Origin of the sequence: Pedobacter sp. SYSU D00535 (assembly GCF_017355855.1) — a bacterium.
In the GTDB taxonomy this organism is placed as follows: Bacteria; Bacteroidota; Bacteroidia; order Sphingobacteriales; family Sphingobacteriaceae; genus Desertivirga.
This window is the reverse complement of record NZ_JAFEWD010000003.1, coordinates 346,030-461,372: the sequence shown is the minus strand read 5'-3', so window position 1 is coordinate 461,372 and position 115,343 is coordinate 346,030. Positions and strand designations below refer to the sequence as shown.

Annotated in this window: 102 protein-coding genes, 7 tRNA genes and 1 pseudogene (2 of these 110 only partly in view); 40 read left to right on the top strand and 70 right to left on the bottom strand. The window is 43.6% G+C overall.

Annotation, left to right across the window (positions count from 1 at the left end; translation table 11 throughout):
* A protein-coding gene (locus tag J4N23_RS10085; protein ID WP_207426932.1) for an isopenicillin N synthase family oxygenase crosses the window boundary here: on the bottom strand, positions 1 to 201 show its 5' end (the start). The gene continues 762 nt to the left of window position 1, outside the view; 201 of the gene's 963 nt are visible here — the first part of the coding sequence; it begins with the start codon at positions 199 to 201; the stop codon falls past the left edge of the window.
* A 252-nt stretch (positions 202 to 453) separates the two neighbouring features.
* Here J4N23_RS10085 and J4N23_RS10080 point away from each other — a divergent pair, with 252 nt between their 5' ends.
* The 3 genes from J4N23_RS10080 to J4N23_RS10070 are packed head-to-tail and all read left to right on the top strand — an operon-like array spanning position 454 to position 4,655.
* Entirely contained in the window at positions 454 to 2,559 is a 2,106-nt protein-coding gene (locus J4N23_RS10080) for a HEPN domain-containing protein (protein WP_207426931.1), read from the top strand.
* Positions 2,560 to 2,565: 6 nt separating this feature from the next.
* Positions 2,566 to 4,089, top strand: coding sequence for a TSUP family transporter (locus tag J4N23_RS10075; RefSeq protein WP_207426929.1), 1,524 nt, complete (start codon positions 2,566 to 2,568; stop codon positions 4,087 to 4,089).
* 56 nt (positions 4,090 to 4,145) lie between these two features.
* Positions 4,146 to 4,655: an Rrf2 family transcriptional regulator gene (locus J4N23_RS10070; protein WP_207426924.1), complete on the top strand. Its 510-nt coding sequence runs from the start codon at positions 4,146 to 4,148 to the stop codon at positions 4,653 to 4,655.
* A gap of 154 nt (positions 4,656 to 4,809) precedes the next feature.
* Here the strand turns inward: J4N23_RS10070 and lnt are convergent, their stop codons facing one another.
* From lnt to rsmI, 3 genes are all read right to left on the bottom strand, one after another.
* A complete protein-coding gene (gene lnt / locus J4N23_RS10065) occupies positions 4,810 to 6,423 on the bottom strand; it encodes an apolipoprotein N-acyltransferase (protein ID WP_207426922.1) in 1,614 nt (537 codons plus the stop codon).
* 2 nt (positions 6,424 to 6,425) lie between these two features.
* A complete protein-coding gene (locus tag J4N23_RS10060) occupies positions 6,426 to 7,028 on the bottom strand; it encodes a PH domain-containing protein (protein ID WP_207426920.1) in 603 nt (200 codons plus the stop codon).
* A gap of 67 nt (positions 7,029 to 7,095) precedes the next feature.
* On the bottom strand, positions 7,096 to 7,770 hold the full coding sequence (gene rsmI, locus J4N23_RS10055; RefSeq protein ID WP_207426918.1) for a 16S rRNA (cytidine(1402)-2'-O)-methyltransferase: 675 nt from the start codon (positions 7,768 to 7,770) through the stop codon (positions 7,096 to 7,098).
* A 97-nt stretch (positions 7,771 to 7,867) separates the two neighbouring features.
* Here rsmI and serS point away from each other — a divergent pair, with 97 nt between their 5' ends.
* From serS to murA, 3 genes are all read left to right on the top strand, one after another.
* Complete coding sequence (gene serS, locus J4N23_RS10050; protein ID WP_207426916.1) at positions 7,868 to 9,139, top strand: serine--tRNA ligase; 1,272 nt, start codon at positions 7,868 to 7,870, stop codon at positions 9,137 to 9,139.
* A 282-nt stretch (positions 9,140 to 9,421) separates the two neighbouring features.
* Positions 9,422 to 10,114 carry a DUF4290 domain-containing protein gene (locus J4N23_RS10045; RefSeq protein WP_207426913.1) on the top strand — a complete coding sequence of 231 codons (693 nt, stop codon included), beginning with the start codon at positions 9,422 to 9,424 and terminating at the stop codon, positions 10,112 to 10,114.
* 29 nt (positions 10,115 to 10,143) lie between these two features.
* Complete coding sequence (gene murA, locus J4N23_RS10040; RefSeq protein ID WP_207426911.1) at positions 10,144 to 11,469, top strand: UDP-N-acetylglucosamine 1-carboxyvinyltransferase; 1,326 nt, start codon at positions 10,144 to 10,146, stop codon at positions 11,467 to 11,469.
* A gap of 37 nt (positions 11,470 to 11,506) precedes the next feature.
* On the opposite strand, the gene J4N23_RS10035 is transcribed toward murA, so the two are convergent.
* The 12 genes from J4N23_RS10035 to J4N23_RS09980 all read right to left on the bottom strand — a co-directional run bounded on the left by J4N23_RS10035 (position 11,507) and on the right by J4N23_RS09980 (position 25,960).
* Entirely contained in the window at positions 11,507 to 11,872 is a 366-nt protein-coding gene (locus tag J4N23_RS10035) for a hypothetical protein (protein WP_207426906.1), read from the bottom strand.
* 53 nt (positions 11,873 to 11,925) lie between these two features.
* Entirely contained in the window at positions 11,926 to 13,290 is a 1,365-nt protein-coding gene (locus J4N23_RS10030) for a pyridoxal-phosphate dependent enzyme (protein ID WP_207426904.1), read from the bottom strand.
* A gap of 82 nt (positions 13,291 to 13,372) precedes the next feature.
* Positions 13,373 to 14,236, bottom strand: coding sequence for an AMP nucleosidase (locus J4N23_RS10025; RefSeq protein WP_207426902.1), 864 nt, complete (start codon positions 14,234 to 14,236; stop codon positions 13,373 to 13,375).
* Positions 14,237 to 14,285: 49 nt separating this feature from the next.
* Positions 14,286 to 15,527, bottom strand: coding sequence for an ATP-dependent Clp protease ATP-binding subunit ClpX (gene clpX, locus J4N23_RS10020; RefSeq protein ID WP_207426900.1), 1,242 nt, complete (start codon positions 15,525 to 15,527; stop codon positions 14,286 to 14,288).
* Positions 15,520 to 16,227, bottom strand: a complete 708-nt coding sequence (gene clpP / locus J4N23_RS10015) for an ATP-dependent Clp endopeptidase proteolytic subunit ClpP (protein WP_207426898.1) — start codon at positions 16,225 to 16,227, stop codon at positions 15,520 to 15,522. The genes clpX and clpP overlap by 8 nt, the downstream gene beginning before the upstream one ends.
* Before the next feature lie 93 nt (positions 16,228 to 16,320).
* Positions 16,321 to 17,667 carry a trigger factor gene (gene tig / locus J4N23_RS10010; protein WP_207426896.1) on the bottom strand — a complete coding sequence of 449 codons (1,347 nt, stop codon included), beginning with the start codon at positions 17,665 to 17,667 and terminating at the stop codon, positions 16,321 to 16,323.
* Positions 17,668 to 17,734: 67 nt separating this feature from the next.
* A tRNA-Leu gene (locus J4N23_RS10005) sits at positions 17,735 to 17,816 on the bottom strand.
* A gap of 66 nt (positions 17,817 to 17,882) precedes the next feature.
* Positions 17,883 to 18,674: a helical backbone metal receptor gene (locus J4N23_RS10000; RefSeq protein WP_207426892.1), complete on the bottom strand. Its 792-nt coding sequence runs from the start codon at positions 18,672 to 18,674 to the stop codon at positions 17,883 to 17,885.
* Positions 18,667 to 20,271, bottom strand: coding sequence for a response regulator (locus J4N23_RS09995; protein ID WP_207426891.1), 1,605 nt, complete (start codon positions 20,269 to 20,271; stop codon positions 18,667 to 18,669). The genes J4N23_RS10000 and J4N23_RS09995 overlap by 8 nt, the downstream gene beginning before the upstream one ends.
* Positions 20,258 to 20,854 (bottom strand): chemotaxis protein CheB, encoded by a 597-nt coding sequence (locus tag J4N23_RS09990; protein ID WP_370527260.1) that lies wholly within the window; start codon positions 20,852 to 20,854, stop codon positions 20,258 to 20,260. The genes J4N23_RS09995 and J4N23_RS09990 overlap by 14 nt, the downstream gene beginning before the upstream one ends.
* 25 nt (positions 20,855 to 20,879) lie before the next feature.
* Positions 20,880 to 21,737, bottom strand: a complete 858-nt coding sequence (locus tag J4N23_RS09985) for a protein-glutamate O-methyltransferase CheR (RefSeq protein WP_207426889.1) — start codon at positions 21,735 to 21,737, stop codon at positions 20,880 to 20,882.
* The gene (locus tag J4N23_RS09980; protein ID WP_207426888.1) at positions 21,725 to 25,960 is read right to left on the bottom strand and encodes a response regulator; all 4,236 of its coding nucleotides are present in this window, start codon (positions 25,958 to 25,960) and stop codon (positions 21,725 to 21,727) included. The genes J4N23_RS09985 and J4N23_RS09980 overlap by 13 nt, the downstream gene beginning before the upstream one ends.
* Positions 25,961 to 26,151: 191 nt before the next feature.
* On the opposite strand from J4N23_RS09980, the gene J4N23_RS09975 reads away from it, so the two are divergent.
* Both J4N23_RS09975 and J4N23_RS09970 read left to right on the top strand, forming a co-directional pair.
* Complete coding sequence (locus J4N23_RS09975; RefSeq protein WP_207426887.1) at positions 26,152 to 26,688, top strand: ferritin-like domain-containing protein; 537 nt, start codon at positions 26,152 to 26,154, stop codon at positions 26,686 to 26,688.
* Between the two features lie 13 nt (positions 26,689 to 26,701).
* A complete protein-coding gene (locus J4N23_RS09970) occupies positions 26,702 to 27,163 on the top strand; it encodes a PA2169 family four-helix-bundle protein (RefSeq protein ID WP_207426886.1) in 462 nt (153 codons plus the stop codon).
* Between the two features lie 78 nt (positions 27,164 to 27,241).
* Here J4N23_RS09970 and J4N23_RS09965 read toward each other — a convergent pair whose 3' ends face one another.
* On the bottom strand, positions 27,242 to 27,595 hold the full coding sequence (locus J4N23_RS09965; RefSeq protein WP_207426885.1) for a 4Fe-4S dicluster domain-containing protein: 354 nt from the start codon (positions 27,593 to 27,595) through the stop codon (positions 27,242 to 27,244).
* A 90-nt stretch (positions 27,596 to 27,685) separates the two neighbouring features.
* Between J4N23_RS09965 and J4N23_RS09960 the strand changes: the two genes are divergently transcribed.
* The 6 genes from J4N23_RS09960 (at position 27,686) to J4N23_RS09935 (ending at position 32,437) form a co-directional block, all read left to right on the top strand.
* Positions 27,686 to 28,708, top strand: coding sequence for an acyl-CoA reductase (locus J4N23_RS09960; RefSeq protein WP_207426883.1), 1,023 nt, complete (start codon positions 27,686 to 27,688; stop codon positions 28,706 to 28,708).
* Positions 28,709 to 28,749: 41 nt separating this feature from the next.
* Positions 28,750 to 28,953 (top strand): fructose-6-phosphate aldolase, encoded by a 204-nt coding sequence (locus J4N23_RS09955; protein ID WP_207426881.1) that lies wholly within the window; start codon positions 28,750 to 28,752, stop codon positions 28,951 to 28,953.
* 1 nt (position 28,954) lies between these two features.
* Entirely contained in the window at positions 28,955 to 29,638 is a 684-nt protein-coding gene (locus tag J4N23_RS09950) for a cell division ATP-binding protein FtsE (RefSeq protein ID WP_207426879.1), read from the top strand.
* Between the two features lie 93 nt (positions 29,639 to 29,731).
* Positions 29,732 to 30,328: a nucleotide exchange factor GrpE gene (locus J4N23_RS09945; protein WP_207426877.1), complete on the top strand. Its 597-nt coding sequence runs from the start codon at positions 29,732 to 29,734 to the stop codon at positions 30,326 to 30,328.
* Positions 30,329 to 30,408: 80 nt separating this feature from the next.
* On the top strand, positions 30,409 to 31,560 hold the full coding sequence (dnaJ, locus tag J4N23_RS09940) for a molecular chaperone DnaJ (RefSeq protein WP_207426876.1): 1,152 nt from the start codon (positions 30,409 to 30,411) through the stop codon (positions 31,558 to 31,560).
* A gap of 502 nt (positions 31,561 to 32,062) precedes the next feature.
* Positions 32,063 to 32,437 (top strand): response regulator, encoded by a 375-nt coding sequence (locus J4N23_RS09935; protein ID WP_207426874.1) that lies wholly within the window; start codon positions 32,063 to 32,065, stop codon positions 32,435 to 32,437.
* On the opposite strand, the gene recO is transcribed toward J4N23_RS09935, so the two are convergent.
* The 3 genes from recO to J4N23_RS09920 all read right to left on the bottom strand — a co-directional run bounded on the left by recO (position 32,434) and on the right by J4N23_RS09920 (position 33,953).
* The gene (gene recO, locus J4N23_RS09930; protein WP_207426872.1) at positions 32,434 to 33,159 is read right to left on the bottom strand and encodes a DNA repair protein RecO; all 726 of its coding nucleotides are present in this window, start codon (positions 33,157 to 33,159) and stop codon (positions 32,434 to 32,436) included. The genes J4N23_RS09935 and recO overlap by 4 nt on opposite strands.
* Complete coding sequence (locus J4N23_RS09925; RefSeq protein ID WP_207426870.1) at positions 33,160 to 33,507, bottom strand: diacylglycerol kinase family protein; 348 nt, start codon at positions 33,505 to 33,507, stop codon at positions 33,160 to 33,162.
* 170 nt (positions 33,508 to 33,677) lie between these two features.
* Positions 33,678 to 33,953, bottom strand: a complete 276-nt coding sequence (locus tag J4N23_RS09920; RefSeq protein ID WP_207426868.1) for a hypothetical protein — start codon at positions 33,951 to 33,953, stop codon at positions 33,678 to 33,680.
* Positions 33,954 to 34,137: 184 nt separating this feature from the next.
* Here J4N23_RS09920 and ileS point away from each other — a divergent pair, with 184 nt between their 5' ends.
* From ileS to J4N23_RS09900, 4 genes are all read left to right on the top strand, one after another.
* Positions 34,138 to 37,530, top strand: a complete 3,393-nt coding sequence (ileS, locus tag J4N23_RS09915; RefSeq protein WP_207426866.1) for an isoleucine--tRNA ligase — start codon at positions 34,138 to 34,140, stop codon at positions 37,528 to 37,530.
* A 2-nt stretch (positions 37,531 to 37,532) separates the two neighbouring features.
* Positions 37,533 to 37,916 (top strand): TraR/DksA C4-type zinc finger protein, encoded by a 384-nt coding sequence (locus J4N23_RS09910; protein ID WP_207426861.1) that lies wholly within the window; start codon positions 37,533 to 37,535, stop codon positions 37,914 to 37,916.
* Positions 37,916 to 38,566, top strand: a complete 651-nt coding sequence (locus tag J4N23_RS09905) for a lipoprotein signal peptidase (RefSeq protein ID WP_207426859.1) — start codon at positions 37,916 to 37,918, stop codon at positions 38,564 to 38,566. Before J4N23_RS09910 ends, J4N23_RS09905 begins: the two co-directional genes overlap by 1 nt.
* A gap of 240 nt (positions 38,567 to 38,806) precedes the next feature.
* Positions 38,807 to 39,982, top strand: coding sequence for a hypothetical protein (locus J4N23_RS09900; RefSeq protein WP_207426858.1), 1,176 nt, complete (start codon positions 38,807 to 38,809; stop codon positions 39,980 to 39,982).
* Between the two features lies 1 nt (position 39,983).
* On the opposite strand, the gene J4N23_RS09895 is transcribed toward J4N23_RS09900, so the two are convergent.
* Complete coding sequence (locus J4N23_RS09895; RefSeq protein WP_207426856.1) at positions 39,984 to 41,102, bottom strand: Gfo/Idh/MocA family protein; 1,119 nt, start codon at positions 41,100 to 41,102, stop codon at positions 39,984 to 39,986.
* A gap of 96 nt (positions 41,103 to 41,198) precedes the next feature.
* On the opposite strand from J4N23_RS09895, the gene J4N23_RS09890 reads away from it, so the two are divergent.
* Positions 41,199 to 41,900 carry an SIMPL domain-containing protein gene (locus J4N23_RS09890; protein ID WP_207426855.1) on the top strand — a complete coding sequence of 234 codons (702 nt, stop codon included), beginning with the start codon at positions 41,199 to 41,201 and terminating at the stop codon, positions 41,898 to 41,900.
* Positions 41,901 to 41,993: 93 nt separating this feature from the next.
* Here the strand turns inward: J4N23_RS09890 and J4N23_RS09885 are convergent, their stop codons facing one another.
* The 21 genes and pseudogenes from J4N23_RS09885 to J4N23_RS09785 form a co-directional block, all read right to left on the bottom strand.
* Positions 41,994 to 42,347 (bottom strand): response regulator, encoded by a 354-nt coding sequence (locus J4N23_RS09885; RefSeq protein WP_370527257.1) that lies wholly within the window; start codon positions 42,345 to 42,347, stop codon positions 41,994 to 41,996.
* 53 nt (positions 42,348 to 42,400) lie between these two features.
* Positions 42,401 to 48,025, bottom strand: a complete 5,625-nt coding sequence (locus J4N23_RS09880; RefSeq protein ID WP_207426844.1) for a PAS domain S-box protein — start codon at positions 48,023 to 48,025, stop codon at positions 42,401 to 42,403.
* 12 nt (positions 48,026 to 48,037) lie between these two features.
* Complete coding sequence (locus J4N23_RS09875) at positions 48,038 to 49,552, bottom strand: GAF domain-containing protein (RefSeq protein WP_207426842.1); 1,515 nt, start codon at positions 49,550 to 49,552, stop codon at positions 48,038 to 48,040.
* Positions 49,545 to 50,108: a biliverdin-producing heme oxygenase gene (locus J4N23_RS09870; RefSeq protein WP_207426838.1), complete on the bottom strand. Its 564-nt coding sequence runs from the start codon at positions 50,106 to 50,108 to the stop codon at positions 49,545 to 49,547. The genes J4N23_RS09875 and J4N23_RS09870 overlap by 8 nt, the downstream gene beginning before the upstream one ends.
* A gap of 91 nt (positions 50,109 to 50,199) precedes the next feature.
* Positions 50,200 to 50,430: a hypothetical protein gene (locus J4N23_RS09865; protein ID WP_207426836.1), complete on the bottom strand. Its 231-nt coding sequence runs from the start codon at positions 50,428 to 50,430 to the stop codon at positions 50,200 to 50,202.
* Between the two features lie 541 nt (positions 50,431 to 50,971).
* Positions 50,972 to 51,451 carry a DUF4112 domain-containing protein gene (locus tag J4N23_RS09860; protein ID WP_207426834.1) on the bottom strand — a complete coding sequence of 160 codons (480 nt, stop codon included), beginning with the start codon at positions 51,449 to 51,451 and terminating at the stop codon, positions 50,972 to 50,974.
* An 18-nt stretch (positions 51,452 to 51,469) separates the two neighbouring features.
* Complete coding sequence (locus tag J4N23_RS09855) at positions 51,470 to 52,423, bottom strand: CvpA family protein (RefSeq protein ID WP_207426832.1); 954 nt, start codon at positions 52,421 to 52,423, stop codon at positions 51,470 to 51,472.
* A 196-nt stretch (positions 52,424 to 52,619) separates the two neighbouring features.
* Entirely contained in the window at positions 52,620 to 53,015 is a 396-nt protein-coding gene (locus tag J4N23_RS09850) for a response regulator (RefSeq protein WP_207426830.1), read from the bottom strand.
* A 106-nt stretch (positions 53,016 to 53,121) separates the two neighbouring features.
* Entirely contained in the window at positions 53,122 to 53,265 is a 144-nt protein-coding gene (locus J4N23_RS21245; RefSeq protein ID WP_207426827.1) for a GIY-YIG nuclease family protein, read from the bottom strand.
* A 55-nt stretch (positions 53,266 to 53,320) separates the two neighbouring features.
* Positions 53,321 to 53,389, bottom strand: a tRNA-Ala gene (locus J4N23_RS09840).
* Between the two features lie 71 nt (positions 53,390 to 53,460).
* A complete protein-coding gene (locus J4N23_RS21240; RefSeq protein WP_207426825.1) occupies positions 53,461 to 53,625 on the bottom strand; it encodes a GIY-YIG nuclease family protein in 165 nt (54 codons plus the stop codon).
* Positions 53,626 to 53,680: 55 nt separating this feature from the next.
* Positions 53,681 to 53,749 (bottom strand) — tRNA-Ala (locus tag J4N23_RS09830).
* 98 nt (positions 53,750 to 53,847) lie between these two features.
* The gene (locus tag J4N23_RS21235) at positions 53,848 to 53,985 is read right to left on the bottom strand and encodes a GIY-YIG nuclease family protein (protein WP_207426822.1); all 138 of its coding nucleotides are present in this window, start codon (positions 53,983 to 53,985) and stop codon (positions 53,848 to 53,850) included.
* Between the two features lie 55 nt (positions 53,986 to 54,040).
* Positions 54,041 to 54,109, bottom strand: a tRNA-Ala gene (locus J4N23_RS09820).
* A 36-nt stretch (positions 54,110 to 54,145) separates the two neighbouring features.
* Positions 54,146 to 54,346: pseudogene (locus J4N23_RS09815) on the bottom strand (GIY-YIG nuclease family protein); the annotation flags it as partial.
* A 55-nt stretch (positions 54,347 to 54,401) separates the two neighbouring features.
* Positions 54,402 to 54,476 (bottom strand) — tRNA-Val (locus J4N23_RS09810).
* Positions 54,477 to 54,522: 46 nt separating this feature from the next.
* Positions 54,523 to 54,597: transfer RNA gene (locus J4N23_RS09805), tRNA-Val, on the bottom strand.
* A gap of 110 nt (positions 54,598 to 54,707) precedes the next feature.
* On the bottom strand, positions 54,708 to 55,220 hold the full coding sequence (locus tag J4N23_RS09800; RefSeq protein ID WP_207426820.1) for a glutathione peroxidase: 513 nt from the start codon (positions 55,218 to 55,220) through the stop codon (positions 54,708 to 54,710).
* 94 nt (positions 55,221 to 55,314) lie between these two features.
* Entirely contained in the window at positions 55,315 to 55,905 is a 591-nt protein-coding gene (locus tag J4N23_RS09795) for a DUF4136 domain-containing protein (RefSeq protein WP_207426818.1), read from the bottom strand.
* 143 nt (positions 55,906 to 56,048) lie between these two features.
* A complete protein-coding gene (locus J4N23_RS09790) occupies positions 56,049 to 57,689 on the bottom strand; it encodes an NAD+ synthase (protein WP_207426816.1) in 1,641 nt (546 codons plus the stop codon).
* 39 nt (positions 57,690 to 57,728) lie between these two features.
* The gene (locus J4N23_RS09785) at positions 57,729 to 58,379 is read right to left on the bottom strand and encodes a porin family protein (protein WP_207426811.1); all 651 of its coding nucleotides are present in this window, start codon (positions 58,377 to 58,379) and stop codon (positions 57,729 to 57,731) included.
* 20 nt (positions 58,380 to 58,399) lie between these two features.
* On the opposite strand from J4N23_RS09785, the gene gldB reads away from it, so the two are divergent.
* Complete coding sequence (gldB, locus tag J4N23_RS09780) at positions 58,400 to 59,425, top strand: gliding motility lipoprotein GldB (protein ID WP_207426810.1); 1,026 nt, start codon at positions 58,400 to 58,402, stop codon at positions 59,423 to 59,425.
* A gap of 29 nt (positions 59,426 to 59,454) precedes the next feature.
* Here gldB and J4N23_RS09775 read toward each other — a convergent pair whose 3' ends face one another.
* Positions 59,455 to 59,598, bottom strand: a complete 144-nt coding sequence (locus tag J4N23_RS09775; protein WP_242689170.1) for a hypothetical protein — start codon at positions 59,596 to 59,598, stop codon at positions 59,455 to 59,457.
* 198 nt (positions 59,599 to 59,796) lie between these two features.
* Here J4N23_RS09775 and J4N23_RS09770 point away from each other — a divergent pair, with 198 nt between their 5' ends.
* Complete coding sequence (locus J4N23_RS09770; RefSeq protein ID WP_207426807.1) at positions 59,797 to 59,973, top strand: DUF6496 domain-containing protein; 177 nt, start codon at positions 59,797 to 59,799, stop codon at positions 59,971 to 59,973.
* Between the two features lie 36 nt (positions 59,974 to 60,009).
* On the opposite strand, the gene J4N23_RS09765 is transcribed toward J4N23_RS09770, so the two are convergent.
* The 9 genes from J4N23_RS09765 to J4N23_RS09725 form a co-directional block, all read right to left on the bottom strand.
* Positions 60,010 to 61,002: an aldo/keto reductase gene (locus J4N23_RS09765; RefSeq protein ID WP_207426804.1), complete on the bottom strand. Its 993-nt coding sequence runs from the start codon at positions 61,000 to 61,002 to the stop codon at positions 60,010 to 60,012.
* Positions 61,003 to 61,155: 153 nt separating this feature from the next.
* Positions 61,156 to 62,040 (bottom strand): ATP synthase F1 subunit gamma, encoded by an 885-nt coding sequence (atpG, locus tag J4N23_RS09760; protein ID WP_207426801.1) that lies wholly within the window; start codon positions 62,038 to 62,040, stop codon positions 61,156 to 61,158.
* A 121-nt stretch (positions 62,041 to 62,161) separates the two neighbouring features.
* Positions 62,162 to 63,736 carry a F0F1 ATP synthase subunit alpha gene (gene atpA, locus J4N23_RS09755; protein WP_207426800.1) on the bottom strand — a complete coding sequence of 525 codons (1,575 nt, stop codon included), beginning with the start codon at positions 63,734 to 63,736 and terminating at the stop codon, positions 62,162 to 62,164.
* A 136-nt stretch (positions 63,737 to 63,872) separates the two neighbouring features.
* The gene (gene atpH / locus J4N23_RS09750) at positions 63,873 to 64,409 is read right to left on the bottom strand and encodes an ATP synthase F1 subunit delta (protein ID WP_207426799.1); all 537 of its coding nucleotides are present in this window, start codon (positions 64,407 to 64,409) and stop codon (positions 63,873 to 63,875) included.
* A gap of 61 nt (positions 64,410 to 64,470) precedes the next feature.
* A complete protein-coding gene (locus tag J4N23_RS09745; RefSeq protein WP_207426798.1) occupies positions 64,471 to 64,980 on the bottom strand; it encodes a F0F1 ATP synthase subunit B in 510 nt (169 codons plus the stop codon).
* A gap of 84 nt (positions 64,981 to 65,064) precedes the next feature.
* On the bottom strand, positions 65,065 to 65,286 hold the full coding sequence (atpE, locus tag J4N23_RS09740; protein WP_207426796.1) for an ATP synthase F0 subunit C: 222 nt from the start codon (positions 65,284 to 65,286) through the stop codon (positions 65,065 to 65,067).
* A 38-nt stretch (positions 65,287 to 65,324) separates the two neighbouring features.
* Complete coding sequence (gene atpB, locus J4N23_RS09735) at positions 65,325 to 66,473, bottom strand: F0F1 ATP synthase subunit A (RefSeq protein ID WP_207426794.1); 1,149 nt, start codon at positions 66,471 to 66,473, stop codon at positions 65,325 to 65,327.
* A 14-nt stretch (positions 66,474 to 66,487) separates the two neighbouring features.
* Positions 66,488 to 66,877 carry a hypothetical protein gene (locus tag J4N23_RS09730; protein ID WP_207426792.1) on the bottom strand — a complete coding sequence of 130 codons (390 nt, stop codon included), beginning with the start codon at positions 66,875 to 66,877 and terminating at the stop codon, positions 66,488 to 66,490.
* Positions 66,874 to 67,122 carry an AtpZ/AtpI family protein gene (locus tag J4N23_RS09725; RefSeq protein WP_207426791.1) on the bottom strand — a complete coding sequence of 83 codons (249 nt, stop codon included), beginning with the start codon at positions 67,120 to 67,122 and terminating at the stop codon, positions 66,874 to 66,876. Before J4N23_RS09725 ends, J4N23_RS09730 begins: the two co-directional genes overlap by 4 nt.
* A gap of 255 nt (positions 67,123 to 67,377) precedes the next feature.
* Here J4N23_RS09725 and J4N23_RS09720 point away from each other — a divergent pair, with 255 nt between their 5' ends.
* The 3 genes from J4N23_RS09720 to uvrC are packed head-to-tail and all read left to right on the top strand — an operon-like array spanning position 67,378 to position 74,269.
* Entirely contained in the window at positions 67,378 to 70,095 is a 2,718-nt protein-coding gene (locus J4N23_RS09720) for a tetratricopeptide repeat protein (RefSeq protein WP_207426790.1), read from the top strand.
* 2 nt (positions 70,096 to 70,097) lie between these two features.
* Positions 70,098 to 72,419 carry a transglycosylase domain-containing protein gene (locus J4N23_RS09715; protein WP_207426789.1) on the top strand — a complete coding sequence of 774 codons (2,322 nt, stop codon included), beginning with the start codon at positions 70,098 to 70,100 and terminating at the stop codon, positions 72,417 to 72,419.
* Positions 72,420 to 72,439: 20 nt separating this feature from the next.
* Positions 72,440 to 74,269 (top strand): excinuclease ABC subunit UvrC, encoded by a 1,830-nt coding sequence (gene uvrC, locus J4N23_RS09710; RefSeq protein WP_207426788.1) that lies wholly within the window; start codon positions 72,440 to 72,442, stop codon positions 74,267 to 74,269.
* Between the two features lie 82 nt (positions 74,270 to 74,351).
* Here the strand turns inward: uvrC and gldN are convergent, their stop codons facing one another.
* The 8 genes from gldN to J4N23_RS09670 form a co-directional block, all read right to left on the bottom strand.
* Positions 74,352 to 75,221 (bottom strand): gliding motility protein GldN, encoded by an 870-nt coding sequence (gene gldN / locus J4N23_RS09705; RefSeq protein ID WP_207426787.1) that lies wholly within the window; start codon positions 75,219 to 75,221, stop codon positions 74,352 to 74,354.
* 7 nt (positions 75,222 to 75,228) lie between these two features.
* Positions 75,229 to 76,761 carry a gliding motility protein GldM gene (gldM, locus tag J4N23_RS09700; protein WP_207426786.1) on the bottom strand — a complete coding sequence of 511 codons (1,533 nt, stop codon included), beginning with the start codon at positions 76,759 to 76,761 and terminating at the stop codon, positions 75,229 to 75,231.
* Between the two features lie 60 nt (positions 76,762 to 76,821).
* Positions 76,822 to 77,628, bottom strand: a complete 807-nt coding sequence (gene gldL / locus J4N23_RS09695; protein ID WP_207426784.1) for a gliding motility protein GldL — start codon at positions 77,626 to 77,628, stop codon at positions 76,822 to 76,824.
* Between the two features lie 73 nt (positions 77,629 to 77,701).
* Entirely contained in the window at positions 77,702 to 79,030 is a 1,329-nt protein-coding gene (locus tag J4N23_RS09690; RefSeq protein ID WP_207426783.1) for an SUMF1/EgtB/PvdO family nonheme iron enzyme, read from the bottom strand.
* A gap of 208 nt (positions 79,031 to 79,238) precedes the next feature.
* Positions 79,239 to 80,006: a uroporphyrinogen-III synthase gene (locus J4N23_RS09685; protein ID WP_207426775.1), complete on the bottom strand. Its 768-nt coding sequence runs from the start codon at positions 80,004 to 80,006 to the stop codon at positions 79,239 to 79,241.
* 6 nt (positions 80,007 to 80,012) lie between these two features.
* Complete coding sequence (locus J4N23_RS09680; RefSeq protein ID WP_207426773.1) at positions 80,013 to 81,023, bottom strand: DUF4271 domain-containing protein; 1,011 nt, start codon at positions 81,021 to 81,023, stop codon at positions 80,013 to 80,015.
* Between the two features lie 111 nt (positions 81,024 to 81,134).
* Positions 81,135 to 83,315 carry a PAS domain S-box protein gene (locus tag J4N23_RS09675; protein ID WP_207426771.1) on the bottom strand — a complete coding sequence of 727 codons (2,181 nt, stop codon included), beginning with the start codon at positions 83,313 to 83,315 and terminating at the stop codon, positions 81,135 to 81,137.
* Positions 83,316 to 83,474: 159 nt separating this feature from the next.
* Positions 83,475 to 85,490, bottom strand: coding sequence for a PAS domain-containing sensor histidine kinase (locus tag J4N23_RS09670; RefSeq protein ID WP_207426770.1), 2,016 nt, complete (start codon positions 85,488 to 85,490; stop codon positions 83,475 to 83,477).
* Between the two features lie 225 nt (positions 85,491 to 85,715).
* Between J4N23_RS09670 and J4N23_RS09665 the strand changes: the two genes are divergently transcribed.
* On the top strand, positions 85,716 to 85,943 hold the full coding sequence (locus J4N23_RS09665; RefSeq protein WP_207426768.1) for a hypothetical protein: 228 nt from the start codon (positions 85,716 to 85,718) through the stop codon (positions 85,941 to 85,943).
* A 5-nt stretch (positions 85,944 to 85,948) separates the two neighbouring features.
* Here J4N23_RS09665 and J4N23_RS09660 read toward each other — a convergent pair whose 3' ends face one another.
* Genes J4N23_RS09660 through J4N23_RS09650 form a run of 3 tightly spaced genes read right to left on the bottom strand, consistent with a single transcriptional unit; the run spans position 85,949 to position 89,662 of the window.
* On the bottom strand, positions 85,949 to 86,386 hold the full coding sequence (locus tag J4N23_RS09660; RefSeq protein ID WP_207426766.1) for a hypothetical protein: 438 nt from the start codon (positions 86,384 to 86,386) through the stop codon (positions 85,949 to 85,951).
* 36 nt (positions 86,387 to 86,422) lie between these two features.
* Positions 86,423 to 88,966 carry an ABC transporter permease gene (locus J4N23_RS09655; RefSeq protein WP_207426764.1) on the bottom strand — a complete coding sequence of 848 codons (2,544 nt, stop codon included), beginning with the start codon at positions 88,964 to 88,966 and terminating at the stop codon, positions 86,423 to 86,425.
* Positions 88,967 to 89,662, bottom strand: a complete 696-nt coding sequence (locus J4N23_RS09650; RefSeq protein ID WP_207426758.1) for an ABC transporter ATP-binding protein — start codon at positions 89,660 to 89,662, stop codon at positions 88,967 to 88,969.
* A gap of 120 nt (positions 89,663 to 89,782) precedes the next feature.
* Between J4N23_RS09650 and J4N23_RS09645 the strand changes: the two genes are divergently transcribed.
* The 3 genes from J4N23_RS09645 (at position 89,783) to J4N23_RS09635 (ending at position 92,036) form a co-directional block, all read left to right on the top strand.
* Positions 89,783 to 90,451 carry an arylesterase gene (locus tag J4N23_RS09645; protein WP_207426757.1) on the top strand — a complete coding sequence of 223 codons (669 nt, stop codon included), beginning with the start codon at positions 89,783 to 89,785 and terminating at the stop codon, positions 90,449 to 90,451.
* A 226-nt stretch (positions 90,452 to 90,677) separates the two neighbouring features.
* Positions 90,678 to 91,052: a hypothetical protein gene (locus J4N23_RS09640; RefSeq protein WP_207426756.1), complete on the top strand. Its 375-nt coding sequence runs from the start codon at positions 90,678 to 90,680 to the stop codon at positions 91,050 to 91,052.
* Between the two features lie 105 nt (positions 91,053 to 91,157).
* Positions 91,158 to 92,036 (top strand): DUF4349 domain-containing protein, encoded by an 879-nt coding sequence (locus tag J4N23_RS09635; RefSeq protein WP_207426755.1) that lies wholly within the window; start codon positions 91,158 to 91,160, stop codon positions 92,034 to 92,036.
* 49 nt (positions 92,037 to 92,085) lie between these two features.
* On the opposite strand, the gene J4N23_RS09630 is transcribed toward J4N23_RS09635, so the two are convergent.
* Together J4N23_RS09630 and J4N23_RS09625 are read right to left on the bottom strand one after the other, a co-directional pair.
* On the bottom strand, positions 92,086 to 92,280 hold the full coding sequence (locus J4N23_RS09630) for a hypothetical protein (RefSeq protein ID WP_207426754.1): 195 nt from the start codon (positions 92,278 to 92,280) through the stop codon (positions 92,086 to 92,088).
* A gap of 91 nt (positions 92,281 to 92,371) precedes the next feature.
* Positions 92,372 to 93,355, bottom strand: coding sequence for an alpha/beta hydrolase (locus tag J4N23_RS09625; RefSeq protein ID WP_207426753.1), 984 nt, complete (start codon positions 93,353 to 93,355; stop codon positions 92,372 to 92,374).
* A 156-nt stretch (positions 93,356 to 93,511) separates the two neighbouring features.
* On the opposite strand from J4N23_RS09625, the gene J4N23_RS09620 reads away from it, so the two are divergent.
* The 5 genes from J4N23_RS09620 (at position 93,512) to J4N23_RS09600 (ending at position 99,894) form a co-directional block, all read left to right on the top strand.
* Positions 93,512 to 93,817, top strand: coding sequence for a DUF2892 domain-containing protein (locus J4N23_RS09620; RefSeq protein WP_207426752.1), 306 nt, complete (start codon positions 93,512 to 93,514; stop codon positions 93,815 to 93,817).
* 320 nt (positions 93,818 to 94,137) lie between these two features.
* Complete coding sequence (locus J4N23_RS09615) at positions 94,138 to 95,109, top strand: hypothetical protein (RefSeq protein ID WP_207426751.1); 972 nt, start codon at positions 94,138 to 94,140, stop codon at positions 95,107 to 95,109.
* Between the two features lie 181 nt (positions 95,110 to 95,290).
* Positions 95,291 to 95,941, top strand: coding sequence for a DUF4476 domain-containing protein (locus tag J4N23_RS09610; protein WP_207426750.1), 651 nt, complete (start codon positions 95,291 to 95,293; stop codon positions 95,939 to 95,941).
* A gap of 187 nt (positions 95,942 to 96,128) precedes the next feature.
* Positions 96,129 to 99,194, top strand: a complete 3,066-nt coding sequence (locus tag J4N23_RS09605) for a two-component regulator propeller domain-containing protein (protein WP_207426749.1) — start codon at positions 96,129 to 96,131, stop codon at positions 99,192 to 99,194.
* A 55-nt stretch (positions 99,195 to 99,249) separates the two neighbouring features.
* Positions 99,250 to 99,894: a response regulator transcription factor gene (locus J4N23_RS09600; RefSeq protein WP_207426748.1), complete on the top strand. Its 645-nt coding sequence runs from the start codon at positions 99,250 to 99,252 to the stop codon at positions 99,892 to 99,894.
* A 58-nt stretch (positions 99,895 to 99,952) separates the two neighbouring features.
* Here J4N23_RS09600 and J4N23_RS09595 read toward each other — a convergent pair whose 3' ends face one another.
* Positions 99,953 to 100,516, bottom strand: a complete 564-nt coding sequence (locus J4N23_RS09595; protein ID WP_207426747.1) for an RNA polymerase sigma factor — start codon at positions 100,514 to 100,516, stop codon at positions 99,953 to 99,955.
* A 318-nt stretch (positions 100,517 to 100,834) separates the two neighbouring features.
* Here J4N23_RS09595 and J4N23_RS09590 point away from each other — a divergent pair, with 318 nt between their 5' ends.
* The 3 genes from J4N23_RS09590 to J4N23_RS09580 all read left to right on the top strand — a co-directional run bounded on the left by J4N23_RS09590 (position 100,835) and on the right by J4N23_RS09580 (position 103,962).
* Positions 100,835 to 102,511 (top strand): carbamoyltransferase C-terminal domain-containing protein, encoded by a 1,677-nt coding sequence (locus J4N23_RS09590; protein WP_207426746.1) that lies wholly within the window; start codon positions 100,835 to 100,837, stop codon positions 102,509 to 102,511.
* Positions 102,508 to 103,239, top strand: coding sequence for a PIG-L family deacetylase (locus tag J4N23_RS09585; RefSeq protein ID WP_207426745.1), 732 nt, complete (start codon positions 102,508 to 102,510; stop codon positions 103,237 to 103,239). Before J4N23_RS09590 ends, J4N23_RS09585 begins: the two co-directional genes overlap by 4 nt.
* A 105-nt stretch (positions 103,240 to 103,344) precedes the next feature.
* Positions 103,345 to 103,962 carry an FISUMP domain-containing protein gene (locus tag J4N23_RS09580; RefSeq protein WP_207426744.1) on the top strand — a complete coding sequence of 206 codons (618 nt, stop codon included), beginning with the start codon at positions 103,345 to 103,347 and terminating at the stop codon, positions 103,960 to 103,962.
* A gap of 31 nt (positions 103,963 to 103,993) precedes the next feature.
* Here J4N23_RS09580 and J4N23_RS09575 read toward each other — a convergent pair whose 3' ends face one another.
* On the bottom strand, positions 103,994 to 105,643 hold the full coding sequence (locus J4N23_RS09575; RefSeq protein ID WP_207426743.1) for a hypothetical protein: 1,650 nt from the start codon (positions 105,641 to 105,643) through the stop codon (positions 103,994 to 103,996).
* A gap of 276 nt (positions 105,644 to 105,919) precedes the next feature.
* Here J4N23_RS09575 and J4N23_RS09570 point away from each other — a divergent pair.
* A tRNA-Ser gene (locus tag J4N23_RS09570) sits at positions 105,920 to 106,007 on the top strand.
* 337 nt (positions 106,008 to 106,344) lie between these two features.
* On the top strand, positions 106,345 to 108,249 hold the full coding sequence (locus tag J4N23_RS09565) for a BNR-4 repeat-containing protein (protein WP_207426742.1): 1,905 nt from the start codon (positions 106,345 to 106,347) through the stop codon (positions 108,247 to 108,249).
* A gap of 102 nt (positions 108,250 to 108,351) precedes the next feature.
* On the opposite strand, the gene J4N23_RS09560 is transcribed toward J4N23_RS09565, so the two are convergent.
* From J4N23_RS09560 to J4N23_RS09550, 3 genes are all read right to left on the bottom strand, one after another.
* A complete protein-coding gene (locus J4N23_RS09560) occupies positions 108,352 to 109,806 on the bottom strand; it encodes a PepSY domain-containing protein (protein ID WP_207426741.1) in 1,455 nt (484 codons plus the stop codon).
* A 72-nt stretch (positions 109,807 to 109,878) separates the two neighbouring features.
* Positions 109,879 to 111,243 (bottom strand): hypothetical protein, encoded by a 1,365-nt coding sequence (locus tag J4N23_RS09555; RefSeq protein ID WP_207426740.1) that lies wholly within the window; start codon positions 111,241 to 111,243, stop codon positions 109,879 to 109,881.
* Positions 111,244 to 111,249: 6 nt separating this feature from the next.
* Positions 111,250 to 113,640: a TonB-dependent receptor plug domain-containing protein gene (locus tag J4N23_RS09550; protein WP_207426739.1), complete on the bottom strand. Its 2,391-nt coding sequence runs from the start codon at positions 113,638 to 113,640 to the stop codon at positions 111,250 to 111,252.
* A 71-nt stretch (positions 113,641 to 113,711) separates the two neighbouring features.
* Between J4N23_RS09550 and J4N23_RS09545 the strand changes: the two genes are divergently transcribed.
* Together J4N23_RS09545 and J4N23_RS09540 are read left to right on the top strand one after the other, a co-directional pair.
* Complete coding sequence (locus J4N23_RS09545; protein WP_207426738.1) at positions 113,712 to 114,635, top strand: AraC family transcriptional regulator; 924 nt, start codon at positions 113,712 to 113,714, stop codon at positions 114,633 to 114,635.
* A 246-nt stretch (positions 114,636 to 114,881) separates the two neighbouring features.
* On the top strand, positions 114,882 to 115,343 hold the start of the coding sequence (locus tag J4N23_RS09540; RefSeq protein ID WP_207426737.1) for a zinc-dependent alcohol dehydrogenase. The gene runs 693 nt beyond the window's last position; only the first 462 of its 1,155 coding nucleotides appear in the window; its start codon is at positions 114,882 to 114,884; the stop codon falls past the right edge of the window.

Genomic DNA, 115,343 nt, shown 5'->3' with positions numbered 1-115,343 from the left:
CTCATCAGGAAGCTCGAAAAACTTTTTCACCTCACCATATAACTCGTCAATAAGCGACTGCGTCAAACCGTGATTCGCGATAGTGACGAAACCCGTGTCGTTAAACGCCTTCCCTATTTCGTCCGAAAACTTCTTCTTTTGATCCGGAGATCCAATAAGATAATTATTAAGATCTAGTCGTGGGATATTTACCTCTGCCATAGTCTGTGTTAAAGCCTAAAGATACACCAATTGTGGATAAAGCAACAAAAGGAACAAGAAGAATAAAACTTAAAACTGATCTTGAACAGCTTAGGTTATCCACATTTGAAAAGGCTGGTTTCCTCCGCCGGGGATAGAAGTTAGAAATGCCACGTAAGTTCTCTGTCATAAGTGCCGGGCTTTTTAAATTTGATTTCAACAAAAAAGTTTTAATTCGTAATATTGCAAGATAAACTATTAATTCTATAGGAAATGCAAGGTTTTAGAACTGAACTGGAAAACCCGATCGTACAAAAGGATATTATAGAGCTTGAGAAAAAGATCAGGTTATTCAGAGAAGGCAAGATTCATGAGGAAAAGTTCCGGAGCTTGCGTCTGGCCCGTGGTGTGTATGGGCAGCGTCAGCAGGGGGTTCAGATGGTGCGTATAAAACTACCTTACGGTAAAGTAACCACTCGCCAGCTATTAAAAATATCTGATGTTTCGGACGAGTACGCAACAGGAAATCTACATATAACAACACGTCAGGATATACAGATTCACTTTGTCAGCTTAGACCGCACGCCTGAGCTTTGGACAGAGCTTGAAAAGGACTCAATCACCTTAAGGGAAGCTTGTGGTAACACGGTAAGGAACGTAACCGGCTCTGCAATGGCTGGCGTTGATCCGGAAGAACCTTTCGATGTAACTCCTTATGCCCATGCATTTTTCGAATATCTGCTTAGAAACCCGATCTCGCAGGACATGGGCCGTAAGTTTAAAATAGCCTTTTCTTCTTCTGAAAAAGACTCTGCTTTTGCGTTCATGCACGACCTTGGTTTTGTTCCTAAGATCAAAGTGGTAGATGGCGAAGAAGTTCGCGGATTTAAAGTAGTATTAGGCGGAGGGCTTGGTTCCCAACCTCATATTGCAGTCCCTGTTACAGAGTTTCTGCATGAAGATCTAATCATTCCTTTCGCTGAGTCCGTTATCAGAATCTTTGATCGTTACGGTGAGCGCACAAAACGACATAAAGCAAGACTTAAATATCTGATCCAGGACATGGGCGCTGAAGCTTTTCTGGAGCTTGCAGAAAAAGAACGCCTTGCGTTAAAATCCAAAGTATTTAAAATAAACAGAGAGGTTGCTCAGCCTGTATTACCTACTGTTTCTGTACCGGTGGTAGAAATTACTGCTCCTGCGCAGTACGAACAGTGGTTAAAAACTAACATTTATCCACAGAAACAACAGGGATACGTTTCAGTAGGCATCAGAGTACAAAACGGAGATATCAAAACACCAATTGCCCGCAAACTGGCTGCTCTTGTGTCAGAGGTGGCGGCGGATGATATCAGACTTACCAATACCCAGGGCATTATGCTTCGCTTTGTAAAAGAAGAAAGTTTGCCATACGTATTTGAGAAACTAAACGAACTGAACCTTGCTGCTCCAGGCTTCGAAAGTGTAATTGACGTAACTTCCTGCCCCGGAACTGACACTTGTAACCTGGGTATCTCCAACAGTACCGGTATCACCAGAGAGCTGGAAAGAGTTATCTTAAATGAATACCCGGATTTAATTTTCAACAAAGATATCACTATTAAGATCAGCGGTTGTATCAACTCCTGCGGCCAGCATGCCATGGCGGCAATTGGTTTCCACGGGTCAAGTATGAAAATTGGGAAGCTGGTAGCTCCTGCATTACAGGTTTTACTAGGTGGTGGTCCGACTGGAAATGGAGGAGGCGTTGCTTCCGAGAAAATCATTAAAGTACCCAGTAAGCGAGGCCCGCAGGTATTGCGGACCCTTCTGGACGACTATTTTGCCAATGCGCAAGAAGGCGAACTCTTCAACGAGTACTACAACAGACAAGGAAAAATCTATTTCTACGATTTGTTGAACCCTATTGGCAAACAAGAGAATATCACTGAAGATGACTTCATCGATTGGGAACAAAACGAGCCTTATAAACCAGAAATTGGGGTAGGTGAATGTGCCAGCGTACTAATTGACCTGGTGGCTACGCTTCTATATGAAGCTGAAGAGCGGCTTCAATGGAGCGAGGATTCGTTTCAGGCGGAAGATTATGCGGATTCAATTTACCATGCATATACAGGCTTTATCAATTCAGCCAAGGCTCTTTTGGTATCAGAAGGAGTCAAAACAAACACGCAGGCAGGTATTGTGAAAGACTTCGATGCTACGTTCGTTGCGTCCGGTAAGATTACGCTTCCGTCAACATTCAATGAGTTGGTGTACCAGATCAATCAGAATGAGCCAACCAGAGAGTTTGCAGCGTATTATCTTGAGCAGTCAAAAATCTTTAACCGGCAGCTTGCTGAATACCGGAATTCACAACTGGTCAACCCCGAGAACTAAGAAAAAATGTCAACAACTGCTGGCGAAGAAAGGGACGAGCTAGTTCAGCCGAAAGAGCACAATACGCTCTTCCCTATTTTTCTGAAACTGGAAAATCTGAACCTCTTGCTAGTTGGAGGAGGAAATGTTGCCCTTGAAAAACTAAGGGCAATATTTCAGAATACCCCGAAAGCAAAAGTTAAACTAGTAGGCAGAGAAGTTATTCCTGCGGTTGAGAAATTTTTGACAGAGCATCAAGTTCCTTTTGAACAAAGGGCGTTTCGGGTGGAAGATCTTTCAGGAGTTGACCTGGTTATCATTGCCATCAACGAGAAAGCAGTAAGTGCTGAAATACAAAGGGAGTGTAAAGAAAAGGGAATTCTGGCCAATGTAGCGGATACTCCTGACTTTTGCGACTTTTACCTGGGATCAGTGGTTCAAAAAGGAAACCTTAAAATTGCGATCTCCACCAATGGCAAATCTCCAACTATCGCCAAAAGAGTAAAAGACGTGTTGAACGACACCTTCCCTAATGAAATTGATGAGGTGTTGGAAAACATGGAAAAAATCCGGAATACGCTGGAAGGCGATTTCTCTGACAAAGTGCGGCAGCTGAACGACATTACGACGGTTTTAGCTGTTAAGACAGAGCCGGAAACACCTAGACATAAAAAAACAGTTCAGACGATCCTATATGTTGCGGCGTCGATCTGCCTGATGGTGCTTGGGCATTTGCTGTTTTCGTATATTACCTACGATCACGTGAATACAGCGACTACCTGGGTGACCAATCAGTTTGATGAGAACCTGCTTATTTACATGCTTGGAGGATTTATCGCTCAAATGATAGATGGTGCTCTGGGGATGGCTTACGGAGTAAGTGCCACCACCTTCCTGCTTTCGTTTGGAATAAGTCCGGCAGCAGCAAGCGCCAGTGTTCATACATCAGAAATTTTTACCTCTGGAGTATCAGGGCTGATGCATTTGCGGTTTGGGAACGTCAATAATAAGCTATTCAGAAACCTGTTGCTTCCCGGAGTTGTTGGGGCGATTACAGGCGCCTATATCCTTTCATCACTGGAGGACTACAGTCACTTCCTAAAGCCCATCGTGAGCGCCTATACGCTCGTACTCGGACTTATTATTATCAGAAAGGCGCTTCTTCCAAAGATAAAAAAGAAGAAGACTAAAAACATCGGGATTCTAGCTATTATAGGCGGTTTTCTTGACTCAATAGGAGGTGGAGGATGGGGACCGATTGTAACCTCAACCTTACTTGCCGGGGGAAGAAATGCGCGCTATACCATCGGCTCCGTTAACCTTGCAGAGTTTTTCGTAGCCTTTTCGAGTTCAGTAACGTTCATCCTTTTCCTTGGAATGAACCATTTTCAGATTATCCTTGGTTTAATTTTAGGAGGTAGTATTGCTGCTCCAATTGCAGCAAGATTGGCGAGCAAATTACCGGTGAAAACTATCATGATCATTGTGGGACTTGTGGTGATTCTTGTTTCCCTATATAATATATACAGGATTGCACCTAAATTGCTGTAAGCCGCATTTTTATCTGAAATAGTCTATATTTGCTATTAACCCTATAGATAATAGCTGTGTTAACTAAAAAGACGAAATATGCGGTGAAAGCCTTAATGGCTTTGGCAAGAAATAAGGAGAATAAACCCATGCTTATTTCTGAAATTGCACAGAAAGAGCAGCTACCCAAAAAATTTCTTGAGGCAATTTTGCTGGAGCTTAAAAGAAGTGGCTTTTTGGGCAGCAAGAAGGGTGCAGGCGGAGGTTACTATTTGATGAAAAAGGCAGAAGATATCAAGTTAGCTGCCATCATCCGGGTTATAGATGGGCCAATTGCGCTACTTCCCTGCGTAAGTCTCAACTTTTACGAACGATGTGAAGAGTGTACTAGCGAGCTCTACTGTGGGATACGGGATGTAATGAAAGATGTACGTGACGCGACCTTAAAAATTCTCACTGAAACCAGTGTCGCTGACATGATACAACGAGAAGATTCGATTCAGCAAAGAATTCAGGAAGAACAAACGGGCAGTTTAGATCAGGAAGACCTGAAAGGTAACCTGGTGCAACCCGACGGTAATCAATAAAATCCAGAACAATATTGACCTCAAGCCGTTATTATATCAACCCTAACAAAACCTAGGTATTTTCTTAAGAAAAACAAAGGTTGGGTGATTAAGGGTTAAGCAAGCGGTCAGGTGTCCTTTGTTACCTGACCGTTCTTTTTTTAATAAAGCAGGTCTATTTTCTTTTCCGGGCCGCCAGTCTCTTAAATACCAATATCATCAGAAAACCTAAGGAAGCTACTGAGGCAATTAATGCAATATAATCCCCAGTCCGCACATAAAAGGTTAATTCCTCATTTAGATTAATGTCTGCTTCAAGCGCAGTGGGTTCCCACCATTCGCTTTGCTTTACAACATCCCCCCGCTGATTTATAAAGGCCGATATTCCCGTGTTCGCCGATCGGGCTACCCATCTCCTCGTCTCGATCGCCCGAAGCTTTGCATAAGCCAGATGCTGATCTTTTCCGGCGGTATTTCCCCACCAGCCGTCGTTGGTGATCACCGCGATAAACTGAGCTCCCTTTGCAACATAATCACTTACATATTCTCCCCAAATTGATTCATAGCAGATTACCGGCGCTACCCCCATGCCGCTTTGAGCATAGAATACTGTAGGCTCATCCTGAAGCCCATATCCTCCTGTTGATCCTCCAAAAGCGGCAAAAACAGGTTTAAGGAATGCTAAAGACGACGAAAAAGGAGTTTGCTCCACCCCGGGTACTAATTTCGATTTATGGTAAAACTGCACGTTAGAGGAATTCTCAATTTGAATGGCGGCATTGAAGGCATCAAAATAAGCCGCCCGCTGTTCGTCATATCGTGCTGTCGGCGTTTTAGCAGTATCGTACATCAAGTAACTCTCGATACCAGAAAGAACCGCACCGTTCTTGTATTTATTCAGGAACTGCTGAATCCGGAGAAAATTAGAATTGGTTCTGATACTCGACTCGTCGGCATATTCAGAAATGGCAGTCTCGGGCCAGATAAAGTATTCTGTATTCGGCTGAGCAAGGGAATCAGAAAGCTGAATAAGTTTTTCAATCTGAGCAGCCCCGGGTAGACTTCCAAACTTCTCGTAAGGATCGATGTTAGGTTGAACCACCACCACATTAGCGGGATTCTGCCGCTCCGTGTATTTGGTATACATGGTAAATGATAGCAGAATTGGAACCATGACCCAAGCCGACAAAACAGCGGCAAGTTTCTTATTAGGCTTATCTTCCCGATTGGAAAGAAAAAGCTCGAACACGAGGACGTTAGCAATGAGGATCCAAAGCGAGCCGCCATATACTCCAGTAAACTCGTACCACTGTACCAATCGGTGTGATTCGGCAAAGCCGTTACCCAAAGTCATCCAGGGAAAGGCCAAATCCCAGGTCTGGTGCAAAAACTCATACCCGATCCAGAAAGAAATGAAACCGGCATAGCTCCAGCTTTTAGTAGTTACTTTACGCAACTGAAAGTAAAGCCAGAAGGCTAAGGTCATCAAAAAGGCCGCGAGACCGAACGGGATCAGCGAAATGACTCCTGCCAGCCATACAGGCATCACTGCATTTAGGGAATTGAATACCCAGTAGATACAGGACGTGTTCCAGATAAAAAAGGTAAGGAAAGCCAGGGTAAATACTTTTTTCCCTTTGTTCTTAACTTCTGAGGCGATGAGGTTCTCGGCAGCTAGCAATAAGGGCACAAATGCCATCAGCAGTAAAGGTGCCGTAAACGACATGGGCGGCCAGGCAAGCCAAAGTAAAAAAGCGCTCACAAGCGCCAGTGTATAGTTTCTTTGCACGTTTATAGTTGCGATAAAATATCTGCTTTTTTAGTTTCGTATTCTTCCTGGGATATGAGCTGCTTCTCGAATAAGCCTTTCAGTTTCTTAAGCTTCTGTGTCAATTCATCTTCCTCTTCTACCAACGGAGCGGGGGCCGGCGCTATTGTCTCGCCTTGAATATCTACTTGAACAGGAGCAGTAATAGCTGAGATGGCTTCGCTCTGCTGGCTCAGTTTTCCTTGTTCTTCGATCTGTTGACTGGAAAACTGGTAGAGCTTTCTCGCTTGCACTTTCGGAATATAATCAACCGTTACATTTTCTCCTTTCAGCGGAACCATCGTAAATCGGGCACCGAAAAACTCTTCCTTGAACGATACCTCTTTGACATCCTTCCAAAGAAAAATCTGAAAGTTGGTGGTAAGACCAAGATTACCAGGACTACAGAAGACAATCCGTTTGTCTGTGGCGATAATCGCATCGGGCATTAAGGTTACAGCCGGCTTTTTTTGTACTGCAAGGAACAAAATACGCTCCCCCGGGGCTAACATATCCTGCAGTTTGCCTAATACCTTTTCCGCAGGCTTAGGATCTTGTTCGTCTGTAAGGAATTGTTCAAATGACATGGTTTATAGTTTTTAAGATGGAAGTTAAGAGTTAAAACTAAAAAAACAAGGTAGCTGCTTCACCTGCTCACTCTCTGCCTGCAACACAAATCACAAACTCTCCCTTCAGGGTATTATTTTCGAAATGATTTTTTATTTCTGAAAGCGTACCTCGAACTGTTTCCTCAAATACTTTAGTAAGCTCGCGGGAGACAGAAGCCTGACGGTCTTCCCCGTAATACTGAATAAACTCTTCAAGCGTTTTGAGCAGGCGATGCGGCGATTCATAAAAAATCATGGTACGCTCCTCCTCCACCAGTGCCTTCAGTCTTGTTTGACGCCCCTTTTTTACCGGCAGAAAACCTTCAAACGTGAAACGATCAGAAGGAAGACCCGAATTGACCAAAGCGGGAACGAATGCGGTGGCTCCAGGCAGGCATTCTACAGGCAACTCGTTCTTGAGAACCTCTCTAACCAGAAAAAAACCAGGATCTGAAATAGCAGGGGTACCTGCATCAGAAATCAGCGCAACGTTTTGCCCCTCTTTAAGAAAGCGCACAATTTCGCTGCTAGCCTTGTGTTCATTATGCTGATGATGAGCAAACACTCTTTTTTCGATACCAAAGTGCTTCAACAAGGGAGCGCTGGTTCGGGTATCTTCCGCTAGAATTACATCCGCTTCCTTTAAGATCCTAATTGCTCTGAATGTAATGTCCTCTAAGTTTCCGATTGGAGTTGGAACGAGGTACAATTTTCCGCTCATATTCATGTTCTGGTCCGGGCTTATCGGATTTGAATTTCTCCGAATTCAAAAACTCTAAACTCCAAACTGTTTATATCTTTGTCGAAATTTATAAAAGATGTTGCAAGTTAGTTATATCCGGGAAAACAGGGACAAAGTTTTAGAACGTTTATCTGTTAAAAATTTCAAGCAACCAGAGTTGGTAGATGAAATAATTTCACTAGACGAACAAAGACGTCAAACCCAGTCGACACTTGATGCAACTTCAGCGGAAGCTAATGCCATAGCAAAGCAAATTGGCGATTTGATGCGCCAGGGACAAAAAGAGCAGGCGGAAGCACTAAAAGCACAAACTCCGGCATTAAAAGAAAAGGCAAAAACCCTTGGAGAACAGCTGGTAGCGTTCGAAGAGGATATGCAGAATAAAATCGTACTCCTACCCAATCTTCCTCACAGCTCTGTTCCAACAGGATCTACAGCCGAAGATAACGAGGTAGCTTACGAGCACGGAGAAAAACCGTCATTGCCCGAGACAGCACTTCCTCACTGGGAGCTAGCCGCAAAGTATGATATTATTGATTTCGAATTAGGAAATAAGATAACTGGAGCGGGATTTCCTGTCTACAAAGGCAAGGGGGCTAAACTCCAACGCGCTCTTATCAACTTCTTTCTTGATCAGGCCGAAGAGGCCGGATATAGAGAGATGCTGCCTCCGATCGTTGTAAACGAGGCTTCTGGTTTTGGTACCGGACAGCTTCCAGACAAAGAAGGCCAGATGTACCACGTGGGCGTCGACAATTTGTATTTGATCCCAACGGCAGAGGTACCCGTTACTAACCTTTACAGGGATGTGATTCTTAAAGAGGAAGAGCTTCCCGTTAAAAACTGCGCTTATACCCCTTGTTTCCGGCGCGAGGCTGGATCTTACGGAGCTCATGTTCGTGGCCTAAATCGCCTGCATCAGTTTGATAAAGTTGAAATTGTACAGGTAGCACATCCCGAGAAATCCTATGACATATTGGAAGAGATGAGCAGCCACGTACAGTCGCTACTGCAAAAACTGGAACTACCCTACCGCGTATTGCGCCTTTGCGGTGGTGATATGAGTTTCGCATCTGCTTTAACTTACGACATGGAAGTGTGGTGTGCTGCACAAGCCCGTTGGCTGGAAGTTTCTTCTGTGTCAAATTTCGAAACCTTTCAGAGTAACCGGCTTAAATTACGTTATAAGGGAAAGGAAGGAAAGGCTCAACTTGCGCACACGTTAAATGGTAGTGCGCTGGCGCTACCACGGATAGTGGCCTCTCTACTGGAAAACAATCAGACTGAACGGGGGATAAGAATACCAGCAGCGCTGGTACCTTACACCAAATTTGAATTTATAGACTAGGCAAAAGCAGCCGCAAAAGAAAAGCAGCGACATTTTCTTTTGCGCTTTGCAAAATTAATATATCTTTATCCCCGAAACAGGATACGATCTATAGCTTCTTACCTTTTTCCTCTGCAGGGAAGGGATCGTTGGCAAACCTAAAATTCTGTTTTCCCTCAGCAATTTTCATAAAGGGAAACAAAATTGCATAGCTTTTGTAAAGCTTGATATAGTATCGTAAAATTCTAGCAAAAACTGCAATACGGGGATTGGGAGCTAATTCTCCCCTGATAAAAAATTACAATGACATTTGATTATAATAGCACAAGGGATAAGTTAATCCTGGCTGAGTACGGAAGAAATGTTCAAAACATGGTTGCATACATCTGTACACTTCCTACTAAAGAGGAGCGCAACAGACATGCTCAGGTTGTTATTGACTTGATGGGATTTTTGAATCCACACCTACGCGATGTGACCGACTTCAAACATAAGCTATGGGACCACCTTCACATCATTTCTGACTTTAAAATAGACGTCGATTCTCCTTATCCGAAACCGTCTCAGGATGCAATTCATTTTAAACCTGAGCCACTTGGATATCCGCAGCAGCGCATAAAGTTCAAACATTATGGCAAGACGGTAGAGATAATGATTGAAAAGGCTAAAAAAGTGGAAGATGAACCTCGGAGACAGCAAATGATCCAGTCAATCGCCAATTTCATGAAAATGGCCTATGTGACCTGGAATAAGGATACCGTAGCGGACGAGACCATCATTAACGACCTCAGAGAGTTATCAAACGGCGAGTTAATATTGCAGGAAAACGTGAGCTTGAGTAAGGTGGAGGTACGATCGAACGCCCCTGGAGTACGCCAGAAAAGTGGCATGCCCACCAACAACAATAACAACAATAATAAGAACCGTCAGAACAGTAACGCCGGCCGCAACAACAACATGGGCAACCGTGGAAAAAGCAATGGCAAACGTTATTAATACTGCAGGTCAAATCTTTTACTGATTCCATGAATGCATTTGAGATTCACGGCGGAAAACCGCTGAAAGGAGAAATTATACCGCAGGGAGCAAAAAACGAGGCCCTGCAGGTAATTTCGGCCGTTTTATTGACAGAAGAAAAGGTAACTATCAGCAACATCCCGGACATTGTGGATGTGAATAAATTGATAGAGCTACTTGGCGACCTTGGTGTTGTTGTTGAACGACTAAGCAAAGACACCTATTCATTTGAAGCGAAAAATATTCATCTTGATTTCTTTAAGTCCGACGTATTTAAATCAAAAGGTGGAAGCTTAAGGGGCTCCATCATGATTGTCGGCCCCTTGCTCGCGCGTTTTGGTACAGCGGCAATTCCCAAGCCGGGGGGAGATAAGATTGGTCGTAGAAGGCTGGATACGCATTTCCTTGGCTTTGAGAAACTAGGTGCCAAATTCATCTACGACGCAGAAAACAACTTCTTCAATGTAGACGCCACTGATCTGAAAGGTACTTATATTCTCTTGGACGAAGCATCTGTAACAGGAACTGCTAACGTAGTGATGGCAGCGGTACTCGCAAAAGGGATAACTACTATCTACAATGCAGCCTGCGAACCCTACCTGCAACAGCTCTGTAAGATGCTGAACAGAATGGGTGCGAAGATCTCTGGCATTGGTTCGAACCTTCTTACCATTGAAGGTGTCGAAAGATTGGGAGGTACTGAGCACCGGCTACTTCCTGATATGATTGAAATCGGATCTTTTATCGGCCTGGCGGCTATGACGGGTTCAGAGATTACCATCAAAGACGTACAATATCAGGAGCTTGGCATTATACCTAATGTTTTTCGCCGGCTAGGAATTCAGATGGAATTGCGGGGAGATGATATTTACATTCCGGCTCAGTCCCACTATGAGATAGACACTTTTATTGACGGTTCTATTCTGACCATAGCTGATGCACCCTGGCCTGGCTTTACCCCTGATCTTCTAAGTATTGTTTTAGTGGTAGCTACTCAGGCGAAAGGCAACGTAATGATCCATCAGAAGATGTTTGAAAGCCGCTTGTTCTTTGTAGATAAGCTAATCGATATGGGAGCGCAAATTATTCTTTGCGACCCGCATAGGGCGACGGTCATGGGACTTGATAATAAGGTAAAATTAAGAGGCATCGAGATGACGTCTCCGGACATCAGAGCCGGGGTTTCTCTGTTAATCGCAGCACTGTCAGCCAATGGGCGTTCCATCATCCACGCTATCGAGCAAATAGAGCGGGGCTATCAGGACATCGATATCCGATTACGGGCTCTTGGCGCTGACATCAGAAGAATAGATGCTATGCCAAAAGCGCATTAAAATATAGAAGCAGAGCTACAAGCTCTGCTTTTTTTGTTTAGTTCCTTTTTTCGGCTTTCCTTAGCGTATTCCAGCAGACCTTCTCCGCGCTCTTATCTTTAACGCAAAGATATAATCGCTGCCCTTGGCTTTCCTGCTCTACCGCCAGCTTCTCTCCGCTTTCGTTGTATGCCTCGTATTTCCTCACTTTACCTCCTGCAACAACTGCTACCAGAGAAATTCCTTTTCTCGCGGCCAATATATGCCGGCCATCCGTTTCTGTCGCAAGCTCTACCTTTTCAGTTAAATCAGTATCAGGAGGCAGATCATCTATAAGGGCTTTGGTAGTCTTGAACCTCTCCTGCTCCTGCGCATGGATTGGAGCAGCGCAGAAGAGCATAAATAACAGTAGACACGCTTTCATATGAATAAGATTAGTCCTTTAAATTTACGAAACATCACCCATATGTAACCGGACTAAATTCGGGACAAGGCGTTAATAATATCTAATTGAGTGATGACTTCTAGCTTCCCTACCTCATCCTCCAACATTACTGCAAAATTCTCTTTGGAAATTAAACTCGAAATTCTGTCAACAGGAGTAGCCAGATCAACGAAAGGGAAAGGTTTGGTCATAATTTCTTCGACTCTACTTGACTTCAAAGCAGGGTTATCAAGCAGGTTCTCAAGAATATCGCTCTCCGTGACTTTTCCAACTACCATACCCTGCTGAATGACTGGCAATTGAGAAATATTATGGGCTTTTATGATATTGATAGCCTCTAAAACAGTTTGCCCGACATCGATAGTGACAATCTCTTGGCGTTCTCTTAGCTCGAGAATGTTTTTTGCGGTTAATCGCTCCTCTTTCAAAAAGCCTCGCTCCCTCAACCAATCGTCATTGTACATCTTAGCCATATATCGTGATCCATGATCGTGAATGACCACGACAATCAAGTCATCCTCTTTAAATCGCTCTTTCATTTGCAGTAGGCCAGCAATCACAGCTCCGGAGGAGTTTCCTGCAAATATCCCTTCCTTCCGGGCAATTTCCCTGGTCATCAGCGCTGCATCCTTATCCGTTACTTTCTCGAAATGATCGATAATATCAAAATCTACATTTTTAGGGAGAAAATCCTCTCCTATTCCTTCTGTGATGTAGGGATATATTTCGGCTTTGTCAAAAATTCTGGTTTCTTTATACTTCTTAAAGACTGACCCATAAGGGTCAATCCCTATCACCTTAATTGCAGGGTTTTTCTCCTTGAGGAAACGTCCTGCTCCCGAAAGGGTTCCTCCGGTTCCTACGCCTGCTACCAAATGGGTAACCCTGCCTGCGGTCTGCTTCCATATCTCGGGCCCCACTTGTTCGTAGTTAGCCTGTGTGTTGGAAAGATTGTCGTATTGATTGGCCTTCCAGGCGTTGGGAACTTCTCGCTCCAGCCTGGACGACACGGAGTAGTAAGACCTCGGGTCCTCAGGATCCACGTTAGTTGGACACACGATCACCTCCGCTCCAAATGCTCTGAGAGCATCTATCTTTTCCTTCGACTGTTTATCTGTGGTGGTGAAGATACACTTGTAGCCCTTTACTACCGCAGCGATCGCTAGTCCCATTCCGGTGTTGCCTGAAGTCCCTTCAATAATAGTTCCACCTGGCTTTAGAAAACCAGCCTTTTCTGCGTCTTCTATCATTTTGAGCGCCATCCGGTCCTTGATAGAATTCCCCGGATTCGTGGTCTCAATCTTGGCCAAGACCGTCCCCTTAATCTCCTTAGTTACCCTATTTAGCTTAACCAATGGCGTGTTGCCAATAGTCTCAAGGATGTTATTATACCACATAAAAAAGCATTATAGAATTAACAATCTCTAGGGCAATAGGAGATGTAACCTGGACGCTGGCTAAAGCTTTGAATTCTCCTGGCTAAAACTTAAGGTGCCGAACGGTAAGTCCGTTATTTATCAACTGTTTTAGTGAATCGATTCCTACCCGTAAATGCGTCTCTACAAACTGCTCGGTTACCTTAGAGTCACTTTCGGCCGTTTTAACTCCCTCCGGAATCATCGGCTGATCAGAAACAAGCAATAAAGCACCTGTAGGTATCTTATTCGCAAACCCTGCTGTGAAGATAGTAGCGGTTTCCATATCGATTGCCATTGCCCTGAGCGACTTTAAATACTTCTTAAAACTTTTGTCATGCTCCCAAACGCGCCTGTTGGTTGTGTAACAGGTTCCGGTCCAATAATCCCTCGAATGATCACGAATAGTTGTCGATATAGCTTTTTGCAGCGCAAATGAAGGCAGTGCGGGCACTTCAGGAGGATAATAATCGTTCGAGGTCCCTTCGCCTCTGATAGCTGCGATAGGCAGAATTAGATCCCCTATGTTATTCTTCTTTTTTAAGCCGCCACATTTACCCAGAAAAAGAGCTGCCTTTGGGTTAATGGCGCTCAGCAGATCCATGGTGGTAGCCGCAAGGGGGCTTCCCATCCCAAAGTTTATGATGGTGATGCCAGCGGCAGATACGCTTTGCATAGGTTTATCCAGTCCCATAATCGGCGCATTATCATGCCATTCCGAAAAGAGCTGGAGATACTTAGAAAAATTAGTAAGTAAAATAAAGTCATGAAACTGATCCAGTGGTCTGCCGGTATAACGCGGTAGCCAATTTTTAACTATCTGTTCCTTGGTCTTTAACCCTTTCTTAACGGGAGTTTCAACTTCCTGAACTTTTTGCGCTTGTTCGAGGATTTCCGGGTCTTTTTTTACTTCTTTCTCTTCGTTCATATAAAATTGCTTTTAAACTAAAAACCCCCGCTTGCGGCGGGGGTTTTTATTATGCTACTTTTAATTTCTTGAGATCGGACTTGGCAAATTTTTCCACCGCGTAATCGAGCGTAATAAAGAGCTCCTTACTATGCTGCTTCTCCGTCGGCATCTCAAACATCGCATCAATCATAATGGCCTCACAAATAGACCGAAGCCCCCGTGCTCCCAACTTAAATTCTAATGCCTTATCAACAATAAATTCAAGTACTTCCTGATCGAACTCCAGCTTGATCCCTTCATAATCAAACAACTTTTTATATTGTCTTACCAGAGAATTTTTAGGCTCGGTAAGAATATTTAATAAAGCTGGCCGATCTAAAGGATTTAAGTGAGTGATAACCGGTAACCGTCCAATTAACTCGGGAATCAGCCCAAACGACCGAAGATCTTGTGGCGTGATATACTTATAGAGATTCTTAAGATCTACGTTTAAATCGTCCTTTTTTACCTTATAACCTACTGTTTGTGTCCTTAACCGGTTAGCAATTTTCTTTTCAATGCCATCGAAAGCGCCTCCGCAGATAAATAGAATGTTATTTGTATTCACGGCAATCATCTTCTGATCGGGATGTTTACGACCTCCCTGAGGCGGTACATTGACCATAGTTCCTTCCAGAATCTTCAACAGGGCCTGCTGAACACCTTCTCCGGAAACATCACGGGTGATAGAAGGATTATCGCTCTTGCGAGCAATTTTATCCACTTCATCAATGTACACGATTCCCCGCTCGGCTGCTGCAACATCATAATCCGCCGCCTGAAGCAGACGGGTTAAGATACTCTCAACATCCTCGCCCACATAGCCTGCCTCGGTTAACACGGTTGCATCACAAATACAGAAAGGAACATGAAGAACTTTCGCAATGGTCTTTGCAAGTAAGGTCTTTCCTGTACCTGTTTCACCCACCATGATGATGTTCGATTTCTCGATCTCTACCTCATCCTTTTCTACCTTTTGGTTCAGACGTTTGTAGTGGTTATAAACCGCCACCGACAACACCTTCTTCGCCTCATCCTGCCCAATCACATATTGATCTAAATGTGTCTTGATCTCGGTAGGCTTCATCAAAGTCAAAGCCGACTGAGATGATTTGTTCTTCCGGGTAGACAACTCTTCAGATAAGATCTGATTCGCCTGCGCGACGCACTTATCGCAAATATGGGCATCTAATCCCGCGATAAGCATTAGTGTGTCCTGTTTTCCGGAACCGCAAAAAGAACATTTAATATCTTTTGTACTTTTACTCATTACTCATTTCCCTGTTAGCGCCAAGAACTTCGTCAATCATTCCGAATTCCTTAGCCTCACTTGCAATCATCCAATAATCCCTGTCTGAAGCATCGTGAACTTTCTGATAATCTGCCCCGCTATGGTGAGCTATAATTTCATACAATTCGCGTTTCAGCTTCAATATTTCCCGTGCCGTAATTTCTATATCAGAAGCTTGTCCCTGCACCCCTCCAAGTGGTTGGTGAATCATCACTCTCGAATGAGAAAGGGCCGCCCTTTTACCTGCCGCGCCAGCACACAGTAACACTGCACCCATTGATGCAGCCATCCCTGTACATATAGTAGCGACATCTGGTGTAATATATTGCATGGTGTCGTAAATTCCTAAACCCGCATAAACGGAGCCACCAGGTGAATTGATGTAAATCTGGATGTCTCGTTTCGCGTCTGTCGATTGAAGGAATAACAATTGAGCCTGAATGATGTTCGCTATATTATCATAAATAGCATCACCAAGAAAAATGATACGGTCCATCATCAATCTTGAAAAAACGTCCATTTGTGCAACGTTCAATTGACGCTCCTCAATGATATAAGGGGTCATTGACATCGGAATAGCGTTTTTTTCTACCCTGGCTATAAAGCTGTCGACATGCTGGCTACCTATCCGGTGATGTTTTACTGCGTATTTGCGAAATTCGTTTTTATCTATGCTCATTGAATTTAAGATGTTTGGTTACTAATATAAAACAAAAAGTGTGCTGACCAATATACTAATAGATATCGGCAGCACACTTATAACCAATATCTACTAATTCAGTTCAAGAAATTTATTATATTCTATTTCCTGAGTGTCTAATGTAATAACTGTTTTCAGGTATTCAAATACTTTCTGAGCCTTTACTTCTTCGAAAATGCGGTTTGCGTTTTCTTTATTTTGCAAGAACTGTACGGCGTACTGGCTCAACTGATCTTCCGGCAGCGCTTGAGGGCTGTACATTCTGAACTGCGCATCTAACCGTGCTTTAGCTGTTTCCAATACATCTTCGTATTTGATCTCCAGATTATTCTCCTTGATAATCTTGTTTTCGATCAGCGTCCACTTCAAGTTTGTTGCAAAGTCATCGTAGCCCTTTTCCAACTCCTCGTCGCTTAGCTTTTCGTTTGTAGCTTTTAACCACCTTTTCAAAAACTCGTCAGGAAGTTGTAATTCGATCTTACCTAAACCATATTTGATAAGATCGTTTTGAAGCTTCTGATCTGCGTTTTGCGCCATCATTGACTCCAACTCTGCTGTAACTTTTTCTCTGAATTGCTCTTCAGTTGTTACTTCTCCTCCCGGATATATTTTATCAAAGAACTCCTGATCTAGATCTGCTTCCTCTAAACGATTAACGTTTTTAACTGTCAGCCGGAATTTCGACTGAAGATCTTTCGCGTCGTCTTCTGAGATATTTAGAATTCTTGATACTTGAAAAGCGTCGTTTCCGAACGCTGCCTGAATATCAAAATCCACAACGTCATCTTTCTTCAGCCCAATCAGTGTTTTCTTGATCTCCTCATCTTTTACAAGATCCAGACGAATTGAAGCGGTGTTCGCGATACCATCTTCAAAAACAGAGCCATCAGGAGAAAGCTGAGTCAAGTCAGCATAAAGCACGTCATCTTCTGCCGAAACTTCCGGATTTGTCATTTTGCCATAACTCTTCCGAAGATTTTTGATGCGAGATTCAAGAGTCTCTGCATCTACTTTAATTTGATAGTATGACAATTTATCTTCCGCAGAAAAATTCAGATCAAACTCAGGAGCGAGTCCTAGCTCGTAATCAAACTCGAACTCATCGTTATAATCCCAATTGAACTCTTTCGATTCGTCTACTTTAGGCAAAGGTTGACCCAACACCTGCAAATTAGACTCATTGATATAGTTTGTAAGAGAATCGTTCAGCATGTTATTGATCTCATCTACCAGGATACTTTTTCCGTACATTCTTTTTATATGAGATGCTGGAACCATCCCCTTACGGAAACCCGGCAGATTAGCTTTTTTTGCCTGAGTCTTGATAGCCTTTTCAACGCGTTCACGGTAGTCTTCAGGTTTAATGCTAACTTTAACTATGGAGTTAAGGTTGTCGATTTTCTCTTGAGTAATATTCATGATTTGATAATTATCGTTCGTATCTATACAAAAATTCCCCCCGATATTGCTATCGGAGGGAATGCGGTGCGGAAGAAGGGACTCGAACCCCCACGCCTCGCGGCGCCAGATCCTAAGTCTGGTGCGGCTACCAATTACGCCACTTCCGCATTAGGATATTTCCCGTTGTTTGGGACTGCAAAAGTAAAGGTTTATTTGAGAAGTGCAAACAAAAATTAAAAATTATCGAGAATGATCTTTTGCAGGTATTGAGGTGTTGATTTCAATCTGCTACCATACCAGGAAAACATCTCTCCATCCACTAAAACCAGCTTCGAATGCGGGAACAGCTCACTAAATTCCTCAAGATGCTTATTACTAAAAGGATAGGGTTCAGAAGAAAGAAAGACAACGTCCGGATTTGCGCGTCTCAGCTCGTCCTCCTCTAGGACCGGATATCGATCTTGATTGAAAAAATTTTCAAAACCGGCAAGAGAAAGTATATGATCAATAAATGTATTCTTCGCTGCTACCATATGCGGGTTCTTCCAGATGAAGTAGGCTACACGGAGGGGTTGCCGCAGCGGTCGTAGAGTTTCAAAGCCTCTTTCTATCTCCATTGCTATCTGCCTCGCAGCAACTTCCCGACCAACAATCTCTCCTACCGAAGTAATCATGCTGGTCGCATCTTCAAGGGTGTAAATGTCACTTATCCAGACAGGATACTGCTGCATCAACTTTTCAATCTCTTCCCTGGTGTTCTCTTCCTTGTTAGCAATAATGAGGTCTGGCTTCAACTGCTTTATTTTATAAAGATCCAGTCTTTTTGTGCCACCAACCTTCTCCACTGCTAGTAGCTCTTTGGTAGGACGAATACAAAACTTCGTCACACCTACAATCCTATCACTAAGTCCTAAATCGTAAAGAGTTTCCGTATGTGAAGGCACAAGAGAAATGATCCGTTTAGGCAGGTAAGGTATTAGGATTTTTCTATGGAGCTGATCTGTACGTTCGATAAGGTTAGGCATCGACTTTTTTTCTCACCAGCATTTCTATTTTTTGGTGAAGAACAGAAAGATCGAACGGTTTAGTAACTATATCGTCAACCCCCGCATCGTACGCCTGTTGCTTTTCTTCTTCTAGCACTGCAGCAGACAATGATATAATCGGAATATTTTTGACGCCATCCAGCATTTCCGTTCGAATTCGGCGGGTCGCTTCAAAACCTCCCATCACTGGCATATGTGTATCCATCAGCACGATGTCGTAATGGCTCTGTTTTAAACACTCAAGTACCTTCTCTCCGTTATCAACCACATCTACCTCCAGGTTCCAATTCTGCAGCACCTTCCTAATCATAAACTGATTCACCAAATTGTCCTCTGCTACCAGCACCGCCACGTTCTCGAACTTAGCTAATTCAGATATCCCTGGTTTCGCTGATATCTCCTCTACATTGCTATCTACTACCTGATACCAGTTGGTATATGTGAAAGTACTTCCCTGCCCTTCCTCACTATCGACATGAAGGCGTCCACCCATTAATCCTGCTAGCTGCTGTACAATAGACAAGCCGAGGCCCGTCCCCCCATATTTGTGCATCGTATCTTCCTGCGCCTGCTCAAATGACTCAAAAATTTTATCAATGCGATCTTTAGGAATTCCGATACCGGAATCTTTGACCGCAAATTCTATCTGGATTTCGCCATCCTTCAACTCCAATACTGAAACCGACAAATCCACTGACCCTTTCGCCGTAAATTTGATGCCGTTGCTCAGCAAGTTCATCAATATTTGATTAAGCCTCAATGAGTCGGTCATCACGAGTTTTGGAATAGAGCCTTTGAATTCCAAATTCAAGTCAATTCCTTTTTCATCCGCACGGAATTTGAGCAGATCAACTACGGCTTTCGCTAAACTCTTAATATTGGTTTCAGTGGGGATTATCCGGAATTTACCCGCTTCAATTTTCGATATATCCAGCACGTCATTAATCACACCCAGCAAGGCCTCCGAGGAAACCTTCAGCAAGTCCACACATTTACGTTGATCTTCATTCAAGGGACTCTCTCCCAGAAGATGCGATATTCCCAATATCCCATTGATTGGGGTGCGAAGTTCATGACTCATGTTGGCGAGAAAACGCTCCTTCACCTGCTTCGCTTGCTCTGCCAGTTCTTTGGCCTTAATTAGTTCCGCCTGGTATAATTCCAGCTCAACATTTTTTCGTTTTACCTCACGCTGGCTACGAACCAGCTGAATAAAAGAATCAACTTTAGCAGTGGTGATAGTAGGTTCAAGGGGTTTGTATAAGTAGTCTACTGCGCCAACAGTTAGTCCACGGACTGCATACTTTGACTCTTTAGAGATAGCCGTCACAAAGATCACCAGAATCTCTCGGGTCCGTGGGTTACTTTTCAAAATTTCCACCAATTCAAACCCGTCCATTTCCGGCATTTGCACATCAATGAGTGCGAGCGGAATATCCTGCTCCCAGCACATCTTAAGAGCTGCATTGGGAGAAGTTGTGCTCAGTAGATTGATATCGTTACGTTGAATCAAAGCCTCCAGAGCTACTATGTTCTCCGGCTTATCATCAACTATAAGCAAATTAATCTTTTCCATCTTTCACACTGTTTAAGACAGTAGCAATACTGCCTATAAAAGAAAAAATTTCACTATTACTCAATATCATATCTACCTGGCATCTTCCAATTGCCGCATCCGGCATCGTCCGAACTTCAGCAGCCTCCGGATTTTGAACTCCAACCAGTCCCTTTTTTGCTTGAATATATGCTAACCCATCAGCACCGTCTGCATTCGCTCCCGAAAACAGTAGTGCAATTACGTTTTCCTGATACACATCAGCCACACTTTGAAAGGTTACATCAATAGAAGGCCGACAGTACATAACAGGTTCTGATGTATCTAAGGTGAAAAAACCTTCCGGCTCAAGAAGCAAGTGATAATCAGGTGGTGCAAAATACACAAATCCTTTTTTAATTTGCTCTTTGTCTTCTGCTAATTTTACTGAAATACGAGATTTGCTATCAAGCAGTTCTTCCATCGAAGATCTATATTTCTTACTTCTGTGAATTATCACAATAACAGGGAGCGGAAAATCTTCTGGAAGTCCCAAAACAAGATCATACACCAGGCCGAAGCCTCCGGCTGAGCAGCCCAGTAGCAAAACTTTTGCTTCGCGCACTCGCTTTTCGATATCCTTGTTCAGATTATTCAATTTTTTGATAAATATTTTCCGCTTTATCAATCACTTTAAACCGTCTTGATAATTCAGAATCCCGAAGTGACTCTTTTGAACCCAGACAAAGGAAACCGAAAGGACAAAGACTATTATAAAAAAGGGATATTACCTTTTGTTGCAGCTCGACATTGAAGTAAATCAACACGTTCCGGCAGGAAATTAGCTGAAACTCGTTAAACACGCCATCGGAAACCAAGTTATGCACGGAAAAAAGCGTGTTTTTCTTTAAACTATGATTGATGGAGGCTGCATCGTATTGAGCAGTGTAAAAATCAGAAAGAGAACCCGAAGCGCCACTTTCGAGATAGTTCTCAGAATAGTGCTTCATCAACTTCAAGTCGTAAATCCCTTTTTTAGCCAAATCTAACACTCTCGTATTAATATCTGTCCCATATAAAAAGGATCTTTTGTATAGGTTCTCTTTTGCTAAAAGGATAGCAAAAGAGTAGAGTTCCTGCCCCGTGGAGCAGCCTGCGTTCCATACTTTTATTCTTTGAAAAGAAGCAAGGTACGGAAGTACTTTCTCGCGCACCGCCCTGTAAAATCCGGGGTCTCTGAACATCTCGGTTACGTTTACAGTAATCTCGATGATAAACTCTTCGAAAAAAGCATAATCGTTCACCAGCAAGGACTTCAGATCAAACAGGGTGAGGTTATGAAGGTCCATAATGCGTGTAACGCGCCTTTTCAACGATGCCCTGGAGTAGCCGGAAAAATCAAATCCGTGAATTCTTTTTACCCATTCTACCAACTCATCAATCTGTTCGAAAGTTACTGTATCTGCCGTAGCAGAACTTAAAAAGTTTCGATTCCTTAACTCAGCCATACCCGCATCATTGAAACCAGTTTATCAACATCTACTGGCTTTGAAATATAATCGTTCGCACCTGCTTCTATAGTCCGTTCGCGATCATTCTTCATTGCCTTCGCTGTTAAAGCGATAATAGGCAGCTTGGTGAAGCGACTCTGCTTTCTAATTTCCCTCATGGTCTCGTATCCATCCATTTCCGGCATCATGATATCCATCAGAACAATATCCGTTCCAGGCATCTCCTCAAGCTTTTTCAAAGCCTCTATTCCATTATTCGCAATTTCAATCTTAAGATCGTACTCCTGCAGAGCGCTTGATAGGGCGAAAATGTTACGCATATCGTCATCCACCAGCAGAACGGTTTTATCTTTCAAGGTTTTTTCGAGCGTAGTGGTGGTCCCTGTAGGTGATTTCGCTCCACCCAGCGTTGCCGGACGAATTTCGGCAGTCTTAATCTTATTCATAAACAGGTTGATCTCGTCAAGCAACCTGTCGTTTGACTTATTGCTTTTCAACACCATTGCATGTGTATGTTTCATCACCTTCGACATACTATCCTGATCAAGTTCCATGGCAGTATTAATTACCACCGGAACTGGAACCAGCTCTTCGTTAGTCTTGATTTTCTCCAGCAAATCCAGTCCTGATATATCCGGCAGTTTAAGATCCAGGATAATGCAATCAAAGTCAGCGTCTTCCGCTAACACAGCCATTGTTTCTTCACCGTCAAATGCCTGCTTTACCTCTACTCCTTTTGATTTCAGCTGATTCGTTAAAACGTCGCTTTGGATGCGCTGATCTTCCACCAGTAGCACGCGCTTGATCTTCGTCTTTCCACTTCCCTCAATAAGAGTATCAAAGGCAGAGTCAAGCTCTTCTTTCTCTACCGGCTTTTTAAGGAAGCCAATCGCTCCTTCCAGACGGGCTTTAGAGTTTGTTTCCTCTTTTGCCGACATCAAATGCACCGGTATTCCATAAGTCTGAGGATCTTCCTTCAATTTCTTAAGAACTGTCCAGCCATCCATGCCTGGCAGCATAATATCCAGAACGATGGCGTCAGGCTTGCGCTCTTTCGCCATTTCAAGTCCCTGTACCCCGTCTGCTGCATGCAATGGCTTGAAGCCGCGTTCCTTAGCATAGTCTTTTAGAATCTCCGCAAAGTTTGGATCATCTTCAACAATCAACAGGCTGTATTCCTTGTTAGGATCAGGAAGCTTAGCTACCCCTACAGATCTATCTACCTGGACTACGATAGGCTTCTGAGCGGGTGAACTTACAGGTTCCGCTGGTTTGGTAACAGGTTCCTGATTCAAAGGCGTTATCTCTTCCGTTGCTAAAGTATCCTGATTAGCTAATTCCAGCGGAAGGTATAAGGTAAACGTACTCCCTGCATTTGGCTCGCTCTGAACCTTGATCTCGCCGCCCAATAAATTGGATAGCTCACGGCAGATAGAAAGACCCAGACCGGTCCCCCCATATTTCCTGCTTGTTGTACCATCTGCTTGCTGGAATGCTTCAAATATTGCTTTTTGCTTATCCAGCGGAATACCAATACCGCTGTCTTTTACTGCGAATGCAAGAATTCCGTTGTTGGCGTTTTTCAACCTCTCATTTGAAAAGTCCATTTGCTCTTTTACCAAGCTGACACTTACTGATACTTTTCCATTCTGCGGTGTGAACTTAAATGCATTCGACAGCAAGTTCTTAATGATCTGTTCTACCCGCTGACGATCTGAGATCATGTATGCCGGCACACCCGGAGCTACAGAGTAGTTAAATTCAATCTTTTTCGTATTCGCCACCTCGTGGAAAAGAAGTTCCATGTCAGATTTCATATCGGCATGACTTACTTCTTCAGCATTGATATCAATTTTTCCAGATTCTATCTTAGATAGGTCAAGGATATCATTAATCAAATTCAGAAGGTCACTTCCAGCGGTATGAATTACACCAGCGTATTTAATTTGTTCGGGGTTAAGATTGGCGTGTTTATTCTCCCGTAGAATTTTTGCCAGGATCAAAATACTATTCAGCGGAGTGCGCAACTCATGGCTCATATTAGCCAGGAACTCCGACTTATATTTACTGCTTTGCTCAAGCTCTTCGGCCTTCAGAACCATCGCCTCGCGAGCTTGCTCAATGGCCCTATTCCTTTCCTCCAACAATTCGGCCTTTTCCTCCAGTTCAGCATTTGTCTGACGAAGCTCTTCCTGTTGCACCATTAACTCCTCTTCAGAAGCTTGCAACAGCTGCGTTTTCCTGATAAGTTCTTCGTTGGTTGTCCTCAACTCTTCATGCTGACTTTCGAGCTCTTCAGCCTGAAGCTGAGTTTTCTCAAAGAGTTCCTGATTGTAAATTTTCGCCTGGGCGGTCGTGATTTCGACTGCCAAAATCTCCTTCATCCACTCCACGAATTCGATTACCTGAGTCGACACTTCGCTGGTAAATCCTAACTCGATTACACCCTTTAGTTTACCAAGAGCTAAAAGTGGCTGCACAATAACCGTCCGGGCGCTTACCTCTCCGAGGCCAGTGCTTACCTTTATATGATCATCCAGTACTTCGTTATATACAACCATTTTACCGTCACGAGCTGCTTGCCCAATAAGCCCTTCACCCAAGGCATACGATGGAGATTGGCCAGGCGCAGGCTGAAATGCGTATCCTCCGGCATAGTTGAGTTTCTGCCCCGAGTCGTCGGCAATGAATATTACACCTACCTGGGCATTTACGTAGGAGGCCAGGGACGATAAAACCCTTGACGCCAGCGAATTCACTGAAAACGCCGAAGAACCATGTTCTTCCCGGATGGCTTGGCCAATTGTATTGGAGCCAACAAGCACCCAGTTTTGCCGCTCGTTTTCCAATGAGATTTTTCTCATTTCCTCATTTGCCCGTCGAAGTTCCTCCTGCTGGCGCTTCATTTCCTCTTCAGAAGCCTGAAGTTGAGATGTTTTCCTTAGCAGTTCTTCGTTAGACGACTGTATTTTGGAGTGCTGTGCTTCCAGTTCCTCGGCCTGTTGCTTCGTTTTTTCAACAAGATCCAACATCTTAACCCTTGCTTCTGCAGCTCCGATTGCTACTCCTATACTGTAAACCACCTTGTTAAAGAACTCGGCAGTACTAGGATTAATTTGGTCGACAAATGCTAGTTCAATAACACCTTTCAACTGTTCTCCTAAAAATATAGGCTGAATGAAAATGCAGTTGGGTTTCGTCTGACCCAGTCCAGACCCGACTTTAATATAACCATCAGGCACTTTATCAAATGCCAAACCCTTCCTTTGAGCAATAGCTTGACCGATAAGTCCTTCCTGAGGTTTGATAAGCTGCGGGGCTTCATCAGGTGGAAAACCATAGCTAGCCTTAAAGTGCAGGTTCGTCGCCGATGGATCAGCGATATAAATAACTCCAATATTTGCCTTTACGTGTTTTGAGATTTCAACGATGATACATAGAGCGCGTTCATCCAATGTTTGAGCACCCCGCATAGCCGCATCTACTATCACGGCGCCTTCAAGCAACCAATTTTGTCTTTCGTTTTCGTGGGTAATCTTTTCCAACTCGGCGTTAGTCGATCTAACGCGATCCTCTATTAACTTCTGATGCCAGAAAGTCTTCTTGATATAAGCAAAGAGTACTACGATAAGACACAGGATCACGAAAGAACCCAGCAGGATAATAGTCCGTGTCCTCGCCACTGCTTTACTCCCTTCGCTTTTCCCCGCAACCAGTTGCTGACTTTCCAACCTTTCTATTTCACTGGAAAAACTCCTCACCTTGTTCATATAACTGCGGCCGCGATTGGTTTTTATGAGATCAAAAGAGGCTGCCTGACTAGTACCGTCGTACGCCGCCACAATACGCTTCATCTCCTCCAACTTCAGCGCTGCATAAAAGCTTAATGAATCCAACAACTTTACCTGCTGCGGGTCAGTACCGATTAAGTCTCTTAACTTCTGAATACCGGGATTTACAAGATTTATAGTAGAATGGTATCGATCTAGAAATTCAGGATTACCGGTAATAACAAAACCCCTTTCACTGGTTTCTGCATCTACCAGGCTTTGTTCTATCTCTTCTGTTAAGCGCACTATTTGTTCGGTGCGATTCAGAGCTTCTCCGTTTTCCTGAAGATTTTCAATACTTACATAGGAGACAACGGCTAACAGAAACACAAAGAAAAGTGTTGCAACGAAGCCTGTTAGCACCTGTTGCTGGAAAGAAAATTTTCGCATTTAATAATTTGTTTACTGGTTCAAGTATAGTCTTTTAATTGGACAATTCAGGGTTAATACGAGAGTTGGGGACCTAAGGTTTCCAATCAAAATGGTCATCGCATTTGAAATTTAAAAAAACTCTTTAACAGGCAGGCTGTTAAAATTACACAAATGGTTAGGATCAACCGAAAACTTAAAATCTAAATACTATGAAAAAACAAGAAGAAAAAAAAACATCTGGCAACGAAGAAACAGGCTTGAAGAATTTGTTCAAAGATGAGCTTAAAGATATTTATTGGGCAGAAAAACATTTAGCCAAAGCACTTCCAAAGATGGCTAAAAGTGCTACGTCTGACGAGCTGCGCAGTTGCCTTGAACAACACCTTACTGAAACAGAAGAGCAAATTGCCCGCCTGGAAAAAGTATTTGAACTTATCGGCGTAAAAGCAGCAGGTAAAAAATGCGAAGCTATGGAAGGTCTAGTAGAAGAAGGCAAAGGCATGATGGAAGAAACTGAAGATGGCAGCATGACTCGTGACGCCGCGATCATTTCTTCTGCACAGAAAATAGAGCACTACGAGATCGCATCTTACGGAACACTAAGGACGCTTGCAAACACCTTAGGCATGACCGAAGCTGCAAATTTACTTCAGCAGACGCTGGATGAAGAAAAGAGTACCGACGTGAAGTTGACGCAGGTAGCCGAGAGCTTTGTCAACGAGTCTGCAAATACCGAGGGCGAATAATAAGGAGGTAATTATGGAAAATAGTAATGAAAAAATACAGGACGGGTTAAAGCATCTTCTTCACATTGCTAATGATGGTAAAGAAGGTTATAAAAACGCCGCCGAAAATTGTGAGTCAGCAGAGCTTAAAGCTCTTTTTACCACTTACTCTATCCAGCGTTCTGAATTTGAAATGGAGCTAAAAAGCTGTCTTCACAAATTCGGCTCCAATTCAGACAATGAAAAAGGAGGACCTTTGGGAGCTATCCACCGCACTTGGATTGATATCAAGTCATCAATCATGCCGAATGAAAACAAGGCAGTACTAGATGCTTGTATTACAGGTGAGAAATCAGCAATTGAAACCTACGATAAAGTACTTGAGGATACAAGTCTTCCTTCTGATGTACGGGATATCGTGATGTCTCAGCGTCAAAGTATCGCTGAATGCTTGCACAACATTCAAAATCTAGAGAACCAGTACGCAACGTCCTAAAGGACGAACCCTAAAAAAGAAAAGCCCGGCAATTTACTTACCGGGCTTTTTTATATCTGGATAGTTAAATTACTGCTACTACTCTTCCAAATGTAACCAGGCTTTTTTAGCCAACAATTCTTCTTCGGTTTCACGAACGTCCTCGTCGTCTACGCAGCAATCAACCGGACAAACGGCAGCGCACTGAGGCTCGTCATGAAATCCTTTACACTCCGTACACTTGTCAGATACGATATAATAGTACTCATCAGAAATCGCTGGTTGCGCCTCTTCTGCATCTAACGTTGTACCATCTCCAAAATCAATTACTCCGCGTAAAGCAGTTCCATCAGAAAAACGCCATGCAACTCCTGCATCATAAATTGCATTATTCGGGCATTCTGGCTCACAAGCTCCGCAGTTTATGCATTCGTCTGTTATTTTAATAGCCATGTCTAAAAATTCTTTTTCTTAGCGTATTTTTGCTTCGCTTACCTATGCAAAAACAGTGCAAATATAACACAATCTATTGATTTTACTTTCATGACTTCCATTTTGACATTACAAAAACGAAAAGAAGCCTTCCTGAAATTGGGCGAATATCTGCTTTCTCCGGATGAGCTACTCTTGCAGCTGATTCAAACAGCTCAGCACCAAAATGGCTGGTTTACGAAAGAAGAAACTACACGAGCTGTAAAGGCATGGGGTAACAGCTTAAACGCGACAGATTTGAATACCTGGTTAGATTTTGAACCGAAAGAGGAAAAGAGCAAACGAGTGGGTCTCATTCTGGCTGGAAACATACCCTTGGTTGGCTTTCATGATATCCTCAGCGTTCTTGCATCAGGACATATTGCGTTGATCAAACTTTCGTCGCAAGATAACAAACTCACTCCCTACCTTCTAAAAAAGTTAATCGAGATTGAGCCTGGTTTCGAAGACAGGATTCTTTTCACCGAGCGGCTTGAGAAATTCGACGCAGTAATTGCAACCGGCAGTAACAACTCCTCCAGATACTTCGAATATTATTTCTCAAAAGTCCCTCACATCATTCGAAAAAACCGCAATAGTGTAGCGGTACTCACTGGAGATGAAACTCCGGAAGAATTATTCAGACTGGGACACGATATTTTTGACTACTATGGATTAGGATGCCGGAACGTCTCCAAACTTTTCGTGCCGGTAGCCTATAACTTTAATAAGTTTTTTGAAGCAATTGAGTCCTATAAGTTTGTGATCAATAATCACAAGTACGCCAACAATTACGATTACAATAAATCTGTCTACCTTGTAAATTCCGTCAAGCATCTTGACAATGGCTTTCTACTACTAAAAGGAGATCAGGGTTTATCGAGCCCTCTCTCAGTTCTTTTCTACGAGGAGTATGAAGATCTAAATGAGGTAGAAGTTGTACTTCAAACCTCAGCTGATCAGATTCAGTGCGTGGCTTGCAGCCCCCAAATAAATATCAACAGTCAAAAAGTCGGTTTTGGAGAAACACAGCAACCCAAGTTATGGGACTACGCTGATAATATTAACACAATAGCATTTCTACAGGGTTTATAAACCCAAAGCTTAGTTAGCTGGAAAATTTTAACTTTGGCAGAATGTATATAATCAAAGTAAAAGGCGTCGCTAAAATTCCGGATTACGTACAGTTGAGGGACGATAAATTTACTTTACTAGCTTATTTTAGGGTGGACCGACCCGAAAAACATTTGGAAAAGGCTGGATTGGCCGATAAGTCGGAATACATAATGAACCTTATTAAGGATCTTCCTTTTGGTCAAATAATGAAACTTGAGATTTAACATGATTGGCAATACCGTAATACAACTACAAAACGTTGATATCTTTCAGCAAAAGCACCTGGTTCTTTCAAATGTTCACTTACAGATTGAAAAAGGAGAGTTCGTTTACCTGATTGGCCAAACGGGGTCCGGGAAAAGCAGTTTGCTGAAAATTATCTATGGCGATCTTCATATTGCAGGCGGAGAAGGACACGCTGGTGGATACGACCTTAAGAAATTAACAGACAAAGACGTTCCGTTTTTGAGACGCAAGTTAGGAATAGTGTTTCAAGACTTTCAGCTTCTGACTGACCGTACTGTAGAAGATAACCTCCGATTCGTACTGAACGCTACTGGTTGGAAGGACAAAAAACAGATCGCCGAGCGGATAAGAGATGTATTAGAAAAAGTGGGACTGCGTTCAAAGATAAGAAAGATGCCACATGAGCTTTCGGGAGGTGAGCAACAGCGCGTAGTAATAGCCCGAGCCTTACTGAATGATCCGGAGATCATACTAGCGGATGAGCCAACCGGAAACCTGGATCCTGAAACCTCCGAAGAAGTGATGTTTCTGCTGAAAGAGATCAGCCGGTCAGGAACAGCGGTGCTGATGGCTACGCACGACTATCATATCATTAGAACATTCCCCTCCCGCATAATCAAATGTGAAAACGGAAAGGTGGTGGACCACGCAAGGATTGATTAAGGAGGCAACTTACACCCTTATTTGCTGACAGCTTGACTGTTTTTTACTACTGGCAAAAGAATTGCCCTGAGCTTTTATTATAAATTTTCAGACATGTTGAAAAACAAGAAGAAAAACAACGAACAAAAAGAAAAATCGCCTGAAAATCAGGCCCAAGAAATTATGGAGAAGGATACAGAACAGATACAAGCGCAGGAGAATCAGGAACAAGCAACTGCTACAGACACTCAAGAGTCTGCATCTGCAGAAGACAAATTGCGTGCAGAATTGGCAGAAGCTAATGACAAGTATGTGCGATTGTATGCAGAGTTTGACAATTTTAAGAGGAGGACTACTAAAGAACGCGTTGAACTATTACAAACTGCGGGAAAAGAAGTTATTTTAAGTCTGCTGCCTGTACTTGATGACTTTGAGAGAGCATTGAAGTCGATGGAAACTGCTACAGACGTTCCGGCGGTTAAAGAAGGCATTACTTTAGTACAAAATAAGTTCAAAAATATACTGACACAAAAAGGCCTTAAAGAGATGGAATCAAAAGGAACTACTTTTGACGCCGATCTTCATGAGGCTATTACGAATATCCCTGCCCCATCAGAAGACCTAAAAGGAAAGGTTATTGATGAAGTAGAAAAGGGATATTATTTAAATGACAAGGTAATTCGCTTTGCAAAAGTTATAGTTGGAAACTAAAAGAAAAGTGCAGGTGGCGAAGCGTGGCAGCAGTTGCTGGCGAACAGCTTTCTTCTCTTGCAATTTTTTGCATTTATAAAATGGCTAAAAGAGATTATTACGACGTTCTGGGTGTTACAAAAGGTTCGAGTGCTGAAGAAATCAAAAAAGCATATCGTAAACTGGCAATAAAATACCATCCGGACAAGAATCCAGGGGACAAGGAAGCTGAAGAGAAATTCAAGGAGGCCGCCGAGGCCTACGAGATACTCAGCAATCCGGAGAAAAAACAGCGTTATGACCAGTTCGGCCATGCTGGAACTTCTGGTGCGGGCGGTTATGGTGGTGGCCATATGAATATGGAAGACATCTTCAGCCAGTTTGGAGATATTTTCGGTGGCGGAAGTCCTTTCGAAAGCTTTTTCGGTGGTGGTGGACAAAGCCGGGGTGGCCGGCGGGTAGCTAAGGGATCAAACCTTCGAATCAAGGTAAAACTTACGCTTGAAGAAATCGCGAAGGGCGCGGAGAAAAAAATAAAAGTTAATAAACAGGTAGTTTGTAATGTTTGTGATGGCAGTGGCGCTAAAGACCGGTCGTCATTCCATACATGTAATACCTGTGGTGGTACCGGCGCTGTAAGAAGGGTGACCAACACCATTCTTGGACAGATGCAAACTACGAGCACTTGTCCTACCTGTAATGGAGAAGGAACTCAAATCACCTCCAAATGTAATAACTGCCACGGAGATGGTGTGGTAAGAGGAGAAGAAACCATCAATATCAATATTCCGGCGGGCGTGAGCGAGGGAATGCAACTTTCCATGAGTGGTAAAGGAAATGCGGCCCCTCGTGGGGGAGTTCCCGGTGATTTAATCATCTTGATTGAAGAAGTCCCTCACGAGACCTTACAAAGAGAAGGAAACAACGTAGTTTACGATTTACATATCAGTTTTGTCGATGCCGCTCTTGGTTCAACTGTCGAAGTTCCTACCATCGATGGGAAAGCTAAGATTAAGATTGAACCGGGTACTCAGGGAGGCAAGATACTACGACTGAAGGGTAAGGGTGTACCAGAAGTGAACTCTTATCATCGCGGTGACCAGTTGGTGTACGTGAACATCTGGACACCGAAGGCTTTGTCGCGAGAAGAGCGGGATCTGCTTGAAAAGCTCCAAAATTCGCCCAATTTCAAGCCACAGCCAGGGAAACAGGAGAAAAGCTTCTTCGAACGAATGAAAGAATACTTTGAGTAAAATCAGGAAATAAATAAGGAAGTCGCGAAAGCGGCTTTTTTTATGCCACTCTTTCTGGCAGTGACAACGGCACAGATCTTAATTTGCAACCATTAATCATGGGAACTTTGCTAGACAAAAAAAAGCCCCTGATGGGCAGGAGCTTAAACTAACCAATTATAAACCTAAACTATAGAAAGGATTCTATGATGCAAAGGTAGTGTACTGATGACACCGAAGCAAAAATCGGGGGTAAAAATTTCTTGTGTGAAGACTAAGCAAAAGCTAACTATTAGTATATTAGCAGGTTCAAGGGCATGAAAAAAACAAAAAAACAAAACAAACAGAAAAAATAAGGGTTACTGCGTTGTTGCTGACGTTTCTCCTATTTCTTCAAATAGATTTCTCCGAAAAAGAAATGAAACATTCGAAAGAGAAAAGGCGTTCTACTTAAAAGGCGCCAAGATCTTCTGCAACGAAATAATGCCTTAAAAGAATTTTCACAAACGAAAAGGAACGAATAATGTCGAAGAGGATTCTAATATTTGACGACGATACGGATATTTTATCAATTTGCACTTATATTCTGGAAGAGCAAGGTTGGGAGGTTCAAACGTCCCCACATTGTAATAATATTCTGGAAACAGTCCGTGGCTTCATGCCAGATGTAATTTTAATGGACAACTGGATTCCCGATACGGGAGGGGTGATTGCTACGCAAACGATTAAAAAAGAAAATGACTTGAAAAGTATTCCAGTCATCTACTTTTCTGCAAATAATGACATTCAATCACTTGCGCAGCAGGCTGGTGCTGACACTTACCTGGAAAAACCATTCGATCTGAACGAGTTGGAAAGTGTGATTGAAAAGGTAGCAAGCAAAAAACAGACGGCTTAGCTCAAAATTTCTTCCAAAATTAAATGAGATTTTATTTCGGGAAATCCCTCGATATGAAGTTGAAAATACATAAGAATTTTTTCAAGTAAATGCTTTCTCTCCCGAGGAGGCATTTTTAATTTATCCAGAACCTCAAATCGGGTGGCTAGTAAGTCTGCGAAGTGTTTAGCCTGAGATCCGCTAAGGATAAACGAATGTGGGGGGTGCAAATTGGAGAAAACACCGTCTTTAAGATCAAAAAATTCGGAAGTTTCCTCATAAGACCTATCAGGATAAAATCCCAAATATTTGGTTAGTTGTACAAGAAAGTAAAGATGGAAATTCGCTAGTCCACTCTCGGTCCTATCTAAAAACTCAATGGCGTTGAAAAGATACTCAAACAGCCGTTCATCATCATAATGATGCCGGATCGACCTATATAACACTTCATTCAAAAAGAGCACCAGCGAGCTCTTGATTATATTATATGGAATCTCTTGAAATACCGGTTCATTTCTCAATTCACTTACCCTTTGGATATTCCCATTGGGCTTGTGATACACCACCATATGCAGGAGATGTAGAGGCTGAAGCATATTTAATCGGATTTTGGCTTTAGCCTTTTTCACACCGTTAATAAGGTAGGATTGTAGTCCGAATTTCTCAGTAAACACCTGCACTACTACACTGCTTTCAGAGTAGTCGGTGACTTTCAACACAATCCCACGGGTTTTTTCGAGCATCTATAACAAGTGAGGTAGGAAAACAAATAGTCCAATCACAAAAGCAAGGACCGCGGTAAGCAACACTGCGGCAGAAGCAAGGTCTTTGATGATTCCCGCTTTAGGATGAAAACCAGGAGAAACTAAATCGACTAACACCTCAAGCGCGGTATTGAAAAGCTCAGCGACGAGCACTAAACCCATTGCTGCTGAAATCCACAACCATTCAAAACGACTTAACCCTACTCCCCATCCAAGCAAAATCACTGCTAATCCCGCAAATGAGTGGAATTTCAAATTGATTTGGGTAGCAAAGGCGTAACGTACCCCTTGAAAGGCATATTTAAACCCTAATAAAAACTTCCGCATCCTGCTTTCTATTTATAACATGGAAATCCAAATTACGCAAAATTGGAAGTTATTTCGAGGTCCAATGAAAACACTTGAGAAAAATCGGAGTAAATATCGTCTATATCTTGCTAGTGTTTTTTAAGTTAGTTTATCTCTGTTTCAACCCCATAGTTTAAGGTCTCAGAACTTTAATGCATCCATGCATGCTTGCGCTTTCTGGCTTCCTTATCAAATCTGGCCTTCCGCTCTTTCTCCTCTGCTCTTTCTTCTATAAGTCCCTGCGCCTCTACCTTCCTAAATAAGCTGTAGAACGCAAATAGGAAGCCGAGACCAAAAAGAACTGTGCCTGCAACCATTGGCCAACCGTAGTGATCCAGACCTCTATCCTTCATCACATATCCCACAATATTAAACGCTATCCCGGCGATCAATAAAATAATCCCACGTTTTAAAAATCTGTTCATAACTTATCTATTGCTAAAACCAAGCCAAGGTTTTTATTGCTTGTTTCAACGTATAAAGATAGTAACTGCAACCTAGACCGTCCCAAAAAAAAGACACTTTGGACCTGAAAGACGAATAGAAAAGCCCGTTTTTTTAAGCACAAATCCGTAACTTTGCAAGCTTAAATTTGGAGATAAAATACTGATGTATAAAGAATATAAACAGCTTAATTTATCCGAGATAGGCAAAGAGGTATTAGAATATTGGAAGAACAATAACGTTTTCGAAAAAAGTATTTCAAACCGCCCTGCCTCCAAACCCTACACCTTTTACGAGGGGCCTCCGTCCGCTAATGGTATGCCCGGAATTCATCACGTGATGGCCCGTGCTATTAAAGATATCTTCTGCCGCTATAAAACGCAAAAGGGATACCGTGTGGAGCGAAAGGGAGGCTGGGATACCCACGGCCTGCCCATTGAACTGGCTGTAGAGAAAACACTGGGCATCACGAAGGAAGATATTGGAAAGAAGATTTCCGTTGAAGACTATAACGCCGCTTGTCGTCGCGAGGTGATGAAGTACACGGACATTTGGAACGACTTGACGGAAAAAATGGGATACTGGGTAGACCTGGAAAATCCATACATCACCTACGAAAATAAATATATAGAAACTCTTTGGTGGATCCTGAAAGAGCTATACAACAAAGGACTTCTATATAAAGGCTATACTATCCAGCCATATTCCCCAGCTGCAGGGACAGGGCTAAGTTCGCACGAACTAAACCAGCCGGGAACTTACCGTAACGTTAAAGATACCACCATTGTGGCTCAGTTTCATGTTAAAAGAGGGCAAGTTCATCCCCTGATGTCCCAGCTATTTCAGAATGAGGTTGAGGATACGGTTATTTTAGCCTGGACTACTACCCCATGGACGCTTCCCTCTAACAGTGCTTTGGCGGTGGGGAATAACATTGCCTACGTTAAGATCCGCACCTTTAATCAATACACGTTCGCGCCGGTCAGTGTAGTATTAGCGAAGGAACTGGTAGGGAAGTACTTTAAAAAGGAAGCTGAGAATGCTTCGTTTCAAGACTATAAAGCTGGCGACAAGTTGATTCCCTGGGAAGTAGCTGCGGAGTTTACAGGAGCTGAGCTTGTTGGACTGCGCTACCATCAACTTCTTCCATACGTGACTAATGAGGAGCTTGAGCAAACTGCGTTTCGGGTTATTCCAGGGGACTTCGTTACAACGGAAGACGGTACCGGTATCGTTCACATAGCCCCTACCTTTGGTGCCGACGACTTTAGAGCCGCTAAAGATGCGGGCGTTCCAGCTATCGTTGTGACCGACGAGTATGGCAAGCAGCAGCCGCTAGTTAACCGCCAGGGTAAGTTTGTAAAAGAGATCACCGACTTCGCCGACAAGTTTGTAAAGGAAGAATATTACTCTCCGGAAGAACGAAGTGCAACGGATTTCAAACCTACTGATGTGCTTATCGCGATTAAGCTAAAAGAAGAGAACAAAGCTTTTGATGTAAAAAAATACGAGCACAGCTATCCGCACTGCTGGCGTACAGACAGACCAGTACTTTATTATCCTCTGGACAGCTGGTTCATCAAGACAACAGCAGTAAAAGATCGGCTGGTTGAACTAAATAAAACAATCAATTGGAAGCCTGAAGCAACAGGAACCGGCCGTTTTGGCAACTGGCTGGAAAACCTCGTAGACTGGAATCTTTCGCGCTCGCGTTATTGGGGCACCCCTCTTCCGATCTGGAGAACAGAAGATGGCTCTGAAGAGATTTGTATCGGATCTGTTGAAGAGCTTAAAGAACGGCTTTTAGCAGCAGCCGATAGTGGACTGCTTGATCAGGAAGAGTTTGACAAGACGCAAGCTTTGATTCATCAGCTAACGGAAGGCACTTTCGATCTTCACCGGCCTTATGTAGATGATGTGATTTTGATATCTTCAAACGGGCAGAAGATGTTACGAGAACCGGACCTGATTGACGTTTGGTTTGATTCAGGTGCTATGCCGTACGCGCAGTGGCATTTTCCTTTTGAAAATAAAGATAAATTTGAAGTCGCCTATCCTGCTGATTTCATTGCAGAAGGTGTTGACCAAACCCGTGGATGGTTCTTCACGCTGCACGCTATCGCCGTAATGCTAAACGACTCGGTAGCTTTTAAAAACGTTGTTTCGAACGGGCTTGTGCTCGACAAGAACGGCAACAAAATGTCAAAACGGCTTGGAAATGCTGTAGATCCTTTCGAAACTATTGAAAAATACAGCGCTGATGCTACCCGCTGGTATATGATCAGCAATGCATCTCCATGGGATAATCTCAAGTTTAATATCGAAGGCCTGGATGAGGTTCGCCGTAAGTTCTTCGGAACCTTGTATAACACCTATGCTTTCTTTGCTCTCTACGCCAATATTGACGGCTTTAAATATCAGGAGGAGGAAATCCCGATTGGCGAAAGGCCTGAGATAGATCGATGGATTATTTCCCTTTTAAATACGCTTACCCAGGATGTCGATGGATTCTATGCCGACTTTGAGCCGACACGCGCAGCAAGGGCAATTCAAGAGTTTGTAGACGAACATTTGAGCAATTGGTACGTGCGTTTGTGTCGCAGGCGTTTTTGGAAAGGCGATTACACATCTGATAAAATCTCTGCTTATCAGACGCTATATACTTGTTTAGAGACAATTGCAAAGCTAATGTCGCCAATCGCCCCGTTCTTTAGTGAAACGCTGTTCCTTGATCTGAACGCGGCCACAGGAAAAGCAGGTGTCGAGTCTGTTCACCTGGCCGACTTTCCACCCTATCGTGAGGAGCTGGTTGACAAGGAGCTGGAAGAACGCATGGCATTGGCTCAGGATATCTCCTCTATGATTCTCTCCCTTAGAAAAAAAGTAGGAATCAATGTAAGGCAGCCTTTGAACAAAGTTCTGCTACCGGTACTGGATAGCACCTTCCAGGAGAAGATAGAGAAAGTGAAGGAACTGATCCTCTCGGAAACTAATATCAAGGATATTGAGTATATTAACGACACTTCTGGAATTATCAAGAAAAAGGTTAAGCCGAACTTCAAGGCATTAGGACCAAAAGCCGGCAAGCACATGAAAGACGTTGCTGCTTTCATTAACGCGTTGTCTCAGGAGCAGCTTGCTGCTTTTGAAAGCGAAGGTTTTATACATTTTGAAGGCAATGACTTTAGCCTGGATATTCCGGTAGAAGATGTAGAGATTATTGCAGAAGACGTCCCAGGATGGCAGGTAACCAATATTGGCAAACTAACTGTTGCTTTAGATGTTACCGTAACTAATGAATTAAAACAGGAGGGGATTTCACGAGAGTTGGTAAACCGCATCCAAAACCTTCGGAAAGATTTAGGCTTTGAAGTAACAGACAAAATCGCTGTAAGGGTAAGTAACCATGCTCACATATCCGAAGCCGTAAGAAATAATTTATCATATATTTGCGCCGAAATTTTGGCGGAGACCTTAGTGCTTGAAGACAACTTGTCAACAGGGGAAGAGGTTGAAATTGACGAACAAAATTTATTAATATCTATCACAAAAGCTTAAAGATGGAAAATAACGAGAAAACAAGGTACTCAGACGCGGAATTACAAGAATTTAAAGATATCATACTTGAGAAACTTCGTGTAGCTAAGGAAGAATTGGCTTCTTTGACGCAGTCGCTCAGTAACCCAAACCTGAACGGAACCGACGACACAGCAGGCACTTACAAAACTTTGGAAGACGGCTCTGCAACGCTGGAAAAAGAGCAAATAAATCAGCTGGCTGCGCGTCAGAAGAAATTTATTGAAAACCTCGAAGCAGCACTGGTACGCATAGAAAATAAAACTTACGGCATTTGCCGCGAAACGGGTAAGTTGATACAAAAAGAGCGTTTACGCGCTGTTCCTCATACTACCCTTAGCATGGAAGCGAAATTGAAGCAAAGCTAATGAAAGCTTATACCAAGCCTGTACTGGCCATTATTTTTGTTCTTTTAGCTGATCAGCTCCTTAAAGTCTGGGTTAAACTCAATATGACCTTGGGCCAGGAATTTAAAATTCTAGGGAATTGGTTTATCATCCACTTCACTGAAAATAACGGCATGGCGTTCGGAATGGAATTCGGCGGAGAAGCAGGCAAACTGGCGCTCACCCTGTTCCGCATAGCGGCTGTTGCTGTAATTGGTTATGGAGTAATTTACCTGGTTCAGAAAAAATACCACCGGGGACTTATTTTGAATGTAGCACTGATATTTGCCGGAGCGCTTGGTAATATCATCGACTCTACTTTTTATGGAATGATCTTTAGCGAGAGTACTTACTTCGAAGCAGCGAAAGCGTTCCCGGCAGAGGGGGGCTACTCCAGTATTTTCCATGGAAGAGTGGTAGATATGTTTTACTTTCCGATCATCCAGGGCACCTTCCCAACTTGGTTTCCAATCTGGGCCGGAGAGGAATTCATTTTCTTCAGGCCTGTTTTTAACATTGCTGATGCAGCTATTTCGATTGGTGTAATCTCTATTCTGATTTGGCAAAAACGCTACTTCAAAGAGGAAAAAGTAGAAGAAAGCTATCCGCACAGTGAAATTATTGAAGAGTAAGTTCAAGTTATACTGATACTATTCAAACCCGGGTTCGACAGAATGCCGGGTTTTCTTTTTTCCCTTCTCTCCCTTCATACTCAGCCACCAAAAAAAGTAACGGAGAACATGAATAAGTGATAGGTTTTAAGAAACAAGCTTGATAGATTTACGTTAAAATAGTATTAACGCTGTGTAACTAAATCGTTAAAAGTTTTCCGGGTGGTTGATTTGCTAAAGATATGGTTCATCTGTTTACTGATGATATTCAGCAGGGCAAGCTACGCAAGCACAGACAGCAGGATCATCAGTTTTGAATTTTACGAAGGCACGTTCAACTTCGAAGCAGACCAATCAATTTTCGTTGACGCTCCTCAGTTAGCATCAGCAGAGGCGGCAAAGCTTTTCTATTCTCAAATAGCAGTTAGCAAGTATCAGAAGGTGCTTGTTGCATTGAGCGATTATCGCGACAAGCATCAGCTGAACGATTGGCTGTTTTATCAGCTCATTCGAAAGACATCGCAACAACTAAGCCCAAAACAGGACAATTATTTCCGGTATACCTTATACAAGTGGTTCTTTTTAACTAAGTCCGGCTATGACGCGCGATTGGCACTTGCTAACGATAAAATAATCTTTTACGTGAAAAATGATGAAGATATTTCAGACATCCCTTTCTTTATGATCGGGGGCAAAAAGTACATGTGCCTGAACTACCATGATTATGGTCAGATTGACTTTAAGAAAGAAGTACCCTACCCGATCGACCTCCCTTGTCCTGAGGCCCGGCAAGCTTTTTCCTACAAGGTTACAAGAATGCCTGACTTTAAGCCTGAGGACTACGCTGAGAAAGATCTCAAATTCAACTATAAGCAGAAATCGTACTACTTTAAGGTGAAACTGAACCCGCAGATCCAGTCTATTTTTGCCAATTATCCTGTAGTTGATTTTGAGACTTATTTCAACATCCCCCTGAGCAAGGAAACATACGGCTCGTTAATTCCTCTTTTAAGGAAAACCACAGAAAAGATGAGCCAGAAAAAAGGCATCGACTATTTGATGAACTTCACTCGATATGCCTTTTTATACAAGGATGATGAGATGATTTTTGGTAAGGAAAAACGGCTAACGCCTGAACAAACGCTTTTTTCAGATTTTAGCGATTGTGATGACAGAGCGGCTCTGTTCTTTTATCTTGTAAAGGAAATCTACGATCTGCCGATGATTGCCCTTTTGTACCCATCTCATATCACCATAGCCGTTCAATTGAAGAAAGCACAGGGAACACCGATTCTATATAAAGGTAAGGAGTATTCTGTTTGCGAACCTACTCCTCAATTTCAGCAACTCCGGATAGGTCAGATTGCACAGAAATTCAGGAACGAACCTTATCAGGTGGTGTATCACTACGATCCCTCCAGCAAGCAGACTGAATAACCTAGACAATCTTCTCCTTTTTCCCGGACTTGATGCTTCTATAAATCGCATCGATCACTTTCATATCTCTCAGACCTTCTTCCCCGGGAACGCGGGTGGCTTTTCCCTTCAAAATACACTGAGCAAAATCGTCCATCTGCAGAGCCTGTTGATTCACCTGGGGAAAGCGCATTTCGCCCTTGCTTGTTCTACCTTCGATCCCGCTATAGCGATAAGCAGAGGGCAATTCAAAAAATCCTTGCTCAGCCACGGCCCGTAAATGATTTAAATTAGCATTATAGCTCGATTGTCCTTTTGAAATAGTCCCTGATGGAAACTCTAGTTCCCAAAATATAGTTTCATCTACTTCTCTAAACAGTTCCGGTTTAGTTTTCTCTTCACGGGCTAGCACTGAAACCGGCTCCTCTCCTGTAACATATCTCGCTCCCTGAATGGCATAAATTCCCATGTCCATAAGTCCTCCGCCCCCAGACATCTCCCTCTTCAAACGCCAGGAATTAGGGTTTCCGCCGTACACAAACCCATTGGCTGCATCAATGTTTCGTACCCGTCCGAAAACCTGCTTTTGCCCCAGGCGCATCATTTCCTGATTATGAGGTTCGAAATGCAGCCGATAACCTATGGAGAGCATCTTATTAGCCTTCTTACAAGCCTCAATCATTTCCTTACACTCACCCGAGTTTAAAGCCATCGGCTTTTCGCATATCACGTGTTTACCCGCCTTCGCCGCTCTGATGGTAAACTCTTTATGCATCGACACAGGTAGCACTACGTACACGATATCAATTTCCGGATTATTGGCTATGGTATCAAAGTTCTCGTAGTTATAGATGTTTTTCCTGGGAATGTTGTATTTAGTTGCCCAGATGTTTTCCTTGGCGGGCGTGCCAGTAACAATGCCTGCCAAATAGCAGTGTTCTGTTTCCTGCAAGGCGGGCGCTAGTTGTCCTGAGCTATAGCTTCCCAATCCAACCAAGGCTACTCCAAGCTTTTTTGCCTTTTTGCTCTGGGGACTTGATGCGCACGATGAAAAAGACAGCGAAGGACTTAGCGTGATAAGCCCCAAACCAAGGGTAAGGTTTCGAAGAAAATCTCTTCTTCCATTGTTACGTTCTTTCATACTCCTGCGTACTGTTTTTAAGCAACTTTTTATTTCAGAAAATGTTTATGGAATTCAAAACAGTTGTGCATCTTAAATTCACACACACTAGAAAATATGAAAAGATTTTTTTTCCTTGCTCTGCTTAGCTTGTTTTGCCTTTATTCAACGGCACAAACAGTGGATACCCGTAGAAAAATAGAAGTTTCAGGTACAGCAGAAGCTGAAGTTACACCGGACATTATTTTTGTTGGGATATCATTAAAAGAATATTACCGGGACGGTGCCTCTAAAAAGAAAGTAGATATTGAGACGATTGAGAAACAGCTACAAAGCGTGGTTCTTAGTGCCGGTATTCCAAAAGAAAATTTCACCATAAATAACATTGCGAGTTATAACTACAACTGGGAGAAAAAAAAGAACCCTGAATTTTTAGCCAGGAAGCAGTACAGATTGAAAGTGACCGACTTAAACAAGTTCAATCAGATTCTGAACTCCTTAGATCCCAAAGCAATTGAATACACGAATGTGGAAAGCTACGACTATTCACAAATTGAGACCCTAAAACGAGATTTGAAAATCAAAGCACTGCAGGCAGCGAAGGACAAAGCAAGCTACCTGGCGGCGGCGGTCAATGACCGGGTTGGAGCAGCGCTGGAGGTACAAGAAATCAATAATGAATTTTATCCGCAGCCGATGTATCGGGCAAATGTAGCAATGGCAGAAAGTAAAGCAGCCGACGCAGCGATGCCAGACATTGACTTCAAGAAGATCAAGCTTAACTACCAAATGCGAGCCGTATTCGAACTGACTAAATAATCCTAATAAGAGTCCATATATATGTAACGAAAGCCACTTTTACAGTGGCTTTTGTCATTTATATCTACATGAACTTCAACGCTCTATTTGCTACTAAGAAAATTTAGAAAGAATGGTTTCCAGGTAGTCCAAATCAAAGGGTTTCGCCAGGTATGCATCAGCACCTGCTTCTTCAGCAAGCTGAGCAATATTATTATTTGCGGAAAAATAAATTACCGGGATAGAACTTAGTGCAGGGTCACTTTTTAAAGTTTGCGTAGCCTTCACCCCGCCCGCCTCTGGTATCCAGTTATCCATCAATACCACATTGGGCCTATGCGCTGCTACAACTTTAGTTACATGCTTGCATGTTGTTTGCGTATACACCTCCCAACCCTTCTCTTGCAGCAGATACGTCAATATTTCGAGGATATCGGTATCATCATCAAAAATCACTATACGCTTCATGCACATCAAAGCTAGGAGATCTTTCCTACTTGTGCAATAAATTAATTATTAATTCATTGCCCCTGGAACAATGATGGAACAATTGGAAGAGAAAACCAGAAGGTTGAGCCTTTTCCTTCCTCACTGATTACCCCTACTTCTCCGTTGTGTCTTTTGATAATTTCTGAAGAGATGAATAATCCCAGTCCAAGACCAGAAAACTTCTGTGACGACTCTTGAACCCGGAAGAAGCGATCAAAAACAAAGTTTATTTTATCTTTTGGAATACCAATACCAAAATCTGTTATCGATATTTTCACCTTATCATTTTCACACTCAACCTTTAGTACTACCGTGTCAGCGTCGGGAGAGTATTTAATTGCATTAGAAAGAAAGTTAACGAGTACTTGCTCCAGTCGATTTTTATCAGCCTGGATGGTTATCCCCTTGTCCCCTTCTACAATTATTCTGTGTTTTGACCCATTGTTGTGAAGTTCTTCTACGCAGTCGTTGATTGCTTCATCGATGTTAAAAGTTGTTTTCTGAAACTGCAGCTTTCCAGCTTGTATCTTGGTGACGTCTAGCAGATCTTCAACCAAAGCTGTTAGTTTATTTACCTGCTTATTAGCTTTCTCAATAAACGTCTGAATCTTCTCAACCTCTACTTTCCTGCTCGACAGGCGCTCCGCGATTTGCAGATTGGCCTTCATGCTCGTGATTGGCGTTTTCAACTCATGACTGGCAATACTCATGAACTCATCCTTCTTATGCATCAACAGCTTCATTGCCTGCTGGGCAAGCTCCTGTTCCGTAATGTCGGTCAAACTTCCGATGTATCCCTCAAAGGTCGGACTTGAAACCGGGTTTGCCTGAGCCAGTACCCAATGGTACTCGCCCCTGGTATTTCTCAACCTGAACTTTGATTGATAACTGGAGCGCTTGTTGAAGCACTTCATGAACTTACTATACTCGTTGTCGCTTTCGGAGGGGTGAAATGCAGCTGACCATCCCAGGCCCATACTGTCATCGTATGAGAGCCCGGTGAAAGTAATCCACTGTTTATTTACGTAGTTGCAAACCCCTTCACTATTTACCTTCCAAATCATGAAGGGCGATTGATCCGCCAGCTGCCGGAAATAATCCTCACTCTGACGAAGTGCGTCTTCTATATTTTTTTGGTCGTGGATGTCGGTACTCGACCCCACCCATAACATAACTTTACCGTTCTCATCCTTTTGAGGAATACAGCGACTTAAATGCCAGCGATATTCACCGTCCGCACGCCGGATTCGACGTTCTATCTCGAAATTGATTCCCTTCTCAATAGATTGCTTCCATAGAAACAAGTTTTGCTCCAGATCATCCGGATGAATTACACTCATCCAATTCCAACCGATTAGTTCATCCAGTTTTTTGCCTGTGTAGTCGAGCCAAACCTGATTAAAATAATCTCCACTACCATCAGCAGCGGCTGTCCATATTTTTTGAGGAAGTGCGTTGGTAAGGAATCGGAAGCGCTCGCTACTTTTCTCGATCTCCTTATTAGCCATGATCATATCAGTGACATCAAAAGCAAAAGAGGCCACGCCATCTACCTTGCCCTCGACATCAAAAACGGGCTGATAAATAAAGTCAAACCACGCATCTTCTAGCGTACCATCGCGTTTTTTGTCTAATTGCACACGATACGCTTTCGCCCTGAAGGGCTTCCCAGTTTTGTAGACTTCTGAGATGATTTGGTCTCCCTCCCCTTCATTGATTTTGAATTCCTCCCTCAGCTCCTTCCCGGATTTACCTTGATAATTGATTGTGCCAAAGTATTCGGTTACTGCCTTGTTAACAAAATCCATCCGCAACTCCGGCCCTCGTCGGATGGTAATCAAGGCGGGTGCCTCCAAGAAGATGCTCTTAAACTCCTCCTGTTGTTTATCGATTATCTTCTTCAGCTCCAGTTCTTTCTTTTCCGCTTCCTTTTTCTCGGTGATGTCAATGATATATGTTACAGCCATTGCATCAGACTCACTGATAGAAGCGGCTCCAAGCAATACATTGATGCGGCTGCCATCCTTCCTTAGGTACTCATTTTCAAAGGGAGGAACAATTCCCGTTTCTCTAAGTTGCTGAGAAGCCCAGGCATTCCTTTCTTTAGATTCAAGAGGAGTTAGGTTATCCCAAACGAGAGATCCTCCAAGTATATCCTCTCTCGAGTAGCCCGACATTTTCAGGAATGCATCGTTCGCATTAATAATAACGCTTTCACTGTTAGTGAACACCATGCCGATCATGTTCGACTCAAAGACCTTCCTGAACTTACTCTCACTATCAATCAGCTTTTGTTCAGCTTTTTTTAGTTGAGTAATATCCAACATCGAGCCTAACATCCGGTGAGGAGTGCGGTATTCATCCTGCAAAATGTATCCCCGATCAAGGATATTCGCGTAAGTGCCGTCAGCCTTCTCAAACCGGTACTCGGCATTCCATTGTGTGCCGCCTTCGTTTATTACCTGATATATGCTGTTTCTTACCCTTTCTCTGTCATCCGGGTGGATCTTGTCAAATTTGAAAGATGTCCGAGAAGTTTCCGCAAGGTTGTTAAAACCAAAAAGAGTTACGAAACTATCGCTCCACCAGATGTTATTGTCAATAAAATTCCAGTCCCAAATGGCGTCGTTTGTGGCGTTAGATACTAGCCTGAAGCGCTCTTCGCTGAGCGATAGTTCCTTGGTTCGTTCGGCTACTTTGTCCTCCAGCTGCAAATTCAACCTCTTAAGGTTTTCTCTCGCAGTGATAAGTTCATTATAATTAGTACGTAGCTTCTGCTCGGCTGCCCTCTTTTCTGAAATATCTGTATACGTAGCAACAAAACCATCCATCATTTTTACCGCGACAACCTCATACCATTTTCCTGAGCCATCCTCTAAGACAAATTCGGTATGCAGTGGTTTCTCCGTACTTACCACTTGTACGTACTTGTCGAACATCCCAACTGAGTTTAGTGTAGACATTTGGGAGAAGAGCTTTCCGACTAAATCATTCCCATAACTTCTAAGAAGGTCATTACTTGCGTAATTACAAGTAAGAAGGGAGAAATCTTCAATCTTATTATCTAAAGACCTCAGTGACTTAAACGCTACTATTGCACTTAAACTGGAGTTGAAAACAGCGTTGATGATATTGTTAAGATTGGTCGTAGCAGAAATATCGACAAAGGTAACAATGGCGCCATCGGATTTCTTGTCTTGCCGTAAATATGGCATGATGCGCATTAGGCAACGACTATCATTATAAAGCACCACCTCTCTTTCAACAGTGTTATCTGTCCTGATCACATGCTCAATATCCTTCAATAGAAAGTCATACCGAATATTGGTAGACAGATGTTCAATTGGACGTCCGATGTCGGAATCGATCAGATTGATCATTCTGACTGCAGCAGAGTTGAACTTGCGGATGCGCAGATCGGCATCCAGAAATATCTGGCCGATATCCGTACTCCTGAAAAAATTGTTCAGATCATCGTTCAACTCGATGAGCTCTTTAATTTTGAGCTGGTGCTCTGTATTTAAGGTATGCAGCTCCTCGTTTAGCGATTGAAGCTCTTCATTACTCGACTGCAGTTCCTCATTAGCAGATAAAAGCTCTTCATTGCTGGATTGCAACTCCTCATTGGTTGTCTCCAAACCTTCAATAGCCATTTGAAGATTTGAGCGCGTCTCATTCAGCTCAGCTTCAAGCTCCGCCAGATATTCATTCTGCTCTTCTGAAGATAGAATATCAGCGTCGTCTTTGATCTTCAACTGACTGTGGGTATTCTCACCCAGAACGATGAGCGTATACGGCTTGCCATCTAAGGGTTGAGCAGGGCGAACGGAAATACTTAAGAACAGCTCTATGTCACTTTGCTTCACCCGTACGCTCTTCAAAAATACTTTTGCATTCTCCTTCCAGCACTTTCTGACGGCAGTATTAAGGGCAATAGAAAGTTCCTGAGGAACCATCTTTAAGATATTCAGATTGAGCCGCTTTTCAGGAAGTGAAAGGAAACGATTGAAGTTTCCTACAGCCTCCTTTATCTCATAATTTCCGTCGATATAGAAACAGACGTAGCCGAAATCCTCAGCAAGGGAAGTAGCGAAATCGTCCACGAGCATATTGCTGTCCTTATTTTCAACCTTAGCAAGAGGACTTTGATACCGGGTTACCGGTCGTTTTGATTCTAATTGCCGATAAAAATCCTGAGGAGGGGTTCTGTTTTTTCCGATTCTCCGATAAATCTTCCACTTACTGTTAACCTCATCTACCCCATCGCGGATTGTGCCCGCTGTTTCGCTAGAACCGAGGAACAAATACCCTCCCACATGTAATGAAAAATGCAGCGTGTTCATCACTTTTTGCTGTAACACACTATTCATATAAATGAGCATGTTACGACAACTGATCAAATCATTTTTGATGAAAGGCGGATCCTTTATGACGTTGTGCTTCGCAAAAACAATCTGCTTGCGAATACGGGGAATTACCGAATAAAATTTCCCTTCTTTAATGAAGTACTTATTCAGAATCTGTTCATCGATATCTTTTGCTATAGATAAAGGATATTGATTTCTTGCAGCAAATGAGATATTGCTCTCATCTATGTCAGTCGCAAAAATCTTCACATCCATCAGCATTCGGTGCTTCTGCAAGTACTGATCAATCAGGATCGCGATAGAATAGGCTTCCTCTCCCGTGCTGCAAGCGCAAACCCAAACTTTAATAAAGTCCTCGCTCTGTTTGCTACTTACGATGGAGGGTAACACATCATTGTAAAGGCTATCAAAAGCTGGCTGATCCCGAAAAAAACGCGTCACACCAATTAGAAAGTCTTTACTTAGTCTTTTTAGTTCTTCAGGATTACTTTTCAAAAGGTCCACGTAATCGGGGAGCTTTTGCACGCCACGCTGCCCCATACGCTTTGCAATGCGGCGAATGATGGTAGGCGTTTTATAATAGTGAAAATCGTATCCGTAACTAGTATGAATAAGAGAAAAAATATCCTCAAGCAGACGATCATCAACCTTACCCTTATTTAAAATATGCACCGGGTTCTGCTTTGTATAGTGATAAATCTCCTCCGGCATCAACTCAGGAGGCAGGATAAAATCGGCGTTCCCTGAAATGATAGCACTATTTGGCATGCCATCGAATTTTGCTGTAACCGGGTCCTGAACAATCACCATCCCTCCCTCATTTTTTATCGCCTCAATACCCTTCGTGCCATCTGTTCCTGTTCCCGAGAGTATTACAGCAATGGCTTTGTTCTTCTTTTCCCGAGCCAGCGTACGGAGGAAGTGATCAATGGCTGTATTGGGAACTTTCTCCTGGACTTTCTCAACCAGATGAAGCTTACCGTGATGAACGGTCATCAGCTTTTTGTTTGGAATTACATAAACACACTCCTTCTGCAGGGTCATTTTGTCGCCAGCCTCATACACCTTCATGTGCGTATGTTTTGAAACGAGTTCGACCAGGAGACTTTTATAATCAGGGGATAAGTGTTGAATAACTACGAAAGAAATATTAGAGTTTGATGGCATGTTGTCAAAAAACTCGTGAATAGCTTCAAGGCCGCCAGCAGAGGCGCCTATAGCAACGATATAATGATCAAGCTTTCCAGCTAATGAAACATTAGCTGATCCCTCGTCCACAATTTCCTCCATAATGAATGCTACCTAGTTGTTAATGTGCCTGGCAGAATATTCAAATATAAAACTTCTTAAACTCTCTGCAATTTCAAGCTGCTCCTGCAACCAGGGTAATGAAGTTTGTTTTACTGTCTCCTGCCATAATTTAAATGAATTTCTCGGATGGTATTGCTTACCATCCTCTTCAAAATTGATTGCATCTTCAGGGTTTCCTCCCCAGTTAACCGTTGTTAGCGCTTCCTTCCGAAAGGCTATAATGTAATGGCCTTTTTCCGAATCTATTGGAATCGACAAGATCCCGCTCCCAAGCTCTACAAAATCAATAGCTGGATCGTATGCGGATACCAGGTTGTCATCGCCGTAAATCTTATTGTAACTTTTGTTCTGCAGCCAGTAAATCAAGGCTTCTAACTGATCTTTGGATGGAACTTCTCCGGCGGAAATTACTTCACCACGCCGAGTGATCACAACTCCATCGGCGTCAAGTAATTCTTTTACGGACAGGTCCTCCCCCATCAATCCCTTCACCAAGCTATTTGAGGAATAAACACGATCAATCAAACTGTTTCGCTGGCTTTGCAACCGTGCTTTAAATTCAAAAGCTTCCTTATTAAGTATGGAGGTAACTTTTGATGAGATAAAATTGGAAAGCAACTCGAAGACAGAGCACATTTCGTAATTGAGATACATTGGTTCGCGGTGATGACAGGAGATCAGTCCCCATAGCTGCTCGTTTCTGATTACGCGAATCGACATAGATGCTTTTATGCCCATATTGTGCATGTATTCCAGATGCACTCCCGGGACGCTTCTTAAGTTACAATCACTCAAGTCAATAAAAGTGTGAGTAAGTGGATTTATCACTGGAAAAATCCGTACAGGAGCGTACTCACGGTCAGGAATAAGTCGATAAGGGTTTCTAAGATAAAGCGCTCGTGCTTGTTTTGGGATATCAGAAGCAGGAAATTTCAGGCCAAGATAAGGCTCCATGTCCTCCTCCCGCACCTCGGATATCACTGTTCCATTCCAGTCCTCATCAAATTGATACATCAACACCCGATCAAAACCCGCTAGTCGCTTCAATGCATCCACTATCACATCACTTGCATCCTTTACAGATGAGACTTGATTGATGTCGGCAAGTGCAAATTTAAAATCTTGAAATGCGTCCAAAAAGAGTCGTCTTTCGCCACTTTTTTCTAATTCAATCACTATGTATTCTGTTTTGGAATGAACAATGGCGACATAGTCCCCTACCAACCCTGTTTGCAGGGAAACGGCAACCGGTACCTTCTCAACGTTCTCTGAAATCACCCGTTCCCGCAATTTGTCGACAGTAGCCGGTGCTAAATAAGTACCTATCTCCGTGCCTACTACAGCTTTTACTTGTTTACCAAAAACTTCCTCTATGTTTTCACTCGCTTGCACAATGGATAATGACTGTCTGTCTAGTACCAGAAGGTAGCCATAAGATTGTATCTGGTTAATTTGATGCAGAGGGAGACTTCCGCAAAATTCAGAATCAAATTTACTTCTATGCATTACTAATCAACCATTTTTTAAATTCCACAAAAGTGTTCTCTGCAACCTGCACTACCTCTGAGTGGTTGGAAACTTCAATGCTGCCGTCTAAGACAGACTTAAATTCATCCCACATCTTTGCTGTATGCTCACCATAGCCCTCAAAAAAAGTCATCCCCTTTGAAGTTAAGCCCAGTTTGGTTTTCAGCATGCCGGATATAATCTGACCACCAAGGGTAGAACCCTCGATCACGTATAATGCTCCAAGTGCCTGGTATTTATTACTTATTTCGGGAAGATGCGGTGATAAAGAGAGGTTATCAACACTACAATTTAAGGACTTGATGTCTTCTATAAGAGAGCTAGCCTTTCGACGGATATGAAAGTCTGGAAGTAACTGAACATCTACAAACTGCTCTATTTGAAATTCTAAGGGAGCGATAAAGCCGTAAAATTTTCGGAGGATGAGATAATAATCCGAAATTGAAGTAAGACTTTTAAGGTCTTGTATTAAAACTTTCTCAAGTTGCTGATGAGATTCTAGTGTATATTCTTTGAGCTTATAAGTTAAAGTCATTTGTACCAATTGCAGCAGCTAAGGTAAGAATACTAGCAAAAGACATTGCTAGATTTCTGGCGGCAGAGCCATAGCACCTCTGCCTTTTTTTCTATATCCGATACCGCAGGGAAATCGAATTGCCAATAGCCTGCACTAACTCCTTCACAATTGGAGCACTGTCTTCTTTCTGACTCCAGCCCCTATCGTCTTTGCATAAAGTTACAGTAGCGCCTCCCTGCAAGAGTACCTGCGACTCCACTGTACGATTAATCTGATTTAGTTTAATTAATTGGTAATGAAAATTTGAGCCTGCTAGATTTATTGTAAAAACCTGTCCCATATCTATTTAGCTTAATAAAAACACAACAATCGCTCATCCCCCCTTGTTTGCTCTGCCCTAATAAAACTTCCAGGAGAAAAAGAAACCCTCCGAACTGATCGAAGGGCCGCTTAACCTCAAAATACAAGCATTATTTCCGTGTTCGCTTTTACTAAAAGGATCTATCCGAGTCTATCTTGTTTCCAAAATAAAGGCTTCTCAGAGCTAAGACTATAACAAGAAATCTTCTGCTAAGTTTTACAAGTCTAAATGGAATAAAATGGGGTTAGAACTAATGGACATCACAAGAAAGGCATCATAAGAAGCAAAGCCAGTGGAAAAACTACTCGACGGCCTCAGCTCTAATACCTTTTCCTTTAGCTTTCTTTACCGAAACCTTAATTTTTTGATGAACATGCCCTTTTTTCCTGCAAGTAACAATTTCATTACACCTAAACTTGAAACCAGCAAAAGCTGCGGGAATTACTGTAGTGACTGCTCCAAGGACGATCGATACTTCTACACCGCAAGATTGTAAAAGCAAAAACGCGACCGGATGCACCTAAAACCAAGTAAAAACCCACTGTATAAGCTTCCACAAAGCAAATAGCAGCAACACAAATAAAACCAGCAGAAAAATTGAAACTCCGATAAGTATCCCCTTGCCACTACCCTGATGTTTACCTTCATAGTAATGCTCACGCAGCAATCGAATGTTTCTTGAATTAGCCTTATAGAAAAAGTCGAAGATTTGTCCAATAATTGGAATAGCACCGATGGTGGCATCGAGCACGATATTAACTGCCATCAAGGCGACAATTCTACTACTTGCACCATTTTTCGCCATGGTTAATACCAAAGCCGCTGAGATCACGAAGCCAGACACGTCACCCAGGAAAGGCACGAGGTTCATAATAGGATCGAGTCCGAACCTAAATCGGGTTCCTGGAATCCGAAACTGTTCATCAAGAAGGTAAGAGAGTTTTTCGACCCACTTTAAACGTGGACTTGAACCTGCTGGTAGTTCTCTGTGGTATGTCATGCTGGGGTATAAACAAATTTAATTCCGAAAGTTTTGTGTCACCATTAATCCGTATATACCCCCATCAAGAATTCCAATACCTACTCTTCCAAACGACTTGTGTAAGATGTTAGCCCGGTGGCCGGGAGAATTCATTAGACCGGTGTGCGCTAACTTTAGGGTTTGAGCAAGTGCTAAGTTTTCACCTGCTGTAATAAATCTTACTTTTGCGGCCCTGATCCGATCAAAAGGATCTTTTTCTTCTGGCGTATAATGAGAGAAATAACCCCGCTCAAACATATCTGCCGAATGCTTCACTGCTACATGTCTCAGCTCCGGATCTGCCTGCAATGGCCTCAACCCCTCCTTTTGCCGTTCCTCGTTGATCAACTCCAGCATCTCTTTTTCGAGCTCCGGTCTTTCCTTATAGTTTTTTACTGTAAATCCTAGCTTAATAAACTTCTCTGAACCTGGGGCTACAGTGAGCTTGTTCATTCGCATTCTCACCTCTTCGCCCAGAGAGGGCACTATTTTCTCTTCGACCTTTGAAAATTGCTCGGCGAATTTCTGGGCGAATAAACTTTCCTGGGCGGAGGTGGATAGTCCTTGGGAAAAGGGTAATAGTAAGAAAATAGCGGAGGCAAGGGCTGCATAAACGAGCCCGTTTACTGCCCCTGGAACAAACCCGAGGATTCTGTTGGCCGGCTTTTCATGATACTCTGTCGGTATTCGATGTAGAAATTGATCAATTAGCAAGGCGGCAATCAAGCGGACAATAACGATAGTTACTAGAAAAGCTATTAAAACAGACCACAGGCCTGAACTCACAAACCGCGACATGAAAACGGATACCTTAGGATAGAGCAGAAAACAGAGCACCAAGGTACCTACCCAGGTAATAAGCTCAATTAACCCTAAAATAAATCCTTTCCTGTAGCCCGAGTAAATCGCAATAAATAGAATAAGCAGAAGTATGATGTCTACGATGTTCATGGGCACGTGTTTATGTGATCAACAATAGCAAGATAGAGGTGTTTGCCTTTCCGGCGATAACAGGTTGAAGGCCGCGGCAACAGTGTTAAATAATGTTAATTCCCTTTTTGAACCGCTTGGTAAACCTATATTTGTTGCAGTTTATAATTGGTTAGTAAAAGGCTTTCATCCTCCCCGTTTGAAAGCCTTTTTGATTTCATATTACCTGCTCCATAATCTCGCTAAATATCTTTATAGAGATCGGCTTCGGAAACAAACCTTTCAAGCAGGAATATTTCTCCAGACTTATCCAATCACTTTCCTCTAAGGAAGAACTGATCATATAGATACTTGTCTTAATTTTTGCATTGCTGGAAAACGCTTCACAAAAAGCGTCTACAAACTGCCAGCCGGTCATTTCCGGCATGTCCCGATCAATTAAAATAAGATCAGGAAGGGATTGAGAGACAAAAAAGGCTTCTGTTATATCAAGAAGTGCATTGATGGGACTTTGATAAAATGAATATCCACTGGAAATACCGTGCGTGTTTAGCACTCTCTCCGTTAGCTTATGCTGGATAGGATCATCGTCAATTACTAAGATGTGAAACATAAGAGGCGTTTAGATTATCTAGTAGAAGTTATAGTTAACATTTTGAATGACAAATAGTTTAGGCAGACTTAAAAGTTATACTCGGATATGCTCTATAGACCCAGGCTTAGGTCGATCTCCAATCCATCGCCTTTCCCGTGAAGCCATGGTGCCGGGTATGATGTTTTTTTAGTCGGTCGCAGAGATTTGCTGTAGATCCAATGTAGTATTTATTGCGCACAGCAGAGTAGAGAACATATACAGTGTACATAAACGTGGCTCAGGTCGATCACAAAACAAAAAAGAGATCTGATGATCTCTTTCCGTGGAGGCTACTGGATTCGAACCAGTGACCCTCCCGACTGCAGGTCGGGATGCTCTGAACCAGCTGAGCTGCTAATAAGTTTCTAATAACTCGTCTGCTTTTCCAGCTCTTCATCTCCCTTTCTCTCTTTATAGCAGAAGACTAGTCCGGTAATAATTCCCAATATTTCAACTCCCAATTCATCGCCTTTCCCGTGAAGCCATGGTGCCGGGTATTATGTTTTTTTAATCGGTCGCAGAGATTTGCTATAGATCCTATGTAGTATTTATTGCGGACAGCAGAGTAGAGAATATATACAGTGTACATAAACGTGGCTTAGGTCGATCACAAAACAAAAAAGAGATCTGATGATCTCTTTCCGTGGAGGCTACTGGATTCGAACCAGTGACCCTCCCGACTGCAGGTCGGGATGCTCTGAACCAGCTGAGCTGCTAATAAGCTTCTCAATAACTCGTCTGCTTTTCCAGCTCTTCATCTCCCTTTCTCTCTTTAAAGCAGAAGAGTGGTCCGGTAATAATTCCCAATATTTCAACTCCCAATCCATCGCCTTTCCCGTGAAGCCATGGTGCGGGTATTATGTTTTTTTAGTCGGTCGCAGAGATTTGCTGTAGATCCAATGTAGTATTTATTGCGCCCAGCAGAGTAGAGAACATATACAGTGTACATAAACGTGGCTCAGGTCGATCACAAAACAAAAAAGAGATCTGATGATCTCTTTCCGTGGAGGCTACTGGATTCGAACCAGTGACCCTCCCGACTGCAGGTCGGGATGCTCTGAACCAGCTGAGCTTCTAATAAGCTTCTCAATAACTCGTCTGCTTTTCCAGCTCTTCATCTCCCTTTCCCTCTTCAAAGCAGAAGAGTGGTCCGGTAATAATTCCCAATATTTCAACTCCCAATCCATCGCCTTTCCCGTGAAGCCACGGTGCCGGGTGTTATGTTTTTTTAGTCGGTCGCAGAGATTTACTGTAGATCCAATGTAGTATTTATTGCGCACAGCAGAGTAGAGAATATATACAGTGTACATAAACGTGGCTTAGGTCGATCACAAAACAAAAAAGAGATCTGATGATCTCTTTCCGTGGAGGCTACTGGATTCGAACCAGTGACCCTCTGCTTGTAAGGCAGATGCTCTGAACCAGCTGAGCTAAGCCTCCTAATATTAAATGTCTTAAAAAATTGTTTCCGTTTCCGGGAACTTTGTGGAGGCTACTGGATTCGAACCAGTGACCCTCTGCTTGTAAGGCAGATGCTCTGAACCAGCTGAGCTAAGCCTCCTTTTCCTTCCTGGGTAATTGCTAAAGCTATCCTCCCGTTTGGGACTGCAAATATAGAAGTAGAAACTCTCTCTCCAAAATAAAATTTCAAAAAAGTTTCAAATATCTTTATTACAGATGTTTAGTTATTTCCGGAGACAGGGGCTTCACAGCGGAGCGGTACCTGCGAATCAAGTTTCCGTTCTCATCTATTAGAAACTTCTCAAAGTTCCATTTTATATCCCCCGTAAAATCGGGATTTGCAGCCGCTGTAAGAAACTTAAATAATTCGGCCGTATCCTCTCCTTTAACACTCACCTTCTCGGCGAGTGGAAAAGTGACTCCATAATTCTTTTTACAAAACTCCTTTATGGTTAAATTTGCTCCCGGCTCCTGACCCCCAAAATTATTCGCTGGAAAGCCAATTACCACCAGCTTTCCCTTGTATTGCTGCGAAAGCTTCTCAAGTTCTGCGTATTGCGGGGTATAACCGCATTTCGATGCTGTATTCACAATTAGCAACTTTTTACCTTTATACTTCTGCAGGCTGAGGTTTTTACCGTCTATGGTCTTTATTTTGAAGTCGTAAACTGTCTTTGGAGGAGCCACAAAGAGAGTTAGAAAAAGAAATACCAATATTTTCATAGCTTATTTTTCTGCAATTTACCAATTCATTTTAACAAAAAAGCCGCTGCAAACAATTCTGCAGCGGCGCTCACTCAAAAAAACAAAACAAAACTTATGACGGCATTTTGCCGATAATTTTAGAAATGACCTTGGGAAGATCATTCACGGCCTTGGATAGGTTGCTAACCTCTCCTTTGGCCACTCCCCTCCAAACCACCTTGGAGGTACGCCTGTCGATCAGGTCAATCACAATGTTACCCTCTTCAAACTCTACCTTTCGTTGTTCTGACCCAACATACACCGGAAACGAACGAACATACTGGTAATAGTAAACGGGAACACCTCTGTAGTAGCCCCTTACCGGAACGAAGCCCGAAGGTCGCTGATAATAAACAGGCTCGCTGATCACGCGGGACTTATTGTCAACCACGGCAGTATACCGAATTAATAAATCAGGTTGTTTGTTATTTAACTTTAGTCCTTTAGAATTTAGTGCAGCGTTTGCCGACTCAATGATATTCTCTTCAGCTATATCATTATTATAATAATCTTCCAGTTTTGATTCGTTCCCACGAACCCAGGCATAAGTTGAGTACTTGTTCAGATCCAACTTATTACTGCCTACTGAATAGAAATTATAAGAAGAACAGGAAGACAATATCCAGGTGACAAACAGCATACCCAGCATCATCTTTCTCATCATTTATCCCTTCTTTAATCTGTTTGTATCTTAATAACGCAGGTATTATTAAATCAACACGCTGTTATAACTTTGTTACATCTTTAATAAAAAAAGGCATTCCAGTTCAGGGAATGCCTTATCGCAAACATTTTAAAGGGAGGTAATCAGGACAAATATTTACCTACAATTGGCATTCTTCGTCCCATCCCGAATGCTTTGGGAGAAACGCGAAGTATTGGGGGAGCCTGAGCCCTCTTAAACTCCGCTTTGTTCACCATTTTCAGCACCTTTTTTACCAGTTCTTCATCAAACCCCTGAGCAATTATATCCCTCGAGCTTTGTTTGAGTTCAATATATTGAAAGAGGAGCGCATCCAACACGTCATAGTCAGGTAATGAATCGCTATCTTTTTGTCCCGGACGAAGTTCGGCCGAAGGTGGCTTCACAATACTATTAATGGGAATTATTTCCCGCTCTCTATTCAAATGATTCGCCAACTGATACACCTGCGTCTTATAAACATCTCCCAGCACAGAAATGGCGCCTGCCATATCCCCGTAGAGGGTACCGTAACCTACTGCACATTCACTCTTGTTCGAGGTATTGAGTAGGATGTAGCCAAACTTATTGGAAAAGGCCATCACGATTATTGCCCTGCATCTCGCTTGAATATTTTCTTCGGCGACGTTAAATGGAAGCCCCTTAAATACAGGTTCCAGTAATTTATCGAAAGCATCGGCAGCCTCTTTTATTGCCACGATCTCGTGCTTACACCCCAAATTCTTTACCAGATCAAGTGCGTCCTGAATAGAATGGTCTGTAGAAAATTTCGAAGGCATCAGCACTGCCATCACATTCTCCGGCCCCAGGGCCTCTGCTGCCAAAGCACACACAACCGCGGAGTCAATCCCTCCTGATAAACCTAAGACTGCCTTAGAGAAACCCGACTTTCGGAAATAGTCCCTGATGCCCAGCAGTAATGCCTGGTGAATTTGCTCGACGTCTGCGATGGCTTTAAAGGGCATTGGTGCCAGTTCCGCTATCGTCTTACTGTGGAGTTCATATATCCTCAGATCCTCCTCAAAAGACTTCAACTGGTCAAGCAGCTGTCCTTTCTCATTAAACACAAAGGAGCCACCGTCAAAAATAATCTCTGTTTGGGCACCAACCTGATTAACATACAAGAGAGGAAGACGATACTTTTTAGAATTATCACTTAAAACTTTGTACCTATTATCGTCGTGCTTATAGGAGAAGGGGGAAGCTGCAATGTTAATCATAACGTCAGGCTCTTCCTTAATCAGCTCGTCCATCGGACAAGAGACATAAAGGGGATCATCATTGATGTTCCATAAGTCTTCACAGATTGTAAGCGCTATCTTTTTGCCCTTGAAGCTGACACAGCTAAAACTTGTATTCTGTTCGAAGTAGCGGTTCTCATCAAACACATCATAAGTAGGTAGTAGTGTCTTATTCACTATTGCCTTAACTTCCCCATTCTCGATGAAATAGGCAGAATTATAAAGGTTTTTACCTTCGACCCTTGGATTTTTTGTTGGAGCCCCTATAATACAGGCAACATCTGTACAGGCAGCGGTGATTTGCTTTATTGATTCATCACATAGCTCTATAAACTCACTAAACTCGAGAAAATCCCTAGGTGGATATCCGGAGATCGCTAGCTCTGCAAAAACAACCAGCTCCGCTCCTTGCGACTTCGCTTGATTTATTGCTTTAATTACTTTTTCTGTGTTCGATTCAAAATTTCCGATATGATAATTAAGTTGAGCAAGAGCAATCTTCATTTTACTTCCTTTAATATTTCAAATACGCCGATGTAACAATTAGAAAAAGACTCCTAGATTCAACGCCACATAGGAGTTTTTCGAGTCGTCATTAGTGAAAGCGTTGGTAAAACCGTTGTTGAAAGTAACACCTGTCTGAATGTTTAGGTTTCTCCCAATATTCCATTCTGCCCCGGCACCGGCGATCAGGCTAAGTCGAAAAATATTCGTATCGTCGGAAATATTAACATTATTTCCGCTAGCCGTATTTCCATCTGTGTCCCTGTATTCGTAATCTTGGGTAGCGCGCACCTTTATTCCAGTTCCTAAACCAAATTGTCCGTAGAAGCGAGCCATTTGCCCCTCGTTGCTTTTCAGCTTCAGCGTAAGCGGCACTTCAATGTATTGCAAGCTGTTAATTCTCTTATTGGTGACATTTTCGGCAGAGATATCATCGCGACTGTTGATCCGGGTGAGCGTAAAGCCAGTACCGAAAAAGTAATTGCGGGCGAACCCAAGATCGGCAATAACGCCATAAGATATGCCAACGCGTGGACTTCTGTCGCCCTCATTTGAATTACTACCAGGAGTACTTAGCCAGCCCAAATTTGGACTAACGGTGAAGCCAAGCTGAGTAGTTTTCGCTTCCTCCTGGGCTTTCGCAAACAGCGGCAGAAGTGATATAATCAAAACACAAAATCTATTTTTCATATTTTCGTTAGATAATTAGTATGAAAAGGACTGCTCAAATCTACTCGTTTTTTTTAATTGCGTTAATTTTTGTCGCTTGTAAGGATAGAAAAGAAGTTGATGTAAGTAAAATTGAATTGGATATCTCCATCGAGCGATTTGATAAAGACTTGTCGACCTTAACAGCCGAAAACGCGGCAGCCAAGTCGCCCGAACTTCAGAAAAAGTACGGCCAGTTTTATGTTGATTTCATGTCGGAGATGCTAAGTGTAGGAGATCCGGCCGATCCCTACTTTTTAAGGAATCTTCAATCAGTACTCAACAATCCGGACTACGAGAATCTCAAAAAAGAAATCCGGGCCAAATTTCCGGATCTTGGAGAAACAGAAGAAGAATTGGAGAATGCATTCAAACACGTCAAATATTATTATCCTGAGCAGAAAATACCGAAAGTAGTGGCTTTTTTTTCAGGCTTTTCCGTTCAAACTCCCATAGGCAACGATTACATAGGCATTGGCCTCGACATGTTTTTAGGTGCTAATTCTAAGTTCTATCCTGCACTTCGGCAAAGTATCCCATTGTATATTTCCAGAAGATTTACTCCTGAAAATATTACGCCCAGGGTGATGGAGACTTTTGTGAGAGAAGAAATGTTTCCTGAACCCGACTCGTTGAATACTTACCTGGACCGGATGATCTACAACGGAAAGATTATGTATTTTATGGATGCAGTAATGCCGAAAGTAGTTGACTCACTGAAGATTGGTTATTCTGCTCAGCAGCAGGAGTGGGCAGACAACTTTGAGCCGCAAATCTGGGGTTATTTCTTGGAGCAGAACCTTGTTTATGAGACGGACTTCATGAAGATCCAAAAGTATTTATCAGAGGCGCCCTTTACACCTGGAATCGGAGAAAGAAACGAATCAGCTCCAAAGCTGGGAATTTTTATCGGATGGCAAATAGTGAAAGCGTATATGGACGAGAATCCTAAACTGACGCTTCAGGAATTAATGAAGACTACCGACTATCAGATGATTTTGAATAAGTCGAAATATAAACCAAAATAAAAGGGGCTGAAGGCCCCTCTATTTTATGTCTACTTCAAGATGTTTGAAACTGATTTAAGGCAAATCAAAACGCCAACGATCAGAATGATATTAGAAACGGCATCAATGAATGTCCAGGTACCTAAAAAGCGAAGCACAACGCCGATCATCGTCACCACAATTCCTAGAGTCATCAGAGTATAGTGACTTGGATTATTTGCGTTATTAGTTGTATTACTTTCTTTGTATGTTTCTTTAAAGTTTTCCATTTCCATTTTATAAGTGTGGCGAAATTACAAAACTAGCCTGACACTCAAAAGTGAAGAAACTAAAAAAGCAAACATTCCTTTTAGCTGACAAGTTATTGCTTTAGCAGTAAAACTCGTACTACTATGGCTAAATATTCGAAAAAGGCTTCCGAAAAAGTGGAAGAAGCGGTACATGAAATGAAGGAAGGCGACTTGAAAACCGGCACAGGAAAAAAGGTATCTTCACGGAAACAGGCGATTGCAATTGGCCTGTCGGAAGCACGCAAAGAGGGCGCAAAAGTTCCTGATAAGAAGAAATAAGTAAATAAAAGAGCTATTTCAATAGCTCTTTTATTATTAAGCTATTGATAGTTCCTCCAAAGCTGAATCGATGATCTCCATCTCTTCAACACTTAGCTTGAGTTCCATCGATTTGGCATTTTGGAGCGCTTGCTCTGCGTTCCTGGCTCCAGCCAAAGCCACTGTTATTCCTGGCTTTTCAACCGTCCATCTTAAAACAAGCTGAGCAAGGGAAGCCCCCTTCCCTTCTGCTATCGGTCTGATCTTGTTCAGTAAATCGTTTACCCGGTTGATGTTGTCAGGGGTATAAAATTTATGACCGGCACGGTGATCTCCTTCGTTAAACTGATGTCCTGGTTTAATTTTCCCGGTGAGAAGGCCGCGTTCCAAAGGACTGTATGCAAGAATGGATTTTTTATTGGCCACACAATAAGGAACTACTACTTCTTCAATTCCACGGTTTAACATACTGTAAGGAACCTGGTTAGAAACAATATTAACTACAGAATTAGCCGCCTTCATTTGCTCGTCGTTGTAATTACACACCCCGGCATAACGCACTTTCCCCTGTTCAATTAGCAAGCGTACAGCCTCATAACTTTCTTCGATCGGGGTAGTAGGATCGTCCCAGTGGATCTGGTACAAGTCAATATAATCAGTACCTAGAAGCTTCAAACTGGTCTCACACTCCTTAATCACACTTTCCCTGCCTGCATACTTGTGGATATCGATATCCCTACCTGCATTATCCTTACTTTTGAAGTAAAACTGCCCTACAGGAGCGTCCCATCTTAGTCCAAACTTAGTAAAGATTTGTACTTTGTCCCGCGGCAGCTCCTTTATTGCCTCCCCGACTATCTCTTCACTCAAACCTTGACCATATACAGGCGCCGTGTCAATGGACGTAACACCGGCATCAAAAGCGGCCTTGATAGCCTGAACCGCCTCTCTACGTTCCGTTCCGCCCCACATCCATCCGCCTGCTGCCCAGGCGCCGAAAGTAATCACAGAAGCCTCCAAATCAGATTCGCCAAGTTTTCTATATTCCATATACATCAAATTTTATTCTCAACATGAGTTGCAATATTAAGTTTGATTGAGAAAACTTATGTCAGGGCGATGTAGCTAAATAAAATAAGCAGTTCATAAAAAAAGCCCTTCCATCTCTCGATGAAGGGCTTTCTATAATTTTAAAACTCGTTTTTATCCGTTTGACAAAGCAGCAGCTCCGGATACAATCTCCGTAAGCTCCGTTGTGATTGCTGCCTGACGTGCCTGGTTATACGACAATTTCAATGACCTCAACAGTTCTCCTGCGTTTTCTGTCGCTTTGTCCATCGCCGTCATACGGGCACCGTGTTCAGAAGCGTGAGAATCAAGCACCGCTTTGTACAGTTGAATTTTAATTGTCTTTGGAATCAGGGTATTAACGATCTCCTCTTTAGAAGGCTCCAGAATATAATCTACTTTTGAAGCAGCATTCGAGTTGCTCTGATCATTTTTTGCTACCGGAAGAAGCTGCTCAGTGATCAGTTCTTGCATGGCCGCATTCCTGAAATGGTTGTAAACTACCTCCACTCTGTCAAAATCCCCCTTAAGGAACCCCTGCATAATAGCTTCAGCAATTTTAGAAACGTTTTCAAAGCTTAGATCACTAAAAAGATCATTGTTGTTTCCAATGACGTTATACTTACGTTTCTCGTAAAAGTCCTGACCTTTTTTACCGATCGCCACAATACTTACGTTGCCTTTCTGATATTGCTCAGCGTATCTGCTCGAGATAAGTTGATTAGTAGCCTTCATAACGTTAGCATTGAAAGCACCAGCCAGACCTCTGTTTGAAGAAACTACTACCACCAGGATTTTGTTCGGCTCACGCTCCTGAATAAAAGGAGAAGACGAAGCCTCAAGGCTTGCAGAGAGATTACCAAGAATATCCTTTAGCTTGTTAGCATAAGGGCGTAACTGAATAATAGCATTCGTAGCCCTTTTCAACTTGGCCGCCGAAACCATTTTCATGGCTTTAGTAATCTGCTGTGTTGAGCTTACTGATGATATCCGGTTTCTTACTTCTTTTAAATTAGCCATTTTAAATGTGCAAATTTTTATTGTGCAAATATGCAGGTCTTTTAACCTACAGTTCGCGATAGCATATGTTAGTGATAGTACCCGAGCAAACTATTGAGGTTTGATCAGGTACTTTTACTTCTTAGTAACGGGCAGCTAACTCCTTAGCAACAGTTTCCAGAACTGAAGTGATGCTATCATCAAACTTTCCAGCCTTTAGGGCTTTTAAAGTATCAGGATGACGCAGTTCCAACTGCTGCAGGTATTCCGCTTCGAACTCTTTCACTTTGTTCACTGGTACCGGACGTAATAATCCTTTCGTACCTGCGTAGATGATTGCTACTTGTTTCTCAACCGCAACCGGCGAGAATTGTCCCTGCTTAAGGATTTCCACGTTGCGTGCTCCTTTATCAAGAACTGCCTTGGTAGCGGCATCTAGGTCAGAACCGAACTTCGAGAACGCCTCCAACTCACGGTATTGAGCCTGGTCTAGTTTAAGCGTACCAGCAACCTTCTTCATCGATTTGATCTGAGCGTTACCACCCACACGAGATACGGAAATACCTACGTTGATCGCAGGACGAACCCCAGCGTTGAACAAGTTCGACTCAAGGAAGATCTGACCATCCGTAATAGAGATTACGTTAGTTGGGATATATGCAGAAACGTCTCCAGCTTGTGTCTCGATAATTGGAAGCGCTGTCAATGACCCACCACCTTTCACCAAATGCTTGATCGACTCTGGAAGGTCGTTCATGTTTCTGGCAATCTCGTCAGAAGCGTTGATCTTAGCAGCACGCTCTAACAAACGACTGTGAAGATAGAACACGTCTCCAGGATAAGCCTCACGGCCTGGAGGACGACGAAGCAGAAGAGATACCTCGCGGTAGGCTACTGCCTGTTTTGACAAATCATCATAGATGATCAAAGCAGGACGTCCTGTATCACGGAAGAACTCACCAATAGCAGCACCTGCAAATGGTGCAAAGAACTGCATTGGAGCTGGATCAGATGCAGAAGCAGCAACTACTACCGTGTACGGCATAGCTCCGTTCTCCTCTAACGTACGAACGATGTTGGCTACCGTAGAATTCTTTTGTCCAACAGCAACGTATATACAATAAACTGGCTGACCAGCTTCGTAAAACTCTTTTTGGTTGATGATGGTATCGATACAAACGGCAGTTTTACCTGTTTGACGGTCACCGATAACCAACTCACGCTGACCACGGCCGATCGGGATCATCGCATCGATCGCTTTGATACCTGTTTGCAGTGGCTCGTTTACCGGCTGACGATAGATTACTCCAGGCGCTTTACGCTCGATAGGCATCTCATAAACGTCACCAGCAATAGGACCTTTACCGTCGATTGGCTGACCAAGTGTGTTTACAACACGCCCAAGCATGCCGTCTCCCACTTTGATCGAACCGATACGGTTGGTTCTTTTAATGGTATCGCCTTCTTTAATTTCCGAATACTCTCCCAACAATACAACACCCACATTATCTTCTTCAAGGTTTAATACAATACCTTGTAATCCGTTCTCAAATTCAACCAGTTCTCCTGATTGTACTTTGGTAAGGCCGTACACACGAGCGATACCATCGCCCACTTGCAGCACCGTACCAACTTCTTCAAGTTCGGCCTCTGATTTAAAGCCCGACAACTGCTGACGCAAAATCGCCGAAACTTCATCTGGTCTTACCTCTACCATAGTTTTATTTATAAATATTTATTTGTAAATCTATTTTATTTCTTTGATTACCTGGGGTTTCGTTTTCCGCTCGTACTGGGCCGTGCCGTAGCAACGTGGCAATCATCGGCTTCAATCGAGTTTAGTTTAGAGCTTACTACCCCTGTGCAAACTCTTTTTTTAGTCTGTTCAAACTGCTGGCGATACTAGCATCGAACTGCTTGTCGCCCACCTTTAAAACAAACCCGCCGATCAACGATGGATCTACCTTCGCTTCTAAAAGAACTTCCTTCTTCGTTGCTTCGGTTACCACAGCTGCCAGCTGTTTTTTATTTTCTTCAGTAAGAGGAGCTGCTGAGGTAACAACAGCTTTAATAATACCCTTACGACGGTTGTATTCGTTTATAAATTCCTTCGCTGTTGCGTACAACACCACTGAACGTCCCTTCTTCGTAACGATTGAGAAAAAAGAAAGAATCATTGGGTTAAGAGTTCCAAACAACGAGTTCAGAATTCCAAGCTTCTTATCCGGGCTGATAATAGGATTTTTCAAAATCGCCTGAAGTTGCGGATTATCACGCACAACTTGAAGGAAAGAAGCAATATCATTCTTCACCTGCTCCAAAGAGTTTTGCTCTTGCGCAAGGTCAATAAGTGATTTTGCGTATCGGGATGCTACTTGTATTTCAGACATTGCTTTTTTTATTTCGGGCTTAGGAGTTTCAATTTAGAAATCGACCTTCGGCCTTTCGCAATTAGTTTAATTTAACTTCCTTCAACAGATCAGAAACCAAAGCTTCTTGCTTGGATTGATCCTCAAACTGACGACGAAGGATTTTTTCTGCAATCTCAATTGAAAGAGTAGAAACCTGGTTCTTCACGTCAGCCAAAGCAGCAGCTTTCTGAGATTCAATCTCTACCCGCGCTTTTTCGATCATTTTCGCACCTTCAACCTCAGCACTGTTTTTTGCTTCAGCAACGATCTTATCTTTAAGCTCTTTGGCTTCCTTCAAAATTAAATCGCGTTCTGCACGAGCCTGATTTAACAAGGCTTCATTCTGGCTGGTCAATCTCGCCATCTCCGCTTTTGCATTCTCTGCAGAAGCCAAAGCAGTTTCGATGGAAAGCTCGCGCTCGTGAATTGCGCCAAGGATTGGTTTCCAGGCAAGTTTCTTTAATAATAAAAGTAGAATTAAAAAAGCCAGACCTGACCAAACAACAAAACCAATGTGATGATTTAGTAAACCTTCAAATAGTTGTTCCATTATTTTATAAGAGTTTCGAATTCGTTTTTTTAATAAAGAACCGGAAAAAAACCAACCGTTAAATTCCGGTTCTCTCTTTAAGGATTAAGCTCCTACGTTGTTACCCAATAGTGCTACTACCACACCGAAAAGAGCAACACCTTCAATAAGCGCTGCAGCGATGATCATAGCTGTTTGGATTTTACCAGCTGCTTCTGGCTGACGAGCGATACCGTCCATAGCTTTACCACCTACTTGACCGATACCGATACCAGCACCAAGAACTGCTAATCCTGCACCTAATGCAGCAATTGAACCTACTACCATAATTGTATTTATTTATATAATTTAAAAATAGTTTCTAATTAATGATGATGCTCGTCTACCGCAGTTCCGATAAACAGCGCAGTAAGCATCGTGAAAATAAAGGCCTGAAGAAACGCTACCAATAACTCAAGCACATCCATGAACAGCACGAACGCTACCGATACCGGAGCAAGTGCAATCGACTTGAAGATAAAGATCAGGGCAATTAAGCTCAACACGATGATGTGACCCGCAGAAATGTTCGCATACAAACGAATCATCAATGCAAAAGGTCTTGAAATTACACCGATTAATTCTACAGGGATCATGATTGGATACAACCACCAAGGCACGTCAGGAGTGAATATGTGCTTCCAGTAGTATTTATTGGCATTCAGGTTTACTGCCAACAACACGATAAACGACAACACAAAGGTCATAAAGATATTTCCGGTAACGTTCGCCCCTCCCGGAAAAATAGGAATCAGACCAAGCAAGTTATTAATCCAGATGAAAAAGAATAAAGTGAGCAGCAAAGGCATGAATTTCGCGTAGTGATTACCAATGTTTGGACGAGCTATCTCATCCCGAACAAATAAGATAATCGGCTCAATAAACGACTGCAACCCCTTCGGCGCTTTCCCTACCCTCTTCTTGTATGCAGATGCTACTGATGTGAAGATGATAAGCAATAAGGCGATGGATAAAAAGATAGCTGCGATATTTTTTGTAATAGAGAAATCATAGATATTAGCCGAGGCTACTTTATCGATTTGACCGTTAGCATCCAGCACGTAGATTTTATCTTCAACCAAACCATACGTATAATACTTACCTTGGTAAGGCTGCTCTCCATGATGAAACTGGGAAGAAGAGAAAGTTTCTACACCTTTATCGGTATACAATATCACCGGAAGCCCGATAGAGGTATGCCCCCAAAGGTGCCAGGAATGTGAATCAGCAATGTGCTCCATGATGACAGTTGTTGCATCGAAAGGCTCATGCTCGCCTTCACCTTCGGGATGCTCGGTACCCGGAACATGAGCATCACTCTCCACCTGGTTGGTGAAAGTAGTATCTTCCAACTGATGCGGCGCATTTTCATGCGTAGCTTGAGCAGGAGCTTGTAGGTATGAGAAAATCAAAAAAAGAGCAAAAACAGCACTAAATCTAATTTTTTTTGAGTCTAAAATGTGGGCTAAGGACATTTACTGCGAGTTTTTTACGTTTTATTTTGGTGGCGCAAGTTACGTAACAGTGCATAAACTTCAAAGGCAGTAAATAAGAAATATACAGAAAAAAATTGAACGGCGAAGGAAACGCCGTTTACGCTGATTTTCAGGAGGTAAGCGAGAACAAATGCCATACAAAAAAGCATCTTCACTGCTAGGGCTCCCATTATCACTAAAGTTGAAATTTCCGGTCCTTTTCTAAGGCCGAACACAGAAGCAGAGTAGGCTATCACTGTGATAAAATACTGAAATCCAAAAATCAGCCAAAAATCAGGAACAAGAACAGAATCTTTTGAATCAGACTCCTCAATAGTTAGAAAAATAAAAGCCAGAATCAATGAAATTCCGGTAAAAAGAAGAAGGAACCTTAAAAAACTCAAGACTTTAAGCGCTTAATTGAACGAATTACTAAATACAGGGCTATAAACACGCCAGCGAGACTTAAAGAAGCAGTATACAAAGGCACTTCTGAACTTTTGCTAGCATCGATACGATAACCAATGTAAGTGAAGATCCCAATAATCAGAAACATTTGGAAGCCCAGAGCCGAATACTTAGCATACACGTTGAGATATTTCTTCTTCTCTTCAAGAAAGTCTTTGTTTTTTGAATCATCAGCTTCCATATTTCGTATACTGCAATCTACGGTCCAAAAGTAGTAATTAATATATTATCAATAATCTATCTGGTTCTACCGTGATTAGTATATTTAACCCTGATTTGGAGAGAGAATAAAATATTTTATTGAAGCAAGTGTTATTATAAAAGTCAATTTCTGTCAATTTTGAAATCCAATCATTTACCGCTCTTTTTTTTGCTGCTGGGTGTTGTTATCAGTGGAGGGTGTAGTTCGTCGAGGGATACCGTAACGAGCAGGGGCATGCAAAATCTAACTGCCCGATACAATATAATCTATAACGCCAGGATCTTGCTTGATCAAAGTCAGCGGGATTTGGACGCTGCTATCCCTGACGATTATAGTCAGATCCTCCCCGTTCAAAAAGAACCAACGGAGGCTGCAGCCCAAAATGTGAATGCCATCCTCGACTCGGTCATTTTTAAAGCAAACACCATCGTTAATGACAAGTTATACAGTCGATACGTCGACGATGCGTATTTCCTTATTGCAGAGGCGAACCATTATAAAGCCAATTTTTTCAATGCTGCTGAGTTTTTCAATTACGTTCACAGTACGTATCCCAAGTCCGTGGTTTTGCGACAAGCTTCGCTTATTGGCCAGGCAAGATCTTTAATCCAACTGGAAAAATACCAGGAGGCAGCTGAACTGCTGGATACCGCCAGAAAATACGTCGACTCCTCTAAAAAGCTGAAGGGCCTGGCGGACAACTTCTATGCAACGGACGCGCAGTTGCTCATCCGTACAGAAAAAGAAACAGAGGCCATAGAGATGCTGAAAAAAGCGATAAAAGGAAAGGCAACGAAACAGAATAGGATTAGATGGACTTTCATCCTGGCCCAACTTCAGGAAAGAAATAATCAGCTAGAGGAGGCGTATACGAACTACCGGAAAGTTGTAAAAAGCAACGCCCCCTTTGACATGGCTTTCAATGCGGCCTTAAATAGAATTGGGGTAGAAGACCGGCTGAGCGGGCAGAATGCGGATCAGATTAGCCGATTAAGGTCGATGATTCGAAACGAAAAGAACAAAGATTTTATCGATCAGATCTACGCTCGGATGGGGGATATTTATGCAGACCGGAATGAAAACGAAAGAGCCATAGAAAACTATAACCAGTCGATACGCCAAAGCACCAGAAATCAAAACCAAAAGGGTCTATCCTACTTAAAGATCGCAGATATCCATTTTCGTAATGGAGACTATGTAACGGCTAAATCCTACTATGATAGTACCACAGCTACGTTATCACCTTCTTTTGCAGGGTATGACCTGATAAGAAAAAAAGCTTCGAACCTTGATTTGCTTGCGAACAGGTACCGGGTTGTTGGCCGTGAAGACACGCTACAAATGCTTGCCCGCCTACCCGAAGCAGAACGCGAAGAACGGATAGCCGCCTTTATCCGCCTGCACAAAGAAAAATCAGCAGTACCAACTGTTGATGCCGGTAACCCGGGAACTCAAACTGCGGCACTTGACCAGCCTGCTCTTTCGAACATGGATGGAAAATTCTATTTCAACAACAGCTCGGCACTAGCCCAGGGCGCACTCGACTTTAGAAAGCGCTGGGGCAATAGAAAACTGGAAGATAACTGGCGCAGAAGCACCAAAAGTCTGGCAGATGCGAACGCCGCTATTCCTGACGATCCTGACGCTCCTGTTGGGCTTCCAGTGAGCACAAGCCCATCGTCGGTAAGTCCGGAAGTATTGAGGAACTCCTACATCAGCAATTTACCCTTCACAGAAACAGCGGTACAAGCCTCCAATCAGCGCATTGCGGAAGCCTATTATGATATCGCTACGTTTTATAAGGATGAACTCAAAGACAACCGTGAGGCGATCAAAACATTTGAAAGACTCCTAACCCAAGTGCCGGAAAGCACCTACAAACTACCGGTATACTATCATCTGTATCGCCTTTACAGCACTTTGGATGAGAAGAAATCAGAAGAATATAAGAACTACCTCCTGAGCAGGCATCCAGAATCGCCCTTCGCAAGGGTAATTAAAGACCCGCAGTTCAGTAGCCGAGACAGCGAAAAAGACGCGGAGCTATCGCGGGCCTATAATCAGATCTATGATCTGTATGTGGAACGTAAATACGACCAAGTACTTGAGCAGGTATCACGTCTGGAGCAGCAATTTGGGAACAATCGGCTGTCACCTCAACTGGCCTACCTTTCTTCACTGTCTTTAGGGCATCTTCAGAAACTGCCTGCTTTTGAAAGCTCGCTGCAGCAGCTAACTGCGAACTTCCAGGACGACAAGTTTATTACGCCACTTGTTAAACAACAGCTGGAGTACATCGCGGCAAACCGAGATGCTTTCACCAACAGACCTACCGCGTTAACAGACTTTAATCCTGATGACTCCTTCTATATAGAGCCGGTGAATGAGCAAAAGGGCGTTTGGGCTACTACTCAGCCTATTGCAAAGCCCGCCCCCTCTACGGCATCAGCTAATGAACAGGCGGCAGTTTCAAAACAACCCGAAATCGCTCCTGTACCGCAAAATGTCAACGCAGCAGAGAGCACAGAACCGACAGCTGAACTTGTCACTGGAAGGCCGGTAGACAAATCCACTCCTACCGTGAAACCGGCCTATACGCTTCCAGAGTCAGGAGAGTATTATTTCATAGTAAACGTGATGGACGCGGGAGCCAATTTGAACTCATCGAGATTTGGAATTGGACAGTTCAATAGATCCCGATTTTCGGGCATGCAATTGAAACATCAACTGAAAAACGTTAACAACGAGAATCAATTGATTTACATCGGGTCGTTTAGCAGTCTAAACGATGCTAGCAGCTACGAAAAGGCCATTCTGCCGCTCATCAGAGATATTATCAAGCAGGCTCCGGAAAAATACAATACCTTTGTGATCACTAAAGACGAGTTAGAAAAATTGAACAATAACGCGCAGATTACAGCGTATCAGGAATTTTATAAGAACAGCAGATAAATATGCCTCGTAAATCAACTGCATTAACTAAAGAAGAAATAAGTAGATATACCATCACCTTTTGGAAAATCGTAATTGGAGTTGTAGCGTTTGGTATCATCCTTCTTTTTAGCATCGGACTGGGGCTTTTTGGCCAGTTACCTTCTTTTCGCGATCTTGAAAACCCCAAAAGTAATCTTGCTTCTGAGGTTATATCCGAAGATGGAGAAGTTTTGGGAACATATTTTGTCCAAAACAGATCCAACGTTCGTTACGATCAAATTTCTCCAAATGTAATTAATGCGTTGATCGCTACCGAGGACACTCGTTTTTACGACCATTCGGGTATCGATTTTAAAAGAACTTTCACGATCATCTATTACAACCTGGTCGGAAAAAAACAAGGTGCAAGTACCATTACCCAACAGCTGGCTCTTAATCTTTTTCAGGAAGAGGGCAGATCAAGAAATCCTTTCAAGCGCTTCATTCAGAAACTTCAAGAGTGGATTATTGCGATCAAGCTGGAAAGAAACTACACGAAGGAAGAAATCATCACCATGTATTTAAACACGGTAGATTTCGGCTCCTACAATAGCTTTGGAATTAAATCAGCGGCGAAGACCTATTTCAACACTACACCTGACAAGCTAAAGCCTGAACAGGCTGCTGTACTAGTTGGAATGCTGAAAGGGCCGTCGATGTACTCTCCGGTGCGGAACCCTGAAAGAGCGCTAGCCAGAAGAAATACTGTACTGGAGAACATGCATAAGGCAAGTTTTATCAGCGATTCTGAGGCAGCAGAGCTCAAGCAAAAGCCGCTGGTTCTGGCACTAAATCCTATCGATCATAATGAGGGGGCTGCTCCGTATTTCCGGGCTGTTCTGAAAAAAGAGATTCAGAAAATTTTCGTTGATCAGAAAATTGAAAAAGCGGATGGCACTCCTTACGACTTGGATAGAGATGGACTTAGAATCTATACAACCATCAATTCGAAGATGCAGCGCTATGCAGAGCAGGCGCAGAAAGAATACATACGGGAGCTTCAAAATCAATTTAAGAAACAGTGGAGAGGAAGAAATCCTTTCGCCTTTGAAGAAGCGGAACAGATCCTCGAGCAGGGGATGAAGCGGTCTGACCGCTACCGTCAGATGAAGGAAGAGGGCTTTACCGAAGGTGAAATCCTGGAGAACTTCAAGACGCCGGTTAAGATGTCTGTCTTCACCTGGAAGGGAGAAAAAGATACGACGATGAGCCCGCTGGATTCAGTAAAATATTACAAGTTGATGCTTCGGAATGCAATGATGTCTATGGAACCCCATACTGGCTATGTGCGGGCTTGGGTAGGTGGCATCGACTACGAACATTTCAAGTATGATCAGGTGAAGATGGGCCGCCGGCAAGTGGGATCAACGGCTAAGCCGTTCACGTACGCTGCCGCTATTAACGAGGGATATTCGCCCTGCTATAAAATGCCGAATGAGCCGGTGACCATCAATGGCTGGACTCCCCGCGCTCACAAGCCGATTCCTGGATATATTACTCTTAAAACTGCCTTGGCACATTCCGAAAACTACATTACGGCAAGAGTGATGAAACAGGTGGGAGAAACTGCTGTCTCAACCTTAACCAAAAGAATGGGAATTACCAGTGACGTTCCGGCTTTGCCTTCCATCTGTCTTGGATCCTTTGAAGCTTCCTTGTATGACATGGTGGGTGCGTATTCTGTATTTGTAAATCATGGCGTGTGGACGGAGCCTCTATATCTTCTTAGGATAGAGGACAAGAACGGAAACGTCCTATACGAGAAAAAGCCAAGGGTCGTTGTTGCACTAAATCCTCAGACAGCCTACGCAATGGTGGACATGCTCAAAGCGGTGGTACAACAAGGAACGGGACTAAGACTAAGAGGCCCGCGCTACCGGCTGCTAAATCCAATTGGCGGGAAAACGGGAACCACTCAGAACCACTCTGACGGCTGGTTCATCGGCATCACACCTCAGCTCGTTACCGGAGTGTGGACTGGAGCTGAAGATCGGGCTATCAGGTTTATCAATATGAATCAGGGGGAAGGTGCTAACTCGGCACTTCCGGTATTTGCCTTGTACATGAAGAAAGTATATGCGGACAAGACGCTGAACTATTCTAAAGGAGATTTTGAGCCACCTCAGGGTGGAGGAAGTATTACCATTAACTGCGATGCTTATGCCCCTCGTCCGGCAGCAGCTGATTCAACAGCAGTAACTCCGACACCTGCAGCCAGCACGACAGCTCCAACAACCAAACCTGCGCCCGCACAAAAACCTGCAACAACCACCAAACCTGCGTCACAATCGGCGCGGTTTTAGTGTTTTGAAAGGATAGCGGTATGGAGAAGTTTGACTATAGGGCTGCATTAAAAAAAATTCCTCAAAAACCAGGTGTCTACCAGTACTGGGATGCCCATGGTGAATTGATTTATATAGGGAAAGCGAAGAACTTGAAAAACCGGGTTTCTTCCTACTTCAATAAAGACAATTACAGAATCAATGCGAAGACGAGGGTTCTGGTAAGTAAGATCGCGAATATCACTTTTACTATTGTTGATACCGAGATTGATGCCTGGCTTTTGGAAAACAGCTTGATCAAAAAGCATCAACCGCGGTACAACGTGATGCTTAAAGATGACAAGACCTATCCCTGGATTGTCATCAAAAATGAACCCTTCCCAAGAATCTACTGGACAAGACGTATCGTGAAGGACGGATCTAAATACCTGGGCCCTTATGCATCGGTCAGTATGATGCATACTATTTTGGACCTTGTTAAGGAAATCTATCCTTTGAGAACCTGCAATCTTCCCTTAACAACCGACAATATTGCGGCCGGCAAGTTCAAAGTCTGCCTCGAGTACCAGATCGGGAATTGCAAAGGACCTTGTCAGGCCCTGCAATCGCCAGAAGACTACGAGCAGAATATCGAAGACATCAAAGACATCCTGAATGGGAAAACTGGGGTGGTGATCCGGAAAGTAAAGACTGGTCTAGAGCAGGCTGTAGCAGACCTAAACTTTGAGCTGGCTCATCGCCTGAAAAGGCAATACGACTTGCTGGAAAAATATCAAAGCAAGTCCACCATTGTCAACTCTTCCATTACAGATGTGGATGTATTCAGTATCGCTTCAGATGAAAAGCACGCCTTTGTGAATTTCTTGAAGGTGATGAATGGAACCGTCATTCAAACACAAACGCTTGAAATAAAGAAACGTCTGGACGAAACCGACGCAGAGATTCTAAGCATTGCCATCTCGGAATTCCGTACCCGTTTTAACAGTCACTCGAAAGAGATCATAGTTCCATTTGAATTGGAGCTGGAAGATACAGGCATCCGCTTTACCGTTCCAAAGTTGGGCGAGAAAAAAAAGCTGCTGGACCTTTCTCAAAAGAACGTGAGCTTTTTCATGCGGGAAAAGCTGGACCAGTACGAGAAGCTGAACCCGGAAGTACGCACAGAACGCCTCCTCACGCAGATGATGAAAGACCTGCGGCTAAATACACTACCCCGGCATATCGAGTGTTTTGATAACTCAAACTTCCAGGGAAAGTACCCGGTCTCTGCGATAGTTGTTTTCAAGGATGGGAAGCCGTGCAAAAAGGAATACAGACACTTCAACGTAAAAACAGTAGAAGGCCCTAATGATTTCGCCACGATGGAGGAAGCCGTGTACCGCCGCTATCGGAGAATGCTGGAAGAAGGGAACCCGCTGCCACAATTAGTAGTAATTGACGGAGGTAAGGGTCAGCTTTCAGCAGCGCTGAAAAGCCTGAAGCTGCTCGGGATCGAAACTCAGCTTACGGTGATCGGTATTGCCAAGCGGCTCGAAGAAATCTTCTATCCGGGGGATCAGTATCCTTTATATCTCGACAAGAAATCCGAGACTTTAAAAATAATTCAGCACATGCGGGATGAAGCGCACCGCTTCGGGATTACCTTCCACAGAAGCAAACGCGACAAGGGAACTTTAGCGACCGAGCTGAATAGGATACCCGGAATTGGAAAAACTTCCGCAGAAAAGCTTTTAAAGCACTTTAAATCGGTAAAAAAAGTAAGAGAAGCCACACCAGAAGAGCTGAAAGCCGTTTTGAACACCAAACAAACAGAAGCCGTGCTCAGCTACTTCGACATCAATAAAAAAACTCCCGCCGAATATCCTGAATAGAAATACTTTATAAAGATATCCCGAAAACAAAAATGCCCGGCTAGCTTAACACTAACCGGGCATTTAAATTAGATTTTATCTGTTAATATGACCACAAATCGTGCTCATAATCAAGAAGCTCCTTTTTAACCCTTTCGGATTCGTACAGCTTGTCGATGCCTTGAGCATAATCCTTAATTCGCAGATCCTCAGGGTTCGATTCTTTTACGATATAGCTGGAGAACAAACGCTTCATAAACATGTCGTCGTAACTAAGTCCCGTAGCGTCATTGCTTCTGCTAACCACTTCTTTGGTTACGAATACGTGGCGAGCCTCAGGGAAATAGATCCAGAACGCTGGAACTTCACCCAAATCCTGGCCAGCTGCTTTGATTTTCACCATCGGAGCAATACCGATGATACGGGGCTCGTAAATAGAACGCTGCTTGTCAAAGATCCAGTCCTCTTTCAATTGAAAGCGAACAATACTGTCTGGGTTAAACTCGCCAGCAGACATTCTCGAACCGATCTGCTCTCCGTTTGCGTTGAACTCTGGGATCAATACGCTATCAGCCAGCTTACCCATCACCTGCTCAGGTTTCAAAATGTTGCTGAACTCGTCGCCTGCAGCTCCTTTACCAGGGGTAGCATCGTAGGCCGTGAGTTCACCTGCCATAACAGCTTCCATGATTACATCAATAAGCCTTGATTTAGGAGAAGTAAAAATACTGTTCATTTTCTCCCTCAAATCAATCTCACGCCAGATGCGCTTCTGGAACATCACATCAGCTTCCCGAAGATGTGCATAAGGAGTTACCTTAGCATTCAGGATATTATCCTTTTTAAAGTGGCCGTCCAACGGTTTTTCTGTAGCTACCGAGTTCGGCTTTGTAGAATTATTCAAGTTAGCTTGCTGAGCGAAGGCACCTGTACCAACCACACTTAAGAGCAAAACAAAGCTTATCCTTTTCATAATCATTTTAGTTAGCTGTTAATGGAATAGAGTTTAGCTGTCTGGAACTTCCATCAGGACCTACAGCAATGATGTTATCGAAAATCACACGTGAGCCAGGACCAATTCCAGCAAGCGCAGACCGCATTGCAGCGTTAAGATCGTTTCCGCTACCCTGGATCACAACAGGATCCTGACGAGGTTTCTGTACGATCATCGTAAAGCGAGTAACGTTAAATTTAGCGTCAAACTCGAAGCCTTCAAGTACTGCAAACAGGCTGCTTTGCGCTTTGATTGCAACAGACGGCATTGAACCACCTGTCTTACCAGCGAATTTCGCAATTGGGTCAGGAATACGTTTTACACGGAAATCTGTCGTACCGATTGCTTGAACCTTACCGCCTACATCAGCAGATACGGTTACTTTAGCTGTCCCTGGAGAAGTTACCCTTACTGTATATTCTCCGTTCGTTCCTGAAATGCTACCACCAGACATGCTTACGCGTAAGCTTTCTTTAGGGATACCAGGAGCTGAAATAGATACCGGGTTTGGAACTCCAATGTAGAATACGTTCATCTTAGTTGGCGAAATAGTCGCAGATGGACGTGCTACCTGGTATTTCTGCTCTGGAGTGAAGTATTCTTTCACTGATCCGTCAGTCTGTTTTACCAGGATTCTTCCTTTCCAGGAAAACACCCCTTCTCTTCCGGTATTCACCGAATACATCCCTCTTCCATCTTTAACTGATAGTGGAGATCCATTCACCGTGATAGAAGGATTCGCTTTTGAATCGTAAGCGGTCAAAAAGACTTCTGCCGTGTAGGGCTGACCTTGAATTAAGTAGGAAGTAGGAGCTACTGCTACCGCTGCAAACTTATCCAGGTTCACCACTGCCTGATCCATTTTACCGAACAGCTTCTTGATCACATCAGACTCTGCGTTCTTTACATCCGACTGAATCTTTGTCAAGATCGTCATTGCTGCAGTAAGGGGAGTACCTTCACCGAAGTTATTCTCTTCCCAACTTTTCCGTACGCCGTTTACCAGTTTCTCAGGATCTTTTGCTTCCAGAGAGAATGTTACACTGGCGCGATCTTTTGCATCCAGAAGGGCTAACAACTTCTCACGAGTGTCGTTAATCTGTTGCTTTAACTTCGCACCTTCTTTCTGGTTGATCATAATTCCAGGAGCGATATCTACGTTACCACGTTCAACCAGGTCGCCGCTCGCAGGATCAATACCCTGACCAGCTGTAACGAACTTTTGTTTTAAGGTCTCGATATAGGTGTTTAGATCACCTGCTATCTTTTGCGCTTGTTTCGCTTTCTCGTAGATAGGCTGAGCCCGCTGAGGCTCCTCCTTTAATTTCGTACTTTCAAATGCGGCTACAAGCTGACTAACACTTGCATCCACATTTTTTCTTGAGGTCTCCAAACTGTCATTGATGTTTTTAAAAGCATTCAATATCGTTTCGGAGACGTTTAAGGCGAGCATGGCGAGCAATACCAAATACATGATATTGATCATCTTCTGCCTTGCTGATTCTTTTCCTCCAGCCATGTTTTATTCTATATTTCTTAAAAAAGAATTAAGTTCAACAACAAATAATTAGTAATTTATTTAAACTCTGGGCTGGTTCATTGCTGAGAGCATGTTTCCATAGACCGCATTCAGTGAAGAAAGATTTTTTGCCAGACGGCCTACTTCTTCTTTGAACTGCTTAGAATCATCCATCGACTCGTTAAAGTTTTGCATGGTTAATGAAAGATTCTGATAGAATTTATTCATTGATTTCAAGTGCGCACTTGAGTCTTGCAGCTCCAGTTCGTAGACTGCGTTCAATGCAGATAGATTTTTCGCAAGGTTGTTCACCTGCTCATGGTAAGCTTTTGAATCCACGTTAGTGTTAGCCATTTCTACCAGGTTAGCTGAAGCTTGCTCAAAAGCGTTACTTAATTTATCGAAGCCAGTTGTAGCGGCTTTTACTTTAGATGTAAACTCATTTGTAGTAGTAGCCGCATCAGCTACATTAGAAATTGCAGCAACTTTATCGCCGAAAGTTCTCAAACCTGTACCAAGGCTCTCGATCAATTCAGGACCGATCTTGGCGTCAGCAAGCATTTTATCTAAAGCTGCTGTGTTAGAAGCTGCGGGAGCTGCTGTTGGTCTTGCGCTAACTTTTGGTAGCTCACCATCAAAATCATCAGCTAATTCCGGATATACTTTATGCCAGGCCGGATCTGGTTTTGGTGGGAAAAACCCTGTTAAGAAGAATAGGAAAGCTTCAACTCCAAGACCTACACCGATCATGTAGTTACCCCAAACACCTCCTAAGTGAAGAATTTTAAATAATGCACCAAGGATTACGATTGTTGCTCCCCAAGATATTGCTACGTGCAACCAGTCAAATTTTTTCTTACCTGCCATTTGTTTTTAAAGGTTAATTCTGTAAAAGTTAATTAGATGTTTTTTATTTATGATTTTTTGTTTTTTACCAAGATTACATTCTGTCTCTTATATCTCTTCCAGGGAACTTAGTTACACAACGGAAACCAATGTACGATTTTGCAGTGTCCTGATATTCAAAAGCGCGGGTTGAGTTTTGAAGGAAATAACCAATGTCTTTCCAGGAACCTCCTCTAATCACCTTTCTTTTCATTACTTCCGGATCACTGGCCTTCGCTTCATAATTGAAGGTTGGGTTCAAATCGTGTACGAATGTAGAGGCAGATTCATCGAACGCAGACGCTGTCCACTCAGATACGTTACCTGCCATGTTATATAAACCGAAGTCGTTAGGGAAATAAGATTTCACATTTACTGTAAATGCACCACCGTCGTCGATGTAGTTACCGCGTCCTGGCTTGAAGTTCGCCATCAAACATCCTTTTGCGTTACGGATATAAGGGCCTCCCCAAGGGTAATCGTTTCCGATCCTTCCTCCACGTGCAGCATATTCGAATTCAGCTTCTGTAGGTAGTTCGAACGGAAGGCGACTTAAACGAGGCATTCCACGGCTTTGAGCATATCCTTCATACAATCGTGTACGCCAAACGGTGAATGCACGTGCCTGACGCCAGGTCACTCCAACTACCGGATAATTTTCAAAAGAAGGGTGTGAAAAATAACCCTCTACCAGTGGCTCATTCTGAGCATAGGCAAAGTCCGCTAACCAAACGAGCGTATCAGGATAGATTGCGACAGTATCACGAAGAATGAAGTCTGAACGTTTTTTCGATTTGTCCCCCCGGAAGTTAGCGGCTTCCCGCTGTTTCATAACGGCAAAGTTGTATTTCAACAATCGAACATCCACCTCATTACGATCAAAAATGCGGTCGTCGCCCTGATAATACATATCCTGCAGTTTGGAGGCATTATTCGAACCTTTTTTCTTCCCGCCGCCCCAGATGGCAGAGCCATTACCAACCTTCTTCCAGTCGATAAATTTCTGTCCGTTGGCATTAGCAGAAGCATCTTTTCCTTTTGGCTTGATGTAAAACTGATCATCTTTCAGGTAATCAGTAATAGCGATTGAATCGCGCACCCAGTTTACAAACTGCTTATATTCGCTGTTCGTAATCTCGGTCTCATCCATGTAAAAGGCCTGAACAGTTACCTGCTTATTTTGCGCTATTTGCGCGGCAGTAATGTCCTGGTCGGTTTGCCCCATCACGAAAGTCCCGGCGGGTATGTACACCATCCCCAGAGGAATTTGAGTAGTCTTGATTTTCCTACTTCTCACCCCAATTAACTCACCCCCACCTCCTCTACCACATCCGGTAGAAATCACAGTAATTAAAGCAAGAACGCTAATGTAAATTTTTCTCATCTTACCAATAGATAGTACCCTTCAAAAATTTTTCTAATATAAAATATTGAAAAAATAAAATTATTATAAAATCCGGCATTTGGAAACCTTTCTAACAATCTTTCAGCTAGCCAAATACACAAATTCTCATAACACCCCACTGTTACGTGCAGGGAAAATAAAATGTTACCAGAAACTTTTAATGATAGGAGAAAATAAGCAGGTCATCTTACTTATTAACCTGCTTGATATACTGTTCGATCGCCATAGTCATACTTGGTGCACTAGGCGTAGGTGCGGGAATGTCAACGATAAGGCTTCTGTCCAGAATTGCTTTTTGAGTACTGGCCCCGAAGGCAGCAATGCGGGTATTATTCTGCTGAAAGTCAGGGAAGTTTTTGTACAAAGACTGGATACTCGAAGGACTAAAGAACGCTATCACATCATAAAACACGTCGGCTAGATCTGAAAGATCACTACAAACAGTTCTAAAAAGAACTGCCGGCGTGAAGTCGTATCCGTTCTCCTGCAAAAACTTTTGTGTTTCTTCTGTCGCCACATCTGAACAAGGATACAAAAATTTCTCAGACGCGTGTTTTTTCAATACCTCCGCCAAATCAGCAGCGGTTTGTTTGCCAAAAAATATCTTCCGTTTCCTGTATTGGATGTATTTCTGCAAGTACAAGGCAATAGTTTCAGAGAGACAGAAGTACTTCATTTCTGCGGGTACTTCATACCGCATCTCCTCGCAGATCCTGAAAAAGTGATCAGCTGCATTGCGACTGGTGAAGATAACGGCAGTATAATCAGGTAGGTTTATTTTTTCTTTCCGAAAGTCCTTTGCAGGCACCCCTTCGACGTGAATAAATGAACGAAAGTCGACCTTTACGTTATATTTCTTGGCCAAATCATAATAAGGTGATTTCTCTGTCTCTGGCTTGGGTAAAGTAACCAGTATACTTTTTACTTTTTTCTTTCTAGCATCAGTTGGCTGCATATTTCTCTAGAACCTTAAGGCCTTAACTAAAATCAAAATAGGACAAATTTCGAGGGCACAAAGATAGATAAATAAATAGATTATAGGAAACTTATGCCCTGACAAAATATTGGTAATCGCCCTGAGGAACTGGAAGAAGAAAGTGCAGCCAATCAGCAGAAAAGAGATATAAATATAAAAAGGAGCATAGCGGGCGGGACTAAGACTAAAGGCAATAACAATGGGCAGGAATAACAAGGCCGCGTTGAAATAACTTAAGTAAAGTATTGATACGTATTCCTTCACCATTTTGCGGGCGTCGAAAAGAAAGCCAAGTAACCTTACCACCAGAATTTTCAAAGTATACACCGCAATGACCACTACCGATAGACGCACAAACCAATCAAAGCCGGTGTAGCTGTAGGACAGCTGGAAGTACTTACCGCATTGATAGAGGAAAAGACCAATGGTAAAACCGAAAAGCAGATATAGAAAAACAAAAGGCCAGGAATTGAAAAACCGGTCTTCCTTATTTATCTGCCCTAAAACTCTATTACTGTAAAACGCGTGCATTATTGAATTCAGCTCCTTAGCAAACAAGTTCCGGAGAATGGCAAAGAAACTCAGTAGTAGGAAAATTATGGCGATAACCCAAACCTCGCCCTTTTTACGAAGAGAACCCTCCATATAACGCTTTTCCTTTTTAGGGAATTTCGCAGCCCAAGCGGCGAAATCGAGGTTCTTCACCTGGTACTCCTCCATCAAACTGTCGAGAAACCGGTTAGGCCTATTCGGATCCGGCCGCTTAATCCATACCAGTGCCAGAGAATCTCCGATGGCCTTTAAAGAATCCTGCGCCCGCTGAATAGAATCTTTTCGGGCCTGCCGAAGAGCCAGAGCAGTTGAATCGAGGTAGACAGGGCGTCTGTATATTTGACGCGGTTGTGAGGTCGCGTCCTGCGCAGAGTCGGTTTGCGCTATACTACTGAGTGCTGACAGTAGTAGAAGCAGGGACAAAACAAACCATTTATGCGACATCCGGATGAAAGTAAAGTGCTTTTCGATCTACAAATTTAGAAGAATATCACGTTGTTTTTGAACTACTGTTAAAACGGCTCAAAACACAGGTTTAGTTTGTACCAAAAGGGCTTAAGCGATCGTTTTCCTCGCTATTTCCCGGATAATTTCATCCAGTTCCTCACCGCTGCGCCCCAGCAGCGCCAGTAATTCGGGCAAGCTCTCCTGGTCTGAATGCTTCACGGCCTCAATAAGGCCCAGTATATTAGCAAGCGGTTTACGGATATGGTGAGAGTTTATCTGGGCAATCTCCCTTAACAGCTTGTTTTGTTTTAATATCTGCTGTTGATGTTCTTTTATCCTGGTAATATCCTGCAGAGCGCCTACCATCCGAACGGCCCGTCTTTCGGAATCCCTGATGATGTAACTACTCTCTACTATATGCGCATAAGTGCCGTCCGCTTTTCTCCAGCGGTACTCCGCCTGCCAGTAGCATTTATCTTTATCGCCAAGTACACATTGCAAAGACGAATTTATAGATTCTAAATCGTCAGGGTGAAGCCGCTCCACCCACCAGCTAATGCAAGTAGTATCTTCCTTATACCCAAGCACTTTTTCGAATCCCTCGCCCCAGAACAACTCGTCGTGGACGATATCCCAATCATAAATGGCGTCGTTGGCAGCCATCGTTGCATAGCGATGACGTTCACTACTAAGTTGCAAATTCGTCCGGGTTTGCTGACTTTGTAGTATGATCTTCAGGATTGTAACTGCCCGGCTAATAAGCACTTCGTCAGACTCATCAGGTCTTTTAACAACATCCTGATGAACAGCCAAAGTGGCAACAACCTCCTCACTTTCATTTATTATAGGATACGACCAACAGGAACGAATGTTGATGCTAGCCAAAAAATCTTTAAGAGTGCTGGTGGCAGGATGTTGGTTGACGTCCTCTACAATTACAGCTTGTTTATAAAAGGCTGCAGCTCCACAAGCACCCCGATCAGGCGTAATGCGAAACTCATTTCGCTGCCCATCCCTTAAAACCGCAGGCAACTCATTCTCTTCAAACAGCGGAATAAGATGTGTACGATGTCTGTTCACCAAATTCACATCAAATTTCATGTGCGTAAACAATTTGGATAAACCCTGCAAGTACCGCCCCACTATTGCGCTTGTGGAATAAGTGGAGCATGTATTCATTTCCAGCACCTCCAGCTCTAGCTCCAGGTTGAGGTTCTGAATCATCAGTTCAGTAACATCCCTTGCGTTTGCCACAATTCCCCGAATAGAGGGGTCGTGCAACCTGTTAGTAGCTACAGTACTTAAATAGCGCCAGGAACCATCCGCGTGTCGGAAACGAAACGTTGGAACCTTAACTCGATCAGAATCTAAGACCTTTTGAAAATTTGCCAGAAGCATCTGCAGATCATCAGGATGGGTTAAATCAAAAGGGGTCTTTTCAACTAAGTATTCTGCTGTATATCCTAGTCGGGAAACATTAGAGCTGGCATAGATATATTTCCCCTCAGCATTTAATATGAGGATAAAATCGGTCCCTTCTTCAACCAAACCTCTGAAACGCTGTTCACTTTGTATCAGTAGCTCCTCTTGCTTTTTCCGTTGTACCGCATTTCGCCCTATACAAAATACAGCCTGTCGCTCTTCCGACCAGTTAGCCGACCAAACAATAGAGATCACTGATCCGTCTTTTCTAAAGTACCTGTTTTCAAAGTTAGTGATTTCTGCTCCAGCCAAAATCTCGCGGGCTGTGGCTTTTGTCGCGGCCAGGTCTGGTGGGTATACGAATTCATTAGAAGCTTTGCCAATCACTTCTTCGGCGCTATATCCCAAAACACTCTCAACAGCCTTATTCATGGACAAAAACGTCCCTTCCGCACTAATAGAGCAAATGATATCAACAGTAGAATCAAGAATAGTCTGGAGTTCTTTATTGGACTGGCAGAGTCGCTTTGCCAGTTCCTTCTCGTGGGTAACGTCTCTTGCTGATGCGTAAAAATACCCGTCATCAGCCAAAATTACTTTACCCCAGGAAAGCCACTTTATAGCTCCACTAGCAGTTAAATATCGGTTCTGAAAAATTTCCGGGGGATTTCCAGGATCCTTATAAGCGCCGAGGGTAGTGTCAGCATCACCTGGATAAATAAAGCAAACGGCAGGTTTAGAAAGCAGCTGTTCTTCTGAATAGCCAAGTATATTGCAGAACGCAGGATTTACTTTTTTAAAGTATCCATCTGCACCCACAACACAGAAAATATCGCTGGCTAATTGAAAAAAATCTTCTACTTTCAATACCTATCTACTTAAATACACGATGATGCAGCGGTTCCACTAATCCGAGCTACAGAACTTAGGTGCCCAGGTTTTCACCTCTTATAACTTGCATCCGGTGGATACGTTTAAGCCTAAAAAAGAGTTTCAGAAATTATAAGTCTTTTAGGGTTAAGGAGATTAATCAACACTTTTGAGCCAGGCTTTTGCCTGATCGGCATTCTCAAAGAAACGAACCACAACCTTGCCAAGATCGGTACTGGCAGTTTTCATTGCTGACAGTTGACTGAAAGAGCTGGGCGATTGCACCCAGGCGAAGTAACGCAATCCGGCCTGCTCCAGGGTAGGAACCCAGACATGGCGTCCCTCATCAGCAGCCTGAGACCAGTTTCCCTGCACCTCCGTGTTGTCGTTCAGTACTTTGACACAATTACTTTCCTGAATAATCCTTGCAATCTCTTCCACGCCTTTGTTTATTGATTCGATCGTCTGAAACCCGGACCAGCAGGCTTCCACTATATTTTCTGCCGGCTTAAATTCTACAGTTATAGAGCCGTCTTTATAAATGAACTGCTGGCTAATCGGAGGTTGGTGATGCTTGTTATGTAAAGGGAGACAAAAGAAAAAGGTAGAGCCCTTGCCCGGTTCACTTTCAATCCAAAAAGAACCTTGATGCCCATGTAATATTTCAGAAGCAATGAAAAGACCTAGTCCCAGGCCACTGTACTTCATAGCCGAGTTCTCCACCCTATAGAATCTGTCAAACAATTTATTCAGATTCTCTTTTTCTATACCGATGCCAAAATCTTGAATGGAGACGATGATATTGTCGTTCTGGACGCGTGACCTAACAATCACTTTATCCGCTTTGGGGGAATATTTAATGGCATTAGTCAGGAAGTTAATAATCACTTGTTCTATTCGCAATTTATCTCCACGGAATACCACATCAGCCGTTTCCTCGATAAGGATTTGATGAGTGGGGGCTGTGTGCTGGACGCTTTCTACGCTTTCCCTCAGCGCTCGGTTAAAGTCGAAATTAGAGATGTTATAAGTGAGCTTACCAGCATTAATTTTCGACACATCGAGGAGGTCAGATATCAATCGCTCGAGCTGGCTAATGTGCGCAGCTGCCTTGTTCACAAATTTAAAGACTTCTTCGTTGTCCCTCACCTTCTTTTCGATGATTTGATTATAGGCCTTTATACTGGTTAAAGGCGTTTTCAGCTCGTGGCTGGCCATGCTAATGAACTCGTCTTTCTTCTGCTCTGCTTCCACTCGATGCGCGATCTCCCTCTGTGTCTCTTCATACAAACGGGCGTTTTCCAGCGCAAGTCCTATGCGGTTCGCGAAATCTTTTGCAAAACTAATATCCGAGACTTCATAGAAGCTACCCTCGCCGGTCAAGATAAAGCTGATCGCACCTGTTATGCGTTCTTTAACAATCATCGGGACCACGATAACCGACTTCGGATTCAGCACCTGCCGGAGGTCTTCTGCGATATCAGCGGGAAAACTGCTGGTTGAAAATTCATGAACCACTGGAGTAAAACTGGTTTCACCAGTTCGAAGTACCTTCCCCACACCGTAACTATCCTCAATGGTTACCGGGTGCCTCTGACGAAACTCGTAGGCTTTTTCAAGCATTGCAGGATCCTGATGGCCTACCTTCAACAGATCGATCCTACCCTCCCGGAAAACGTCGATAAAAAACCAGGAGGCAAACCGCGGAACAATAAGCTCTGCTACCTTATCGAGGGTGGTCTGGGTGTCATAAGTAAGCGCAAGTTCGGCTCCTAAAATATTTAGGTACGACAGCAGATCTGAATCGCGCTTGTAAGAAGTAATATCACGGGTAAAACAGCAGATGCCCTCGGGAATTCCTTTCTCATCTTTACTGATACTTGTGTTAATGCAAACATCGATAATCGAACGATCACGCCGAATCAGTTTAGTAAAAAATTCCTCCTCCTGATCTTTTTCCAAAGCATGAAGAACTCTGTTTGCTTCCTCTTCAGAAGCGAAAAATTTGAAAAAGCATTGTCCCAGGTACTCGGAAGAACTTAGCCCAAGAAGTCCCAACTCGGCCTCGTTAGCATAAATAATAATCCCCTGTGGATCAATTATCTTGATACCGATGCTAGCCTTATCGAAGAAGGATTTTAATAGTTGAGACTTCAGCACTGTTTCTACCATAACTATCGAGCTACCTTTTACACACAACGCCGTTTACACCTATATCCCAACGCTTGAATAAGTATATAAAATAAGCAATATCCGTACCTATATTTAAGGCTCTGGAGCGGGCAGATGTGTATGGAGTAGAATAAAAACTTGAAGATTTTAGGCCGAAAAAAGTAACCGATCTTCGCCTTATTAATCTTTTTGAAAACCCCGCTGAGGCAAAAATGTTCAGCAGTTATGGATAAGTTTGATATACAGGTAATGTTAGCCGACGGCTCTTTTACCGACTTTGAGATTCAAAACGAACGGGGGGAAAACAGCTATGAGGTATTTCAGAAAAACGAAAAAATAGGAACGTTCCAGGCGGGTGATGATGGTAGCTGGACACTCACCGAGAATCCGGGAAACATAAATGAAGATCTTCGGAATAGGATCATCAATCAATTGAACGGATTCCGAAGGTAAGACGGCTATTTCCTTACTGCTGTCACCCGGGTTAATTCCTGTGACATCGTTTCAAACACCAGCTCCTGGTCTGAAAGACTTTTAATTAAAAAAGGGAACTCGCGGGTAGTTCCCCCTGCCAGGTTTTCTTTATATCGGATCATCTGACCATCCATCCGGAATTTTCCGTGTGACAGTTTTTCCCCTCCCCAGATGATCACCAGGTCTTTATTTTTTGTAAAAATAATTGAGGGATTCTGTGCAGCCAGTTCCTCATCAGACATCACCGGTGGATCCTCCCGCGGACTTTCCACCCGGATGTATTTCCATTCGCCGTACAACTCTTCGGGTTCTATTGTCCTGTTGCAACCGCTGGAAATTGTAATAAACAGCAGCAACGTACAACAAAAAAACCTTGACTTCATAACTATCATTCCAATTGTTTCTGATAGAAGCTTTTTCATCCTGCTAAAGATCTGCATAAATTCAAAAGCCCGCAACTATACGTCTTTTCTCAAAACTTCCAACGGTGGCCGGTTCAATATGCCCCTACTGTTTAACAGGCCGATAACCACCGTCAGCAGAGCAATAGCAACAAACAACCCGAACACCGGAGCTAAGTCGGGTGAAAAAGCAGTTTTTAAGTTATAGGTAGCCAGGGCCCAGCTGCCGACGAACGAAAGTAAAATTCCGGTAAGTGCTGCAAGAGCACCGAGAAAAAGATATTCTAACGCTGTGATAAAAAGTATCTGCCGCTGGCTTCCGCCTAGCGTTCGAAGCAAGACGCTTTCCTGAATGCGTTGATACTTGCTGATCAACACTGAGGCAATCAATACAATCAAGCCTGTAATGATACTGAACGCGGCCATAAACTTAATCACAAACCCAATCTTATTCAGGATGTCATCCAGGACCCCTAAAATTAGTTGTAAATCGATGATGGAGACATTTGGGAAATTGCGGACTACCTCCTGCTGAAACGCTGCCGACACTTGCGGCGAAGGGACCCGGGTGATCAGCACCTGAAACTGCGGCGCCTCCTCCAGAACTCCTTCCGGAAACACTACTCTGAAATTTGTCTGAATCCGGTTCCAGTCTACCTCTCTGAAGCTACCTACAACGGCAGGAATTAAAGCTCCCTGCACATTAAATAACATCCTATCGCCGATCGCAACGTTTATCCGCTCAGCATATCTTTCTTCAAGTGAGACATAAACAGTTCCATCTTCCGTCACCTTACCCTGCCACTTACCTCGGGTAATCCGCTCAGAAGCTGTTAAAGAATCGCGAAAAGTAACCCTGAGCTCGGAGCTAAAAGCTCTTCTGGACACCTTGATGGTGCTATCGCGCTTTACATCAGCAGCCGTAAAACCATTTACTTCCTCCACCCGCATAGTAATAATGGGAACCTGCTGAATGAGAGGTAGTCGAAATTTTTGAGCCAGTGCATTCACTTCCTCCTTTTGGCCGGTTTGAATATCAAAAAGCACCATATTAGGCTGGTTGCCGCTGGCGGACAAGGTCACTCTCTTCATCAGCAGATCCTGAACCAGGAACAGCGTACTGATAAAAGCCGTACCCAAGCCAATCGACACCACAAGGATTAGGGTTTGATTATTAGGACGAAACAGGTTGGCCAGCCCTTGCCGCCAAAGGTAGCTCCATGAAGTCGGGAAGAACTTCCTCACCAGCCAGATAAGCAAGGACGCGGTGAGCGCAAGTATCAGGAACGAAACAATGACGGCCAAAGTAAAGAAGGCCGCTTGCCTCCAGCTTCCCAACTGCAGGTAGCTAAATCCAGCAATAAAAATCAGTATCAACAGGTACACCAGCCACTTCATCGGGTCTTTCACCGCACTTGTGTGCTCATCAGAAACACGAAGCGTATTCAAAGGAGATATATTTCTGATGGAAACTAATGGCAGCAGAGCGAATAGGATGGAGATGAAGAGCCCGAGCGCTATTCCCTGTAAAATAGCCACCCATGAAATTGCCACCGTAATATCTACCGGCAGTAGATCTTTTAGTACCACCGGTAAGAGAAACTGCACGACCGTGCCCAGCGCCGCCCCTATGACTGATCCGATAAGGCCTAAACCTGCAATTTGAAAAAGATAAATAAGGAAGGCCTGAGACGCCTTTACCCCCAGACAGCGCAGCACCGCTATCGTCGCAATCTTTTCCCGGATGTAAATATGGATCGCGCTGGCAACTCCGATACAACCCAGCAGCAGGGCGATAAACCCTACCAGTGAAAGAAACTGAGTCAAATCTTCAAATGACCTGCCCGTATCTTTCTTCTGCGACTCGATCGTGTCAACATCGAGATCCTGCTTCTCCAGTCTTGGTTCCAGTTGCTTCACGACGGCGTCTACCACATTCGGCTTATTGAACTTGTAGTAGTATTTGTAACTGACTCTGCTGCCTTTCTGGATCAGCTTTGTTTCTTCCAGGTATTTTAGTGGGATGTAAACAACAGGAGCTACAGATGCCGATATTCCGGTTTGCCCCGGCGCTTTTTCGAGGACTCCGGCAATGGCGAAAGTTACCTCCCCCACCCGTACAGAATCCCCGACCCGAGCATTGAACTGGAGCATCAGGGTTTTGTCTACCAGCGCGTTTTTTCCCTTCAGGAAATTACGGCCTGCGGTTTCAGGCTGGGTTTCCAGCTCTCCGTAGTACGGGAACTGTCCCTCGAGCGCCTTTGCTTGTACCAGCCGGGTTCCGTTTCCTTTTGGAAAAAGGATCATGGAAGCAAATGTTCTTTCTGAGGACCGCTCATCCCCAATAGAATCAAGGAAAGTTGCTTCCCCCGCTTTGAGTGCTTTGTTTCCTGAAATGACCAAATCAGCGCCAAGCAAACCCGCCGCCTGCGCATCTATATCTTTCCTCAAACTTTCTCCGAAAGAATAAATAGCTACGAGGGCCGCGATGCCAAGTATGATGGAAGAAATGAATAAAAACAATCGGGATCGGTTTCTCCGGCTATCACGCCAGGCCATTTTTAACAGCCAGCTCAGCTTCACAGTACTGTTTGTTTCCATCTACGCTTCAGCTGAGGTTAACTGCTCGTCACCTGCTATCACCCCTCCTTTAATCCGGATAATACGGCCGGTTTTGGATGCGAGCTCCAGATCGTGCGTAACCAGTACCAAGGTGGTACCCTGCTCCCTGTTCAGATCAAAGATCAGCTTCACAATCCTCTCGCTCGTTTCAGCATCCAGGTTTCCCGTAGGCTCGTCGGCAAATAAGATTTTTGGACTATTGGAAAAAGCTCTGGCTAGAGACACGCGCTGCTGCTCTCCTCCCGAAAGTTGCGAGGGATAGTGGTGACTCCGGTTAGCTAAACCGACCTTTTCCAGAAGCTCCATTGCTCTTGGTCTGATATTTAACTCGCCCCGCAGCTCCAGCGGGACCATTACATTTTCCAAAGCTGTTAGTGTAGGCAGCAGCTGAAAGTTCTGAAAAATAAAACCCACATACTGGTTGCGCACCTGAGCACGCTGATCCTCATTCAGCGGGCTGAGCGGGATATTATTTAAGAGTATTTCACCGGCAGTACTTCTGTCCAATCCCGCACATAGTCCCAGCAACGTAGTTTTTCCACTTCCCGAAGGTCCGACTATCGAGACTGTCGAACCCTTTTCAATAGAAAAATTAATATCGTCGAGAACAGTTAGTTGTTCTCCGGCACTTTCGTAGGTCTTACTTAAATTCCTAACTTCTAATATCGTTTCCAAGCTCTTCGAGTTAATTTTGTTTAGATGTTGAAACAATTAAATTATTACATTTCAACCTTGTTATAGTTTAAACTAAAGCACAGGCATCCTGTTTACAAATACTGTCAACGCTCACGCAATATGAACAGATTACTATATCTATTATTAATGATACTTATGGCCGGCTGTAATAATGAGAATAATTCTGGCAATAACAACGCTGCCTCTAACCAAAAAACTGCTGATCCAAAGGAAAAGAAGAATATCTTGTTTTTCGGCAACAGTCTGACAGCGGGCTATGGGCTAGAAGAAAGCTCAGAGGCATTTCCGGCTCGTATCCAGGAAAAAATCGACTCTGCAGGCTTGAATTACAGGGTAATTAATGCAGGATTAAGCGGCGAGACAACTGCCGGCGGGAAAAACCGGATCGACTGGTTGCTGGACAAACAGAAAGTGGATGTATTTGTGTTGGAGTTAGGAGCAAACGATGGGCTCCGTGGATTGCCGGTCACTGAAACGAAGAGAAATTTGCAGGTTATTTTTGATAAGGTAAAAGCAAAATATCCGGAGGCCAAGCTGGTTTTGCTGGGGATGGAGATTCCACCGAATATGGGTGGAAAATACGTGAATGACTTCCGGGCGATCTTCAGACAAGTGGCGGATGCGAACGACGCTGCTTTCGTACCATTCCTGCTCGAGGGTGTTGCCGGCAATGCCAGCCTTAATATAAAAGATGGGATCCACCCAACGGGCCAAGGTTACGCTATTGTAGCAAACAATGTCTGGAGAGTACTAAAAGATGTACTTTAGACTACGTCATTACTTTTAAATCAGCGGGCAGCATAAATACATGCTGCCGCGCTTTCCCTTGTATAGCCCCCTAAACTCTTCTCAGGTCAAGTCTCTGACCCTCTGACCCAGCCAAGTCCGAATAAGATGACCAAGAGGCAGATCAGTGATATTCTGGAATTCTTTTTGATGATGTTTTGATACTGCTGGCCACACAACAGCGGCCACTCATCAAACTGCTACTACCATGAAAACAATAACACTGATCACCCTGGCGACTGCGCTTGGACTGGCCTTTCAGGCCAACGCGCAGAGCAAAAAAGATAGTTTGAAAATGCGGGCAGAGTTAGACAGGATCCGTACTGGCCAAACCCCTCCGGCTTCAGCGGATACACCAACCCTGATGCGAAGAGACAACAACTACCCGTTAAAGGTAGACTCTAATGCTGTGAAACCGTCTCTACCCAGCCCGACTCCACCCAGTAGCAACAACCCCAACCCATATGAACCACAGCCCAGTGTCATCCACCCTAACCCGCCCGCTACGCCGCCTGAACCTGTCCCCCCGGTTCCTCCTGGCACCCCCCGCGGTCCCGGTAACGTTAATAGAACCGATGAGTAAGATCAGATTATAGCAGTTGGGTTGGCAGATGCCCTCTTAACTCTTTTTAACATTTGCTTAAGGTTACTAAAACTGATCTCCTGGTATCAAATTAAAAACTTAGCCATGAGATCAATCAACCTATTTAGCCTCCTTAGCATCTGCCTGTTTTTCATTGCCTGCAGCGGCAACAAAAACGAATTTGGTTCAGACTATAAAACTACTGATTCTCTTGCCTCGACGCAGTCGCCTGCCGATGGCGCCGGAGGGACTGAGAAACTTGTAAAAACAGCGACAATAAATTTTCAGGTAAAAGATGTCTATCGGGGAACCCGGGAAATCTCTGCTGCGGCCCGCCGACTAGGTGGAGTGGTCATGCATCAGGACATCCGGGCAAGCGAGAATGCTCAGAAACGATTAGCGACATCCTCAGATTCTGTCCAGCTAATCACTTCTTATTCGCTAGCGGCAGATATGACAGTGAAAATTCCTTCGGAAAACCTTGAAGATTTTTTATTTGAGGTAGGCTCCTCCTCGAGTTTCATCCACACCAGCAACTTCCATGTTGACGACCAAAGTCTGACCTACCTTGCCCAGCAGCTCAAAGCAAGCAGCCGGGAACGCATTATAGCACCACAACTGGAGAAACACAACCTCAAGCAGAAAGACGCTTTGCTCCTGGCAGATCAAAAAGACCAGCTGATAGACCGGGAGATCGAGAATAAAAGGATTGATCAAAATGTCCGGTACAGCACCGTTGAGCTCAGCTTCAACCAGCGTCCAATAATAAAAAAAGAATTGATCGCGAATGACGATCTGAGTGTTTATAACGTTCCCTCCGGCAAACTTTTCAGAGATGCAATAGCTAGTGGATGGTGGTATTTTGAAAGCCTTTGCCTTGCTATCCTACACCTATGGCCCTTTATAATCGTAGCTGGCAGCGGATGGGCAACTTATCGGTTGTTCAAAAACCGGAAAAAGACGATGTATGTCGAGGTGATTTAAGTTTTGGGGGATTATCTCCGCCTGCAGTGCTCATCCCCCTATTATCACGTTAATCATAAAACTCGGCCGACTCATTGTGCAAGTCAACGCTATCGATGCGGTTGTTGCAGATCGGACACTCAAAGAAGTCCTCTTTGATATGCAAGTCGTTAGTTAATACCTGCACATAATTCAATTGACTACCACACTGATGACAGGTAAATAGAGACTTTCTTACCTGCGCTTCTTCTTTTACGATACTCATAACTAATCAATTTTATATCGCAAAAAGTACTTTCATGAATTGTGCCACTGAGTGGTTCAAATCACCCTAAAAGATGAAATGGCGAGCATAATTACTTTTTAAAAACTTTATCCAGAAAGGTCACGGTGTAATTAACGGTGGGTGCGAACCAGGGATTAAACAAAGGAAACACATGAGGAGCATCTTTGAACACCTGTACTTCTGAGTAGATATTATACGCATTCAATTTCTTAATCATATCATCCCGTCCGGCATGCATCCTGTCAACCGAACTATTGATGAATAATACTGGTGGGGTATTACTGGTAACATGATTGAGCGGAGCTGCTTCATGCCACAGAGCCGGATTTTCCTTTTTCGATGCACCAAACCATAGTGTAGCTGCAGAGGGACCTTTTGTGTCGTTTCCTTCCCCTGATTCGGGATGAATGAAAGCTAATGTTCCGTCTATATCAACAATAGCCTGGACGCTACTCGAGTGATTCTCGTAACAGCCATTCATCCCCTCGAAGTGCGATTTCCCATTCGTCGTTCCAATTAAGGCCGCCAGTTGGCCTCCTGCAGAAAAACCAAGGCTGGCAATTTTAGCGGTATCCACGTTAAATTTTTTTGCGTTAGCCCTGATCCACCGAATGGCGGTTTTTAGGTCTGTAACGGCGGCTGGATACAAGGCTTCCGTCGACAAACGGTATTCGGCCGTTACAGCCACATATCCATGGGCGGCAAGCTGGGCAGCTAAGGCTGCGTGGTTCGTGCGGTCTCCAGACCTCCACCCGCCACCATGAATCACAAGCACAGCGGGATATCCTTTTTTACTTTTTCTCTTCGGATGGAATACGTCGAGCTCCAAGTCCCGACCGTTAATCTCGCAATACCTGATATTGGCTTTTAAGCGCGTATTCTTAGGCAGCTCAGCAGACACATAACTGATGTCCGGAAAATTTTTCTTCGTTTTCAAAAAACTGCCGTAGACCGTAAAAGAAGTGTCCCTTTCAACCGCCTTTTGTTGCCCCATTGCGCTAGTAATAAATAGCAAAAAGCCCGTTGCTAATGATAAAATTTCTTTGGTTTGCATTCCTTATATAAAGCTTTAATTGTCAATAGTCGCTGAATCCGCTACACCTTTTGAAGATCTCAATAAAAAGCTGATTTGATCCGCATAATATTTAAAATTCCTGTAAACAGTCTTAAAGCTAACTGGTTAACTTAAGTAACATCTATTCTAAAAAACATGAATAATTCAATAGTCAACAAAGTATCGGACACGTTAAATAGTTCCATACTTCAGCAAAATCCAAATGCAAACGTTGAAAAGTCAGAGCGCCTGATTTCTCTCGGCGCCGGGGCCTTTCTGGCATTAAAAGGCCTAACCAACGTATTTTCACACCCATGGTTGGCCATGGCCGAACTTGGCATTGGTAGCTCTCTGCTTTACCGCGGTGTTACTGGTTACTGTGCGGTGAAAGAAAAACTGGAAAGCGATCAAATGTCTGCCACACCCGTTCCTGCCAGTGCTATGCCAGTGGAGGCCTACTAGGTCTCCGGGTGCATATGGTTGCCTCAACGCCCGCTCCTACCTGATTTCTTATTCTGTAGCGAAAGTGTGTTGAGGTAACCTCTTTTAACTTTCTTTAGCCAATGCAAATATAATTGGTTCCTGGACTGTGCCTGATCAACACGCAAGATCCTGTTTTTGTTCGCACTCACTCAGCAAGTAACCTATCCTACACACACCTTTTAGCACAATTCCACCTCTTCTAAACCTAGGAGCACTTATCTACCGAAATATTTTTTTAGTCTCGCGAAACTTTAGCAGCAGCGGTCTCGTAAATATCCGTCGAAAACATGCTGCATCTTATGAAGAAAACTCTTTACGCTTTAGCTCTCCTATTTCTAAATCAAACGCACGCACAAACACCAGATTTGAATTATGGAACAAAAGATAAAGTAGCTTCCCATGTTTGTAGCACCCCTGTTTATTACTCCAAATCCAGTGGAGTTTTAACCGAGCTTTCTACATGGGGCAACAAGCCAGATGGTTCAGGGTCGGCACCGGGCAGTTTTACCGGAGATCAGATTTTCAAAGTGCGCAACCGGGAAGGAAAAGTTCAGTTGCAGTCAAACTGGGAAGTAAGTAATGTTGACATCGGTGATAATATTACCCTATGTCTCGAAGCAAATACGTTGACAATTAAGGAAGGCAGTATTTTTTATAATACATCTGGCAAATTGCAAGGCTCACCTCTCGCTTCCATCGTCACCAACAATAAAGAAAAGTCGGTAGTCATTTCCCTTGATGCTTCTGAGCCTGGAAAAACAAATGCATTAAAAGACTTAAAAATAAGAAACGTAGCTTCCGTCGATGCCCGTAGTATCAGCTTCGGAAGCGATATTCACATAGTTAGGAATTTAGAACTATCAGGAGGAGACCTCATCCTCTCAACCTATAACATCTATCTCAAATCAGCAAACTCGCTGCTTGCTCCGGGATTGGAGAAAAATGCGGCCAACATCTTTTATAACGGAAACGGAAGATTTGTAATTGAACAGTTGAACGCTGATGGTAAAAGAGTTTACGGGCTTATTGCACAACCATACACTGAGAGTTCACCTGCCAACGAGGAAATGAGTGATAGTCGAGAAGATCAACTTCCGGCCATTGGCTTTCTTCGGTCCAAAAGCAATGTTTTTAATGAACCGGCTTTCAAATTGGACAGCCAATTGCTGTTGACCGGAAAATGTATGATAGCAGACGACATCCGGCTTTTTTTAAACCGGAAGTTCCTTGACCTGTATACCAAAACAAACGGCGAAAAGCTCTACTGTTAAGCTTTTGCTGATAAAAGACAACGAAAAAGGACCGGCCAGACAACCGGTCCTTTTTCGTTTTAGAATTATTTTTCTCGTGGGATGCAACCTTTTTATGTTATCGCCATCTAAAAACTATAGAGTTTAGGAAAGGAACAGTATGAAAAGCTTTTTTACCCTGTTGCTGATAGCCTTAAATTTAATGGCAACAGCACAATACCGGGAAGATCATGCAGAGTTATTTATCGAAGTTCAGGAAAGAGGAAGAGTAACGGTTACGGTAGGAGACGAACAAATTACTTCAAGGTCCGGACGGTTCCGGTTTTACGATCTGAGAGAGGGAAGCAATTTAATCACGATTGCGATCGACGGGCGTCCCGCATTTAAGCGTAGCTTGAACATCGAGGCGGGTCTTCGCACTATTGCTGTGTATAATAGAAGATCCAGCCTAAAGATAGTAGACGAACTGGAAATCTACGAATACGACAAATACAATCTTGATAACTGGGCGGGAACTATTGACAGAGGCTCGGAACGTCCCGGCAATCGGCCGGAAAGAATCGAATACGGCATGTATCCGGAGGAATTTAACCGCTTAGTTGATGCAATGAAAAAGGAATCTTTTGACGACGGGCGAGTTCGGTTACTGGCCATTGCCTTAAGAAACTCCCAAATTTCGGTAAATCAGTTGGTGCAGCTACTGGAAAGGTTCAGCTTCGACAAGAATAAATTGAATGCCGCCCTCAACAGCTACGACGCAGTGCAGGACAAAAGAAATTTCTATCTGGTTAGAAATCTCTTCGCCTTCGCGTCTGATAAGGAAAAAATAGATAACTTTATCCTCCAACAATAAGCACACTTGGTTAACCCTAATAAGCCCTCGGGCACTAACCCTTCTGCGTAGTAGAAGGGTTTTTTTATGTCCCTGCTCTAAGTGAACCACATCTAATAATTTTCAAGCTCCTGCTGTTCATTTGTAGGATCCTGAGTATCTTTATTCCCTGAAGCTGTCCAACTACAGCTGATAGAGTCTAGACGAAATGCCTTCAACCGCCTTATTCAAACAGTTGATCTTAATACTACTTCTGGTATTTAAGCTGGAATCCATTTACGCACTCGAGATCTTGTTTTCGCGGTACTCTGTAAGTTCTGGTTTATCATCAAATTTCGTGAATTGTCTATGGCAAGATCCAAGAGGGTTGATGTGGGTGGGAACGGACAATGGCTTACAACGTTTCGACGGAAGCAAATTCACCGACTTTTACCGCATCTCCAACAGGCAAAAGCTACCTGCTCTACCGGTGCATCAAATCATGGGTGATGCAAAGGGTAACATGTGGATCCGGATGGGGAACAGGATCGGCACGTTCAACACCTTTAACTACACCTTCAACGAGGCTCGCGTAATCTCCAACAAGCCTATCCCACCCAAGTCTGACTATTATCTGCGAAGAGATTACAAGGGCAACTTTCTACTCACCATTTACAAGCTCGGTATCTTCATCTACAACGAAAAAAAGCATGCCTTCGAGGAGAACCGATCAGAGTTCTATGTTCCTTCTGAATTCGGCATTAATCACTCTTTTGAGGATAAGAAAACCGGGAATTACTGGCTCTCGACAGATAAGGGGCTGGCCCTATTCAACTATAAGGAGAAGAAGATTTATACCAGCAAAGACATTAGCTGGTGTCCCGAACTGTTGAAGGAAAAAGAACTTCACAAGAACGTAACTCACCTGCATATAGACAAACAACGGCGTTACTGGATAGTAAGCTGGGCAAATGGGTACCCCCGAAGTTTTTGCTACGACGAAAAGACCCAAAAATTCCTGAAAGATACGGCAGGTTTAAACTACGGCAAGGGCTATTATGAGATCGAGAACTTCAAAGAATCAAGGGGTGTACTGTGGGCCTACGGTCTTCATTTCCTGAAAATATATAGTCCTGAAGAACGGGGATTTATCGAGTTCTATACTGATGATCCAACTTATGGAATTAAATTCAACCACATTAATCACATCTTCGAGGACAAGGAAAAAAATGTCTGGCTGGCTACCGATAACGGCATCTATGTAGCAAATCTCATTTTTGATCAATCGCGGCACGGTGTGATTAAAAAAGTTCATTATGAGGACGTGATAAGCTCGGCTCTTGAAACGGCAGATGGGCGTATTCTGCTTAGTACGCTGGGGCGCGATATTGAGTCGATTATGGTAAGAGGCCCACTCTACCGTCCTGACCCCGCTTTCCGGAATCGCATTTACAAAGGACAACCTAAGGGTGACGCATCCTACCAGATGGTTTGGGATATACACGAACATCAAGCCAGTAAGAGTCTGCTTTTTGCTTGTGAAAAAGGGCGGCTAATTCAGTTTGACCTTCAAACGCAACGATCGGCCTTTCTTAATCCCCCAATATTTGCGAACAGCGCCATTCGGCAGATCTGCGAGGATAAGCAGAAGAACTTATGGTTTGGAACAGAGAGCGGACGGATCATCAAATGGATCAAAGATGGAGATAAATACAGCTATAAATTAGTTCAGGAGCTAGGTGTGGCAATCAACAAAATTGCTATCGATAAAAGCGGACAAGCCTGGGTGGCCACTGAAGGCAAAGGACTTTTTGTCTTAAAAGGCAATGGAAAAATCATCCGGAATTTCAGCTATACGCTTAAGGAAGGATATAGCCTTTCTAACAGCGCGGTTAAGGACATACTGCAAATGAACGACAGCCTCTTCTACGTGGCAGCTGGAAATCTCGACATTATCAATAGCAAGACGGGAAAAATCAAACAACTAACGGTATACGACGGCCTTCCCTTTACGGGCGTCTCCTCGTTGCAGTTGGATCGCTTCGGAGATCTGTGGTTCAGCACTATTGGCGGTATCTGCAGCTACAATGCAAAGCGTGGCGTTTTTAGAGAATATGATCAAAAGGATGGACTGGTAACCGTAACAAGCGCCGACAATCTCCCTACAGTCAGCACATCGCTCAAAAATACACGTTTACTGTTTGCAGGTGGCAACAGTTTTGTATCCTTTGATCCCAACCAAATAAAAGACCGGAAAAAACCTTACAACGTTACCATCACTGATTTCAAACTATTCAACAATCCCCTTCCCGTTGACTCGATTTTGGATCTGCAACAGCTGGAACTGGAGCACGACCAAAGTTCTATTACCATTGAAGCTGCTTCACTCAGTTATACTCACCACAATAAGCTGCATTATTATTATATGTTAGAGGGAGCAGACAACACCTGGATCAAAACAGATGGTCCGGTGGCGGCCAACTATCCCTACCTGCCGCCTGGAGAATATGTGTTCAAGGTGAAGGCAGTAAACAGCGAAGGACTGGAATCAGAAAGTGTCACCTCGCTACCTATCCATGTAAAGCCTGCGTTCTGGCAAACCTGGTGGTTTAAGTTGTTCATCGCCCTTGTAATCACCACAATGCTGACAATCACTTATAGGCTAAGACTAAAGCAGCTGCTACAGGTTCAGCTGATACGGGAACGGGTTGCCCGGGATCTGCACGACGATATGGGATCTACCTTGAGTACAATTAATATCTTGAGTGAGATGGCAAAGTTGAAGATCAGAGAAAATTCGAGGAGTGCGGAAGAATATATCGCAAAAATTTCTGACAACAGTGTGCGTATGATGGAGGCCATGGACGATATTGTCTGGAGTATCAAGCCCTCGAACGACAGCATTCAGAAAATCACTGCCCGCATGCGGGAGTTCGCATCGAACATCCTGGAAGCAAAGGACATTGATTACAGCTTTGAGATGGATGAGAGCATCATGAGTATCACGCTGAACATGGAGGCTCGCAGAGACTTATTCCTGATTTTTAAGGAAGCGATAAACAACCTGGCGAAATATTCGGAAGCAAGTAGGGCGATAATCTCTTTTCATCAAAAGGATCGAAAGCTAATATTAAAGATAGAAGACAATGGAAAAGGCTTTGACCTGAAAGCGGCCGACAGTGGAAACGGACTGAATAACATGAGGAAACGCAGTGAAAAGCTCAAGGGAAAGTACCGGATAGAATCGGCGCCAAATAAGGGAACCAAAATTTGTTTGGAGCTGAGTTTAACATAAAGATGTGATTGTACAGCCTTTCGAATTTGTATAATTTGCCCTTAAAAAGTGCGGAATGATTAAGATCCTAGTTTACGAAGACAATCCCCAGTTAAGAGAAGGGCTTACCCTGCTTTTAGGGGGATCGGAAAACCTCAAGGTGGTGGGTGCATTTGCGAACCCTGCCAACATTGTAAGTGACTGTGCCTCCCTTGCTCCGGACCTCATCCTGATGGACATTGACATGCCCGAGGTGAATGGAATTGAAGGATTGAAACGACTGAGAGAAGTTAATTGCAGCATCAAGGTACTCATGCTTACTGTTTTTGACGACAACCAGCGGGTATTTGAAGCCCTCCGCTCAGGTGCTAACGGCTACATCCTCAAAAAAACTCCTCCTGCAAAATTATTGGAATACATCAACGACGCGAATTCCGGGGGCGCTCCAATGAGCTCGACAATTGCTACCCAGGTATTGCAGATGTTTTCTTCATTCAGCACGCCTCCTGCCGAGAACGAAGAGGACTACAATCTTTCAGAACGAGAAACACAGGTATTGCAGTTGCTCGTCAATGGCTACAGCTACAAGATGATCGCCTCGGAAATGTTTATTTCAATTGACACCGTACGGTCGCATATCAAAAAGATTTACGAGAAGCTGCATGTAAATTCAAAGAGCGAGGCTGTGGCAAAGGCTTTTAAGGGGAATTTATTCAGGTAAATTTTTCGCGAAGCAAACTTCAAAAAAAAGGGCTGGAGATTCTTCCAGCCCCTAACAATTAACAAACCTCACATAATACTCTTTCCGAGTGCTTTTCTAAAGCAGCTAGTTTATTTTTCAAGATGGTTCTGGCTCTGCTTAACTGCGTTCTTGACAATACCTCAGATATCCCAAGCTCCTCGGCTATCTCTTTATGGGAATAACCTTCAATAGAATACATATTAAAAACGATACGATAGGTTCCAGGCAACCGCGAGATAAGCTGCATCAGCTCCTTTGCTCCCAGGCTATCCTGATGAACCACGGGACTGTAAGCATTTATATTTTCGTCGATATCAATGGTGCAGGACATAAACTTGTTCTTCCTGTAAATCTCAATCGCCGTGTTCACCATAATCCTCCTCACCCAGCCTTCCAGCGAACCTGAATAGTTAAAAATGCTGATCTTATTAAAGACCTTTACAAAGCCTGTTTGAAGCATGTCTTCTGCCTCTTCCCGGCTTTTAGCGTACCGGAGGCATACTGCAAACATCTTTGCCGACAATTGCTTGTAAAGCATTTCCTGAAACTTCCTTTCGTTTCTCTTGCAACCTTCTACCAGTTCGTATTCTGTTACTTTCATTTCTATGGGGGGATTAGATTGCTACAAAAGTATCCCTCCCCCCATCACACATCAATCACATATTCATGGGATTTAACCGAGGCAGTTGAGTAAACAACAACAAATCAAGATATTAGGAAATCGCTCCGTCGAATCCCCCTCAAAGGAAGCAAGGCCTTGAACCTGACACTTACTGCAAGCCGTCCTGCCGGGCTAAAGTAGCGGCTTATCAAACTAATTGCCCTCTTTTAAGTTATTGGAAAGGGAATTTTCTACTTCGAAGTAAAACTTTCCATAAAAGAGTAACTGATTCTTAACCCTAAAAACATTTCTACATCTATGAATTCACCAGCTATTTTAGGCATCAACCGAACGCAAGACGGCACTATATCTGTTTTCGATGGAGGCACCCATGTAATGTCTATTCACAAAGAGCGGCTTACTAAAAGGAAGCATCATTGGGGACGGCTGGGAGATATAAAGATGTACAAGGAGCAAATACCCGCGGTCGACCGCGAATACGATCTGATTGTAGAATGCTGGTCGGCTGACGACGAATATCTAAAGAAAGAACAATACCACGAAGAACTGCGGACAGTACTGAACCTGAAAGAGAATGCAGAGATCATTGAGATATCCCATCACCTGGCTCATCTGTACAGCGCTTACCCGCCTTCCGGCTTTGATAAATGTGCTGTAATGATCATTGATTCAGTAGGAAGCCCCGCCCATCACGTGAAGTATGACTACCCGGGAAAAGTGTCGGGCCAGCGAAACCTATTTGAAGTAGCTTCTTACTACTACTGTGAAAACGGCAGCATCAAATGCATCAAAAAACAGCTACATGACCGTAATCCTGAAGCGCCCCACGGCTTAGGAAACTTCTACTACAAGCTCACCAACTGCCTTTTTGAAGGCGAGGGAAGCGAGGGGAAAGTAATGGGGTTAGCAGCCTATGGCGATCCCCATAAGCTTGATCTACCGGAACTGACTGTGAAGGAAGGAGAAGTCTTCATACCTGAGGCTTGGGTAGAGGCGTTCAAATCGACTGAGTATCACTACAGCAATGAAATAAAAACGTTCCAGGAAAAAGCTGATTTTGCCGCACGCGGACAGGAAGTTTTCGAAAGAGCATTGATTGAAATCGCCAAGTGGCTCTCGGAAGTAACCGGAACAAAAAACATTGCGTATGCCGGAGGCTGTGCGCTAAACTGTGTTGCCAACAGCAAAGTATTGGAACAAGGGTACGACCTGTTCATCCCGCCTGCCCCTCACGATGGTGGTACTTCTGTTGGTTGCGCAATTTACGGTGCGATGGAATGTTTTAAAATTAAGAACGAATTCCAGTGGCGCTTTGATTATCTGGGACCGGACGTAGATATTGAACAGGTGACCGAGCTAATCAAGCAATATCCGGATCTAACGATCTCAAAACCAGAAAACCTCATTGAAGAGTGCGCAAATCACATCTACTGGGGTCGGATCCTTTGTGTTTTCCAGAGCAACAGTGAATTTGGTCCCCGGGCTTTAGGAAACAGGAGTATCGTCGCCGATACCCGTTTTGCCGTAAATAAGTTTTGGATCAACGCTTTTATCAAGGGACGGGAATGGTTCAGACCCATCGCTCCTTTTGTACTGGAGGAAGACGTAAATGAATACTTTGACTTTAGCAAGCGGACTCCTTTTATGCTGTTTACGGCCTTTGTACGCGACAAGTACAAGGACAAGTTCCCTACGATAGAACACGTCGACCACAGTGCGCGGATACAAACGGTGAGCCGGGAAGACAACGAATTCATCTACTCGCTCATCACCAAGTTTAAAGAGAAAACAGGAGTAGGCATCATTGCAAATACGAGCTTCAACGGAAAGAATGAAACGATGGTGGAGAGCCTGACAGACGCTATCAACTGCTTTGTCAACCACCCTATACATCACCTCGTGGTGCCGCCGTACATCATTTCTAAAAACAAGCCGGTAAGTAATCCTTTACATCTGTCAAGCTATCGTGTGTGAATTTAAAAGCAACGATTTTATCGCCGCACTTCGATGACGCGGCTTATGGGCTTACGCTTACTATTTCACGCTTAGTCAACAGGAATGTTCCGATAAAGCTTCTTAACTGTTTTACGGTGACGAAATGGACAGCTATTCCTGTTGAATCGAAAGAAATCGAAGCGGTCAGCCGGCTCAGAGCCCGGGAAGATGCAGACTTCAACCGCTTGTTCGGATCCGTCATCCAGCTGGTCAACCTTGACTTGCTGGATGCCCCATTGCGAAAGGGCTATATTTTCCAGGAGAAACCCCTGGAAGCGGACGAATGGGAAGTGGTGAACGAGTTGAAGCTAAAATTGGAGGAACACCTGGACGGAATTCTCTTTTGCCCACTCGGCATCGGCAGTCATATTGATCATGCGATCTGCCTAGAAGCAGTGCTGAAGTTGTATCCCGATATTAGGGTAGTTTTTTATGAAGATCTCCCCTATGCTGCAAGAATATCATTTGAGGATATTACGGAGCGCATCCGGGAGTTGGAGGAGCGGCTCGGCGTATCGCTGGTGAACAAGCTTAATTTGATGAGTAATTGCACCATCGACAAGGAACAAGCGGTAAGGGTGTACGAAAGCCAGATGAATGAGCAGATCTGCTCTGAGATTGTAGCACATATGATGGACCTGAAGGGAGAGCGGCTGTGGGGGGAATCCAATACTATTGCTATGTTGAGCGATATGTTGGAGTACTAACCAGCAATCAAACTCTATCAGGAAAAGCAGACCTGTTTAAAAATTGCACTTCGGCTGTTACGATCTGCTGGGACATCCCGTATTTCTTTCATTAATGTCTTTGAAATGAAAAGAATCACAATTGCTCTCAGCATACTTATCCTCATACAGTTCGCCTGCAAAAAAGATAAAGACCCGGTAGAGCCCGAACAACAACCAGGACAGACGGTCACCATTTCAGGTAAAGCTTATCCAACAGTAGAAATCGGAACGCTGATCTGGACAAGCAGTAATTATGATGGACCTGGCGGCATTCCCTACGATGCAAGCAACAGCAAGCCAGAATACGGGCGATACTATACCGCTCCGGAGATCAGCCAGGTGCAGCTACCTCAGGGCTGGAGGATTCCGACAGTAAATGACTATGTAAAGCTAATGGAGTCTCAGGGTATTGTGCTGGAAAACTACCACGCTACCAATCAGCCAAATATCAAAAAGCTTGTATCGGCTACCCGCTGGAAAAACACGCAGGGAACAAATGCCTCTGGCTTCAATGCCTTTCCGGCCGGATATAGCTTCAATAATTCAAGTCCTATGGATGGTGATATCAGCGAATTCTGGACTTCAGAGGCAATCACGGTAAGTATCCAGGAAGGTGCAAATCTGAATCATCGCGTCGCTTTTTACGGCAATCAGAATAACCCGTCCTACCGTCACAATCTACGTTTTGTTCGGGATAAGTAAGATACGGGAGCTTCGCTCCCGCGATATGCGATTACATTTTTATCCCCAGCCGGAATGATTGCGTATAGTTTTTTGTAAAGCGGTCTGTAAGCGGTCTGTTCAAGCCGTATCCAAGGGTGAGAGGGCCAATCTTTAAATGCAGTCCCGCCTCAGGGTTAAAAGCTGCATAGCTTTGATCGCTGTTGGACACCTTCTCAACAGTACCGTCCTCCGATACAAATTCCCTCAGCTGCCCGTTGATAGCAAGTCCTCCACCAGCATATATCCAAAGTGGGTGAATTAGTTTTTTGGTGATACCAACGGTGGCATGAAGCCGTCTTTCGATCGTTTTACCTGTGAACGTCTTTTCTTTATCCTCCGAACCTTCCACACTATTCATATTGTTAGTCTTCCAGTAAGTATCCGCCCCTTCAGACGGAAAATCTTTATTGAGCCTCACCGCCATGTACAATCCGATCTTCCTCGTATTTAAACTTCCCCCGGTGATCCCAATAGCATCGCGCTCATCGCCATGCCAACCCCAAAACCGCATATTTGGTCTGCTCCACCGTTGTTGCTTGTTGTTCAATTTGGTTAAATGCCCCTCTTTGAGCGCCCGGTGATTACAAGCCTCCGCCTGTTGATAGTAGCTGATGGCCTTCTCCAAATGTGCTGCCGTTTTCAACTGCTCATGCTTTCTGGCCTCTTTAAAATACAGATCACATAACTCCGCATCCACCCGCTCCCGATCTCCAGACCCAGGATACAAACTCTGATGTTTCTTATAATGCTTTTCCGCCTCCGCGAAATTTCCTTTGCCGGCATAAGTGCGGGCGCTATTAAGATAAAGGCCGGCAAGTGCAACATCAACTTCTTTTCTATGAATTCCTTCCGGAAACTTAATGAGGTACTGCTCATATACCTCCATGCTGTTCTTTTCAGTGGCGACTCTGAAGGCCAGCTCGTCGTTCAGTCGCTGGATCCGTTTGTTGGCGTCCAGGTGCCCGGGCTTCAGATGTACTGCTTTTTGATAAAGATCCACCGCCTCGGGTAACTGCCCCATTTTTTCCGACTGTGCTGCCAGTTGCATATAATCGTAAAACTGCCGGTCCAGGCGCAACTCGGGATCCTGGCTTAGTTCCTTGAGTAGGTTAACGGCCTGTTGCGAAACGCGATAGTTCGGCGATTTCTCCAGCTTTTCCAGAACCTGAATCGCTTTTGAAAATTCCTTTTCCTGCCGCCATAATTTATAGGCTTCAAATCCGTGCTCGGCGTTCTCTGCTTCGTTCTTCAGGAAGGCTTCGGTATACAGGGAAGCGGCTACCGGGCGGTTGCCCTGGTTCTGGGCATTCTTCGCCGTCTCCAGCAATAGGCTGGTCACCTCCCGCTCTTTCACTGCCTGCTTCACAAAGTCGACACTGAACATTCCCTCCGAAACCTTTAAACCTTCCGCTTTCGCTAGATAAGCTTTGGCCTGATCCAGATCCTGTTGCTTGAGTGAGATCAGGGAAGCCAGCAGAAAGCCATCGGCCCTCGTTTTATCCAACTTTTGCAGGCTACCGGCCTTCGTGAATGCCAGCTCGTAGGCGCCCTCGCTATAAAGATCCCTGGCGACAAGCAGCGAGTCGGCATAGCGAATCTGAGCTTTCAAGGAAAAACAAAGGATAAAAGAGACGGATAAGATGAGTAGAGGTTTCTTCATATACAGATGAAATAAAATTTGATTGCTGAGTTCACTATTTTCTCACAGGTGATAATTAAGATAGATGCTCGCCGCAGAGTGACAGACTTTGGCCACACAAAAACCAAAAGACAATAACAGGAATTGATGTCGTAAGTTTTAAAAAAGGACGATTATTGGCCGAACAAAAAAAATTTAGAAAAATATTTTTACTGATACAGAGCCGATTAATGACAGAACCCGATCTGGCAGCATTTCTAACCCATTTGAATTCAATAAACCTTGTACTTTTGTGGCGGAGAGATGGCAGAGTGGTCGATTGCGGCGGTCTTGAAAACCGTTGACTGTTAAAGGTCCGGGGGTTCGAATCCCTCTCTCTCCGCCACCAAAACGATAACCCCGCCCAAGCGGGGTTTTGTCGTTCTAAGCGGGGTGTTCAAGTCTGAAGGACTTGAGGCGATACGCGTAAAAAGGACAAAATGAACGGAGCGAAGCGAAGTGGAATCGTTTTGTTGAAGCCTCCCCCTTCCGGGATCATTGTAGATAATTCATCATCGTCCAATCAAGCACAGAAGAGAGAACATCTCATTCTTAAGTACTTCTTTTTTTTAGCTCAGGCCCGTTCACTGAACTCATTATCAAGAATATTCCTTCACATCCCAAAAGTTCGATATTTTTAAGCCTGCTACGGATCTTCGTTGGTAGTGAAAAACTTATAGGCTATGCGTAAAAACCGAATTTTTATACTCTTTTGTCTGATACTTTCAGTAAGAGTGGTTGCACAAAACTCCTCGTCCGGCGGGACAGCCCTTAAAGTAAACACCATTACCGAAAAGGGCGCCTGGTGCTGGTTCGCCGACCCAAGGGCAATCCATTATAAAAATGCGAAGGGGACCATCAACAGCACCTATATCGGATACATTGATACCGATGGGAATATCAAGGGCACCCAAATCAATCACTTAACGAATACAAGTAGTGAAGTTCTCATTCGCTCCTATTTCCAGCCTGATGACCATAATAATCCGACTTTGCTGGTGCTTCCGGATGAACGGGTAATGGTGTTTTACTCGCGGCACACCGATGAGCCCTGTTTTTATTACCGGATATCGAGTAAAAAGGGAGATATTACGACCTTGGGAAAGGAATTTAAGCTGGAGACAAGCCATAATACGACCTACCCATCGCCCTTCATTTTATCGGACGACCCGGACCACATCTACTTATGCTGGCGCGGAATCAACTGGCATCCTACCATCGCCAGGTTAAGTGTACCTGATGCCGAGGGAAATATAAAATTCAATTGGGGACCTTTTCAAATGGTACGTTCTAAAAAAGGTCAGGGCGCCGGCATAAGACCGTATGCCAAGTACGTATCCAATGGGAAGGATAAGATCTACATGGCCTATACGACTACCCATCCCGATAACCAAAGCCAGAACTATATTTACTTCAACTATATAGACATCAACACGAAGGAGCTGACGGATATTCAGGGAACGAAGCTGGCTGTTATTGGAGATGGGGCCCTTCACGATGTAGACGCTACTTCCGCGTACAAAAGCAGCTATCCCTACGCAGTGGTAGACGAGACACCCGCCCGCAACTGGCTCTGGGAAGTTGCTGCCGACAAGGGAGGAAAACCGGTCATAGCGACGGTCAGCATCAGTGAGGATAAAAAATCGCACGATTATTATTATGTGAGATGGACTGGTACAGGCTGGCAAAAAACGTTCCTGGCTAATGCGGGCGGTCACTTCCATCAAACCCCCAACATTGAAAACTGCTATAGTGCCGGCTTAGCTATCGATAAGAGAAACTCACAAGTAATTTACGGCTCTGTCCCGGTAGCGGGGAAACACGGCTTGGTTTATGAGCTAAAAAAGTATACTGTTGGGTTAGACGGAACGCTGGGGGCGGTAGAACAACTCACTTTTGATTCGCCGAAAAACAATGTCAGACCTTTTATGATCGACAACGAAAACAGCGACAAATCTTTGGTTTGGATGTATGGCGACTACTACGACTGGATTGTAAGTTCGACTCGCCCCCTTGGTTACCCTACGGGGCTTCGTACAAGCATGACGATCCCTGCAAACCGCATCGATCTAAAAAAGGGACTTTTTAGCCAGAAGACTAACTGGATGATGTCATCAGAGAAAAAACAGAAAGTGTCCGTACCCAAATCCGACTCCTTCACTATAGTGTTAACCCTCTCCCTTGATTCGGCTAACTATTATGGTCAGATTTTGAAGTTTGCAGGCCTTAGCTATCAGATTCCGGAAGATGAGCGGCCAAAACCGTATTTAAAAGCTGGAGAACGGGTCTATTCCAGCACAAACGTTCTCGGGAACTCAGACGGGTGGCGAAAAAAACCACGGGGAACCGGAGGACAGTGGTATCCGCCAGAAAAGTTTAATAAATTTAATTTGGTGATTTCCCACGAAGGGAAGAACCTAAAGACTTATATCAATGGTTTGGTTGATCAATTTGTGGAGATAGCCGGCTTAGTAATTTCCGAGGTGGAAATCGGAGGCTTTAAAGGGACTGCCGATCATTTAAAGATTTACAGGCGGGCGCTTTCACAGGATGAAATTAAGGCATTGGTAAATAGCAACGGAAACTGATAGAAAACGGGACAAGGCTTCAGTAGGTGACTTGAAGATCTATATCAGAAGGATGAATTTTCCTTCTGATATAGATCTGCTCCCTGTACGTCAAATCCGACGCTACACTTCAGCCGGAACAAAAGGAGCCTTCGCAGGCTTTGTATTTTTGTTACCCTTTTTCTTCAGCTTATTGATCCAGATCAGTGTACCGGTAACCGGCAGTGAGGTAGCAATAAGACAGGCGAAAAAGTACAGTATCTTCGAAAACAGGCCGTATACATCTCCGATATGCAATGCCTTAATGGAGCCTGACACTCGCTCGTTAAAGGGCTTTTCAGCAAAGATCTCTTTCGTTAGTACAGCTCCTGAGTACTGATCAAGCACAAGTTTATCGGCTGCAGCCGGAGCAAAAAAACCAATCTTATTTTTCATGATGTTCACCGTACCGCTCGAGTCACGCGGTAGTGAGATAGTATAGTCACCCTCGTATGGCAACTGTTTATTGGCAAGACTGACAAGCTCAGCTACGGAAAGGGTGCTTGCAGTGATAGAAGGCACCTCAGAACTCGGCTGCTCCTGTTGTTTGCCAGGTCCCTCAGCCTGGTGGGTCCCTAATGCTTTCCTTAGACCCTCCCGATACCATGGAAAAGACCACTGCGGCCCCGTGAGTCCCATCAGTAACAACAATAGACAGCTATAAAAGCCCAAGCTGTTATGCAAGTCGTGATTGGTACGTTTCCAGTTTCCGCTCGTTTTCACTTTCAGCCCCTGTTTCCAGTTTCTGATCCGCTGGGGAAACCAGATCACAATGCCGGTGATGACTCCCAGGGTGAAAAGAATAGTAGCTGTCCCCGATATATAGCTCCCCAGCTTACGGTTCTCCAATTCTCCGAACAGCGGTTCTTCTATTTTATCAAGGAGGAGCCATCTGTGTAAGCTGAACATGAATTGCATAACGGCATCGGCAGTTGTTTTAGAAGACTTGCTGTCGCCTAAAATTTCGCCTGTATAAGGGTTTATCATATACTGCGTTCCTCTGCCTCCAGGACCACGCCCTGCGGCGCCTGCTTCGCCACCTTTACCCGCTCCCTTTTCTGCTTTATCAGATCCACGGCCTTCTTCGTTGCCTTTCCTGGCAGCATGACCTTCCGCAGCGCCCAATTCGGACCGTTGCTCCCGCTTCCCTCTTTCCGATCGCATTCCTTCTGGAGCCGGGCCTCCTTTACGTTCGCCTTTATGGTCATGCCCCTCCTGACCTTCCTGACCTTCTTTCCTCACGGTCATCACATACGAGCGGTCATCTGCAGAAGGGATTTTTACACTGCTCACCTTACCGCCGCTTTTCTTCTCAACAAGAGCGATGAGCTTTTCCGTGCTCAGTTTGCTTTGCTCTGATCCCGGCTTAACTTTATAAAGGTGCGGTGCTGCCATTTCGCGTATTTCGGTATTGAAAACGTAAATGGTTCCACTAAGACAAACAAATAATACGATAATACCACTGGCAAGGCCTAGCCAGAGGTGCACGTCGTTGAAGAATTTCCTAATTCTTGGCCAGCTCTTATTCTCTTTAGTCATAATACGGAGGCTAAAATAAAAGCAGATGCCAGATTACACCGACACCTGTTTTGAAAATTTATATAAATCTAATTAGTAAGCGCCGATATATTGGCCACCTACTTCGTTCACTAACTTAGCACCTTTCGTCATTTCGCCGGTGACTCTGTTAAATACGTAAATATTACCGTCCTGACCGATAGGAGCTACTGCTATCAACAGCTCGTCACCCTCAATAGCGATATTTTGAATCTGACGAAAGTTTAACGTAGTCTCGTTGGGTAGTGTGTACTTCGTTGCAGTTTTGTCGTTCAAGTTTACCTTCGCAATATAACCTCCCTTTCCAGCGATATTGTAAACTACGAAGCCAACACCGTTGCCCGCATACTTCCAGCTTTCAATATAGCTATTAGTTATACCTAGTGCCTGGTCCAGGCTGAACACATAGTTCGGGTCGTAGTCGTTGGTAGTGGCATTTATCCTAAGAATCTTCGATCCGCCTCCGCCGGCGAGTTCACCAGAAGTTGCCTGGTAAACGTGACCGTCAGTACCTACGTACTGCATGGTGCTTCTGTATCCATTAGTATTTCCACGTGTTTTATCAGAGGTAATAATTTTTGGATTAGCCAGACTAGGATAATCGAGCACCAGCGTTTTAGCCCAGCTTTTTACAGAGTTATCTGCAGCAAAAACAGGTTGTCCGGTGGCATCAATGGTAAAGCTGCCCGTATTGTGTTTGCTTACTGCAACACCTATGTATACCTTGTTTCCTGCTTTGTTTACAACCGGTACGTCTATACGGCTTACATAATAGCCCGCAGCCACCTCCTGATCAGTAAGTGCAAGGTCGAAGGAAGTTGTTTTGAGAATTTGAGGGTTATTCAGATCTAAAGTAAGGACGTCGGTTTTGGCAGTCCTTTTTTGAAAGACGAAAAGAGGAGTTGTTCCGCCGTAAAGTACCGGGTTAGCCGTCGCTCTTACAGCTACGCCAACTCCCTCAGCCGCTTTTAGCCAGCGGGGAGACGTACTTACGTAAGTTGCTGTCTCTACTTCAGGACCATCAGGAACGAAGTTTTTTCCACCTAAAACTTTGTACTTATTGAAAATTCCCCCATCATCACCTGTATACTGGATATTGTAGAGGAATTTACCATCTGCGGAAGCCTGCAAACGTGCGGTGCGGTCAGACTTCACATGAATTCCGTTTTGAAAAGCGTTGATGGTTACATCCGGATTTTTAGCATCAGCAAGAGATACACTGTAAACCATTGTTCCGGCGTCGCCGTCTCCAACAGTGGTATTCTCGGGGTCGTCTATTGCAGCTGATAATGTGATCCAACGAGTACTATTTTCCTCCAAAGAAGAGTCTGAACCATCTTTCTTACAACTGCTAAACAAGGTAGCAGATACTGCTGCGAACAGCGCCATCCCTAACAAGCCTGAGTTTATAGTTTTCATATAGAATTAAAAATTATTGATGATGTAGTTGATTTTTAAATAAAAAGCCCGTCCCGGTTTCTGAACCGCAAAATTGTCGTAGATCTCCGCATTGAGAATATTTTTGACATCAAGGCTGGTGACGATTTTGCGACTGGGGAAGGTGTAACTTAGGCCAACGTTTTGTGAATATTGTGTCGGCGTAACAAAATCATCTGATTCCGGCCACACTGTTTTAAATGGCGCCACATAACCAAACGTGTAGAACAAGTTCAACTCTGACGATTTTTGGATGAGGTTATCCAAACGATAATGAGCATTTGCATTGATTGTGAAGAAAGGTTCATTTGGCAACTGCGTATTGTAGTATTTCGAGGCCCGGTTTTTCAAAAGTGAGTTGAATTTTGAAAAATTGACCATCATTACGAGTTTTCTATTGTAGGTATAAGAAACCTCCCCCTCAAAACCAATGGACTGTGCAGAGCTGATATTAACAAATTGCGTCTCTTCAATTTCCTGACTATTCAACAATTCATTCGCCTGCGGCATAATCCGATCACGGATTTTCCGACCAAACATATTCCCGTAAACCGAGAGCTTATGTTTTTTGACATCAAACGTCCCTAACCTGAAACCAACATTATAGTTATCGCTCATCTCGGGCCGAAGATTATGATTGGACAATACGTTCCGGTCGGGACTCCCAAAAATCTCATCGTCATCCGGCATTCTTATGGCCCGTTCAGCTGAAGTAATCAAGTGAATATTGGGAAATACCTGATAAGATACAGCGAGTCCATAACCTTGTTCTACCCGGTTATCTTTGAGGATTTCTTGCGTTATCCCCCCCTGATTCATCCGATAATTAGTAGAACCAACAGCTTGCTGATAAATTTTTGTGAAGAGATTAGTAGCCAACCGGTTTCCAAAAGTTTCTGCCTCGTAGTTAATCGAGATTACGTTTTTTGAAAAATCTGCTGATCGTTTCAATGCATCACTTCCAAGAGGAGCGAGTAGGTTTTGATCCTGTCGGTCAACTGCGTAAAAAACTTCGTTCAGGGAAAGCCGATGACCTTTGAAAAGAGCGTAGCTTAAATTAGACCGAACATTGGTGATCTGGCGATCAATATCATCCATCATAGGAGCGCCCTGCTGAGCTCCGGCCAGCGTGCGGATCGGATTTCCGTTTAATCCGACTCTTGGTTGTCCATCCCAGTTATAAGCCCAGGGTAACGTATCCTGGACATATGTATTTCTAAAACTATGAGCTGCATTTAAATTAAAGTCGAGCCCTTTAACAAATAGATTGCTTTTCTTATAATTTACTCCCAATACATGCGCCTGGGTTTCAGAGGTTCTGCCCATATAAGGTCTTCCCATCGTTTGTCCATGCTGTATTTCTTTATATGAATCTGAAGCGTTATAGCCGAGCAAAAAAACATCCGCCCATTTTACATTAGTAAAACCTGCTTCCAGACGTCCTCCTACAGTTCGGTATCCATCAAAAAATCGTTTAGTTCTGAAATTTCGCTCGACAATTCCATTGGGTCTGATATATTTAGAAAACCTACCCCATTGCTCATAATCATTGTCGGTGGACGTATAAAAACCCGAAAACCGTGTTGTAAAACCACTTTTTAGTTGACGATAATTAGCGCTTACGTCAGACTGAAAGGTATTGAAAGAGCCATAAGATGCAGAGGCTGTAAGGTTGTTAGCGGCACTTCCCTTTTTCAAGACAATGTTGATTGCTCCCCCCAAAAGATCGCCCGATAAATGACCTGGTAACACTCCTTTATATACTTCAATGCGCTCTATTAATGCAGGGGGAATATTGTTAAGATTGAAGGAAGATCCATAAGTCGATATCTCGAGTCCATCGATAAAAATGCCGACAGCCCGGCCTGTCATCCCATTCAGATTGTATTCCACCTGAGAACCAATACCCCCGCTCTGTCTAACCCTAACACCCACCGTCCGGTCTAGCAATTCGTTTGTCTGAATATTTCTGCTTGCAGCCTCTTTCGTATCTACCACGTTCACCGCAAAACCCGACGTTTCTATTTTTCTCTTTTCAGTTTTGCCAACGATAGTTACCTGTTTCAACTCCTTCTCATCGGCAAGCTGCACCCTGATATGAACAGTTGTTTTTGGCTGATTAATCTTAACCGAAACCGATTTGGGAGCTGTTACCATTGATATAACGGTGATCAGTTGCTCTCCATAAGCTACTCCGGTGAGCTGATACTTCCCCTGGTCGTCGGTTGCGGTAAGCTTATCGGCCTGCTTTATCATTACCGTGGCCCCAGGTACAGCTTTTCCATTCTCATCTGATACTATACCAGACACGGTTCCTGTTTGTGCTTTTACAAGGACGGAGAAAATGCTTACCAAAAAGGCGAGTAGAGAGTGCTTCATCAGCCGAAGTAATTATTTCTTTAGAATTAGTCTTAATAATGATAAATTCGCTGCAAATATATAAACCGGCTATGACGCAAAACGGAGAACAAGTGACGCAAGAGGGAGAATTTCTTCATTCTTCAAAACAACTGATGCCGGAGGAGAACAGGACGTCATTCTCCTACTTTCTAAATGTTGAGCATCTGCAACAGCCTTCCGATAGTATTAAAAAAAGAGAGTCTGTAATACAAATGATCTATCTGTTGAAAGGCAGTGTTGAACTTGTCAGCGCTGACGGAAGCGAAGTTTATGCAAGGATAGAAGCATTTCAGCATAACCTCTTGCGCTTCAGTCCACAGTTATGCCACTTGGTAGCAGACAAGGTTAAAAACCGAAGCTACTGTATTCAGCTGAGCGAGTCTTTCCTGCAAAGATACCTGCCCCAGCAGCACCCGCTCAGGCAGCAGTTATTGCAAAACGCTGCTGACGACGGCCCTTCCCTCCTCTTTGCTGATAACATGTACATCACTCCCCCTATCGCTGTCATCTTACATGATCTTGCGGACTTCAGTCAAAGCAATTTTTGCAGCCAGCTGATCTTACAGTCAAAAGTGATCCACCTGCTGGCCCTGCAGCTACAGCAATTCGAGCAATTGCAGGACATCGGGCAACCTTCACTACTAAGGAAAGACGATTTGGAAAAAATGCAGCAAGTCCGGGATATTCTCCTTGAACAGAGCGGGGCTAAGTTGAGTTTAAGAACCCTCGCTCATATGGTGGGCACCAATGAATTCAGCTTGAAACGCAATTTTAAACAAGCATTTGGTACCACGGTGTATGGCTATTTGAACCAATATAAAATGGAGCGGGCGAAGTCGCTATTGTTAGAGAATGTAATGAGCATTGCTGAAATTTCAGCACAGATGGGCTATAAATATCCCACCCACTTTAGTGCTGCTTTTAAAAAACATTTCGGATACCTGCCGAATGAGCTGAACTCTTCTAAGTTGTAGCAAGCCTTTTATCCCACAATAAATAGCAGAGCGCTTCACCTAAATCACCGAAGCTTTCTTTGGTCATAAAGCGTCCTGCCCAAGCTGCCCTCTTTTCTTTTTACTACAATTTATCTCAGCCGATTGGTTCAGAAGCCCTTCAAACTTCATTGTAAAAGAAAAGTTCATTTTGGAACAACTATTGCGAAGAAAATATCACCTATAGTTGAAAAACATGTCTAACAAATTAACAGAAAGGATTTTCCTATGCTAGCAACGAGTTACCGCGGACCCTTCAGGGTTCGGGTTGAGCAAAAGCCCTACCCGGAAATTCTGCACCCTCAGGATGCGATTGTCCGAGTGACAAGGTCCTGCATCTGCGGGTCCGACCTGCATTTATACACTGGCCTGGTTCCTGACACGAGGGTGGGCACGACCTTCGGCCATGAATTTATTGGGGTGGTTGAAGAGCTTGGCCCCGAAGTACACAATTTAAAAGTAGGCGACCAAGTAATTGTCCCCTTTAACATTGCCTGCGGAAAGTGTGCTTTCTGCAAACAGGAGCTATATGGAAACTGCCACGAGTCGAACCCTCAAGCAACGGCTGTAGGCGGAATCTACGGATACTCCCACACGGCGGGTGGCTATCATGGCGGCCAGGCCGAGTACGTACGGGTCCCTTACGCCGATGTCGGTCCAATGGTTATCCCGGAAGGCTTAGACCCCGAT

What these genes read in the sequence shown, in the direction of transcription:
- J4N23_RS10080 (WP_207426931.1), top strand. Translation starts at nt 454, where the DNA reads ATGCAAGGTTTTAGAACTGAACTGGAAAACCCGATCGTACAAAAGGAT.
- J4N23_RS10075 (WP_207426929.1), top strand. Translation starts at nt 2,566, where the DNA reads ATGTCAACAACTGCTGGCGAAGAAAGGGACGAGCTAGTTCAGCCGAAA.
- J4N23_RS10060 (WP_207426920.1), bottom strand. Translation starts at nt 7,028, where the DNA reads ATGTCATTTGAACAATTCCTTACAGACGAACAAGATCCTAAGCCTGCG.
- rsmI (WP_207426918.1), bottom strand. Translation starts at nt 7,770, where the DNA reads ATGAGCGGAAAATTGTACCTCGTTCCAACTCCAATCGGAAACTTAGAG.
- serS (WP_207426916.1), top strand. Translation starts at nt 7,868, where the DNA reads ATGTTGCAAGTTAGTTATATCCGGGAAAACAGGGACAAAGTTTTAGAA.
- J4N23_RS10045 (WP_207426913.1), top strand. Translation starts at nt 9,422, where the DNA reads ATGACATTTGATTATAATAGCACAAGGGATAAGTTAATCCTGGCTGAG.
- murA (WP_207426911.1), top strand. Translation starts at nt 10,144, where the DNA reads ATGAATGCATTTGAGATTCACGGCGGAAAACCGCTGAAAGGAGAAATT.
- J4N23_RS10035 (WP_207426906.1), bottom strand. Translation starts at nt 11,872, where the DNA reads ATGAAAGCGTGTCTACTGTTATTTATGCTCTTCTGCGCTGCTCCAATC.
- J4N23_RS10030 (WP_207426904.1), bottom strand. Translation starts at nt 13,290, where the DNA reads ATGTGGTATAATAACATCCTTGAGACTATTGGCAACACGCCATTGGTT.
- J4N23_RS10025 (WP_207426902.1), bottom strand. Translation starts at nt 14,236, where the DNA reads ATGAACGAAGAGAAAGAAGTAAAAAAAGACCCGGAAATCCTCGAACAA.
- clpX (WP_207426900.1), bottom strand. Translation starts at nt 15,527, where the DNA reads ATGAGTAAAAGTACAAAAGATATTAAATGTTCTTTTTGCGGTTCCGGA.
- clpP (WP_207426898.1), bottom strand. Translation starts at nt 16,227, where the DNA reads ATGAGCATAGATAAAAACGAATTTCGCAAATACGCAGTAAAACATCAC.
- tig (WP_207426896.1), bottom strand. Translation starts at nt 17,667, where the DNA reads ATGAATATTACTCAAGAGAAAATCGACAACCTTAACTCCATAGTTAAA.
- J4N23_RS10000 (WP_207426892.1), bottom strand. Translation starts at nt 18,674, where the DNA reads ATGCCTAACCTTATCGAACGTACAGATCAGCTCCATAGAAAAATCCTA.
- J4N23_RS09995 (WP_207426891.1), bottom strand. Translation starts at nt 20,271, where the DNA reads ATGGAAAAGATTAATTTGCTTATAGTTGATGATAAGCCGGAGAACATA.
- J4N23_RS09985 (WP_207426889.1), bottom strand. Translation starts at nt 21,737, where the DNA reads ATGGCTGAGTTAAGGAATCGAAACTTTTTAAGTTCTGCTACGGCAGAT.
- J4N23_RS09980 (WP_207426888.1), bottom strand. Translation starts at nt 25,960, where the DNA reads ATGCGAAAATTTTCTTTCCAGCAACAGGTGCTAACAGGCTTCGTTGCA.
- J4N23_RS09975 (WP_207426887.1), top strand. Translation starts at nt 26,152, where the DNA reads ATGAAAAAACAAGAAGAAAAAAAAACATCTGGCAACGAAGAAACAGGC.
- J4N23_RS09970 (WP_207426886.1), top strand. Translation starts at nt 26,702, where the DNA reads ATGGAAAATAGTAATGAAAAAATACAGGACGGGTTAAAGCATCTTCTT.
- J4N23_RS09965 (WP_207426885.1), bottom strand. Translation starts at nt 27,595, where the DNA reads ATGGCTATTAAAATAACAGACGAATGCATAAACTGCGGAGCTTGTGAG.
- J4N23_RS09960 (WP_207426883.1), top strand. Translation starts at nt 27,686, where the DNA reads ATGACTTCCATTTTGACATTACAAAAACGAAAAGAAGCCTTCCTGAAA.
- J4N23_RS09955 (WP_207426881.1), top strand. Translation starts at nt 28,750, where the DNA reads ATGTATATAATCAAAGTAAAAGGCGTCGCTAAAATTCCGGATTACGTA.
- J4N23_RS09950 (WP_207426879.1), top strand. Translation starts at nt 28,955, where the DNA reads ATGATTGGCAATACCGTAATACAACTACAAAACGTTGATATCTTTCAG.
- J4N23_RS09945 (WP_207426877.1), top strand. Translation starts at nt 29,732, where the DNA reads ATGTTGAAAAACAAGAAGAAAAACAACGAACAAAAAGAAAAATCGCCT.
- dnaJ (WP_207426876.1), top strand. Translation starts at nt 30,409, where the DNA reads ATGGCTAAAAGAGATTATTACGACGTTCTGGGTGTTACAAAAGGTTCG.
- J4N23_RS09935 (WP_207426874.1), top strand. Translation starts at nt 32,063, where the DNA reads ATGTCGAAGAGGATTCTAATATTTGACGACGATACGGATATTTTATCA.
- recO (WP_207426872.1), bottom strand. Translation starts at nt 33,159, where the DNA reads ATGCTCGAAAAAACCCGTGGGATTGTGTTGAAAGTCACCGACTACTCT.
- J4N23_RS09925 (WP_207426870.1), bottom strand. Translation starts at nt 33,507, where the DNA reads ATGCGGAAGTTTTTATTAGGGTTTAAATATGCCTTTCAAGGGGTACGT.
- J4N23_RS09920 (WP_207426868.1), bottom strand. Translation starts at nt 33,953, where the DNA reads ATGAACAGATTTTTAAAACGTGGGATTATTTTATTGATCGCCGGGATA.
- ileS (WP_207426866.1), top strand. Translation starts at nt 34,138, where the DNA reads ATGTATAAAGAATATAAACAGCTTAATTTATCCGAGATAGGCAAAGAG.
- J4N23_RS09910 (WP_207426861.1), top strand. Translation starts at nt 37,533, where the DNA reads ATGGAAAATAACGAGAAAACAAGGTACTCAGACGCGGAATTACAAGAA.
- J4N23_RS09905 (WP_207426859.1), top strand. Translation starts at nt 37,916, where the DNA reads ATGAAAGCTTATACCAAGCCTGTACTGGCCATTATTTTTGTTCTTTTA.
- J4N23_RS09900 (WP_207426858.1), top strand. Translation starts at nt 38,807, where the DNA reads ATGATATTCAGCAGGGCAAGCTACGCAAGCACAGACAGCAGGATCATC.
- J4N23_RS09895 (WP_207426856.1), bottom strand. Translation starts at nt 41,102, where the DNA reads ATGAAAGAACGTAACAATGGAAGAAGAGATTTTCTTCGAAACCTTACC.
- J4N23_RS09890 (WP_207426855.1), top strand. Translation starts at nt 41,199, where the DNA reads ATGAAAAGATTTTTTTTCCTTGCTCTGCTTAGCTTGTTTTGCCTTTAT.
- J4N23_RS09885 (WP_370527257.1), bottom strand. Translation starts at nt 42,347, where the DNA reads ATGAAGCGTATAGTGATTTTTGATGATGATACCGATATCCTCGAAATA.
- J4N23_RS09880 (WP_207426844.1), bottom strand. Translation starts at nt 48,025, where the DNA reads ATGGAGGAAATTGTGGACGAGGGATCAGCTAATGTTTCATTAGCTGGA.
- J4N23_RS09875 (WP_207426842.1), bottom strand. Translation starts at nt 49,552, where the DNA reads ATGCATAGAAGTAAATTTGATTCTGAATTTTGCGGAAGTCTCCCTCTG.
- J4N23_RS09870 (WP_207426838.1), bottom strand. Translation starts at nt 50,108, where the DNA reads ATGACTTTAACTTATAAGCTCAAAGAATATACACTAGAATCTCATCAG.
- J4N23_RS09865 (WP_207426836.1), bottom strand. Translation starts at nt 50,430, where the DNA reads ATGGGACAGGTTTTTACAATAAATCTAGCAGGCTCAAATTTTCATTAC.
- J4N23_RS09860 (WP_207426834.1), bottom strand. Translation starts at nt 51,451, where the DNA reads ATGACATACCACAGAGAACTACCAGCAGGTTCAAGTCCACGTTTAAAG.
- J4N23_RS09855 (WP_207426832.1), bottom strand. Translation starts at nt 52,423, where the DNA reads ATGAACATCGTAGACATCATACTTCTGCTTATTCTATTTATTGCGATT.
- J4N23_RS09850 (WP_207426830.1), bottom strand. Translation starts at nt 53,015, where the DNA reads ATGTTTCACATCTTAGTAATTGACGATGATCCTATCCAGCATAAGCTA.
- J4N23_RS21245 (WP_207426827.1), bottom strand. Translation starts at nt 53,265, where the DNA reads ATGTACACTGTATATGTTCTCTACTCTGCTGTGCGCAATAAATACTAC.
- J4N23_RS21240 (WP_207426825.1), bottom strand. Translation starts at nt 53,625, where the DNA reads ATGTACACTGTATATATTCTCTACTCTGCTGTCCGCAATAAATACTAC.
- J4N23_RS21235 (WP_207426822.1), bottom strand. Translation starts at nt 53,985, where the DNA reads ATGTACACTGTATATGTTCTCTACTCTGCTGGGCGCAATAAATACTAC.
- J4N23_RS09800 (WP_207426820.1), bottom strand. Translation starts at nt 55,220, where the DNA reads ATGAAAATATTGGTATTTCTTTTTCTAACTCTCTTTGTGGCTCCTCCA.
- J4N23_RS09795 (WP_207426818.1), bottom strand. Translation starts at nt 55,905, where the DNA reads ATGATGAGAAAGATGATGCTGGGTATGCTGTTTGTCACCTGGATATTG.
- J4N23_RS09790 (WP_207426816.1), bottom strand. Translation starts at nt 57,689, where the DNA reads ATGAAGATTGCTCTTGCTCAACTTAATTATCATATCGGAAATTTTGAA.
- J4N23_RS09785 (WP_207426811.1), bottom strand. Translation starts at nt 58,379, where the DNA reads ATGAAAAATAGATTTTGTGTTTTGATTATATCACTTCTGCCGCTGTTT.
- gldB (WP_207426810.1), top strand. Translation starts at nt 58,400, where the DNA reads ATGAAAAGGACTGCTCAAATCTACTCGTTTTTTTTAATTGCGTTAATT.
- J4N23_RS09775 (WP_242689170.1), bottom strand. Translation starts at nt 59,598, where the DNA reads ATGACTCTAGGAATTGTGGTGACGATGATCGGCGTTGTGCTTCGCTTT.
- J4N23_RS09770 (WP_207426807.1), top strand. Translation starts at nt 59,797, where the DNA reads ATGGCTAAATATTCGAAAAAGGCTTCCGAAAAAGTGGAAGAAGCGGTA.
- J4N23_RS09765 (WP_207426804.1), bottom strand. Translation starts at nt 61,002, where the DNA reads ATGGAATATAGAAAACTTGGCGAATCTGATTTGGAGGCTTCTGTGATT.
- atpG (WP_207426801.1), bottom strand. Translation starts at nt 62,040, where the DNA reads ATGGCTAATTTAAAAGAAGTAAGAAACCGGATATCATCAGTAAGCTCA.
- atpA (WP_207426800.1), bottom strand. Translation starts at nt 63,736, where the DNA reads ATGGTAGAGGTAAGACCAGATGAAGTTTCGGCGATTTTGCGTCAGCAG.
- atpH (WP_207426799.1), bottom strand. Translation starts at nt 64,409, where the DNA reads ATGTCTGAAATACAAGTAGCATCCCGATACGCAAAATCACTTATTGAC.
- J4N23_RS09745 (WP_207426798.1), bottom strand. Translation starts at nt 64,980, where the DNA reads ATGGAACAACTATTTGAAGGTTTACTAAATCATCACATTGGTTTTGTT.
- atpE (WP_207426796.1), bottom strand. Translation starts at nt 65,286, where the DNA reads ATGGTAGTAGGTTCAATTGCTGCATTAGGTGCAGGATTAGCAGTTCTT.
- atpB (WP_207426794.1), bottom strand. Translation starts at nt 66,473, where the DNA reads ATGTCCTTAGCCCACATTTTAGACTCAAAAAAAATTAGATTTAGTGCT.
- J4N23_RS09725 (WP_207426791.1), bottom strand. Translation starts at nt 67,122, where the DNA reads ATGGAAGCTGATGATTCAAAAAACAAAGACTTTCTTGAAGAGAAGAAG.
- J4N23_RS09720 (WP_207426790.1), top strand. Translation starts at nt 67,378, where the DNA reads ATGCAAAATCTAACTGCCCGATACAATATAATCTATAACGCCAGGATC.
- J4N23_RS09715 (WP_207426789.1), top strand. Translation starts at nt 70,098, where the DNA reads ATGCCTCGTAAATCAACTGCATTAACTAAAGAAGAAATAAGTAGATAT.
- uvrC (WP_207426788.1), top strand. Translation starts at nt 72,440, where the DNA reads ATGGAGAAGTTTGACTATAGGGCTGCATTAAAAAAAATTCCTCAAAAA.
- gldN (WP_207426787.1), bottom strand. Translation starts at nt 75,221, where the DNA reads ATGAAAAGGATAAGCTTTGTTTTGCTCTTAAGTGTGGTTGGTACAGGT.
- gldM (WP_207426786.1), bottom strand. Translation starts at nt 76,761, where the DNA reads ATGGCTGGAGGAAAAGAATCAGCAAGGCAGAAGATGATCAATATCATG.
- gldL (WP_207426784.1), bottom strand. Translation starts at nt 77,628, where the DNA reads ATGGCAGGTAAGAAAAAATTTGACTGGTTGCACGTAGCAATATCTTGG.
- J4N23_RS09690 (WP_207426783.1), bottom strand. Translation starts at nt 79,030, where the DNA reads ATGAGAAAAATTTACATTAGCGTTCTTGCTTTAATTACTGTGATTTCT.
- J4N23_RS09685 (WP_207426775.1), bottom strand. Translation starts at nt 80,006, where the DNA reads ATGCAGCCAACTGATGCTAGAAAGAAAAAAGTAAAAAGTATACTGGTT.
- J4N23_RS09680 (WP_207426773.1), bottom strand. Translation starts at nt 81,023, where the DNA reads ATGTCGCATAAATGGTTTGTTTTGTCCCTGCTTCTACTACTGTCAGCA.
- J4N23_RS09670 (WP_207426770.1), bottom strand. Translation starts at nt 85,490, where the DNA reads ATGGTAGAAACAGTGCTGAAGTCTCAACTATTAAAATCCTTCTTCGAT.
- J4N23_RS09665 (WP_207426768.1), top strand. Translation starts at nt 85,716, where the DNA reads ATGGATAAGTTTGATATACAGGTAATGTTAGCCGACGGCTCTTTTACC.
- J4N23_RS09660 (WP_207426766.1), bottom strand. Translation starts at nt 86,386, where the DNA reads ATGAAAAAGCTTCTATCAGAAACAATTGGAATGATAGTTATGAAGTCA.
- J4N23_RS09655 (WP_207426764.1), bottom strand. Translation starts at nt 88,966, where the DNA reads ATGGAAACAAACAGTACTGTGAAGCTGAGCTGGCTGTTAAAAATGGCC.
- J4N23_RS09645 (WP_207426757.1), top strand. Translation starts at nt 89,783, where the DNA reads ATGAACAGATTACTATATCTATTATTAATGATACTTATGGCCGGCTGT.
- J4N23_RS09640 (WP_207426756.1), top strand. Translation starts at nt 90,678, where the DNA reads ATGAAAACAATAACACTGATCACCCTGGCGACTGCGCTTGGACTGGCC.
- J4N23_RS09635 (WP_207426755.1), top strand. Translation starts at nt 91,158, where the DNA reads ATGAGATCAATCAACCTATTTAGCCTCCTTAGCATCTGCCTGTTTTTC.
- J4N23_RS09630 (WP_207426754.1), bottom strand. Translation starts at nt 92,280, where the DNA reads ATGAGTATCGTAAAAGAAGAAGCGCAGGTAAGAAAGTCTCTATTTACC.
- J4N23_RS09625 (WP_207426753.1), bottom strand. Translation starts at nt 93,355, where the DNA reads ATGCAAACCAAAGAAATTTTATCATTAGCAACGGGCTTTTTGCTATTT.
- J4N23_RS09620 (WP_207426752.1), top strand. Translation starts at nt 93,512, where the DNA reads ATGAATAATTCAATAGTCAACAAAGTATCGGACACGTTAAATAGTTCC.
- J4N23_RS09615 (WP_207426751.1), top strand. Translation starts at nt 94,138, where the DNA reads ATGAAGAAAACTCTTTACGCTTTAGCTCTCCTATTTCTAAATCAAACG.
- J4N23_RS09610 (WP_207426750.1), top strand. Translation starts at nt 95,291, where the DNA reads ATGGCAACAGCACAATACCGGGAAGATCATGCAGAGTTATTTATCGAA.
- J4N23_RS09605 (WP_207426749.1), top strand. Translation starts at nt 96,129, where the DNA reads ATGCCTTCAACCGCCTTATTCAAACAGTTGATCTTAATACTACTTCTG.
- J4N23_RS09600 (WP_207426748.1), top strand. Translation starts at nt 99,250, where the DNA reads ATGATTAAGATCCTAGTTTACGAAGACAATCCCCAGTTAAGAGAAGGG.
- J4N23_RS09595 (WP_207426747.1), bottom strand. Translation starts at nt 100,516, where the DNA reads ATGAAAGTAACAGAATACGAACTGGTAGAAGGTTGCAAGAGAAACGAA.
- J4N23_RS09590 (WP_207426746.1), top strand. Translation starts at nt 100,835, where the DNA reads ATGAATTCACCAGCTATTTTAGGCATCAACCGAACGCAAGACGGCACT.
- J4N23_RS09580 (WP_207426744.1), top strand. Translation starts at nt 103,345, where the DNA reads ATGAAAAGAATCACAATTGCTCTCAGCATACTTATCCTCATACAGTTC.
- J4N23_RS09575 (WP_207426743.1), bottom strand. Translation starts at nt 105,643, where the DNA reads ATGAAGAAACCTCTACTCATCTTATCCGTCTCTTTTATCCTTTGTTTT.
- J4N23_RS09565 (WP_207426742.1), top strand. Translation starts at nt 106,345, where the DNA reads ATGCGTAAAAACCGAATTTTTATACTCTTTTGTCTGATACTTTCAGTA.
- J4N23_RS09560 (WP_207426741.1), bottom strand. Translation starts at nt 109,806, where the DNA reads ATGACTAAAGAGAATAAGAGCTGGCCAAGAATTAGGAAATTCTTCAAC.
- J4N23_RS09555 (WP_207426740.1), bottom strand. Translation starts at nt 111,243, where the DNA reads ATGAAAACTATAAACTCAGGCTTGTTAGGGATGGCGCTGTTCGCAGCA.
- J4N23_RS09550 (WP_207426739.1), bottom strand. Translation starts at nt 113,640, where the DNA reads ATGAAGCACTCTCTACTCGCCTTTTTGGTAAGCATTTTCTCCGTCCTT.
- J4N23_RS09545 (WP_207426738.1), top strand. Translation starts at nt 113,712, where the DNA reads ATGACGCAAAACGGAGAACAAGTGACGCAAGAGGGAGAATTTCTTCAT.